A 114,588-nucleotide genomic window follows, 5' to 3' on the forward strand; every position below is an offset into this window, starting at 1 on the left:
GGCTTCATCACCATGGGGCTGTGTTCGTTTGTGGCATTTGCCTTAAATATTTCAACCCCGGTTCAGTTGGTCATGGTCTTTTTGTTCTCGGCCGTTGGTGGGCTGATTCCGGCGACGTTGTTTTACCTGGTGATTCAGCTGGCGCCTTCGCGCCAGACCACATCCACGTCAGTAGGCTGGATGCAGCAATGCACCGCGCTGGGCCAGTTTATTGGCCCGCCCATCGTGGCTTGGGTGGCTACGCTGGCCGGGGGCTGGCAAATGACATGGGTGGTGACGGGGCTGTTTTCGTTGGCTGGCATTGCCATGGCCTGGATGCTGGGTAAAGCGCTGCAGGCGCGCGGCACACCGATTTAGTTTTTTTGGGTGCTGCGCAACCGCACGCCGGTGGCCAAAAAGGTGCCGGCCAGTACCACGCAGGCGCCCACTACAATGGCGGGCGTTAGGGGTTCACCCAAAAATATCACGCCCCACATCACGCCCATGGGTGGCACCAAAAAGGTGACGGTAATGGTTTTGGTTGGGCCGACGCTGGCAAGTAGCCTGAACAGCAGTACGTAAGCCAATCCTGTACATAGCACACCCAGAGCGATGGCGGCCGACCAGGCGGTTACCGATACCTGGGCCGAATCAGGCCAGGTAAACAGGGCGAACGGCATGAAAATGAGGGCCGTGGTGCCAACGCTGCCTGCGGCACTGGCCATAGGGTCGACCGTTTTAAGGTACAGCCCCGAGTAACACGCGGCAATTGCGTAGCATAGCGGGGCGCCCAGCCCGGCGATAACCGGCAGCAAATGGGTGGCGCCCGAACTGGACTGCAGGTCGTCTGACACCAGAATAAGAATGCCGGTGAAGCCCAGAACAAGGCCACCGATGCGCGGTGCGGTCATGCGTTCTTTTAGCCATACGCGGGCGATCAGCCCACCAAACAAGGGTGTCATGGCATTAAGAATAGCCAATAGGCCCGAGGTGAGATGCTGTGCGGCGTAAGCCAGCATTAAAAACGGAAAGGCCGAGTTGAACAGGCCTGCCACACTGATAGTGCGCCAGTTTTGAATGAGACTGGGCATTTTGCCTAATGCAATGACCAGCATCATCAGGAACGCCCCGCCGGCAAAAGCGCGAATCTCGATGAGGGGCATAGGCCCGACTTCGTGAATGGACAGCAGCATGAACAGAAATGATCCGCTCCAGATGATGCTGAGAATGATGAGATTGCGCAGATCTTTTAAGGGCATATGCGTACGGGAGCGGCAAAATTTGATGTTAGATTGTAGGAGCAATTGCATAATGATGGGGGCCGCAGGCCAATGAAGATTTCCGACACCGCACTTCAAGACGTCAAGCTCATTACGCTGGACGTGCATCGCGATGCTCGGGGGTATTTTCTCGAGACATTCCAGGCGCGTCGGTATGAGGCCCAGTTGCCTGGGTATAGGCCGTTTGTGCAAGATAATTGCAGCTACTCTGCCAGGCATGTCGTGCGTGGCTTGCACTATCAGCTTAAGCACCCTCAGGGTAAGCTGGTGCGTGTGGTGCAGGGCGAAATCGTCGATGTCACTGTCGACGTCCGGCGCAGTTCGCCGCAATTTGGTCAGGTGCAAATGGTGGCGATGTCGGCGCGCGGCTTTACTCAGCTATGGGTGCCGCCAGGCTATGCTCACGGTTTTGTCGTGGTGTCTGAAGACGCCTTGGTCGAATATAAATGTACTGATTTTTATCAGCCTGGCGACGAAGTCTGCCTGCGTTGGGATGATCCGGCACTGGGTATTGACTGGCCGGTATCCGACCCGGTGGTTTCCGACAAAGACAGACAAGGTTTGGTGTTGTCGGCGTTGTGTGAACTAGGGAGTGTTTTTTGAGAGTGTTGATATTCGGCGGCGCCGGGCAGTTGGGGCGTTGTTTGCAAGACCGTGCGCCAGCGCATTGGCATATTCATGCGCCCACGTCGGCCCAGGTCGATATTACTCAGGTGGCCCAGGTTGCCGACGTCGTGGCCTCGTTTACGCCAGATGTGCTTATCAATGCTTCGTCTTATAACGCAGTAGACGCCGCAGAATCGGACACGGATCGTGCTTATGCCGTCAATGCCCAGGGCCCCGAGCATATGGCTCGAGCGGCACGCGGTTGCGGCGCTCGCTTTTTCCATGTGTCGACAGATTATGTGTTTGATGGCACGCATCAAGCGCCCTATACAGAAGACGATACGCCGGCGCCCCTGGGCGTGTATGGGCAGTCGAAGAGGGCGGGTGAACTGGCGGTGCTTGCCGCCAACCCCGACGCGATCGTGGTGCGAACCGCCTGGCTATTCAGCGAGTATGGCAAGAATTTCGTCAAGACTATCTTGGCACTGGCAGCACAAGACAAACTGCTGACGGTGGTTAACGACCAGGTGGGGTCACCTACCTACGCGGGTGATCTGGCCGATGTCCTTATTGGGCTCGCCGGTCGCGATGCGATACCCGGCGGTATTTACCACTTTGCCGGCCGCGAGGTGGTGTCATGGTTTGAATTTGCCGGCGCTATTTTGGCAGGTGTGCCGCACCGGCTGCAACCGATTACGACCGATGACTATCCCGTTCGGGCGCGGCGTCCGCAATACTCGGCGCTGGCTTGCCGGAAGTTGCAGGCGCTAGGCTTTAAGCCGCATGCTTTGTCCGATAACCTGGCCTATGTCCACCGCAGGCTGGCTTTACTCGATGGCAAGCTGGCGCACGCCGTTCAGGAAGGTATCGGCAATCATCGCGGATAAATCGGCGGGCTTGATCGAGCCCGACGGCTTGTACCAGACGGGGATCCAGTTGGTCATGCCGAAATACAGCATGGCCATGGCGGTGATTTTTTTGCGGGTGATTTCAACGTCGGGCCGTAGCGACTGTATCAGCAGCACTGCCCGGTTGATGATGCGTTCTTGAATAACAATGACCGAGCGCATCGCGGTTTTGTTTAAGTAACGCATCTGGGTAATCAGCACCGTCATTTCTTCGGGGACACGAATATATTCATTGACCAGCGTTGTGGTCAGGGCCCTAAACTTTGCCTCGGGGGTGTGCTCGGCCTCAATGGCCGCATCGACTTTCCAGGCCAGGTCTTCGATTTTCCAGGTGATCAGGCCATGCAGAATGGCGTGCTTTGAGCGATGGTAATGGTAAAGCGAAGATTTTTTTACACCGCATTGGGTGGCGATATCTTCGAGCAGCGTTTCGCTGTAGCCTTGGCGTGCGAACAGAATTGCTGCTGCCTTAAGGATATCTTTTTTTCGGTCTTCGTAATCCAGTGCGCGTGTGCGTGCCATGTGCGTGTCCGTTCAAGCAGGAGATGCTTTGCCAAATCGTTGGCGAAATTCTACCCGCAGGTCGGCTTGTGTGCGTTGGATGCTGGCTCGATTGAGCAATTTTTCGAGGTAGTCGGCCAGGGGCGGCAGCACGTCTTGCAAGAGGCTGGCGGCGCCAACGAACTGTAGGGCACGTTGCATGGTGGCAAAGTGCGCCCAGGCGGCGGCGTCAGCATGGGTAAAGTCATGGCCGCATAGCCACGGTAAAAAATCGGCGCGGCGTGCCAGATAGACAAGCCCGCGTGCGACATCTGCAGTGACTTCTTGGGCCAGGCCTGGGGCCAGCGTGCCGCCCCAGAAGGCGGCGCCATAAAGTCTTCTGGCGGGTAGTTCAAGGTAAAGCTCCAGGTAGCTGATCAGTTCGCGACAGCGCGCCCGCTCGATTGCGTCGACGGGGTAAAGGCTGGGCGCTTGTCCACGCGTTTCTTCCAAGTGCTCGATGATGGCTTGTGACTCGAAGACGAGGCACCCGTCTGGTGTTTCCAGGTAGGGGACTTTTCCGGTCGGACTACCCTCGGGCCAGCGATCGGTAGGCCGTACAAGTATCTCTTCAAACGGCCGGTTTTGCTCCAGCAGGGCTATTTTTACCTTGTTGTAGTAGTTGCTTAGCGGTGTGCCGTACAGGCGAATGGCTTGGGTCATAAGGTCTTCCGATGGGCGATCAGGTGTTGATGATCAGGCAGTCTTCACACGACGTCTGGACGTTGTACAGGCGTTTAACCGCATCGGCCCGTTTCTTGAGGACGCCTGACTGGTTGATATAGCCTTTGTCGGTGATTTCGTTGTCGTCGATGCTGGGCGGGCTGTCGAGCAGCAGGGCGCGCATAATCCGGGTACTGCTGCCAGGGAAGTTGCGGTTGTGGCGTTCGATGCCCTCATGAATGATATTTTGCAACGGCTGAAACTGCGTCAGCGCTGCATCGTCAAGGTCTGTTGCCCCGGCCAGACGCTTGCGGATTTGCGAAGTATTTAAAAAGAGCAGGGCGCCCAGTTCGTCGCGATCGTGACCGGTCAGGACGGCGTCGGTGACATAAGGGTGCAATTGGGGCAGCAGGTTGCCGCGTACAGTGGCGACAGAGACCCAGGTGCCGGTAGCCAGCTTGAAGTTTTCAGATAAGCGTCCGGCATAGAAAAGCCCTTCTTCCGGGTGGTCATCATCCGCAAAGACGACGGCATCTCCGGTCAGCATAAAGCCCTCGTCGTCGTAGCTTTTCTGGTTGGCGTTGTCGTCGTTGTAGTAGCCGCGTGTAATGCTGGGGCCGCGAAACCTGATTTCGTACCGATCACCCAAGGGAACAAGCTTTGCCTCGACGCCAGGCGCAGGCAAACCCAGGGTGCCGAGTACTTTGGGTGGCCACCAGATCAGGGTGGCGGGCATGGTAGTTTCGGTTGAGCCTAGCGATGACGAGACCGTAATACGCTGCCCGGTAGCCTGGGCGCTCAGCTGCTCGAGCTTGAGCAACGTATTCGGCGCCAGCGATGCGCCACCGTAAACTATGGCGTTCAGGCGAGCGAAGATATCTTTGGCAATGGCTGGGTCGTCTTCCATAGCGGCGACCAGCATATCCAGACCGCGGGGCACATTGGTCATGACATTGGGTTTGATGTCGCGCAGGTGTTGTACTGTGCGGCCAATCAAGTGCGGCACGGGCTTGCCATCGTCAAGGTAAAGCGTGCCGCCATGGCGCAGCACCATGGCCAGCGCACCATGGGCGCCGGCAGTGTGGTTCCAGGGTAACCAGTCGACCATCACCAGCGGCTCTTTGGCCAGGAAAGGCCAGACTTGATCCCACAGCACGCCCGAGGCAATGATGTTGCGCTGGGTCATGATGACTGCTTTGGGGCTGCCGGTAGAGCCGGACGTCAAGAGCAGGCGAGCGATGGTGTCGTGCCCCACCCGCCCGAAGGCCTCTTCAACAGCGTGGGTTGGGGTGGTTGCAACGGCCTGGTCAAAGGGTACAGCGTCAGCATTGACAGTGTCGTCGCAAAGCCAGCGTGCGTTGGGGCTGTGGGCTCGTGCCACGGCCAGGGCTTTGGCAAACCGCTGACTATCGCTGGCATAGATCAGCGATGGCAAAAATCGTTGTGACAGATCGGCAATTTTCCCGCAGGCCTCGGACATCAGGCTGTAGGCCGGTGAAACCGGCATGACCGGCACGCCGATTTGCATGGCGGCAAATTGCAGTATGGCCTGGTTAATACTGTTCTCACTCAGAATCAGAATAGGTCGCTCAGCGGGCAATTGCTGGTCTAGCAGCCATTGCGAAACGGCGTTGGCTTTTGCCAAGGCTTGGGCGTAGGTCAAGTGTTGCCATTGGCCGTCTGGGCCGGGTTCGGCCAAAAAAGTTTGATTGGGGCGTTCTGCGGCATAACGATGCAGATACTCGCCAATTTGTTGTACGGGCAGCGCGGCCAGGGCTAGCCGGTTAGACAGAATTAGCGATCCGTCAGGCCGCGTTGTCAGTTGAATGTCGATGGGAGCAAAGTCCACGTCGCGAAAGGGGGCGTCGGGGCGCAGAGGTTCGATGGCTTGAATGGTTTCTGGAATATGACGACTCATGCTGCAGTATCCGTAATCAGGGGGTGCTGAACCCCAGTAGAACTTTGGTGCCGCGCGGTGCGGAAGAGAAACGTTCCCAGATGTCCGTAAACGATTGGGCCGGCCAGGTTTCGTGCGGTGACGGCGTGAGCGTGCCCTGCGCCATGAGGCCGAACATTTGCGCCATTTGCTGCGTGAATGCCGATGTTTCTTGAACAAGCAGCCCGCCACAGTAAACGCCGACGACTGAGGCGCCCTTGAGCAGCAGCAAATTGGTGGGTACTTTTGGGATATCGCCGGCGGCAAAGCCGATGACCAGCAAACGCCCACGCCAAGCCAGGTTACGCACACCGGCCTCGGTGTAAAAGTCGCCAACTGGGTCAACGACGATGTCTGCGCCCGCCTTGCCCAGCAGTTCGCGCAGCCCTTCTTTTAGCGTGTCAGGCGTGACGGTGATATGTTTCTGGCGGGCGGTGTCTTCTAGCAGCAGGCCGTTTGGGGTGCGCGTAACGGTATACACCTGGGCGCCGGCATGACAGGCAATTTGCACACACGCTTTGCCTACCGCCCCATTGGCGCCGAACACGACCACGCGGTCACCGGCGGTCAGGCCCGCGCGGTCTATCAGGCCATGATAGGCCGTAAGGTGCGAGTTGATGGAGGCCACCGCGTCGGCGGGCGCCAGGCCGGCAGGGATATGAACCAGGCGGTGGGCGGGGGCGATCAGGCGCGCGGCCCATGCCCCTACAACTCCGCTGGAGACCACCGCGTCGCCGGGCTTGAAACCGCGCACCTCGCTACCAACTTCGATGATTTTTCCGGCGGCATCCAGGCCGGGGGTAAAGGGCAGGTTGGGCTTGTCTTGATAACGCCCCTGCACCAGCAAATGATCGGTAAAGTTGAACGCGGCACATTCAACGGCAATGCGTACGTCAGATGGGCCTAGGGCGGGGGTCTCGGCGGTAACAATGTCGATGGCCGGCGGGTTGCCATAGGCGGTGCATCGCAAGGCAAACTCTGGGGTGTTTTGGGTCATTCGGAAACCTGCAAGATACGACCAGCTCCGGCCGGCCATGGGTTGGCCGACCGGTGAGCTGAAAGCTAATGAAATGGCGGGCGACCGGATAGCCGCCCGCAAGGCCTTATTTGGCCAGTGCCCAGGTGCCGTCTTTAACCGTCACCAGTTCGACGCCGCGATGGTCAAAACCGCTATGGTCCTGGGGCGTCATGTTGTAAATGCCCTGGGTGCCGGGGACTTCTTTGATGTTTTCAAGCGCGTCGCGCAGAGCGACCCGGAAGGCTTCGGTGCCGGGTTTTGCGACTTTGAGTGCCTCGGGCACAGCCTTTTCCAGCAAAATGCCTGCATCCATCATGTTGCCGCCAAATGTGGCGGGTTCGGTGCCGTGCATGGCTTTATAGGCATTGATGTAGTCAAGTGCCACTTTCTTGGCGGGGTTGCTGTCGGGCACGTCGTTGGGTACAAGCATGACGCTGCCACCCAGAATGGTGCCTTCGATTTTTTTACCGCCCAGTTTGATGAACTCGTTTAGTGCCGCACCGTGGGTCTGGTAGAAGGGACCTTTGTAGTTCATGTCGGTGAGCGTGACTTGCGGCAATACTGCTGGCCCGCCCGGGGCCGCGACCAGCACGGCGTCGGGTTTGGCCGACAAAATACGCAATGCTTGGCCCGTGACCGATGTATCGGGCCGCTTGAAACGTTCGTTGGCAATGATTTCGATGCCGCGCGCTTTGGCCGCATCGGAGGCCACCTTGAACCAGGTCTCGCCGAACGTATCGCCGGTGCCAATAAAGCCGATGGTTTTGACCCCATTGGCTTTCATGTGGTCGAACAGTTTGTCGGCAACCAGGCCGTCGTTTTGCGTGGTTTTAAATACCCAGCGACGTTTTTCGTCCATGGGCAGGACGATGGCGATGGTACCGACGGGGGCCAATGTGGGCAGCTTGGCTTCGGCGACGAAGTCAAGAATGGCCATGGCATTGGGTGAGCTTGACGGCCCGACCAGCACATCGATTTTCTCTTCCGAGATTAGCTTTTTGACAACGGTGACGGTGTTGGATGGATCGCTGCCGTCGTCGAATGTGATGTATTCGACTTTCTGGCCGCCGATCTCTTTGGGCATGAGGGGCACGGTGTTCTTCTGCGGAATGCCGATGAGCGATACCGGGCCGGTGGCCGACGAAACGACGCCGACTTTAAGCTGGGCGTGTGCCGATGCGGCAAAAGCCAGACCGGCAATCAGGGCAAACAATGTTTTTTTAAGTTGCATGAGGTGTCTCCGGGTTGTTGTACTACGTTGATCGGGTTGAATCAGCGCCAGACGACTGCGGTCTGTCAGGTTGGGGTGGGTGAGCCTGCTGTCTTATTGTTCGTGGGTGGCGGTAGCGTATCGACCTTGCCAGTACACCAATGGCGGGCCGTCGCGGTGGCTGAAATGCTCGACAAGACCCAAAATAATGTCGTGATCGCCGGCCTGGACCAACGTGTGGGTGTCGCACTCGAAAGTCGCCAGTGCGCCGTCAATGACAGGGAGGCCATATGCCGACGGTGTGAACGCAATGCCCTGGAAGCGCCCTTCGATGGGGCCCGTCATTTGCTGGGCCACATGACGCTGGTCGCGCGCCAGAATGTTCACGACGAAGCGGCCCTGGCGGCTGATGACCTGGTGTGCCGTTGTGCCGCGTACAACGTTCCAGCTGATCATCGGCGGCGACATCGACACACTCGAGAATGAATTGATTGTCAGGCCATAGGGCTGGCCGTCTTCAGCCAGCATCGTAATGACGGCGATGCCGGTGGCAAACCGGCCAAATGCCTGACGCAGTTCCGGTTTCTGATTAGTCGTCATCACGTTCGCCTTCCTTGTATAAAAGTCCGTAGCCCAGGCGGTCTATACAGATTTCGGCTGTCCAGGGCAGCATCAGCGCGCCACACCGGCTATCGCGGTACAGGCGCTCGAGGGGGAATGTCTTCAGCATGGCCTGGCCACCGCAAACGCGGACCGCCATGGCGCATATCTCGGCACAGTATTCCATAACTGTGTACTGGCAGGCATAGGCGCGTGAGCGTTCTTCGCGGCTGGGTCGGCGCTTGAACTCGGATGTGACACGATGGAACAAGGCCCAGGCCTGTTGCAGCTTGATATACATCTCGGCGATGGCGTGTTGTTTGGTGGGATACATGCGGCGTTTGACGTTGACGCCGGCGACATCGCCCCGCAGATAGGCTACAGAAAAGTCGAAAGCGGCCTGAGCAACACCCATATAAGTGGGGGTGAGCGTCATGAACATGTGCGGATACTGCGATGCCGCTTTGATGTAGATGCCTCGGGGCATCAGTTGGGCGGTGTCGGGTACATGCACATCTTTGAAAATAAGCGTGCGCGAGACAGTGCCTCGCATGCCCAGAGGATCCCAGTCGCCGACCACCGAAACACCAGGTGCATCGGCCGGGATGGCGATGAACAGCGTGTCGGCCAAGGTGGCATTGGGCACGTCTTCGGTACACAAGACGCCGTAGTAATTGGCATGGCCTGACAATGACGCGAAAATTTTCTTGCCATTGAGCACCCAGCCGCTGTCGCTGCGGGTGGCCGTGGTGCCAAAGGGGTGCTTGCCGGCGGCGGCGCCACTGCCTTCTGAAAATGGTTGCGAATAGATGCTGCCATTGATCATGTTGCCGTAATGAATCGCCCGGTTGTGTTCGTGCGATTCGCGCTCGGCATCGGTCAGGTCCATGGCGTCGATCATGTCGGCCGTCCAGAGGGCGTTGGCATTATGCATATTGAAGGTGTTGGCTGTATTGCCGCAGTAATAGGCAATACGGCTGGCCACCAGCGTGTAGGTGCGATAGTCGGCGCCCAGGCCGCCCAGGCGTTTGGGTACGCACAACCCCAAAAAGCCCATGGCTTTCAGGTCTTCGTAGTTTTCTGTGGGGAAACTGGCTTCACGGTCGTGTTTAAAAGCACGTTCGGCCCATTTGACGCCGTATTCGTCGACTTTAGCGATAAGGTGTTTTTGCTCGTCAGTCAGGGGCAGGCCATGAAAGTGGGCATTGCTGTCGGCAGAGTGAGCGTATTCGGCGAGGTAGCTGCTATCCATGTTGGTATCCAGTAATTGCGGTAGGTATGTGTGTTTTGGGCGTGCTTACGCGAACCGTGTCAGAAAGGTGTCGACGACCTGATTGAACTGTGCCGGGTTCTCGAGGTTGGCCATGTGTTTGGTGCCGGGCAGTGTTTCAAGGCGGGCACCCGGAATGGCGTCGGCCATGCGTTGCATGCCTTTGGGCGGCGCCTGGGTGTCGAGTTCACCCGCCAACAAGAGTGTGGGCACAGCAATGTCGGGCAGGCGGTCTTTGTAGTCGAATGTGACCAGCAGGCGCATGTAGTCGATATAACGGCTTTTTTCGATGTTGGCGGCGCTGATTTCGGCCAACTGCCGCATGTGAGTGGAGATGTCTGGCCCCATGAAGCTGGCCAGCATGTCGGGGGCGGCCTGGGCAAAGCTGTGGTAGCGAGTCATGGGTTCGGTGCGCTGTCGCAGGAAGTCTTCTTTCCATTGCGGATCGGTGCTGCCAAACCCTGCGCTGGTCGCCGACAGAATGAGTCCGGCAACCCGATGGGGGTATTGGTGGTAGAAAGCCTGTGCAACCATGCCGCCAATCGAATGACCGAGCACGATCGCCTTTGAAATGCCTGACGCATCCAGCATGTCGGCCAGTGCGTCGGCCAGCTCGGGCCAGCCGAGCATGGGCAAGGCGGGTGAGGGCCCGTAGCCGGGGGCCGTCCACGCGATGGTGTGTCGATGGCGACCAAAGTGATTGAGTTGGGGCAGCCAGACTTCGGCCGTCGAGCCCATGCCGTGCAAAAGTACCAATGGCGTGTTGCCATGGCCTGCGGCCAGCCAGGTAGGCGTCATGTTCATTGGAAAACGTCGTTGCAAAGTTGGCCTTGGTCGACCACGGTGATGCCGTCCAGGGCCACTGTGCAGTGGCGCATGGGCAGATCGAAGTGGCCCAGGGTGTGGCGTCCGGCGACATCGTTCGCGCCGGTCGAATACAGGAAGTTGCCTGCAAATGCCCGAAGTTCTGTGCCGTTGGTGTCGGCTTTGTCGAACATTTGCAGGGCGTCCCAGCGGGCTTGCGGGTTCATGCCCCACCCGACATGACTGACGGCATACGCGTCGCGATCTTGCCAGGCCGCCATGTAGCTGCGCATCAGTTCGGCGTCGAGGTTTTTGCCCTCGATGCGCGCGACATAGTCATTTTCAATGTGCAGCGTCACGGGTTGTTCGAGGTAACGCTTGAAGGTCAGGTTGACGTCGCCGATGTCCATGACCAGCGTGCCGTTGACGGTGTTGGCTGCTGGGAAAGCCAGGCAGATGCCGCCAGGCCAGTGCTGTACCAGACCGGGTCGGTCGGCGCCCCCCCAGACGCCCCCCACTTTGGCGTGATTCAGGTCGATGGTCAGGTGGGTGCCCGCAGCTGATGTGACCGTCATGACTTTGGCATTGGCCAGCATCTTGACGCCTTTTTTTACGGCGGCAGTCAGGTCCTGGTCGGTGGTCAGGCGTTCGAGTGTTTCGGGGTGCTCGTTGCTGACCATGAGTACGCGTGCACCTGAACCCAGAATGCCGGGCAGCTCGGGCGAGTGCAGCAGGCCCTCGACCGTGAGGTCGACGACGAGGCCTGGTCCCGACAAGGCCTGGATGACGGGCGCCATGTTTTGAATGACATGTGACGCACCCGTGGATCGCACGGGGACAGGCGTGTTGATGGCCAGCGACGGAACGGTGATTTGTACTGGGATGGCGCCCATGCGCGCCAGGGCCAGTTCGGCCAGTTGAACATTGATACTGCGGCTTTCGGTTTCGGTCAGCAAGCGGACAATTTCGCCGGTTTCGACCTTGCATTTGCGAAACATGATTTCGAATGCGCGAATCCATTTTTCCTGAATTTTCATCTTGGCGTGCTCCGGCTTTTTTCTATTAATAGTCTAGTTGGTCGAATAATAGCTATAGTCAGTTTTTCAGGTCAATAGTTTTATATAGAATAAGTGATTGGGGTTTTTCCTAATAAAACGACTGGTTGGACTATTATTGAGAGTGGTAGAAGCGTGGGTAAGAAGCTTTTGATGCGCGCCTTGGGGCGTGGCGTTACCGGATTCAGGCGGCTGGCGCCAATGACAGTGCGGCGGCGATAAAACGGCGTTCTTACGCGGCAAGAAGGGCGCTTCATAGTATGCTCAGAGGCTTTCAAGGATGCGTGAGCCCTTATGTCTGAAGACTTGTGTCGTCGCGATTTGCCGTTGCTGATTGTGTTGCCGCATGCGGGTGCTGCGGCTTATCAGTACGCGCCGCTTGCCGCAACACTTAATGCAGATTTCGCGGTACGTTGCCTCGAATTACCTGGCCGGGGCAAGCGCGCGCGCGAACCCTTTGTCACGGATATCGCGGCGGCCTTGGCCGACATCAACCGGCAACTTGGGGAGCTGGACGGGCAGCCCTGGGTCTTGTTCGGGCATAGCCTGGGCGCCCATCTGGGTATGGCTTTGTTGCGCGACCGCCGACGCAGTGGTTTGTCGTTGCCGTCGTTGTTTTTTGCCTCGGGTGCCGTGGCGCCGTCAGCCTACCGGGTCAGGAACGTGGCCGCACTCTCCAGCGATGCGTTCTGGGATGAGGTGCGTGCTTACGGCGGCGTGCCCGAAGTGCTGCTTCAGGATGCCGAGTATCGGTCCTACTTCGAGACGATATTGCGCCACGACATGCGCTTACTGGAGCATGCCCCGCAGTACGCGCTTACGCCCGACCGGCGCGAGCGCGCGGTCCCGGTACCCGTGCCGGTTGTTGCGCTGCGGGGTGGGGATGACCCGGCGTGTCATGCCATGGCTACTTGGCAAGACGAAACCATCTTTCCGTTGCAGCAACAGACGTTTCCCGGCGGACATTTTTATTTGTTCGATGCGTTACCGGCTGTGGCTGCTGTGGTGCGCGAGGCGTGCACCGCGCGCATGCCCGATTGACGATGGTAACGGTGTATGTGGCGCCGGTACCCGCCCAGATAGCGCCCGAATGGCTGTTGCGACTTTCTGAAGCTGAACTGGCGCGGGCCGAACGGTTTGTGCGTTTGCCTGACCGCCTGTCGTATCTGGCGGCGCATATTTTGCTGCAGGTCGCGCTCGATGCTTATTGTGCCGAGCAGGCGCGCTGGCGTTATGCCACAGACCGATACGGCAAGCCTTATCTGGTCTCGCCTCGTCAAGACATTCACTTTAATCTTAGCCATACCGATGGATATGTCGCTGTCGCGCTGTCGCGGCGCGGCCCCGTGGGCGTCGACATTGAGTCGGATACCCGCGCGGGTGCGTTGCGGGAGATGGACGCGGCCTGGCTGTCGCCCGAAGAGATTTCGGTGCTGACCGCGCTGACGCCCGAGGCCCAGGATGCGCAACGGGTGGCATGGTGGGTGGCAAAAGAGGCCCTGATCAAAGCGGTCGGTCTTGGCCTGCGCATTGCGTTGCCGACTGTTGTATTGGGCGGGAGCCCGATACAGCCGACGCGCTTGCCTGACGCTTTTGCCCAACCGCATGAAGCCTGGCAAGTCTATGTCAAAGCCGGTTTTGGCTACCGGATTGGTGTGGCCGCCTCGTTCGGGCTGAGCGGGACCCGGGCGGTAACGTGGCTGAGCACTGATCTACGCCCGGGCAGCCTGCCAATACCAATGTTTACCCCGTAGCAGACTTTCCCGCTCTGGTCGCAATCACCTGGGTCAGTTCAGATACTGACGATGCAGCGAACAAATCCATCAGCGTTACGTCGTGCCCGGTCGACTCACGAATCTTGCTGATCAGCTGCATAGCGAGTAACGAGTGCCCACCCAAATCGAAAAAGCTGTCCTGAAGTGAGCAGTCGGGCGCGCCCAGCACTTCCCGGAAAAACTGCAGCAGTGTTTGATCCAGGGACGTGTCGGCTGCTGCCGATGAGGTTGTTTTGATCGGGACCTGCTGTGTTTGGGCCGCAGTGGCTGCGTCAGGGTCAGTTAGGTCGTCGCGCAGCCAAGTACGGGTTTGCTTCATTAGCGCTGGAAGATCGTTGACAGCAATTGCGACGCGCGTAAGGCGGGTCTGGAGAACGCGTCGGAGCGCTGCCGGGCCTTCGTCAGCCCGTAAGCCGTGGTCCGGCGGTAAGGGCGGTAAACCCGCCCGACGACGGGCAGCCTCGGTCATGCCCGCACCTACCCAGTCATCCCAGTTAATGGTCACGACATGCCATGGCTGCCGAGCGGCCAAGGCGCTGGCCGCCCCATCTAAATACGCGTTGGCCGCGCTGTAGGCTACCTGGCCGAACTTGGCGGCAGGTAAAAATGACCCCAGCGTTGAGCACAACACGACAAACTGCAGGGGTTGGTTGGCTAATGCGTGTTCTATACCGTGAAGACCGGCAATTTTTGGGGCCAGTACCGTATTGATCGATGTCTGGTCGCGTCGCGCCATGACGCCACCGTAGTCCGCGACACCCGCGGCGTGAACTACCCCATGAATTGGGCCGGCGTGTTGCTGCCAGTTGTGCAGGGCCTGGGCAAAAGCCGTCTCATCGGCCAGGTCAACCGACAGATGGCTGACCCGCGCGCCAAACTGCTCAAGCGAAGCGCGCAGGTCTTGCGGCAAACTGGGTTGCCGCGTGACCAACAGCAAATGAGGTTTATCGACCCGTCGGGCTATGTCTTTGGCAAAGGCTTGCCCCACGCCGCCGGTGGCTCCCGTAATCAACACGGTGGCATGCCGGGGCAGCGGCCATGTATCTCCTTTGGGAACATCGACACGTGTTACCTGCTCAGTCCAGTATTTCCCCTGGCGTCGCGCAACGAACAGTCCCGCGCGCTCGGTTTGCAGCCAGGCATGGATGTCAGCCGCCATTGGCGTGTCGGTGGTCCTTGGCAGGTCCAGTCCGGCAAAACGGTGTTCGGGGAACTCGTGTGCCAATACCTGGAAAGCCGCGATGAGTGCCGCATGGGTCGGGTTGGCGATTTCCTCCATGCCCGTAGACGCGCCGGCATAGGTGATCAGGTCGATGTGCAGGGTAGCGGGGTGACGCTGACGAAGGGTGTCGCGCACGCGCATCAGTATGTCGCTGATGCGTTGTTGGGCCTGCAGGGCATTGTCGTCTGGGCCTGGCGTCGCCAGTATCAGCAGATGTGTGCAGTCATCGCCTACCGTGCCTGCAAGCCCGTCTGAGCTCATGGTGATGTTGACGTGGTAGTCCTTGGATCGCAGGTTGTCGGCCAGTATCTCGGCCGGGTTATCCGATTCGCAGTAAATCTGTATCGGGTCGGCGCGGACATTATCGGCGGCAGGCAAGCGGCAGAGCACCCATTGCGGTGCGTAAAACCAGTCGTCGGGGGCTGGCTTGGATTGCTTGGGCGTTGCCGACGCAGACGACGTAAGGCCCGTTTGGGGGGCGGGCCTGAAAGTTTGATGCGCCCAAGGATAAGGCGGCAGGGCAATGCGTCGGCCCGGCGCTGTATTGAAGGCCTTCCAGTCAATATCGATACCGGCCTCCCACAACTGCGCCGCACTCTGCAGATAGGCCGGCGGGTTAGGCTCGAAGGTGGTAGCTGTGGCGTTGGCCGGTGCGCTGTCCAGCGTGGGCAGAGTGACTAGCCCTTGTCCCCGCGCCAGCAGCGATAGCGCTTGCCCGGGGCCGGCTTCGATGGCCAGCGACGCGCCTTTGTCTTGTAACGTGCGTAGTCCGTCCATGAACTTTACTGGCGCCAGCATATGTTGTGCCCAATAGTCCGCAGAAACGGCCTGTTCAGGTGATATCCATGTGCCGGTCAGGTTGGACACAAATTTGCGGGTTGGACGGTTCAGTGTGCGCGTGCGCAAGAAGGCGCTTAGCCCTTCGGCGGCCGCCGTCATCGCGCGCGAATGGAATGCGTGGGAGGTGCGCAGGCGCTGAACGGCAATGCCTTGTGCCGAAAGCTGTTCTGCGACGGCGCTGACGATCTCGTGCGGGCCTGAAATTACGGCCTGTCGTGGGCCATTGATGGCCGCCAGATCGAGCATGGGGTGAAGGTTCAACACTTGGTTGACCGACGGCTCGTCCAGGGCAACGGCCAACATTGCACCGCCCGGCATGGCTGCCATAAGGCGCGCTCGCTCGGCTACGCTTTCCAGGGCGTCGTCTACCGAAAACACGCCGGCCAGGCAGGCCGCAGTGTATTCCCCCAGTGAGTGGCCCAGCATGGCGTCTGTTTTGACACCGATGGACGACCACCACTGAGCGCATGCCAGACTGATTGCAAAAATAGCGGGTTGGGCAATCCGTGTGTCTTGCCATTGCTCGGGGGTGAGATGGCCGTTGTACAGGGCGTCTTTTAAAGACAGCGATAGCAGCGGCTGCAATCGGTCGGACAAGTCTTCCAGGTGGTCACGAAAGCCTGCATGCTGATGGAACAAGGCGTGACCCATGCCTGGGTGCTGAGCGCCTTGCCCCGGCAGCAGTAGGGCGATCTTCGATGGCTTGCGCGTCGACGCTGTTGGTGTATCGACGCTTTCCAGCATCTGACGCAGTGCGGGACAAGCGTTGGACACAAAGGCTTTGCGTACTTTGAGTCTGGCGCGGCCGCGTTGCAGCGATGTAGCAACATCAGACACGCTTTCGTTCCGGTCGAGTGACGCCAGTCGTTTTGCCAGGTTGCGGGCAACTTGTGGAAGTTGTGTTGCCGTAGCGGCCGAGATCGGTACCAGTTGCCAGGCGGCTTGCGACGATGTCGGCCGGGGTGGCGCATCGGGGCCCTGTTCGAGAATGACATGGGCATTGGTGCCGCCGATGCCGAACGCACTAATGCCGGCCCGTAGCGGGCGGCCTGGGGCAACGAGTTTGCGCCCTTCGCTGACAATATCGAACCAGCGATTCGGGCCGGGGTCGAGCTTAGGGTTTGGAGTTGCAGCGTGCAGGCTGGCTGGCATGAAACCGTGATGCAGGCTGAGCGCAGCCTTGATGAAACCGGCGATGCCGGCAGCGGCGTCGGCGTGGCCGATATTGCTTTTGACGGCCCCGATCAGCAAGGGAGCGTCGCGTTTGCCGTAAACCCGGCCCAGCGCGGTAATTTCAACGGGGTCGCCCAGTGCGGTACCCGTACCGTGTGCTTCGATAAGGTCGACATCGTTGCTGTTTAGCTTGGCCGCCGACAGTGCTGCCTGGATGGCCTTGACCTGACCATCGACGCCTGGCGCGGCGAAGCTCATCTTTCGGGCTCCGTCATTGCTGACCCCAGTGCCTTTGATCACCGCATAAATGCGATTGCCGTCGCGCTTGGCTTGTGAAAGTGGCTTAAGCAGCACTACGCCCATTCCTGCGCCGGGAACAGTGCCGGCAGCGTCAGCCGAGAAAGGTCGGCAATGGCCGTCGGGTGACAGAATCATGCCGGGCTCATATGTATAGCCTTGCTGCTCGGGGTAGGTGACAGCAACGCCGCCCGCGAGCGCCATGTCGCAGCGCCCACTGCGCAGGGCATCGACGGCCTGTGAGACTGCGATCAGCGAGGTCGAGCAGGCCGACTGAACCGTGACGGCGGGTCCGGTGAGGTCGAGCCGATAGGCGACCTGGGTGGCTAGAAAGTCTTTGTCGTTGGCGGTGATGGCATGAAAGCCCGCCGACCCCTCAAGGTTTTCCCCAGCTGGGGCCAGTACTTCTTTCAGCCATGTGTTATGACCGCATCCGGCAAATACGCCCACATGACCACCGGGGACCTCGCCGGCGTCTTCGAAAGCGTTCCAAACCCCTTCCAGAAATAGTCTGTGCTGTGGATCGAGCAACTGCGCGTCGCGTGGACCAATGCCGAAAAACTCGGCATCAAACTGGTCACTGCGGCTAATGATGCCCCGTCGCGGAACGTAATTTTCATGCGTCATCACTTGTGCCGGTACACCCGCGGCCGCCAGGCTGGCCGCGTCGAAGGTATGTATGCCTTCGCGTCCTTCGTACAGCATTTCCCAGAAGGCATCCACCGAATCGGCCCCGGGGAAGCGGCATGCAATGCCGATAACCGCAATGTCGTCGGTTTCGCCATTGGAGGCATGTGCGTCAATGACGGGCTGCTGCGCGGATAACCACGTTGCCAGCCCATGAATGGTGGCGTGCTCGAACAGTACTTTTGTGGGTACGTTGACGTTGAAGGTGTCGCGCAAAATGGGCTGCATTTTGACGAGCAGCAGCGATTGTCCGCCCAGGTCGAAGAAGTTGCGGTGTCTGTCAATGCGGGCTTGGCCCAGCAGTTTGGACCATATGGGTTCAAGCGCCTGAGCCACGACATCGATCAGATTGGCGGGCGTGCGGGTTGCCTGTGCCTGTGTATCGGCGCGTTCGGGGGCGGTTGTAACGTTGTCGTTGGCTGCGGGCAGGGCAGACCAGTCTATCTTGCCATTGGTGGTCAGCGGGATGTGGTCAATGATCTGGAACCGGGTGGGTACCAGGTGCCCTGGCAGGCGGTGACTCAAGCCTTGGCGTAATGCCGCAAGGTCGATCAAGGCGCCCGTTGCAGGTAACACCCAGGCGCATAAAACAGCCTCGTCGGCGGCTGATGTAACTCCGACCAGCGCCTTGTCGATGGGAGCCAGGTGTTCGATGCTGCGTTCTATTTCGCCCGGTTCGACCCGGTAGCCCCGCACTTTTATTTGGCGATCGATACGCCCTATGAAGGTCAGAACGCCGTCGGCGTCAATGCTGACTTTATCGCCCGAATGATAGATTCGGGCGATGCCATCGGGCTGCCATGGGTCGAGGTGGAAACGTTCGGCTGTCAGGTCGGGACGATTCAAGTATCCGGGGCCAACGCCCTCGCCGCCAATGACCAGTTCGCCTTCGCCGCCTGGCGGCACCAGTAAGCCGTCCAGGTCGACGACGTAGGCGCACACATGCGCGGCTGGCTGGCCGATCGGAACCGGGTCGCTGGTGCTTGATACCAGGTGCAAGGTGGCGCATACCGAGGTCTCGCTGGGGCCATAGCCATTGAAAAAGCGCCGCCCGTCGGCCCATTTGGGGATCAGTGCAGCTGGGCAGGCCTCTCCTGCAACGATAATCGTCGTTAACGCGGGCAATGGCCGTTTGGGCAGGGCAATCAGTAAAGAGGGCGGCAGGGTGGCGATGGTAATGGCTTGGCGTGTCAGGTCGTCGAGCAGCTCTTCGCCAAAGCCGACGGCGTTGGGGTTCGGGATATACAGGGTGGCGCCGGCCCCCAGCGCCATGAAAATCTCCCAAATCGAAGCGTCGAACGCCAACGAGGCAAACTGCAGCACCCGATCGGCCGGTTGGGGGCCGATGTGATGTTGCTGGACTCGCAGCATGTTGGCCAGCCCCTGATGGCGGGTGATGGCGCCCTTGGGCTTTCCGGTCGAGCCCGAGGTGTAAATCAGATAAGCAGGCCAATCGGGCGAAATGACAGCGGGTGAGACCTGTGCATTTAAAGCCGGCGTCTCAGGGGGCGGCAATGTGTCGAAAATGATCGGTTGGGTGCTGCGCCCGACGGAGCCTGCGTGGTCGGTCAGTCCGGACTCGGTGACTCGCCAGTTGGCTTGGCTGTCGTCAAGAATCATGGCGACCCGGTCGCTTGGGTAGCTGGCGTCGATGGGGATGGCCATGCCACCGGCTTTCATAATGGCCAAAAGGGCCACGACTGCACGGGCGCCACGGGGCAGATGCAGGGCAACCGTGTCTTTGGGGCGAATGCCTTGGGCCTGTAGTTCTGCGCACAGGGCATTGGTGGCGTGCCTTAATGCGGCATAAGACAATGTCCCGTCGTGTGCGTTTATGGCTGGGTGGTCGGGGATCACGTCGGCCCATTGGTCGACTTGTTCCGGTGCCATGGTGGCGGGCCGTTTCGTATCGGGGCCGTGGGTTACGGCCAGCCGGGAGGCAAGCGTCTCGGCATCGTAAAGCGATAGCGTGTTCAGACGCGCCTCGGGTTGTGTGACCATGCCACGCAACATTTGATGCCAGTGTTGAAGCATCGCCTGGCCCACACGATCGGTTAGACGTGAGGCGTCCCATGCCAGTGTCAGGCCAGCGTCGTTGCCTGTCGTCATGATGGCGGTGACGGCAAAATTGGTTTGCTCCAGCACGGCGCTGACCGACACATTAAGCTCACCAGCGACCAGATTGTCGGGACGAGGGTAATTCTGTACCAGCAACAGCGTATCGAACAAAGGGCTTGCAGACGTGCAGCCTGCCGATTGCAAGATGTCCTCAAGGCCGATGAATGCATGGTCTGCGCGGTCAAACGACTGTTGCCGCAAGGCGTCAAGCAGTGTCCGCAGCGTCATGTCGGGGTGCATGTCGGCCCAGACGGGGACCGTATTGATGGTCATGCCAACCAGGGCGTCTGCGTTCGGAGTTGCGGGTGGTCGGTGCGCGAATGTAATCCCGAACGTGACGGTGTTGCTGTACTGATAGCGGCGCAGCAGCATGGCCCACGAGGCTTGTATCAACACCCCCAACGGAACGCCGTGTTGTCGGCACATGGCGCCCAGCGCATCGCGCATGGCGGGGTCAAGAGTGACCTGGCTGTGCTGTTGTGCTTTGGCGGGCGCGCTGGTGCCGGTTGGCTGCCGGCCAATCAGGGTGGGTGTCGCGTCGGCCAATTTTTGGGCCCACCATTGGCGGGCGGCTGTTGCATCGAGCGCGTCCCAATGCCTGACGAAGTCGGCCCAGTCTGGTGCCTCGGGCAAGCTTGCGGCTTGCCCTGTTGACATGTGGCGGTACAGGGTCATCCACTCTTGCATCAATATCGATACTGACCAGCCGTCCACAATAAGGTGGTGGCAGCTCCAGATCCAGTCGTAGTGCTGCTCGTCACGCCGAATCAGGTGCATGCGCATGAGCGGCGGCTTATGCAGGTCAAAGCCTTTGCGTCTATCCGCTTGTATCAAGGCGTCGAGATAGCTTTGCGCTGTCGCTGGTTCGATACTGCGCCAGTCGTAGTCATGCCAGGGCAGCTCGGCGCTGGCGGCAATATGTTGGAACGGCTGTTCGCTCGCGTCGAAATCGAAACTACAGCGTAGTGCGCCATGTCGAGCCAGCAGTTCAGCCCAGGATTTCTTCAGCGTTTGGGTGTCCAGCGGGCCGGTTAAACGGAAGTGAATCTGGTCGAAATAGGTGTCGGCGTCGTGCAGGCTATGAAGCAAAATGGCATGTTGTAGCGGCGTTACCGGCAGCCGCGTCGCCGGATCGTCGGCATTTTCATCGTTGTCAGCAGGTTCGCGATAGCCGCAGGCATGTGCCAGCCGGGCAATGGCAACCGCGAGCGCATCCATAAGGGCCGCCGCCGCGGCGTCGCTGTCCGGCCCTGCCGCGTAATTGATGGCTAAGCGCAGTCGGCCCGCCACAACGCCGGCGTTCAGCTCTATGCGGTGACTACGTGCCAGGTTGGCTGCAATCGTTGGTCCGGTGTCGGCGTCTACGGGTTGGAAGGCAGCCTGTGTCCAGCCATCGAGTACTCCGACGTAGTTAAGGAGCACATCGGCGGGCGGCAAGGCGGCTAGCGCTGCGGCCGCCGCCGGGTTGTCACCGTACCGCAGCAAGCCGTAACTCAGGCCGTCGTGCGGGCACTGTGCCAAGGCCGACTTCACCTGTGCTGCCATGAGGGCAGGGTCGGTTTGAGCAGGCAGCGTTAGCGGAATGACTGACGTAAACCAGCCTACGGTCTCTGTAATGTCGAGGTCATCGATGGGCATGCCCCGACCATTGCGCTCAAGATCGACTCGTAGCACGCGTCCATGTTGGCTGGCATGCGCCATGGCGAGCGTTGCAAGCAGGGCTTCGTCCATGCGCAAGCCCAGCGCTGCCGGTACTTTGCGCAACAGATGTTGCGTCAAGGCGGGTGGCAGTTCGTGTACATGACTGCGGGCGTCGGCTTCGATGCCGGGGCTGGCCGGCAGCGCCGGCGCCAGACGGTCGGGTGCGGGCGATAGCGAATTTACCCAGAAAGACAGGGCGCCCTGAACTTCGGGGCGTTGGCTGTAGGCCGCTAGTGCTGCTGCCCAGCGACGGTACGGTGTGCCATGGCGATGCAAGGCCGCCGGGTAGCCGTGTACCAGCGACTCGTAAGCGTTTTGCAGGTCGCGCAGCACAACTTGCCACGATAAGACATCAACGCACAGGTGATGCACCGTCAGCATGAGTTGGTGGTCAGTGGGGAATGCGACGGCGGCAACGTTCAAACCCGAAGCAGGGTCCAACCGGGTTTGAGCGTTCTCTAGCGCGTGTTTGCGTTGCTCTGCCCAGTCGGCATCCGGCATATTTGCCGGACGTGTCAGTACTTCAAAGTAAGGCGCGGGTCGATGCGTCGGGATGGTGTACTGTGCTGCTGGGCCCGGGGTCCCGATAACTTGCAGTCCAAACACTTCGTGACACTTGATCACTGCATCAAGGGCTGCTTGCAGCGCGTTCAAATCGACGGGGGTCGGCAGCGCAATAACAACGGCTTGATTAAAGTGTTGCCAGGTGCCGCGCATTTCGCCTTTGAACCACGCCAGTATTGGTGCGGCCCAAACGGGCCCGGTGGCATCGCCGCTCTCGGCCGTACGTGTTTGCGCCATCGCATTTTGGGCAATAGCGCGTACGGTCTGGTGTTCGAAAATGGTTTTCGCAGATAAGTCCAGGCCCGCGCGTCGGGCGCGTGAAATGACCTGAAGGCTGCTGATTGAGTCGCCGCCGAGATCGAAGAAATTATCGTCAGGCCCAATCGCGGTACGCTGTAGAACTTCGCCAAACAAGCGGGCTACCAGTCGTTCTTCGTGGCTATCCAAGGGGACGGAAGCATGGGTTTCGGGGGCCTGCGCGATCTGCACGGCCAAGGCTCGATAGTCGGTTTTGCCTTGGACGGTACGCGGTAGGGCGGCCAGTGAGAGGATCTGGTCGGGGATCAGCACGTCGGGCAGACGATTCTTCAGCAGGTCTTTCAAGCCGGAGGCGGAGCGGCCGCTGATGAACGCAAAAAGGCTGTTGCGTTGTCCGGTGCGATGCACAACGGCGGCCGCTTCGGTAATGCCATCAATTTGTAGCAGCGCGTTTTCCAGCGTGGCCGGTGCGACACGAATACCGCGGATCTTGACTTGCCGGTCGCGTCGACCCAAGCACCATAGATTGCCGTCCAGGCTCATGCGGCCCAGGTCACCGGTGCGCAGCGCGTTTAAGGGTGTCAGTTCGCCTTTGGTGTCCGGAAGGTGCATTAACGCTTTGCCGCGTACGCGGATCTCGCCCAGGCATAGCGGTGGTACGGGCTCATTGTCGGGCCCGACGATGTCTATTTCTACATTATGGATGGGTGCGCCCAGGGGCAGGGTCGACCAATCGGCCGGCACCTGGGTGACTTCAAAGAAACTTGCCGATACCGTCGTTTCAGTCAGGCCATAGCCGCAAAGCAGCGTGCAATGTGGCGCACGCGCCAGCCAGGTGCGGGCAGCCTCTGCCTGCACCGCTTCGCTGCCAGTGATCAGTAACCGCAAAGTGGGGGGCACGTGACCGCCGCCAACCAATAGTTCGTGAACCCAGGTGTGCCAGTAGGCCGCGGGCAGGTTGGCCACACTGATGGCTTGCGTTACTAAAGCTTGTGTAAAAGCCTCGAGATCGCGGGTATGCGTACGGCCCAGTTGTACTAGTGTGGCGCCGGTCAGCAGGCTGGGGACGACCTCTTCAATGAATACGTCAAACGACGGAATGGCAAATTGCAGTACCCGATCTGCGTCACGCAGCCCGAACCGCTGGCTGATATCGAGCGCATGATTCAGCAGACTTTCGTGCGTGATGAAGACGGGCTTGGGTTGCCCGGTAGACCCCGAGGTAAAGCACACATAGGCTGCCTGATCAAGGGCGTTCTTTATCGGCAGTGTTTCAAGCGCAGGCGGGTTTGCGAGTGCCGTCGACAAAACTGACTCGATGCTGGCACAAGCCAGGGCGTCTGTATGGACTGCATCGAGGTCAGGGCTGTCGGAGCCGGTCAGGATCAGGTCGATACTGACGTTGCGTACCCGCTCGGCGATGGCTTCAACAGGTCCAGTCGTCGGTAAAAATACAGCATGGGCGCCAATACGCCAGATGGCCAGCAGCGCCGGGGTCAGTTCTGTCAGGCGCGGGACACAGAGCCCGATGCCAGACCGATGTCCAAGCCCCCGGGCCGTTAGCGCGCGGGCGATGTCATGCGTGCGTGTCAGAAGGTCCGCGACCGATAGGCTCGTGGTCGCATCTTCAATTACGCAGCGATCAGCGGGTAGGGTGTGAAGGCTCCGATTGATCAGGGCGTCGACGGACTCGTTGGGCAGCGCTGTGACGGGACCTTGCCAACGAGCCACACGGATAGGTTCTGGCTGGGGTGTGCCAGCGGTCTGACAACATAAATCGACGTACTGCCGCAAAAATTCGGCAATGGTTTCGGGCTCGAAAAGATCCGGGTCGTATTCCAGATGAGCGACATACGGAAACGCCGGGTCGGTCGAACGTTCGATGCTCAGGTTCAGGTCGACCTCGGGAGCGAGCGGTGTCGATGGCAGAACGGTAATGTCGATGCCCGGCAGTTTCGGGATATCGAGTGCCTGCGCCTGCAATACAAACATGGCCTGGAATAGCGGGTTGCGGTTCAGGTGCCGGCGCGGGTTGAGTGCGCTGACGATCTGGTCCAGCGAAACCGGCGGACGTGCCAGCGTGGTCAGCAGTGTGTGCTTGATGACGTTGACGCGGGCGGGCAGCGCGTCTTCCGGCTCGAACTGCAGTCGCAACGGCAGCGTTCGGACCATAAACCCCACCATGTCTTGCTCTTGACTTGTCTGGCGCGTAGACACCGGGCAGCCAATGACGATGTCGGCGTCACCACTCCAGCGCTGTAACAGCTCGGCGTAGGTCGCCAGATACACCATAAAGGGAGTGACGCCCAGCGATCGGGCAACCTGGGTCAGGTCGGCGGATGCAGGGAGTGGCCGACTGATCATGGCACCTTGGGTGCCCCGCTCTGCTGGTCGTGGGTGATCTAGCGGCAGATTGATTTCGGCGGGTGCGTCTTCAAGTATTTTGCACCAGTCGGCCAAGGCCTGGGCATCGGGGGCAGTTGGGGCAGACTCGTGTAGCCGGTCGGCAAACTGTAGCGCTTTACCAATGGTCTGGCTTTGCAACGCGGCAAAACAGTCATTGATGACAATGGCCATCGATGTCCGGTCAGCAATGATGTGATGAATTAAAAAGGTAAGTTGATTGTGCTTGCCCAGAGGTTGAAGCATGACCCGAAACAGTCGGTCGGTGGGTAAAGTCCGAGGCGTTTCTGCGGTACAGCGTTCCAGTGCGGGTAGCGTCGAGTTAAGTGTCAGCCACGGCGTGTTGTCTTCTTCGACCAGTTGCGCGGACAAAATACCGTGTTTATCGACAACTGCGGCGACGGCACGGCTCAGGGCGTCGGTGTCAATCGGGCCACGCAATTCGAATGAGGCCTGCAGCACGAACCCTTGAGCGTTTTGGCTGAGCTTGTCCAGAAACCACAATCGCACTTGCTCTGGATTTAGCTTGAGTTTTGTTGTGGCTTGAGTGGCGGTAATGTGTTTCCCGGGCTGTGGGCCCTCGGGCAGCGACTGCATCATGAAGCTCCGTAGGTGGCGTTACGCCGCTCGTGCAGGTAAGCCGCCATTTCGTCGATGGTGGGGTGCCCAAAGATTTCGCCAATGGGCAGGGTCAGGCCAAAGGCGGCCTCAAGGCGTTCGTGTAGTTTTACGGTCAGCATCGAATGCCCGCCATAGTCAAAGAAACTGCGGTCGCGTTCGATATCGTCACGCTTAAGCAGCGCTTGCCAGCACGCTTCCAGAAAATCGCCAATATCACTTTCGTCATCTAAGGCGTACTGGATAGAGGGGGTGTTGGCGCGGGTTTCTGTGACCAAGTCTATTGGGTCGTTTGTCTCAAGCGCCAGTACTTCAGCGCTGGCGGGCGTTTGCGGCACATTGGCGGTCGGGTCCGGTAAGGCTGACCAGTCGGTTTTGCCGTTGGCGTTGAGTGGCAAGGCGTCTAAAAAGATCCAGCGCCCGGGCAGGTAGGCGGTAGGAAGCCGCTGTTGTAGCCACTGTCGCAAATCGTCGTCGGTGGTGTCTTGGGTGAGTCGTACGACCCACGCTACGATTTGCTTGTCGTTGTGGCTGTCGGGGCGCGTTCCCACAGCTGCCTGCGAAACGCCGGGATGCGCGCGCAGGTTGATTTCGATTTCTTCAGGGTCAATGCGTTGCCCACGAATTTTGATCTGGCGATCTTTGCGGCCCAATATCCATACGTGCCCGTCATGATCCATCCAGGCCTGGTCACCGGTGCGGTAGGCCCGGCAGGTGGCGCCAAAAACCGATGTTGTTTGAAATGCTGCGGATAGTGTCTGTGCGTGCCCGTGATAGCCGTCGGTAACCTGGGGGCCGGCAATCAAGAGTTCGCCGGGCATGCCGCACAGTACCGGTCGGCCAGCCTCATCGACGATAGCCAGTTGGTTGCCGGCAATGGCCTTGCCCAGTGCGCCGGGCTGCAAACCTGGGCGGTAGCGGGCCAAGGTAGCCGTGACTGTAGCTTCGGTGGGGCCATAGGCAATGTCGACTTGCCCCTGCTTTGACCAGGCCAAAAGGGTAGGTTCCGGGCAAATCTCGCCGCCGACAATCACGTGCCGCAGCGAAGGGTGGGGCTGTGCAGGCGTGGCATGCAGCACTGCGGCGGGTACTTGCATATGAGTGATGGCATGGCGTTCGATCGCCTGGTTCAGCGAGTTGCCCGGCATGACATCGTGCTGCGGCAATACCACCAGATGGGCACCGCAGGCCCAGGCCATGGCGATGTCCGACAGAGCAACATCGAATGCAGGCGCTACGACTTGCAGTATGCGGTTGCCCGGTGCCAGCGTGTAGTGGGTGGCAAGACTCTGCCCCAGCCGGATCAGCGCGTCGTGACGCACCGGCACGCCCTTGGGCTTGCCGGTCGAGCCCGATGTGTACACTATCGCGGCGACCGGGTTGGCGGGTATTGCCGTATTGGCGGTGTCCGGGAAAGCAGGGTTTTGCTGGGCGGCAATGCCTTCTTTGACGAGGGCTAGGCCGTCGAGGGCCGGGTCGTCCAGCCACAGCGTTACCCCGGCGTCTTTGACGATGAAATCAATGCGCTCTGTTGGCCATAATGGGTCGAAAATGACGACGGTGGCGCCGGATTTCCAGAGGGCCAGGAGCGTTGTGAGCCATCGGGTTGAGCGCGTTGCGCACAGCCCAGCGACGGCCGGTGTGCCGTAGGCTTTGCGAATTGCCTCGGCCATTTGATCGGCCTGCGTATTCAATTGTGCCGCAGTCAACTGACTTAAGTCATCACTGGTAAGAATCAGGTCAGGGCAAGATTGCGCCAGGGTCGTGATCAGGTCGTTTAGTCGTAGCGATGTTGCCGGTACGGCATCTGCCATGCCCGACAGCGCCAGGTGATGGCGCATGCCCGTACCCCAGGGCGACGCGCTCGAGTTCCCGTTTTCAAAGTGCGCTGCCGTGGCAGCCTGGTTTAGCAAGTGTCCCAGAAGGTCGGCCAACGTTCGGGCAAATGTGCCCTGAATCCGTCCGCTGTCATATTCAATGTCGAATGTGGTGCCGTTGTCGCCGTCGGCCCTGATGATCAGTGCAATGTCGACGCGGGCCTGGGTGGCGCGTGCTTGCCCCAGGCATTCGACCGCCAGTCCGGGAATATCCAATGTCCAGTCGAAATCTTGTTCGGGGACGATCATGACTTGCAGGTCGTCGCCGTCATCGTCAAGCCCTTTCCAGCCTTGATCCTGAAGCCAGAAAGTCGGGACGTCCTGGAACTCGATCGCCTGCAGAAACTGCTGACGTATGGTGTCCAGGGTTTGAGCGTGCGATGTTGCCTGCGCTGTCGCATCGAAACGCCCCAGCACCGTGTTCGCTAAAAAGCCGACGGTGTTCTCCCACTCCGGGCGATGTCGCCCGGCCTCGGGAAAGCCAATAATCACCGGGCCGTTCTGTGTGTTGAACTGCTGTAGCGCGACGGTGAGTGCATACAGGCCGATGATAAAGGGCGTGACATGTTGAGCGCTCGGTGCATGGTGTGAGCCCGACAGCCGAGCGACGGCCAGTCGCGCCAATGGGCCGCCCCGTTTGACGCCGCGGGCAACGGGTGGACAGCGCGGGCAGGCGGCTGCGGCCAGGTAGTCGCGATAGGCCCCCAGCTTTGAGGAAATGTCCGGCATCAGCGCCGACTGCTCGCGGGCTACATCGTCAATGCCGGCGGGTGCGCTGGCAGGCAATATGGTGTGCCCCGGCGATGACAGGTATATCTCGGCCAGGTCGCGTGTCAGTCTTTCGCTGGACCAGCCGTCTAGCATCGCGTGGTGGGCCACCATAAACAGATAAGTTGTATTGTTGGCGGCCGTGCAAATGTCGACCCGGATCAAGGGTTCGTCGGGCAGCGAAAAGGGGATCTGCGCCAATTGGTCACGATACGTCCGCGCCGCCTCATCATCCATGGCTGGGTCGTGACGTACGGTAACGGGTAGTACAGTGCCCGGAGGCAGGGTCAGTTGTGACCACTGCCCCAGCTCAAGCACCAGGTGAGTGCGCAGGGCGGCGTGGCGGTCAGATAGTTTCTGTAGGGTTCCAACTAACAGGGCCACGTCGGGGACGTTGTCGAAACGATGCGCAATCGCAAGGTTATAGGCAGTACGGCTCGGGTTAGCTACGTATTCTCGAACCAGCCATTGCTGGTTAAACGTGAGTGGCGCGCGTTGCGGCTGGGTCGCGGGCAGTGGCTTTGGCGGTGTTTCTGAGGGTGGGGCTGCTTTGGCGCTTGACTGTAGCCGCACGCCTAGATGGCGCAAGCGTTCGGCAATACCGGAAAGAGTAGGGGTTTCGAACAGCCACCGAGCCTGCGCGGTCACGCCTGTCGCACGCTGTAGCGTGTTCATGGCCATAATGGCTTTTAAAGAGGTCCCCCCCTGGTCGAAGAAGTGGGCGTGACGGTGAGCGATTGAGCGTCCTAATACGCTTGACCATTGCTGGGCAAGCATGCGTTCGATGTCGTCTTGCGGCGCTTCGTGTGTGACCTCGCTTTCGGAGCCCTGGCTGTCGATGGCCAACTGGGCTATACGTGCATCGTCGGTTTTACCGGTTGGGCCGGCCGGCAGCGTGTCCAACCATATAAACCGTGTCGGGATTGCGGCGCGCGGCAATCGGCTTTGCATCCACGCACGAAGTTGCGCCTGATCAAGTGGGGCACGCCCAACGACGGCGGCCGCCAGCCAGGGTCGGTCGTTCGGGTCGACCAGTACGACACGGCAAGCATCGATGCCGGGGTACGCACTCAGGGCGGTTTCGATCTCGAGTGCGTCGATACGCACACCCTCGAGTTTGAACTGACGGTCTTGGCGGCCAAGCAGCACGGTGGGACCCTGCGGTATTTTTATGGCCGAATCGCCGCTTAAAAAGGCGCGCTGCCCGCCGAAGGCCGGTAAGGCGCAAAAGCGCTGCTCGGTCAGTTCGGGCGTGTCGAGATAGCCTTCTGCAAGGCCGATACCACTGATGGCGAGTTCTCCGGGGAAGCCGTCGGGCACGGCATGGCCAGTGCTGTCGACGAGGGCCATTGCCATGCCGGGCAAGGGCTCGCCGATATCGCAACGGGCGCCCATAGGTCGTCGCATTTCGGCCCAGCTGGCGTCAGCGGTGACTTCGGATGATCCATAGATATTGATCAGACGGCAGTCAGGTAATCGGTCGAGCAACTGGCCTGCGAGCGTAGGATGCAGTGACTCGCCGCTACTGGTGCAAAGCCGCAAATGTCTTAATTGGATGTCGATATTATCGACATGCTCCAGCATCGCCTGCAGTAGGGTGGGTACGGCTACCAGACGCGTCACCCGGTGCTGATCAATCAGGTGAGCCAGAGCAACAGGGTCAGTGGCGATGTCATCCGAGGCGATAGCCAAGGGTATGCCGGCGCATAGTGGGCCGAGCATTTCGGCAAATACGTCAACAAACCCAGGGGATGTTTTCAGGCAGGCGATATCGTTAGGCTGTGCAGGAAACGTTTGCCGATACCAGCGCAGCCGGTTAAGCAGTGCGCTTTGCGTGCAGACAACGCCTTTGGGTGTGCCGGTTGAGCCCGATGTAAAGGCGATGAAGGCGGTAGGTACAGCGCCTGTCGTCGGCGCCGGCGCGGTGCCGGACTCGGGCGTTGTAGAGGGTATTGCCGGATGAAGGATAGCGACGTTGTCCCCGGTTGGGGGCGGGTTGTCGGGGGGCGCGATAATGAGCGCCGGCCGAGCGACTGACAAAATGTGTTGTTGTCGCTTTGCGGGGTGCGCTGGGTCGAGCAAGATCATGACGCCACCGACCTTCAGGCACGCGAGTACTGCGGTGACCAAGTCGCTTGAACGAGGTAGCCAAAGGGCGACTTTGCAACCCAAGTAAAACGAAGGGTGGTTGGCAATGCGCATCGCCAGTGCATCAATCCGGCGCACCAGCTCGGCATTTTCGATGGCGTGTTCGCCATCGATCAGTGCGATTTGGCCGGGTTTCGCCATCGCCTGTTGCATGAAGTCATCGAAGACGGTTGCTTCGGCATTATCTGATAACGCTGTGACGACGGCGTACTGCTTGGTCGACAGTGCGCAAGCGCTGACTGGCGCCGTTTGGTTTTGAGGCTCAAGGGCCCACTGCACCAGGGTCGACCACGCTTGCACAAGTATTTGGGCGAAGCCCTGAGGAAACTGCCCTGAGCGGCATTCGATTACTGTGTCGAAGCCGTCATTCTCAATAATTTCAATGACAAGGTCGGTCCGTGGGGTCGCCATTGGCAGTGGCGATGCCTGGGCCAGGGTGACGTCGAGCCGAGGCAGAACATTGAACATGATTTGCGCCAAGGGCGGTTTGCCCGGCTGGCGCTCGGGTTTGACCGTCTCAACAATGTGTGCAAAACCAAGGTTTGCGTGCGCAAGGTCTTGTGCAACCTGTTGTTGCAGGGCGAGCAAGGCGTTTGGGAATGTCGCGTGAGGGTCTGGGTGGCAGCGCAGGGGCACTAGGTCGCTCAGGCAGCCGACAACATGTTCGGCGCCCGGTCGGTTTCTGTTGGTCAGCGTAGTTGCAATAACGACTTCGGCCTGGCGTGACAGGCGCAACAACACATAAGTCAGTGCCGTCAGAAAGAAAAAATAGGGCGTGGTCTTAAGTTGATGGCAGGCGCTACGCAGTCGATTGGCTTGTTCCGCGCTTAGCGTGGCCCGAAAGGCATCGTAAGGTGTTTCGCAGTCGTGCTTGAATAACGTGACCGGCGCCTGGAAATAGGCGGGTGCGTTTTGCAGCCGTTCGCGCCAATAGGCTTGCAAGGCTTGTGTCTCTGCGGCTTTGGCCGGCCTTGCGGCCGGACTAAAGTCGCGGGGTTGCAAGGGGGCTGGCGTTGCGGGCGACATGCCCTGCAAGTGTTGTATGAGCTCATTGGCCAGCGTTTGAATACCGAACCAGTCGCAGATGGCATGGTGCATCAGCCACACCACGCCGCAACATTGCTCGCCCTTGATAATTGGAAAAATGCGCCAGTTATCATTCAAATTGATAGACAGGCTTTGCGATGACATCAGGCCGTGCAGTTCGGACGCTGAAGGCGCGAGCAGTGGCGGGCCGAACTCAAAGGTGACTTGGGCAGGAGGGATAACCTGCGCATAGATGACACCGTTCTGGGGCTCGTGCCGCGTACGCAGCGCTTCGTGTCGCAAGACCAGGGCCTGCACAGCCTTGTTTAATTGCGATACGGTGCACGGCTGGAAAAACTCTAAATGCAGGCCCAGGCAGTTCACCAGCGCATTGCCTTCCAGAGACTCCTGCAGCCACATGCGCTGCACCGGGCTCGCGACGGCCCAGGGTGTTGCGCCGTCTGGCGTGCCGTGCGTGTCGTGCTGTTTAAGCAGGCCTTTTTTTTGCAGCAAGGCCTGCAGTGCCTGGTGGTTTTGTGATGAAAGCTGCTTCATGGGGCCAATGCGTCGGGCGGCGGTTCAACGCCGTCTATCACTTGGCTTAAATGGGCGATGACGGTGTCAAAGAGTTCGAGGTCAGTGGTCTGCTTGCGCAGGTAGTGAGCCAATGCGTTCGGAGTTGGGTGCTGGAATATGGCCGCGACCGGAATTTCGGTGAAAAACCATTCTGAAAGCTGGGCCGCCAATTGGGTGGCTTTTACCGAGTCGCCGCCAACCAGAAAAAAGTCGTCGTCGACGCTGGGTGTGCCGATGTCGATGGCTGCGGCAATAAAGCTCGCAATACACGGCGCTGCCGGGTCGTTGGTGGTGGCCTTGGTTTGCAGTGTGGATTGACCTAAACGTGCGAGATCAAGCAAACCTTCGGAGGTGCGCGGCGCCCCTTTTGTGCTGTAAACAGGCATCCAGCGTGCGGCCTCATGAGCGTCGGGCAGGCAGACTGCGCCCGCATGAGGCGCCCAGGCAGACGGTTCGAGCATTGGTGTTGCCGGGCGGATGGTACGCCAGGCGTTTTGAGGGTGTTGGTCGTCGAGGCCGGCGCAAATGACGCCTCCGGGGGCTGATAATGCCCACTGGATGATGGCGCGCCCGGCTGTCGGCTGGACGGGAAGTAAGCCGTCGTTGGCCAGTAGTGCTGCGTTCGTGCGTGCCCGGCTTAGACCGGTGTCGTCCCAAGCAGAAAAAGCCACGACTGTCGGGGCGGGCCCCGCGCTTCGTCCGGCCTGTGCCTGGGCGATAAACGCCGCCTGCTGCGCAGCATAGCTTTTGATGCGCGCCCCGTTGACGCCGGCCACCGAGCTGACGACCAGCAGCTTTAGTTTGGCTTTGTCGCATGCCAGGGCGTTTAGCGCGTTTAGCGTGCCCGTCGTGGCATCCAGGCCAGTCTGAAACTGCGCGTCGTCCCAGTGTTCGTCGCCCGATAGGTCGACGCCGGCGGCATGCACAGCACCTTGCAATACTGTACCGCTCAGGCGCTCGGCCTCGTTGACTTCGTTGCTAAGTGCCTGGGCGTCTGACACATGGGTGTACCTGACCCATCCTCCTTGGCTAAGCCGATCAAGCCGTTGCTGTTTTTCTGCTGACAGTTGTGTGGCGGGCGTTGTCCCTGTGACGATCAGGCTTGCTCCCAGCGATTGGAGCGCCAGGCAGCATTGTTCACCGACGCCGCCCAGCCCCCCGGCGACCAGCCATAGCTCCGATTCCGAAGGGGGTCTCTTGGGTGGCAGCTCGGTTATTGGATTGAGCCTGGGCGCCAGAAACTGCCCTTGGCGCCAGGCCAGCAGCGGTTCGAAATGTGAAGGCGCGCTGAGCGCTGTCTCGGCCTGCGCGATAGGGGGCAAGTCGACCAGCGACCAGATAACCGGGTCTTTGGCAAGGTTGAAGCTGCCAACAAGACCCGAAAGCGTTGCGGCTTCGTCGTCGATGGCGTCTTCTGGCCCGCTAAAAACACTTTTGGTGGCAACAATACGAATGTGCCACGGGCCGTTGCCCTCTGGCGTATCGTCTTCGCGTATGGCGTGGGCGAAGGCTTGCAGAAGGTCGTATGTCGACCCTTTGCGCAATGCGCTGTCTTGTAGCCGTGGGCGCAGATCGATAACGAGTAATTTTTGAGTGGCGGCGGCAAAGGCGCCCAGCAAATGTTGCAGCGGGTTGTTCTGTGCCGTGTCGGGCGCAACGATGACGTATGCCGTGACCGGCAGCGTTTGGCGGTGGTCGTGTACTGGCGCCCAGACTTGACGATGAAGTGCAACGCGATGTTGTTGTGCAGCCGCCAGGGCTTGCAAACGGGCCAGTGTGGTATTGAAGTGACCGGCTTCGAATTGTTCGCGTAGCTCACGCTTTACGATTTTGCCGATAGGCGTCCGCGGAAAATCGGCGGATTTCAAGGGTACAAAATGGTCGGCTGATATGGCGTGTGTTAAACGCAAGGCGTCGCGCATGGCCCCGATAACAGCCGATACAACCGGAGGGGTGTCCAGCCCCGATTCAGGGTAGGTCGAGAAGAACACGGCGATTTCTTCGGTGCTCGCCCCTGGCGGCCTGACTGGTACAACAGACAGGCAGGTCGGGTCGACGCCGGAAACTTTTGCCAACGTGTTTTCCAGCTCGTGAGCAAAGACGGTCACTCCCCTGACGTTCAGGGTGTCTTTTAAACGCCCGGTCAGGTATAGCTGGCCGTCGGCGATAAAACCTGCATCACCGCAATCAAACCATTCCGATCCGTTAACGCGCGCGCTATCGGGGGGTAAACCGAAATAGCGTGTCAGAAGCTGGGGTGAGCAGATCTGGATTTGACCGATCTCGCCTTCGGTAAGTGCCTGGTTGTCGTCGTCTACGACGCGGATTTTTGCGCCGGGAACTGCCGGCCCGAGGCTGCTGAAGGCCCCGATGGTGCTGCCCAAATGCCCGCAAGAGATAGCGGCGCAGGTTTCCGACATACCGAATGTCGGGACCATCGTGCTGGCCCGCATGCCATGTCTTGCCAGTTCGTTCACACATTTAAGCAAGGCCAGTTCATTGACGGCCTCGCCGCCGTTGAAGATGTGCCGCAAGCTGCTTAAGTCGTATGTTCGAGAGGTGGCGCGCGCAGCCCGCCCCAGAAGTTCGTAGACAAAGTTGGGCGACCAGGTGATGCTGACTCTGCAGGCGTCGACCAAGGCCAGCCAGCGCTCGGGCTTGCCCAGAATGTAGCCAATGTCGGCATGAACTTGGTTCGCACACAGTGCGGTCGCACCCAAAACGACGAAGGCCAACCCCCCGATATGATCGCGAGGCATCCAGTTCAGGAACACGTCGTTGGTCGTGGCTGCGCAGCGTTGGCGCTGCACGCCGGCCACCATGCTTAACAACGCACGATGACTTTGCATGACGCCTTTGGGCACACCGGTGCTGCCGGATGTCATGATGATCAGGGCGATGTCGTCGGGTTGGGCAGTGTAAATACGTGCCTGGCTAGCCTGCGTTTTTAACAGGGCTTTTATGGTGACGACGCACTGTGCGCTGAATGCCGGAATGTGTGCGCGTTGCGCGGCTGAGGCATCGTCGATGAGCAATATGGGGCCGTCTAAAACCTGGCTCACCGCCTGAAGCCGCTGGTAGGCGGTGTGGTCAGCTTGCGCGTCGGGCAGTTCGATGGCACTGGCATACAGGCCACCCAGAATAGCGGCCCACAGGCCGGTAATGAGCACTTCGGCATCGTTGCTGGCAATCAGCAGCGTGTCTGTGGGTTGCAGCCCGGCGTGTTGTAGCCCGGCAAGCACACATTGGGCCTGCTGAAAAAGTTTGGGGTAGCCAATACGTTTGACCTGGCCGTCGGGCAGGTAAATGACAACCTCGCCGGTCGATGTCGCGGCGCGTTGGATGGCCTCGGTACAGGTGGCTGGCAGGTCATTGGGCCAGACAAGCGGCCCGCCGTCGCTGATGGCCGGCTGGTTGCTACGTGACTGACCAATGACGGACGGGACAGGCGTGTGCTCGTCGGGCGTTTCGAGTGCGTTGTCGGCATAAATTGGCCCCAACGAAATGCGGGTGCCGATGGGTCGGGTGAGCGTGATGGCAACGTCTTGGGTGCCATTTTGTTGCACAAGCGCTTCGCACGCCTGACTGAGCGCGCTCGGCGTCCAGAGAGGCAAGGCGTTGGGTTCGGTATCCGATGGCGTCTGTGTGGTGGCCACAAGGTGCGCATTGGGGCCGACCCAGTCGGGTGGGTGTCGTGCAACGTCAAGGCTGGCGGGCCCACTGAGCCAGTAAATGTGTTTTGGGCCGTCGTTAAGCACAACCTGCTCGCCAACCACATGATGGATGCCTGGCAACTGGTTAAGTCGTTGCGCGACATCAATTGCATCTGCATCGGTCGGGTTGCGATCGAAAGCGTGTGGCGCAGACATGTGGAGGACCTCGGGTGTTATCGTGATCGGGCGGCAGGGTTGCGGTGATTGGGGCCGTCGTCTTTGTAGCCGCGCATGGCCTCGGGGGTGGGCGGCATGCCTTCGGCAAGGTTCGGATACATTGGCTGATTGCTCGTGGTCACCGTACCTGCAGGTTGCTCGGCCCCCTTGGTGGGGAGGATGTCTGAGGCCGCTTTGGCAGGGTGTGCATCGGTCTTCGGCGGTGTGTTGACCGTTACAGGCGACTGCCCCTTATCGGTAGCATCGAAAATTACGGGTAGTCCGCTTTCGCTGTTGCCGAAAATCACGATTTTGCTGTTAGGTGATTTGGCCAGTTCAAGGCTGGCTTCAATGCCGCGCCACTTCAGGTAGCTGTCTGATATAGCTGGGGCGATGGTTTCCTGAAATTTTCGAATGCCTTCGGCCTCGATTTCTTTACGTTGCGATTCGAGGGTTTCCCGCTGGACAATGAAGCGATACTCCTCCACGATCTGGGCCTGTTCGAGTTTGTTTTCGATGGCGCGTTTGATCTGCGGCGGCAACTCTACATTGCGGATGAGGACATCGGTGAGCTCGACGACATCTTCGTCGTCGCGCATGTCGGGCGAGTCGCCCGCAATGCCGTTTTTGGGCGAGCCCTCGGTGATGAGCTCATAGAGTTGCTCTTGGACTTCGGTGCGTTTGCTGGTAAACAGAGCCTCGGCCGAGTAATTGGCTACTACCCGGCGCGCTGCCCAGCCGACTTTGGGTACAAGTAGCTTTTCGACATAGTTAGGGCCCATGGTCTGGTTAAGTATCACCAGATTGTGCCGAATGATTCTCCACCGAATCGTGAGCGAAATATTGAAATGCAAACCGTCTTTGGACACGACCTGGAAGTCTTCGTCTTTGGTTTGCAGGCGCAGGTCGTAGGTGTAGAAGCGATCCCAGGGCTGAATGAAATGCATGCCTTCACGCAGCGGCCCAACCGAGCTTTGGCCCCCGATGGGAAAACGATGCCAAAGCACGCTGGCATGCCCGACCGGGGTGGTCTGCACTACTGAGTCCCACAAGACAATAACGAGAAAAATGACGACCAGAAGCAGGAAGATCAGGGTCGATGCCAGCCGGCGCAGAAGGTGTCGGAGCTTTACATTCATGGGGCTTCTACCTGGGTCATTTTCCCTTCAGACATATGGAAGCGCCGGTCGGCGCAATCAAAGTAGTTGTCGTCGTGGGTAATGCAGATAATGGTTTTACCTTGCGCTTTCAATTCGGGCAGAATTTTCGTGTAGAACATTTTGCGCGTGGCCGGGTCCTGGTCGGCTGCCCATTCGTCGAGCACCAGCACAGGGCGTTGCTCGGCAAGGGCCAGCGCGAGCGCCAGGCGTTTTCGTTGCCCTGTAGACAGCGCATCTGCGTGTATCTGGTCTGCGGGCCACTGTATTTTGTCGTTAATGCCCAGGCGCTCAAGCCATTGCGCCAGTATGTTGCGCCCGGTTTCGTCGAGCCCATAGGGCCGGGTGAACACATGGTAGTCGGCGAAGACGCCGGCAAATAGATTGCGATACCACTGTGGCGGGTTTGCCGCGATGTCGGTACCTTGAGCCGCCATAATGCCGGTGTCGCGCGGGTAAAGCCCTGTGAGCACGCGCAGCACGGTAGTTTTGCCGGAGCCATTGCCGCCCGTGATAAACAGGATTTCTCCGGGTTTGACGTCGAGACTGATGTCATTGATCTGAAACCCTGAGCCTGCGCCTTCCGGGACACGGTGCTCGTAGCTGACATTTTTAAGCGTCAGGCCGGTGAATTCGCCCGCGTCCGCGTCATGTTCGGTTGTGGCTGCGGGGTGGCAATTGTCGATCTGGCTTTCGAAACGGTTAATGTTGCCCATGGCAAAGCGGGCAATGGCGTAGTGCTGGATGCTATTGGCCAATGAGCCGACCGGCCCAATAAGAAACAATACCGCCATGACAATGCGGGAAATATCTTCGCCGGGGATGTCGGCCAGCAAGGGCAATAAAAAAACGACACTACCGGCCAAAAGATAGGATACCGAGGTGCCGGTGGTAAGGATCTGGGCCAGGATGTGCGCACTGGTTGAGCGGCTGGACGCTAACGCGGCAGAGGTATCGACCATGTCTTGTTCCAGGCCGGCGCGTCGGGCGGGGTTCAGACGCAGTTCTTTGCTGCCTTGTACTACCGCGTTGGCGTAGTCGCGAAACCGTTGGCTGTCTTCTTCGGTTTCTTTAAGGGTGTTGTCCAGGTGCTTGTTGAGCGCCAGGTACCCCAATACCGACAGACCCGCTACGACGGCCGTAAGCAGGCCTGCTGCCGGCGACAACACCAGCAAGTAGGCATACATGAAGACCAGCATGACCAGCCCCTCGACGCCGGCGACTAGCGGTACGACCGCCTGCGAGAGCGACTCGTATGATGCTGAAATGCCATTGATGACCCGGTTGCCGCCCAGGTTCTCGAGATCGCGCAGCGACAAATTAAGGGTTTTGCCCAAAATGCGTTGCCGTTTTGCATGCAGGGCTTGTTCGATTTGGGCGGCGGTTTTGGCAACCAGCAGCCGTTGCGAAAACCGGTACACCAGCAGCAGCACAATGAAGAAAACGGCAATTAGCGTGGAGTAGCCGTGCTGCTCCAGCAGTTCCGATTCGGTATTGAGCAATACCAAAATACCGGTGCCTGCCGCTGCCGACAAAATGGCATAGGCCAGCAAGAACCCCCGGGCACCATTTTGGGTGCCGGCTTTAATGAACGACAGCAAAGAAAAAGGGGCTTGGCTGCCCCTTTTTTTTGAGCGGCCCAGCAGCCCTAGAAGGAATTCCCCGGTGCTTTGGGTATCAGGAGGCTTGGCCATTGACGGTGCCGAAAGATGTGAAGGGCAAGGTCATGTTTTACGCGGTTCGGCGATAAGATAGGCCAACCCCATGACAACCGGTGTGAGCAGAAGCGAGAGTACGAACGCACCCGCAAACCCCACACGGCTGTTGCGCCCGATGAAGCCCACCAGCAACGAGAGCAACACATAGGCCAGGACGGAAAACGGCAGCATAACGGGGTTACTCGGCGCGGGCTTTTTTGTACTCGGCTTTCAGGCGGCTTGTGGCGGCGCTGGCACTGAAGTTTTCGAGCGTGCCGCCCGAAGCGAAATGTGAGCTAAACACACGACCCAAAGCATAGGTGGCTGCCGAGCCAAAGGCGGCAAAACCGATGCTGCCCAGAATGGTGCCTGTGACAGGGACGATTTTGGCAGACGAGCCTACCAGCCCGCCGCTGATGCCGGCGGCACCGAGCGTACCCAGCAATGACGCCACAATGGGCTTGAGCGAGGTTTCGTTGGCGGTTGCGCCGTAGCATTGGGCAATGCCTTTGATCATTTTGACTTGTACTGTAGCCAGGGCGGCCAGATCAAGCACCGGGACCGGAACGATGGCCGCTGCTGCAGCCCATTTGACGTAACGTTTGATGACTTGTTCGGCTTGAGCGTTGGCCGGGTCGAGGTCGACACTAGTTGACGACACCTGAATGGCTTGAGTTTCGTCGGTGCTGACGGATTCTGTGGCTTCGTTATGAGGGTTGGTCATGGACGGTATCCTGCGATAAGAGTGGTGCGGGGTCCGGCGCCAAAGAATTTTGCCCGGCACTATGTTCAGCCTTAGAAGCATAATGCAATCATCTGATGCAAACAAGCACATTTACGGGCTCGCACCGGCATTTGGGGCCTTTCTGGTTACTGGTTCCGGGAAATTGCCGATATTGACGTTTTCTTGACTTTTCTTTGACGGTTTATTGTCGCGCCGGCCCTTAACGTAGGGGCTCTTTTGATATTTCGGTGAGTCTGCTCATGAATGCTTCAATGCACCTGCGTTTCAAACCGGCGGCGCAACCGCTTTTGTCGGTCGTGGTACCCGTATACAACGAACGCGCAGTACTTCCCTTGTTGCACGCGCGCTTGACGGCGGTCTTGTCAGGGTTGCCGCTTCGGTATGAGATTGTGCTGGTTGACGATGGCAGTCGTGACGGTAGCGATATCGATATGGCTGACCTCGCCGCACGGGTGCCGCATGTGCGCGCCGTTCGACTTAGCCGCAATTTTGGCAAGGAGGCTGCCCTTACTGCGGGTATAGCCCACGCCAAAGGCGATGCGGTTATTGTTCTGGATGCCGATTTGCAAGACCCGCCCGAGCTCATTCCGCAAATGATCGAGGCCTGGCAAGCCGGTGCAGACGTCGTTGCCATGACGCGTCGTACGCGGGCTGGCGAAACAGCTGCCAAGAAATTCAGTGCGCATTTGTTCTACCGTTTGCTCAACCGTGTCAGTGCGGTCGATATTCCTGAAGACACAGGCGACTTTCGCCTGATGAGTCGTAAAGCTGTTGACGCCTTGGCACAGTTGCCGGAGCGCAATCGTTACATGAAGGGCTTGTTTGCCTGGATTGGTTTGCCCACGACGGTATTGTTATATGACCGCGCGCCGCGGGCGGCGGGGCAGACCAAGTGGGATTACCCTGGGTTGCTGCGCCTGGCCTTCGAGGGCATCACCTCTTTTTCGGTGGCTCCGTTGCGCATTGCCATGGTGCTTGGCTTGTTGACGGCCCTGATCGGCGTATTGTTCGGGGGCTGGATCATTGCCAAAACGCTTGTGTTGGGAGAGGTTGTGCAAGGCTATCCGTCATTGATTGCCGTTATGACGCTGCTTGGCGGCGTGCAGTTGGTGTCGGTCGGCTTGCTGGGCGAGTACGTGGGTAAAACATATTTCGAAGCCAAGCAACGCCCGCTGTATCTTGTCAGGGACGTTGTCGAGCGTCGTCAGGCCAGTCGCTCTGCCGGGGTTCGTACGCTCGAGGAGCGCGGTCATGCGGCCTGATCGGCGCTATATCTTATTGTTGCTGGCGGTGTTGATGCTGCCGCTGATCGGGATGAGCCTATTACCGCTTGCCGATACTTCCGAGCCACGCTATGCCGAGATTGCCCGGCTAATGGCCGAGTCAGGTGACTGGATCACGCCCTGGTTCGAACCTGGGACGCCATTCTGGGGTAAACCGCCTCTTTCATTTTGGGCGCAGGCCGCATCCTTTCGCGTATTCGGTGTGACGGACTTTGCCGCGCGGTTTCCCTCGTGGCTGGTAACGTTGGCGGCGTTGGGCGCCCTGTACTCTTGCGTCCGTCAGGTCTACGACATATCGACGGCGCGCCTGGTCGTGCTGATTTACGCTTCTTGCGCGTTGGTGTTTATTGCTTCGGGTGCCGTGCTGACCGACCCGTTTCTGGCTTTGGGTACGGTGCTGTGCATGACGGGGGCATTGATGGCGTCGCGCGCTTCCGGGGTGTTCTGGCGCTATGCATTTTTTATCGGGCTTGCCGTTGGCTTGTTGGCCAAAGGGCCGCTGGCTGTGGTTTTGGTCGGCGGGGCAGTGGCACCTGCATTTTTGTTCGATCGATCTTTTCGGACCTCGTTGAAATCGTTGCCGTGGAAGACAGGCACCGCGCTGGTGTTGGTGTTGGTCGTGCCATGGTATGTGCTGGCCGAGCTTAAAACCCCCGGGTTCCTGGATTATTTTCTGGTTGGCGAACATGTGCGCCGGTTTCTGGATCCTGGCTGGGCAGGCGATTTGTATGGCACCGCACACCGCGCTCCACGCGGCACTATTTGGGTGTATTGGCTGCAGGCGTCTTTTCCTTGGGGTATTTTGGCCCTGGCCTTGCTGCTGTGGGTGTCAGTGTCAGCGCGTGGGCGTGCTGCACTTTTCGCGGGTTGTCGCGACCGTCGGACCCTTTATTTTCTGGGCTGGGCCTTATTTACACCCTTGTTTTTCACCTTCTCGGGCAATATCCTGTGGACATATCTGTTGCCGGCGCTGTGCGGATTTAGTGTATTACTGGCTTGGGGGTTGGTATGTTTGTATCGGCAGCAGCCCGCCACCTGGGTAAGGCTTGCCCCCTATGCCGCGGTGGCGGCACCACTGGCGCTGGCCGTATTTGTGAGCGTTATGGTGATGAATCCATCCCTGCTGAAAACCGAGAAGTATCTGGTGTCGTATGCGCAACATCACGGCGATTTATCAACACCTTTGCTTTACGTCGATGATCTGCCGTTTTCAGCACGATTTTATTCTCGCAATACTGCGCGACGCGTGTCTCAAGACACCTTGCTGGCCCTGCTGGCCACTGGCGAGGCCTTGTGGTTTGCGATCTCGAAAGAAAACGCGGCGAGCTTGGGCGATGTAGGGGCGGTGCCCGTGCTCGAGAGCCGGCGGTTCGTCCTCATGTATCATCAAAGTCATTCTGACAACCAGATTGCTTCGGGGCCAAGCTCTGTAGGCCAAGCCGAGTCGCTGATCAAATGAACGATACGCCCCTGCGGTTGCTTATTGTTGAAGACAACCGGCCCCTGGCCGAGAACTTGTTCGAGTATTTTGGCCACGATCGGCACTATGTGCTGGATTTTGCGCCCGATGGTTTGACGGCTTTGCACCTGGTGGCTACTCAGTCATATGACGTGATTGTGCTCGATGTCATGCTGCCGGGTGTTTCGGGTTTTGATATTTGCCGGCGGTTGCGCGAAGACCTGGGGTGCCAGACACCCGTTATTTTCATGACCGCCAAAGATCAGTTGCCCGACAAAGAAGCTGGTTTTGGCGCCGGCGCCGATGACTATTTGGTCAAACCCTTCAATTTGAAAGAGTTGAAGCTGCGGGTCGACGCGCTGGGGCGCCGCCGTTTACCGTCACGCACAAGCGTCGTTCATATTCCAGGCATTGGCTTTGACCCCGGGCGCCTGACGGTGTCTTTGGTGGGGCATTCTGATCTGGCGCTATCGGGCATTGGGGCCCGCCTTTTCGAGATGTTGATTCGGGCCTACCCCGATTTCGTTTCGTATGACCGCATTGTTGATACGGTATGGGGGGAGCGCGAAGTCGACCGGCACACGGTGCGTACGCATGTGTATGCGTTGCGCAAGGCCTTGCAAGACCACACCGGCCATACTTTGATCAAAACCATGCATGGCCGGGGCTATCGGTTGTTATCGCCCGAAGAGGCGCAGGCATGAGGTCGATTTCGTACCGGATATACCGGGTGATTGCCGTGGTCGGTCTGATCTCGCTGGTGGCCATGTTTGTAAGCACGACGCTCGTTAATGAAGACCTGGAAGACACCATGTTGCGCGTTGAGCTTGCGCAAGAGCGTGAGTTTTTTTTGGCTCAGGGGTTTGATGCATCAAGGCCGTTGCTCTTCCAAGGGCCCGGTATAACCCGGGTTTACCGTCCGGCAGAGCAAGGCCATATTGGCAGCGACGCTGACGTATTGCCCGCTATTTTCGAAGGGTTGTCACTCGGTTTTATGGGCGAGATCTCTCGTGACGATCGCACCTATCTGGTCAGCGTTTCAACGGTCTCCGGGGGGACCCTATACCTCGCCCGAGACATCACGCACTTCGAGGAACGAGAGTGGCTGTTTCGCATGGCCATTCTTGTTGTAGGCGTGTTGGTTGGGCTGCTGGTGGTCGTGTTGTCTGTACTGGGGGCCCGTCGTGTCGTTCAGCCGTTGAGCGAACTGGCCGAGCGAATTCAGCGTTTGCCGGTCGGGCCCTCCATCGACCGATTGCCGGGCCATTGGCAAGACGCCGAGCTGCAAACGATTGCAGGGGCGTTCAACGATTTTGTGACCGAGCTGGAGGCGTATGTTCGGCGCGAGAAGTCATTACTTGCCCTGGCTAGTCATGAGCTCAGAACGCCTATTGCGATTATTACCGGCGCTCTCGACATTCTTGAGCAGCGCGGCGGGCTAAGTGCCGCTGACCAGGCGACACTGGGGCGCATCAGGCGGGCAGCCGACGAGATGCAATCTAATGTTCGTGTGTTGCTGGCCTTGGCGCGCAAAAGCGATGATGATGAGGATAACGTTGCCGGGCCCGTGTCGCTGGCGACCGAAATTCATGGTGTGCTCGAAGGCCTAGCAACTGACTTCCCGATTGCCTCGCGTGTGACATTCAATGCCTCGGGTCCCGGGCAAGTCTGTGCCGACCCGGTCGTGGTGCGCATGTTGTTACGCAATTTGATTCAAAACGCCTTGCAACACACGGCACGCCGTATTTACATTGCTTTGCACAACGATGTTGTAGAGGTGCGCGATGAGGGGCCGGGGTTGAACCCGGTGGCGCAAGATATCTTGCAAGGCAAGCAAGACCTGGCGTCGGGCAGTGGCCCGGTCAGCGGTTTGGGTTTGTATCTGGTGACCCTGATGGTTGAGCGTTTAGGTTGGCGTCTGGACTTGGCGCAAACGACATCCAGTGGCACAACCGTCAGGGTAGGCCCGCGTGACTCAGCCTTTTTTAGTGACCATGCCGTAAATGAACAGCACAATAATGGCGCCGATAATTGAACCGATCCAGCCGGCGCCCTGGCCTGCGGTGTAAAAGCCTAATGCCGCGCCTAAATAACCGGCGACAATTGACCCCGCAATACCCAGGATGATAGTCATGACAATGCCCAGTTTTTGGTCGCCGGGCATGATGGCGCGGGCGATAAGGCCCACAATGAAACCAACCACAATCATGGTGATGATACCCATGTCTATCCTCCGAAAGTTGTAGGTAGACATAGCGTAATAGCGTGCGCCGGATTAGTCCAGCGCCGCCGAGGCCCTGAGGTTAGTCGTCGTTGCGTTTGTCGCGCGTACGTTGGTTGATGACATCGCCGCTACGGGGGTCGATATACAGTTTCACCTGACGGCCTTCTTTGTCGAGGGCCTTGGCTTCGTAGCCACCACGTTCACGTTCAATTTCACGAATGTCGGTGTAGCCGGCCGCCGTGAGTTTGTCGTGGATTTGCCCGATGTTTAACCACTGGGCTTGCCCTGGGTTGGCCGTAGCGGCGGCCGCAGGCGGCGTTGCAGGGGCGGTTTGGGCGTGCGCAGGGATGGCACTGACCGCTAGGGCTGCACTGCTCAGTGCGATAATGAAGGCAGATTGGCGAATAGTTTTTTGCATGATGAGCTCCTGTAAATGGGATTGCATCCGAGGTATTTGCAGATGCATGGGTGCATTGTGCGCGTCGGCACATGAACGTTGCATGAAGAGTGCGTTCATGTTTTGTTCATGTTTCGTGCGTTAAAACCACAGGGCAGGCGGGCGCGTAGCCGGCTCATTCCCTTCGACAAGCAATCATGAGATTTCAGGTAAAGCATTTTTTGTTTCCAGTAAGCGGGGTACGTGGTCGCTGGCGTATTTCCATGCTTTCTGCATTTCTGTGCGGGCTGTTGGCTTTTTCAGCAGTGCCCTCTGTGGGGCGTGCCGACAATGATCAAGACCGCGCCCGACAGGCGTTGCTTGCTGGCAAAGTGCTGCCGCTGCGTGTGGTTCTTGATAAAGTCGAAAGCCAGTATCCCGGCGACCCGGTCGAAATCGAATTTGAAGAGGATGACGGCCTCTACCTGTATGAAATCAAACTACTACAGTCGGCCGGCAACATCATTAAATTAAAAATTGACGCCCAAACAGGTGAAATCATCCGGGTAAAAGGTCGTGGTATCGAACGCAAGGGAGCTGACTGATGCGTGCGTTAGTGGTTGAAGACGATCCCGTTTTATCAGGGCAGTTGCAGCAGGCCTTGCTTGGGGCGGGTTATGTCGTGGATACTGCGGCGGATGGCGTCGACGCTCACTACAAGGGTGATGTCGAGGACTACGACGTAGTAGTGCTTGACCTGGGACTGCCACTCATGGACGGGCTCACGGTGCTGCGTCAGTGGCGTGCATCTCGGCGTTTGATGCCGGTGCTTATTCTGACCGCGCGTGGTAACTGGGATGAAAAAGTCAGTGGTATCGATGCCGGGGCCGACGATTACCTGACCAAGCCGTTTCATATGGAAGAACTGCTGGCGCGCTTACGTGCCTTGATTCGTCGTAGTGGCAATCACGCCACGGCACGCTGGACTTGCGGCGCCATTACGTTGGACACTCGCGCAGCGCGCGTGACTGTCGATGGTCAGCCTTTAACGTTGACGGCGCACGAATACAAGGTGTTGGCTATTTTGATGCAGCACGCAGGCCAGGTGGTTTCTCGCACAGAGCTGGTTGAACATATTTACGCGCAAGATTTTGACCGCGACTCAAATACGATTGACGTCTTTATTGGTAGATTGCGTAAGAAACTGCCCGACGGTGCGATCGAAACGGTTCGTGGATTAGGCTATCGAATGCGGGATGCGGCCTGATGCGTCAGGTGCTGCGTGGCTTGCGCCACTCATTGCGTACCCGCTTGCTGGTGGGCACCCTGGTCTGGGTAATGGTTTCGGTGCTTGTGGCGGGCTGGGTGCTGTCCGACCTGTTTCGTCAGCATGCAGCGCGCCAATTGGCGTCCGAGCTCGCCGTTCACATGAATCAGTTGGTTGCGGGCTTGTCGGCGAATGAGCAGGGCGATGCCGCACTGACTTTCGAGCCTACCGACCCGCGTTTGCTGCAACCTTTATCGGGCTTGTACTGGCAGGTCGATCGATTGGCTTCGGCCCGGTCGTCAGCCGCGTCTGTCTTGCCGTCAGACATTGCCGTCTTTCATTCCCGTTCGCTTTGGGATCAAACCCTGCATGTGCCGGCGCGCCTGTCGATCGACCCCTCCAGCGGCCTGGCGGCGTTTGATGGCGGCGCTGATATGGGCGACATGCTCGCCCTGATCCGCGTCGTTGCGCCGCCGGAAGGCGACGCCCGGTATCGGTTGATTGTGGCCGTTGATCAGGCGGTGCTTGATCGCCCGCTTCGGCAGTTTCGGATCATGCTGGCTGTGTCGTTGGGCGTGCTGGCCTTAGGTTTGGCCATGGCCGCAGTCATGCAGGTTGTTGTGGGCTTGCGCCCGTTGGCGATGTTGCGTGGTCGTCTTCGTGCTGTGCGAGACGGCACTAAAACGCAAATCGACGGGGATTTCCCCTCCGAGGTGCAGCCGCTTGTCGATAGCTTTAACCAGGTGTTGCAAAACAACCATCAGATTGTGCAGCGTGCACGTACACAGGCAGGCAACCTCGCGCATGCGCTTAAAACACCACTGTCGGTGCTGGCCAATGCATCGGCACAAGAGTCTTCCGAGTTTGGTCGCCTGGTTGCCGAGCAGGTGGGGGTTGCGCGCCGTCATGTCGATCATCACCTGGCGCGCGCACGCGCAGCGGCGGCGGTACGTACGCCCGGCCTGCGTACCGAGGTATCGCCGGTGGTGCACGGCTTGGTGCGGGTGCTGTCCAAGCTTTACGCCGAACGCGGCTTGCAAATTAGTCTTGATGACATTGCGCCCGGTGTTGCGTTTCGTGGTGAGTCGCAAGATTTGCAAGAGATGTTGGGCAACATCATGGATAACGCTTGCAAATGGGCCAGTCGCAATATCCGCGTCACGGCGCGGCTTATGCCGCAAGGCGCTGATACGATGCTGGTGCTGTGCGTGGAAGACGATGGACCAGGCTTGCCCGAGGCCCGGCGCGAAGCTGCGTTCGAGCGCGGTGTTCGCCTGGATGAGCGTGTTCCAGGCAGCGGCCTTGGGTTGTCGATAGTGCGCGATATGGCTACAGCCTATGGCGGCACCGCCGAGGCCTACGCATCGGATTTGGGTGGGTTGGGGGTAAGGCTGACGGTGCCCGGGGTGGCTTTGCCTCCGACAGGCACGATACCTGCTGTGCCATTGGGCTGATCGTTACGTCTAACGGCGTATTACGGGCACGTTGGCACTTGAAATGTGTGGCGATGTTACGTTAGGCGAAGTATTGCGACATTGGGTTGTGATGGCTTTACGGTGCGTGTTAGGGTGAACTTAACGTGTGCAAGCGCGTTGCTTTATCAACTCCCAGGAGAACGGATGCATCGTAAAGTCACTCAATTCCTGTCCATTACCGCAATCTCTTCCGCGCTGGCTTTAGTGCCGCTGGCTGCGTCGGCACAGGCGGCAGCCGCAAGCCCGCCGACCGAGGCGACGACAAGTTATTCGCAAACCGATCTGCAAAAATTTGTGGCGGCTGCGGAAAAGGTATCAGTATTGACCCAAGAGTACGCCCCCAAGGTTCAGGCGACAGCGTCCGCCGAAGAACGTGATGCTGTGGTCAAAGAGGCCGATGAGAAAATGATGGGTGCCGTGCAAGACGAGGGTTTGACGGTTGAAAAGTTTTTAGCCATCAACCAGGCCGCACAAGCCGACCCCAAGCTGCAGGAGCGTTTGGTAGAGCTTAGCGAGTAAACGCAACCACCGCTTGAAGAACAAAAACGCCAGCCTTTTTGGGTTGGCGTTTTTATTTAAACAAATGCTGTGGGTTAAGGGATAAACCGGCCCTGAGTACTGAGGTTGCGCCGCGATTGGGCTGACTTGGAATGAGACTGAAGCAGCCGTGCGTTGGATCAGGCGGTAATAAAGATAAGAGAAATTATTAGTTCTTGCTGAAATTCTTTTCATTGATGATGAGGCTTGTTATCAACAAAACAAGGATCTCTTCGATGCTTTATATGTTTCATAAAACTCGGTCTTTTTTAACGGCGACCTTACTTGGCTTGTCTTTTGCGGCACAGGTTCAGGCTCAGGATGTTTCACTACTGAATGTTTCTTATGATCCGACCCGGGAGCTTTATAGCGAATTCAATGCCGCTTTTGCCAAGCACTGGAAAGACAAGACCGGTCAAACAGTGACGATTCAACAATCGCACGGCGGCTCGGGCAAGCAGGCGCGATCTATCATTGACGGGCTTGATGCCGATGTGGCCACATTGGCCCTGGCACAGGACATTGACGCGCTGAATAAGAACGGCGAACTCATTCCTAAGAATTGGCAGTCGCGCCTGCCGCAAAATTCGTCGCCTTATACCTCAACCATCGTACTGGTGGTTCGAGCGGGTAATCCAAAGAACATCAAGGACTGGGACGACCTGGTGCGTGAGGACGTTAAGGTGATTACTCCGAATCCGAAAACGTCTGGTGGTGCTCGCTGGAACTACCTTGCTGCATGGGAGTTTGCCAAGCGTAAGTATGGCGGTGACGAAGCCGCACAAAAATTTATCGAGAAGCTTTACAAAAATGTACCTGTGCTCGATACCGGCGCCAGGGGGGCATCGATCACCTTCTCGCAACGCAATCAGGGCGATGTGTTCATTTCGTGGGAGAACGAAGCCTACTTGCTTGAAAAAGAGTTTGGCAAGCAATTTGACATTGTTTATCCAAGTATCAGCATTCTTGCCGAACCCCCCGTGACGGTCGTAGATAAGAATGTTGACAGGAAAGGGACGCGCGAGGTGGCGACCGCCTATCTGAACTTCTTGTACACAGATATCGGTCAGGATATTGCCGGCAAGAACTTCTATCGACCTCGCTCGGAGGCGGCTCAAAAGAAGTACTTGTCTCAGTTTCCTGACATCCCCTTATTCACTATCGACGATGCCTTTGGTGGTTGGGAACAGGCCACTCAGACACACTTTGTGGACGGTGGAACGTTTGATCAGATTTACAGCAAAAAGTAAGGCTTTCAAACGGAATGGCGCCTGGCAAAGTGCCTGCGTCACGTCATCTACAGCACCAAAAAGCGAGGCCCTTTGGGGCCTTGTTTCTTGGTGCGTGTCATCAGTAAGAATAAGCAGGGGTTATTAATACATTTTTTATTAGTCGTTTTGATTATTTGAAAAGACCGACAGAATGCCTATGTATCCACACCATTAATAGTGAGTAAGTTTATGAAGGCATTTTTGAGCGCAGTGGTCGCAGCTTCCGCTGTTATGTTTGCAGTCCCGGGCCAGGCGGCTGAAACCACATTGTTGAATGTTTCTTACGATGTTGCACGAGAGTTTTATAAAGATCTCAACGCTGCTTTTGTCGAGCATTACAAGCAAGCCACGGGTAAAGATATCGAAGTCCAGCAGTCACACGCCGGCTCTTCAGCGCAGGCGCGCGCGGTAGCCGAGGGCCTAGAGGCCGACGTGGTCACCATGAACACGACGACCGATGTGGACTTCTTGGCCAGTAAGGGCATTGTGGCTCAAGACTGGCGCCAGAAATTCCCGAACAATGCTGCGCCGACCACATCCACAATGTTATTTCTGGTCCGTGAGGGCAACCCGAAAGGGATCAAGGATTGGGATGATTTGGTGAAGCCTGGGGTGCAGGTTGTCGTGGTTAACCCCAAAACCGGAGGTAACGGGCGCTTGGCCTACCTGGCAGCGTGGGGGAGCGTCTTGAACAAAGGCGGTACACCAGAACAAGCGCAGCAGTTCGTTGCTAATTTGTATAAGAATGTGCCCGTACTGGCCCGAGGCGGGCGTGATGCAACCGGCATTTTCCTGCAACGTAATATTGGCGATGTGCTGATTACGTTCGAGTCAGAAGTGGTATCTGTTGAGCGCGAATTTGGCAAAGGCAAAGTTCAAGCCATTCATCCGTCGGCGAGTATCGTCGCCGAGAATCCAGTGGCTGTGGTCGAGCGTACCGTTGCAAAAAAAGGCTCGGCGGATCAAGCGCGTGCTTACCTGGAGTTCTTGTACACCCCTTCGGGGCAAGAAATTGCGGCGAAGCACGGTATCCGTCCTCGGTTGGAAAGCGTCTTGCAGAAGCATGCCGAGACATTCAAGCCATTGAAGCTGTTTACGGTTGAAGAGTACTTTGGGTCGTTGACCGAAGCCCAGAAAGTGCACTTCAACGACGGCGGTCTTTTCGACAAACTATACACCGTCGGTAAGTAAGCGATGTCTCTCAAACGTGTTCTGCCCGGCTTCAATCTGACGCTGGGCTACGCCTTGTTTTACCTTTGCCTGATCGTGCTCATTCCGCTGAGTGCTCTGGTGTTCAAAACGCTGTCATTGTCGTGGCCTCAATTCTGGGAGGCGGTGAGCTCACCCAGGGTTGTGGCGTCTTATCGGCTGACGTTCGGTGCCTCACTACTGGCGGCCGCCATCAATATGGTGTTCGGCTTTTTGGTGGCGTGGGTGCTGGTGCGTTATTCCTTCCCAGGAAAGCGGATTGTTGATGCGCTGGTTGACTTGCCGTTTGCGCTGCCTACAGCAGTGGCAGGCATTGCGTTAACGGCAGTTTTGGCAAATAACGGTTGGTTAGGCCAGTATTTGGCGCCATTGGGTATTGAGCTGGCTTTCAACCCTAAAGGGATTGTGATTGCGCTTGTATTTATTGGTTTGCCGTTTGTCGTACGTACAGTTCAACCGGTTCTTGAAGAAATGGAGCGCGAGCTGGAAGAGGTTGCGTTTTGTCTGGGGGCGAACCGGCTGCAAACTTTTCTCAAAGTTATTTTGCCGACGGTCATGCCCGCGTTGCTGACGGGGTTTGCCCTTGCTTTTGCCCGATCCATTGGAGAGTACGGATCCGTGATTTTTATTGCGGGTAATGTCCCGATGGTGTCTGAAATTACGCCGCTCATCATTATCGGAAAACTCGAACAGTACGACTACGCCGGAGCGACCGCGGTGGCATGCGTCATGTTGCTAATTTCGTTTCTTATGCTGCTGTTGATCAATGGCTTGCAAGCCTGGAAAAGAAGGCGTTTGGGAGCATCATTATGAGTTCAAGGATGTCGGGTGCTATCCCAGGCCCAATTAGCGAGCCCAAATGGGTACGTTTGCTACTGCTCTCTGTTGCGCTTGGCTTCATGGTGTTGTTTCTTGTTTTGCCGTTGGCGGCAGTGTTTACAGAAGCGCTGCGCAAAGGCTGGGAAGCATACTGGCAAGCGGTGACACATCCAGATGCATGGGCGGCAATTCGACTGACTTTAATCACGGCCATGGTCGCGGTGCCCCTGAATTTGGTTTTCGGTGTGGCTGCGGCCTGGGCAATCGCGAAATACGAGTTTAAAGGCAAGTCGTTTTTGATCACCTTGGTGGATCTGCCCTTTTCAGTGTCGCCGGTAGTGGCAGGGTTGATTTATGTGCTGGTTTTCGGTGCGCAGGGCTGGCTGGGCCCATGGTTAGCCGAGCATGACATCAAAATCATATTCGCGGTGCCAGGGATTATTTTGGCCACTATTTTTGTGACGTTCCCCTTCATTGCGCGCGAGCTGATTCCGCTGATGCAGGCGCAGGGCAACGATGAAGAGCAGGCCGCTGTCGTATTGGGAGCATCGGGTTGGCAAACGTTCTGGTACGTCACGCTACCGAATGTCAAATGGGGGCTTATTTACGGGGTCATTCTGTGTAATGCCCGTGCAATGGGTGAGTTCGGCGCTGTCTCTGTGGTGTCAGGTCATATTCGTGGCCAGACGAACACTATGCCCCTGCAAGTTGAAATTCTCTACAACGAATATGAGTCAGTTGCGGCGTTCGCAGTCGCGTCATTGTTGGCCTTGCTGGCGCTGGTAACCCTTGTTATCAAGACGGTTGCGCATTGGCGAATGGAGCGCGAAATGAAGGCGCTGGCCGAATTACCTCGGGAATGATTATGAGTATTGAGATACGTCACTTAAGTAAACGTTTTGGGTCGTTCCAAGCCCTTCGCGACGTTAACCTGGACATCGAGTCTGGCGAGTTGTTGGCCTTGCTTGGCCCTTCGGGGTGCGGCAAAACCACGTTACTGCGGATTATCGCGGGGTTGGAGTCCGCCGATGCCGGTACTATTTCGTTTGGCGGTGAAAACGCGACTAATTTGCACGTTAAAGATCGTAATGTGGGCTTTGTGTTTCAGCATTACGCGCTGTTCCGGCATATGACTGTCTTTGAGAACGTGGCTTTTGGGCTTCGGGTCAAGCCACGCTCGGTGCGCCCAAGCGAATCGGCTATCAAGAAGAAAGTGCTCGATTTATTAAAGTTAGTGCAGCTTGACTGGCTTGCCGATCGCTATCCTACCCAGCTGTCTGGCGGCCAGCGCCAGCGTATAGCGTTGGCACGCGCGCTAGCTGTAGAGCCGAAAGTCTTGCTTCTGGACGAGCCTTTTGGCGCGCTTGATGCCAAGGTCCGCAAGGAGTTGCGGCGTTGGCTGCGGCGATTGCACGACGAGCTGCACGTGACCAGTATATTTGTTACGCACGATCAGGAAGAGGCGCTTGAGGTTGCAGACCGCGTTGTCTTGATGAACTCGGGCGTTATCGAGCAAGTAGGGTCCCCGCAAGAGGTTTGGGATCACCCCGCTAGCCCGTTCGTTTACGGCTTCTTGGGCAATGTTAACCTTTTCCGCGGGCAGACCCATAAGGGTTCGATGCAACTTGGCGGGGCCCGCATTGCGGCGCCTGAGCTTGAACACGCCGAGCATGCAGATGCCATGGCTTTTGTACGTCCTCACGATTTTGAGGTGACACGCTACACGCAAGCCGGCGCCGATAACGGCATCGTGGTCGAGCTACAACGAGCTATTGTGGTGGGCCCGGTTGCGCGTCTGGAGCTTTGGCCCTTGGAGCACCAGCAGACGATCGGCTACGACCCGTTAATCGAGGCCAGTCTGACCGAAGAGCGATTTCGGGCGCTTAACCTGAAAGAAGGCGACAAGTTGTTGTTAACACCCAAGAAAGCGCGCGTTTTCTTGAATCAAGCCCCTGCTGGTGGTGCATAGCGTTTTTCAATGCACCATAAAACGGTGGTCAGGCATTTTTTAGCCGATCACGCCCAGCAAAAAGGCCCTCATTTCTGAGGGCCTTTTTGCTGCAGCATTGCTGCATAAATACGTGGTGCCGGTTAACGGATTCGAACTGTTGACCTTCGCATTACAAGTGCGCTGCTCTACCAACTGAGCTAAACCGGCAAGACCATTATTCTACTACGAAAATCGAGTGTTGTTGCAACTTGCGTGATGCGGGTTTGATGATCGGGGCCAGATTGTTGTTTCAAGGCCCCGATCAGTGCCTCAAAACTTGGGGAATTCCCCGTCGCCACCCGCCAGCCAGTTGGCCCCGCGGCGGTAAAGGTTATCGACTTCCGGGCCGGTCAGCATGGGCATGTCCATTTTGACGTTGTAGCCAATACGGGTTTGAATGTAGGCCAGGTGACGGTACCCTGCAGGCATGGTAGCCAGCGCGGTGTGGTCGAGCGATAGCGAAGCCGCTGGATCAACCGGGTCGATGCGGTCTTTTTCGTAGATAGGCTGACGGTGTAATACCTTCCATTCGCCTTCGTGACGCACCATGAAGTCGTAAAAGCGACCCGTGCAGACGACATCGCACAACACGCCTTCAACGTCGCCGCGTTGCGAGATCGTCATTTTGGTTTGAGCAATGGCGCGGTCGCCATTGATGTCGACTGCCGAACCGCCTAAGAAGTGCAAAATGCTAACGCCTTTTTTCCAACCTTCTTGGGTAACCCGGATAAAGTCTTTGTGGTGGCCTTGGAACCAGGTGGCCATCATGACGCCGTCAGGGTGCCATACGGTCTCGAAGCGATCCCAGTCGCCTGCATCGCGCCATACGGCCCAGCGTTCGATAGTTTGACGGATATAGAGTTCGTCTAAAAGCTTGGCGTCCATTGAGTCTCCGTTATTTGACAATTTTTAGATGGGGGCGCTTGGGGTCGTCGTCGGGGGGGGGATCTTCGGCGGTAGCCAGCTGTGCCGGTGAAGGATCGGCAGAGGCCGGCGCCGCGTATTCGCCACCGGGATAGGGCAGCGAGGGTTCAACCTCGAAGCCCATGCCCGCGCCGGTTTCCCGGGCGTAAATGGCTGAAACGGCGGCGACCGGCACGAAGATGTCTTCGCTTACGCCGCCGAACCGCGCCTGGAATTCGATGTAGTCATTACCCAGGACCAGCCCATTGGTAGCCAACCAGGCCACATTGAGGGTAATTTGCCCGTCGTGGATGTGGGCCCGGGGAACCACCGTATTTTGATCTACTGTCACGACAATGTGTGGGGTGTAGCCGTTGTCGGTACACCATTCGTGAAGCGCGCGAATAAGGTAAGGCTTGGTCGGGGTCTCTGACATAACGATTAGCGTCGCATGACTTTTTCAGACGGGGTGAGCGCTTCGATGTAGGCCGGACGCGAGAAAATGCGCTCGGCATATTTCTGGATCGGCGCTGCATTTTTGGGCAGTTCGATGCCGTAGTGGTCGAGGCGCCACAGCAAAGGTGCAACGGCAACGTCGAGCATCGAGAACTCTTCGCCCAGCATGAACTTGTTCTTGATGAGCAGCGGGGCCAATTGCGACAGGCGCTCGCGAATGTTCTGGCGTGCATTCTCGAGGACTTTCTCGTCGGTTTCAGCACGGTTTTCAAGTGCGGAAACGTGGATGAACAGTTCTTTCTCGAAGTTGAACAGGAACAGACGTGTGCGTGCGCGCATGACCGGATCGGCGGGCATGAGCTGCGGGTGCGGGAAGCGCTCGTCGATGTACTCGTTGATGATGTTGGATTCGTACAGGACCAGGTCGCGTTCGACCAAAATGGGTACCTGACCGTACGGGTTCATGACTGAAATGTCTTCAGGCTTGTTGTACAGGTCGATGTCACGGATTTCGAAGTCCATCCCTTTTTCGAAGAGCACAAAGCGGCAGCGTTGGGAAAAAGGGCAGGTAGTTCCGGAGTAGAGCACCATCATGGCGAGGGATCCTCTGAAAGAAAACAGGAGCGAGAAAAAACGTTGCTCAGAAAAGGGAAATAGGCGTAAGAACTTTTACGCCTATTTTCCGGGAGGGTAACGGCTAGGTGCCGTTACCTTGAGTGCGACAGCTGGCGCTTACTTGACGTGCTTCCAGTAGGCAGCATTCAGGCGCCATGCGACGACCAGGAAGAGCCCCAGGAACAGCAGGACCCAAACACCGATCTTCTTGCGGAGCAGCTGGTCGGGTTCGGCCATCCAGCCCAGGAAGTTGGCCAAGTCGGCAACGTTGTTGTCGAATTGGGTTTGCTGGGCTTTGCTGGTGTACTGGAACCGGGCCTCGGTTTTTTCGGAACCGCGGTAGTTTTGTACAGCTTCAGTTTTCGATTCGCCGTAACCCTGAGCGTCGTAGGTGGTGACGACACGTTCCCACTGAACCTTACCGTCTTTGTCGACGGGGTGAGTCAGTGTGCTGGTGTGCGTTACCGGACCTTGCAGTTGCCAGAGGACGTTAGGCATGGCCACGCTGGGGAAGACTGCGTTGTTCCAGCCGGACATTTTGGATGTGTCGCGGTAGAACGTGCGCAGGAAGGTGTAGACGTAGTCGACACCTGAAGGGCCCAGGTTGGTTGACTTGGCGCGTGCAATGACGGACAGGTCAGGTGGCGTGGTGCCAAACCATGCAGCGCCATCGGCGCGGCGCATGGCAATGTTCATCAGGTCGCCGACTTTGTCTGATGTGAAGAGGAGATTCTTTTTGATTTCTTCTTCGGTCAGGCCGATGTCGGTCAGACGGTTATACCGCATGGCCGATGCACTGTGGCAGTTCAGGCAGTAGTTGACGAACAGTTTGGCGCCGTTTTGCAGCGATGCCATATTGTTGATTCGGTCGGGTGCGGTGTCGAGCTCGTAGTTGCTGGTCGCCGCAAAAGCGACCGAGCAAGTCAGAGAAAGCGCCAGAGCACCAAGCAGCTTTTTAATCATAATCTTTCCGTGTCGTAAGGCCTAGTGAGCGTTGAACGTGATGCGGTCTGGGACTTGCTTGAAGGTGCCGATACGGCTCCAGACAGGCATCAGCAGGAAGAAGCCCAGGTAGATCAGCGTACCGATCTGGCTCATGAGGTTGAATACCGGGCTGGGCGGCTGCGTGCCCAAATAGCCCAACACCAGGAATGTGACAATGAAAATGCCGTACAAGTACTTGTGCCATGTAGGACGGTAGCGAATGGAGCGCACCGGTGAGTGGTCGAGCCATGGCAGGAAGAACAGGATGACAACCGAACCGCCCATGGCCACAACACCCCAGAATTTGGCGTCGATGGTGCGAAGCAGGACAGCGACGACAATAAGGATGACCGGTACGACGATACGCCACAGGCCACGCAGGTTGCCCTTGATGAACAGGGCAATGGCGCCCAGCACAGAAGCGGCAGCCAGAACCCATGTGAAATCATCGGTGATGGCGCGAAGCATGGAGTAGAACGGCGTGAAGTACCAAACCGGTGCGATGTGCGCTGGGGTCTTCAGTGGGTCGGCAGGGATGAAGTTGTTGTATTCAAGGAAGTACCCGCCCATTTCCGGGGCAAAGAACACAATGGCGGCAAAGACGATAAGGAAGCCGGCCACACCCATGATGTCGTGCACCGAGTAGTAGGGGTGGAACGGAATGCCATCGACTGGGTGGCCTTTGCTGTCTTTGGGGCCTTCTTTGATTTCGACGCCATCGGGGTTGTTGGAGCCCACTTCGTGCAATGCAATGATGTGTGCAACTACCAGGCCGATAAGTACCAGCGGAATGGCGATAACGTGGAAGGCGAAGAAGCGGTTCAGTGTGGCGTCGGAAACGACGTAGTCACCACGGATCCAGAGGGAGAGCTCGGGGCCGATGAAAGGAATAGCCGAGAACAGGTTGACGATAACCTGTGCACCCCAGTAGGACATTTGACCCCAGGGCAACAAGTAGCCCATGAAGGCTTCGCCCATAAGACAGAGGAAAATGGCCATGCCGAAGATCCAGACCAGTTCGCGAGGTTTGCGATACGAGCCATAGAACAAGCCGCGCAGCATGTGCAGGTAGACGACCACGAAGAACATGGACGCACCGGTGGAGTGCATGTAGCGGATCAGCCAACCCCAGGGGACTTCGCGCATGATGAACTCGACGGAATTGAACGCGAGGTTCCCGTCGGGTTTGTAGTTCATGACCAGGAAAATACCCGTGACAATCTGGATGACCAGCACAAGCAGTGCCAGCGAACCAAAGAAGTACCAGAAGTTGAAGTTTTTGGGAGCGTAGTATTCCGACATGTGCTCTTTGAACAATCGAGTCAGCGGAAAGCGCTTGTCGATCCATCCTAAGAGGCCTGTCGTTTCGACGGTTTTGTCACCAGCCATGGAAACGGTTCCTTTGTATCAGTGGCGTCTATATGAATTAAGTTTGAATGGCTTACGCCTTGTTGTCTTCGTCGACACCGATGATGACTCGGGAGCCGTCGGCCGAAAACTCGTAGGGCGGCACTTCGAGGTTGTCGGGTGCGGGTTTGTTTTTGTAAACCCGACCGGCGAGGTCGAAGGCAGAGCCATGGCAAGGGCAGAAGAAACCGCCTTCCCAGTCGGCGGGGAGGCCGGGCCCAGGGCCGGCGGCCAGTTCGGGCGTGGGCGAGCAACCCAGGTGGGTGCAAATACCTACCGCAACGAGGTACTCGGGCTTGCGTGAGCGGTATTCGTTTTTGGCGTAGGGTGGCGTGTAGCCAGGGCGGTCGGAGTTGGGGTCGGCCAGTTCGCCATCAAGCCCTTTGAGCGCTTCGAGCTGTTCGGGCGTGCGATGCAGAACCCAAACCGGCTTGCCGCGCCATTCGACTGTGCGCATTTGGCCTGGCGGGATCGAGGCAACGTCGAGTTCTACAGGAGCGCCAGCGGCTTTTGCCTTTTCTGACGGCGCAAAGCTGCCGACGAACGGAACTGCGGTGGCTACCCCGGCGACACCCCCAACGGCACAGGCGGTGGTAACCCAAAGACGGCGCGACGGATCGGGTGGGAGGTTGCTCAGATCAACCGCACCAGCGTCGTGCTGTGACTTATCCTGACTCATTCTTGTATCCTTAATTCATGCCCCTTAAAGGGCATTGCATTCAACGTTTTTACCGTATTGAATATTCTACCAACCGCGTATTATAGCGTTAGCCCGACGTTGGGTGAATTCACGGGAGATAAAAACATGAGCAAGGGTAAGGGCTTCATTGCCGAGTTTCAGGCATTTGCAGTACGTGGGAACATGATCGACTTGGCCGTCGGGGTGATTATCGGTGCGGCTTTTGGCAAGATCATCGACTCGCTGGTCAAAGACGTGATCATGCCGATCATCAGTTTTATTCTGGGCGGGCAGGTCGATTTCCGCAATTTGTTCTGGGTGCTGAAGGCGCCCGAAGGCTATACCGGCCCGCAAACCTACGACGAACTGGTCAAGGCCGGTGCCAACGTGTTTGCCTGGGGTAATTTCATCACCATCCTTATCAACTTCATTCTGCTGGCCTTTGTGGTGTTTCTGATGGTCAAGGCGGTTAACGCAGCCCGTAGCCGCCTTGAAAAGCAGAAAGAAGAGGTGCCCGCAGCGCCTGCGCCCACGCCTGAAGACGTTGCCTTGTTGCGCGAAATTCGCGACTTGCTCAAGAAGTAAGTGCCCGGCCCGACTGGGCCGACGCTTCCAGACGCCAAGCCTGGCAATTGGCCTGGTGTCCGGGCAGGGTGTTAGGTTTTAAATAGGGTTGTCCAGGTCGACAAAGTCGACCTGGATACCGAACTGTTGGGCGACGGCCTTGCCTAAGGCTTGTATGCCATAGCGTTCGGTGGCGTGGTGGCCGGCAGCAATAAATGCAACGCCGGTTTCGTGGGCCAGGTGGTAGTTTTGCTCCGATGCCTCACCCGTAATGTAGACCTGTGCGCCAGCCTCAATGGCCGCTTCTACAAAATTTTGTGCGCCACCTGTGCACCAGGCAATTTTTGCCGGGCGCTGCGTTGGGTCGCCAATGACAAGTGGCTTGCGGCCCAGCGCAGCTTCGATGTCATCAGAGAGGTTCTGCAAACTGTGGTTTGGTTTGCACGTGCCCAGCCACACCAGGTTATCGGGGCCGCATGTTTTTGGGGTTCCGTTTTCGTCGCGCAGCGGCGTCAGCCCCAATTTTTCGCCAAGTTGTGCATTGTTGCCCCATTTCGGGTGGGCATCCAGCGGCAAATGAAACCCAAAAACATTCAGGTCGTGCTGCAGAGCCAGTTGAAGGCGGCGGCGTTTGGGGCCTTTCACCCGGGGGTCTTCATTTTTCCAGAACCAGCCATGGTGCACCATGATGGCATCGGCCTTTCGGTCGATCGCGGTTTGTAGCAGTGCCTCCGAAGCGGTAACTCCGGCGATAATATGCGCAATCTGGTCTTTGCCTTCAACTTGCAGGCCGTTGGGGCAGTAGTCCCGAAACTGTGAAACCTGCAGGGTGTTGTCCAGCCAGGCAGCCAGATCTTTTGTCGCTACTGTTTTCATCTGTGCGTATTCCTATGCGTCGACTTTGGTTGTTGTTTGCGCAAACCGTGACGGTTTGTCTTGGTATTTTATTCATCGTCAGCACATTGCGTCCCGACTGGCTGTCTTTGCGCCCTGTGCAGAGGCAGTTGCCCGTTGCGACGGTAGCCCCGTCGGGCGTTATCGCCGCTCAAGGCAGCGCATCGTATTCGGCTGCGGTAGCCAGTGCAGCGCCGGCGGTCGTCAATATCTACACCACCAAACAGGTCGTCGAGCCCATTCTGCCGTTATTAAACGACCCCGATATGGCGCGACTGTTCAATCAGTTGCCGGGGTTCTCGCGCAGTCGAAAAACAACGGCGCTGGGGTCGGGTGTCGTTGTTGACGGCGAGGGTTATATCCTGACCAACTACCATGTTGTCGAGGCGGCCGATGATATCGAAATCGCCTTGAACGATGGGCGGCAGGCCAAGGCGCGCCTCATTGGCGCAGATCCGGAAACTGATCTGGCCGTGCTCAAGACCGACCTGAAAAACGTGCCGGCCATTGGCGTTGACGACCAGCAGCGTTTGGCTGTGGGCGACGTGGTGCTTGCGATTGGCAACCCCTTTGGTGTCGGGCAAACCACTACCCTGGGCATTGTCTCGGCGCTGGGGCGCAACCGTCTTGGCATCAATATGTACGAAAACTTCATCCAGACCGATGCGGCCATAAATCCGGGCAACTCGGGCGGTGCGCTTATCGATACGGCGGGTCGGCTGGTGGGTATCAATACGGCTATTTACTCTGAAACCGGCGGCTCGCTGGGAATTGGTTTTGCCATCCCTGCCGGCGTGGCCTTGAATGTAAAAAACCAAATTATCAAGCAGGGGTACGTGACCCGGGGCTGGATTGGTGTCGAACCGCAAGACATCACCTCCGACTTGGCTCGCGCTTTTGGCTTGCCCGACCTCGATGGGGTCATTATTGCCAGTGTTTTACGGCAGGGGCCGGGGGCTCGTTCGGGGCTCGCGGTGGGCGACATCGTCGTGGCCATCAACGACGAGCGCGTGCGAGATACGCTTGACTTTTTAGGCAAGGTAGCGCGCCTTGCGCCGGGTAAAAGCGCCGCGTTCAAAGTTGTGCGCAGCGGCAAGTCGCTTACCCTAGAGATACGGGTTGCGCAGCGGCCGCAAGGGCGTCGCGGCTAGCGGTCGGGCTGACTTTGGCTGTGCAAGGTTAATCAATCAGGGCGTCTTCGGCCGTGCAGGTTTCAACGCGGTTGCGGCCGTTGGTCTTGGCACGATACAGCGCCCGATCGGCATCATTCACAATGGCCATATCGTCTTTTTCAAGATGCGCAGGGCGCGCGCAGGCGACCCCGACACTGATTGTCAAGGCATCAACGCCCGCGGGCGGGGTCTGGCTGATCGCCAGGCATATCTTGACCGCAACTTCGTGGGCGTTCAGCAGATTGGTGTCCGGCAAAATCACAACGAACTCTTCGCCGCCAAAGCGAGCAATGAAATCGCTTTCACGAAGGTTGGCAGCCAGTACGGCCGCGCAGCCCTGCAAGGCACGGTCGCCTGCGTGGTGGCCATAGGTGTCGTTGATGCGTTTGAAATGGTCGATGTCCAGCATTAACACGGCGTAGGGTGTGCCGTTGCGCTTATAGCGCAAAAACTCGTCTTTCAGTCTTTCTGTAGCTGCCAGGCGGTTGCGCAGCCCAGTCAGGCTGTCTAGTCGTGCAAGTTGCTCAAGGTGCTCGTTGGCACCGCGCAGCTGTGCCGTACGCTCGTTAATGGTTTGTTCCAGCGACGCGTTGACCTCTTCCAGTTGGGTTTTACGTTGCAGCAGATTAAGCGTCATGTCGTGGAAGGCGCGGTAAAGCTCGCGGATTTCGAAGGGGCCTTTGAATTGCCGGGGCTCTGGCGGGGCCTCGGCGCCTGCCAGAACATCGCGGGCCACGCGGTGCAGGCGCTCGATGGGCCGGCTGGTTCGACGCGCCAGAATGTAGGCTACCAGCATGGCAATAGCTACGACCAGTAAGCCGAACAGGGCCAGCCGCTTGCGCAACTGTTCGACCGGCGCCAGCGCCAGCTCAACAGGCTGGCGGACGACGACTTTCCAGCCCAATTGCGTGCTTGTATTCGGGGAGACGATACTGGTGCTGGTTAAAAATAGCCCGCCGTCGGCCCAGGCCAAAGGCGCCCGGCCGGCGTCGGATAAATCGGGTACCGTTAGTTCGCCGATTTTGGCGTACGGGTAGAGGATTTCGTTTTGCGAGTTGATGACGAACACTTCGATCCCATCGGACAACGTGCCCGTGCTGACCGTGCTTTCTATCAAGCTGGTCACCCAGCTCCAGTGGGCGTGTGTGGCCAGTACGCCCAGCGTATTGCCGTTGTTGTCGATGATGGGGGCCGCAAAGTCGACAAACCGCATCGGTTCGTTTGAGTGATTGGGCAACATCTGGGCCAGCAATACGGCCTCGTGCAGGTCCCCCAGGTGGGGGGCCTTGATGCCCTCGATGAACCAGGGGCGGTTGGCAACGCTTTGCCCTTCGAGCATGTCGTTGGCAGCGGCGCGAACGGTACCTTCGGCATCGGCTACGCCGACCCAGGCATAGTCGGGGTAAGCGTCTTGTAAGTCTTCCAGCAATCCCTGAATGGCGTCGTCGTCCAGAGATTTTTCGAGAAGTGAGGGGGCCTGACTCAGGACAATAATGGCGCGTTTGCGTTCGGTGATGCTGGTGGCCAATGTTTGGGCAATGGCGTCGGACACGCTGGACAGGCGGTTTTTGCTGGCCGTGGCGAGTTGTTCGGACGATGCCTGGTCAACGTAGACAACCAGCCCGACGCTGACAAGCAACGTAAGGCCCCCCAGGGCAAGCATAAGTTGTGTGCGAAACGAAGAAAACATATCGTTTGTTTTGTTGGGGCCCTGGCGGTTGGTTTATACCGGTCGGGGCTGCTGTAAGACCGGTGGGCCGGGCGGGTTCTGGGTGTGGCGCAGTTTGGCGGCTTGATGCGGTTGCCTTGTTGCTGCGTTGAATTGCCAAAAGTAATGCACACGTTGAATAATGACAAATTCTACACAGGTAAATCCTCATGAACAGATTAAGCGAAAAAACGTTGGTTGAGTTGCCTTCCACCGTGGCCAAACCCGGCTACGACCGGGCGGCTGCAGGCGTCCGGATGGTGCATCTGGGGGCGGGCGCGTTTTTTCGCAGTCATTTGGCGGTTTATGCCGACGATCTGCTCGAACAGGGCGAGGCCGATTGGGGCGTGTGTGCAGTCAGCCTGAAGAGCCCAGGGGTCGATCAGGCGCTGGCGCCGCAAGATGGTTTATATACCTTGTTGGTTGATGACGGTCGCAAGACGCGCGCACGTGTCATTGGAAGCTTGAAGCCGGTGCTCAACCTCGTCCAGCAAGGTGAGCAGGTCATGGCAGCGTTGTTGCACCCCGATACGGCCGTGGTTTCGTTGACCATTACGCATCGTGGCTATTGCTATGACCCGGCCGGCGACTGCCTGAATCAGGCCTTGCCCGAGATCAATGCCGATTTGCGTACGCCTGAACGCCCGCAGTCCGCAATTGGCGTGTTGGCCTGGGCGATTGCGCAGCGGCAAGCCCGGGGGCTCAAGCCGTTTACCTTGCTAAGTTGCGACAACATGCCGGCTAACGGCAAGGTGTTGCAGCGTGTGCTGGCGCATTACATCGAGCAGGCCGAGCCGCAACTGGGCGTGCCTGGCTTGTTAAGACAGTTCATGGAGCAATATGCATGCCCCTGCACCTTGGTGGATCGCATGACGCCGCAAGTCCAAGAGGCCGATCTGGAGCGAACTGCCGGCATTCTGGGTTTGCACGATGCCGCGCCTGTCATTACCGAGCCTTATGCCTTGTTTGTCATTCAAGATTGGTTCTGCAACGATCGCCCGCCCTTGGAAAATGCGGGCGCCATCCTTACGCCGCATGTCGGGCCCTACGAAGAACTCCGTTATCGCTTGCTTGACGCGGGCTATTTAACGCTAGGTTTGCTGGGTAGCCTGGCAGGTTGCCAAACCCTTTATCAGGCTATGCAAAAGCCCGAAATCACCTTGTTTATGGTCGGGTTGATGGCGGACGCGGGCGTAACGCTTGAGAAACATACCGGCATTGCCTGGGAAGAGTATCAGCAGCAATGGTTGATGCGTTTTGCCAATCCGTCTTTGCGGGTGTCGACGCGGCAGTTGGTTGCCGAAGTCAGCCAAGTGTTGCCTTACGCTGTGCTGCCAGTCGTTGCCGATCGTTTGCGCCAGGGGCTGTCCATTGATCGTCACGCGCGTGTTGTGGCGGCTTGGTTGCGTCATCTCATGCAAGTTAGCGCATCGCAGGCCGTGTCTGACGACATGGGGGCCGGGCCGTTGGCTGCGCAAATTCGGGCATTGGGCGGCGAAGCGGCAGACCCTTACGAGCTAACCGAAACTGTGCTGGCGTCGTCCGATGTGTTCGGGGCGGCGTTGTCAGAAGACCTGGAGTTCCGGCGTTGCGTTACGACTCAGTTGCTTGATTTGCTTGACCAGTTTCCCAGCGCCACGCATCTTCGCACATCTGGTTGATACCTAGTTTGGCGCGCCAGCCAATGAGCTTTGCCGCCAGCTCGGTGTCGGCAAAGCAGGCCGCGATGTCGCCTGGTCGGCGAGGCACCAGGTCGTAGGGTATGGCGCGGCCGCTGGCCGCTTCGAAGGCACGCACCATCTCGAGTACCGAGAAACCGTTGCCGGTGCCCAGGTTGACGCTTAGCAGGGCACGGCTTTGGGTTTTGCAGTGTTGCAGTGCGGCCAGGTGGCCCTGCGCCAAGTCCATGACATGAATGTAGTCACGCACGCCTGTGCCGTCGGGCGTGTTGTAGTCGCTGCCAAACACTTGAAGCCGCTCGCGCCGGCCAGTAGCCACTTGGGCCACATAAGGCATGAGGTTGTTGGGGGTGCCTTGCGGCGCCTCGCCAATTAGGCCGCTGGGGTGTGCGCCTACCGGGTTGAAATAGCGCAAACGCGCAATACGCCAGTCCGGCTCGGCGTTGTACAGATTTTCAAGAATGTCTTCGATGACCAGTTTGGTGTGCCCATAGGGGTTGGTTGCCGAACGCGGGTGGTCTTCGGTGATGGGCAGACTGACCGGGTCGCCATATACCGTGGCCGATGACGAAAAGATAAATGTTTTGACGCCCGCTTTTTGCGCGGCCTGCAGCAGGCAGACGGTGCCGTTGACGTTGTTGTCGTAGTACTGAAGCGGCAATTGGGTTGATTCGCCTACGGCCTTAAGCCCGGCAAAGTGCATGATGCCGGCAATATTGTGATTTTTGAACAGCGTGTCGAGCAGGTCAGTATCGCGGATATCACCCTGGATGAAGTCAGGACGGGTGCCGCTGATTTGGGCGATACGGTCGATAACGTTAAGCCTGCTGTTGCACAGGTTGTCCAGCACCAGGGTACGGTAGCCAGCCTGCTGCAAAAGGACGGTGGTGTGGCTGCCGATAAAGCCGGTGCCGCCAGTAACAAGTATGGTCGAAGTCATGGCCGGTATTTTAGCGTTTTGTGCCGTTTCAATTGACAGGTTTCTTCTGGTTTCCGAGTCTTTATAATCGCGCCATGACGAAAAAAATACTTATTGTGCGCACCTCGTCGCTGGGTGACCTGGTGCATATGCTGCCCGCAATTTCCGATATTGCCCGCCATGTGCCCGGCGCCCAGATCGATTGGCTGGCCGAAGAGGCCTTTGCCGAAATTCCTGGGTGGCATCCAGCGGTTCATGAAGTGATCAAGGTGGCGCATCGCCGCTGGCGTAAAAGCTGGTGGTCCTCGCAAACGCGATCCGAACGTGCTGCCCTGAAGAAGAACCTCAAGGCGCGGCATTACGATATCGTCCTCGATATGCAGGCGCTGATGAAGTCGATCTGGCTGGTGCGTCAAACGCAGGGGGTTCGTCACGGGTTAGACCGCAAATCGGCACGCGAACCTTTGGCATCGCTCTTTTACGATGTCAAACATCGGGTGGAGTTCTGGCAGCCGGCGGTTCCGCGGCAACGGCAGTTGGCCGGGCTGGCATTTGGTTATACCCCCGAGGGCGAGCCCGATTTCGGCTTGCAGGCGTTTACCGAGGGTCAGGCTATCGAACCCTATGCCGTCATCATGCCGTCAGCCAGCCGCGATGATAAGCTCTGGCCAGAACAAGATTGGCATGCTGTGTTCGAGCGATTGGCGCAATCGGGTTTGTCGCTGAAGTTGTTGGCCGGTAATGCGGCCGAAACGGCGCGCGCGCAGGCTTTGATAGCCGGCGTGCCTAATGCGCAGGTGATGCCTCGCATGAGCCTGACCGATATTGCGCGGCTGTTGGCTAGGGCCCGCCTGATGGTCGGCCTCGATAGCGGGCTGACGCATTTGTCGGCGGGACTGGGGCGCCCGACCATTGGCATTTATAAAGCCTCGACGCCAGTACGCACGCCCTTGCAAGGGTCTGGCTATACCGCGAGCCTGGGCGAGCGGGGTCAGGCGCCTTCTGCACAAACGGTGATCAGTGCCATTGACCAGGCCCTGGCCTCGGAGGCGTTTTGAACAGGTTTTTCTATAACGTCAGCATCCGTATGCTGTCGCCGTTGCTGATGGCCTGGATGGGATTGCGCGCGCGGCGTGCCGGTGGTCGTTGGGAAGTCTTGTCGGGGGCGCGGTTTGGCCGCTACGCGCAACCGGCCACCCAGTCGTCGCCGGTGTGGGTGCATGCCGTCAGCCTGGGTGAGGTTCGCGCTGCACAGCCTTTTATTCAGGCGCTGCTCGATCAGGGCGATCAGGTCTTATTAACCCACATGACGGTGACGGGTCGTGAAGAGGCAGCCCGCGCCTTCGCTCACGCTATTGCCGATGGTCAGTTGGTGCAGCAATGGATGCCATACGATTTCCCAGGTAGTGCCCGCCGGTTTCTCGAACATTATCAGCCCTCGCTGGCAGTGCTCATCGAGCGCGAAGTTTGGCCGAACATCATTGCTGAGGCGCACGCACTGAATATTCCCCTTGTGTTGGCCAGTGCGCGTTTCTCCGACCAGTCATTGCGTCAAACCCTACGGGCTGGCGCTGTCATGCGAGAGGCCTATCAAAGTTTTCAGGCGGTGTATGCACAAACCTTGCAAGATGCCCAGCGCCTTGAGCAGGCTGGTGTGCAGGGAGTGCGCGTGTCGGGTAATTTCAAGTTCGATGTGTCACTGTCAAAAGAGCACGTGCAGCGCGGGCGCGCTTTTGCCGAAGCCCTGCCGCGTAACATGATCACCATTGCGAGTACGCGCGAAGGCGAAGACGAGCTTTTTATCAAGGCTATTCTCAAGCAGGTGGCGCGGGCTCGGGGGCAGGGCGTGAGTCTGGCCGATCGTGTGCTGTTTTGCATTGTGCCCCGTCATCCGCAGCGCTTTGATGATGTCGCGCAGTTGCTGGCCGATGCAGGTATTTCGTTTTTGCGTCGATCCGAGTTCGTGCAATCAGGAGAAACCGGCGCAGCCAATGCCCGCATTTGCAGCCGCAATCATCAACTGGTGTTGCTGGGCGACAGCCTGGGCGAAATGCCGCGCTATTACGCGGCCAGCAAGGTAGCCATTGTGGCGGGCAGTTTTTTGCCTTTCGGCGGTCAGAATTTGATCGAAGCCTGCGCCATTGGTACCCCGGTTCTGGTCGGCCCGCACACCGATAACTTCGAGCAGGCCGTATTTGACGCCATCCAAGAGGGCGCCGCTTTGCGCGCCCCGAATGCCGAGGTCGCATTGCAGCAGGCCTTGCAGTTACTTGACGAACCGCAACGTTTGCACCGTATTGGTGAAGCCGGCACGCATTGGGTTCAAAAGCATGCCGGCGCGGTTGCCCGCGTGGTGTCGGGTATCAACGAGCTCAGGAGAGCCCGTGGTATTTACGTCCCAGCTCCATAGTGGCCTTATAAAACCCGGCTTTGCTGCCGCAGTCGTAGCGGGTGCCTTCGTATTCCAACCCAAACACCTGGCGCTCTTGCAACAGGCTGGCAATGCCGTCGGTCAGTTGTATTTCACCGCCCACACCGGCTTGCGTGCGTCGCAAGTGCTCGAAAATCTCGGGTTCTAGTACGTAACGCCCCACCACTGCCAATGTTGAAGGGGCTTCGGCGGGCGCTGGCTTTTCGACAATCCCGCCGACTCTAACAGTGCGGTCGTTGACGGCGTGGCCTGAAATAATGCCGTATTTATTGGTGTCGGCACGGTCGACGTGGTGCGTGGCCAGCACGCTGCCATTGTGCTGGTGCGCTGCTTCGATCAGTTGGTGCGTAACCGGCATGTTGGCGTCGATCAGGTCGTCGGCCAGCAGCACGACAAAGGGTTCGTTGCCCACAATAGGCGCGGCGCAAAGAACGGCGTGGCCCAAACCCAGTGGCGCCGGCTGCCGCGTGTAGATGCAGGTGACGTACGATGGCAAAACATTGCGCACGGCATCCAGCAGCGCCTGTTTGTTCTTGGCAGCCAGATCGGCTTCGAGTTCGGGGGCGCTGTCAAAGTGGTCTTCAATGGCGCGTTTATTTCGGCCAGTGATAAAAATAAGATCGGTAATCCCTGCCGCAACTGCTTCTTCAACGGCATATTGAATCAGCGGCTTGTCGACAATGGGCAGCATTTCTTTGGGCATGGCTTTGGTTGCCGGAAGAAAACGTGTGCCCATACCAGCCACGGGGAAAACGGCCTTGCGAATTGGTTTCATAGGTATCTGGATAAAGAGTCGACGGCTAAGTGCACGTAGCGGGAGATTGTAACGCTAGTGCACTCAGGCCATCTAGCACGGGTGTGCTCAGCCACTCGATGGGTGTTTGGGGCAGGCCCAGTTGTTGCTGGGTAAAGTGCAACAGGCGTCGGGTTTCTTCTTGTACCAATGGCCAGCCCCCCCCAGCGCTGTATATCAGCGGGCCATGCCCGTAGTATTCCAGGCCTATCAGCCATTGACGCAAAACTGCACCCGCTTGCGCCGCCGCGACACCGGTACTGATGGCTTGGTGTGTGTGTGTCGGGTAGGCGGTTGGTTCGCTATGGGCCTCGGGCAGGTTAGCGGTACCTTCGGCCAGCGATGTCTTCATGAGTGCCGGGCCTGGCAAAATAGTGCCGCCTTTGAATGCGTATCGGATGCTGTTGGGCGCGCTACGGGCAACGTCGACCACCAGGGTGTCGATGGTGGTGGCGGTGCCAAAACTGGCCAGAATTATGGGTGGGAAGACACCTTGGGCAATTGCGCCGACATTTTCAGATATTTTCGGATGCGGGCGATGGGCTAGCCCCAGCATAGATAGCCAGCGGTCGGGGCCAAGCTGCACCGGGTTGTCGTAGGCGTTGGTGACGTTAAGCGCTTCTTCTTGGCCTTTTACCCATTCAATCGGGCAGTCGTGCAAATGAAAAACGTCTTCTATGGCGGCAGCCACGACGTCGCCGGCGACGTTGACGCCCAAGGCTTTTTCGGGCGTTGCAGGCAGTTTGCCCAGCCAATGGCTGAGCTGGTCGAGGTTGTCGTGCGTCAGGGCAATGGGGTCGGTTTCCCGTGCGCCGGTGCTGGGGTCGACCCAGCCTGCTTTGACACGGGTGTTTCCGGCGTCGATCAATACAATCATGGGTGCCTCCGTAATCAGACCCTGGGTGTCAGATGGCCCGGTGTGCGGGTGCGCACAGATACTTCGCCGACCGACATGGCGGTTTCACCTTCGGGGCCGCGTACCAGCAACTGGCCGGTGGTGTTGACCCCGCAGGCGATACCGGCCTGTATAAGCCGGCCGTCGTCAATGATATGAACATGTTGCCCGATTAAACCGTCGACGGCATGGTAGCGTTCGGGAAAATGTTCGAAACCATCGCGCGTGGCTTCATTAAATACCTGGTACCAGGCTTTGGCAATAGTCTGTACCAGGGCGGTAGCGGTGGCAGATCCTGCCTCGGCTGGGTCTGTGGCGGCAATTTCAGACCAGTCGGCGACAGAGCGGTCGAGCGACTGGCTAAGGGTGCGAGCGTCGTCAATGTTCAGGCCCATACCGACAATAATGACATGATGGTCGCTCGATTGCCGTGCGGTACCGGCGCGCGTGCTTTCAACCAAAATGCCTGCCAGCTTGGCGTTGTCCCAAAGGACGTCATTGGGCCATTTCATGGTCAGGCGGTTACGGTGCGCCGGGCTGATGAACGTCCTGAGGGCCTCGCACGTGGCCACGCCGGTCAGGGGGGAGAGCACCGGCAGGTGTCGGGCAGGCACAAAAATATCAAAAGCACACGAGAACATCAGGTTCGCCCCGCGACGATTTTGCCATGTGCGTCCGGCCCGGCCACGGCCTCGTTGCTGCAGGTGTGCGCCTTCTAGCCATGGGCGTGCATATATCTCGCTGGGTTCGCGCGCCAGGGCGACCAGGTCGGCGTTGGTCGAGCCGGTTTCGTCGAGCCAGCGTACATACCGAAACGCCGGTAGCGCCTGGGTAAGCAGGGTTTGAAATGCGGCGGGTTCGGGGATTTTTGGGAATGGGCTCGACATAAAGATCTGGCTGTGCGGGGGCGGTGGGCTGCCGATTCGCGTTAAGCTTTATGGTGGATGCTGGGTGTAATGTTCAGCAAATAGCGTAGTGTAAATCTTTAACGTAGCGGTTTATTTGTACTTTATGACAGAACGCAAAGAAACTTGGGTGGCGCAGGGGCAAGCCGGCGCCGTCGATTGTGTGGTCGAATGGCCTGAGGGGCCCGTTCAGGGCTGGGCGCTGGTATTGCATCCGCACCCGTTGCATGGGGGCGCCCGCGATAACAAGGTCGTTACTACTATTTCCCGTACCTGTCTGGCCCACGGCCTGGTGACAGTGCGCCCCAATTTTCGCGGGGTAGGAGCATCCGAAGGCAGTTTTGACCATGCTCGTGGCGAAACAGCCGACATGCTCCAGCTGGTCGAGCAGTTCCAGGCGGCTTACCCGCAGGCGTGCGTCGGGCACTGGGTGTTGGCGGGGTTCTCGTTTGGTACTTCAGTCGCTGCTCAACTGTATTCGGCGTTGCAAGGTGGGCTTCAGCCCGACGCTGTTATTTTGGCCGGGCCGGCTGTCGAGCGCTTCAAGTTCCGCGACATCGCCTTGCCCGATCACACTGTGCTGATCCATGGCGAGGCCGACGAAGTTGTGCCGCTGGCAGAAGCCATGGAATTTGCGCGGGCACACAACTTGCCGGTAACGGTGATCCCTGATGCCTCTCATTTTTTTCACGGCAAGCTGCTTACCTTGAAAACATTGGTGCAACTGCGATTGCGGGCGCTGTAGCAAATGTTTGCGATTTGATCCCTACCGTTGCGTGAGCGGTGGCTGCCCGTGACTTGACCACTGCCTATAATGAACCTTTTGCCGTACAGGCGTTCAAAACGCCTGTTTTCAATCGATGGGTGTTTTATGTCTCTGATTTCCAGGTTGTATCGAAACGCGTTGCGTTTGGGTGGTTGCGCATTTCTGGGGGCGGCGCTGGCCATGTCTCCGGTGGCGGGTGCCCAGCAGGCGTCAGACGCCATGGTGGCCGACTTCTCCTCGATTCCAATGCCCGAGCTGGCCGCCAAGGCCTGGCTGACGCTCGATGCCAACAGTGGCCAGGTCATTGCGGCCGCCAACATTAACGAAAAAGTCGAGCCCGCGTCGCTGACCAAAATTATGGCGGCCTACGTGGTGTTTGATGCAATTGCCGAAGGGCGGTTGTCGCTCGACCAGAAAGTGTCCGTGTCCGAAGTGGCCTGGAAGACCGAAGGTTCGCGTATGTTTATCAACGTGAACTCACAGGTGTCGGTGGGCGAATTACTTCAGGGCATGATCGTGCAGTCGGGCAATGACGCCACCGTCGCGCTGGCTGAGGCTGTTGCGGGCAGCGAAAGCGCCTTTGTCGCCCTGATGAACCAAGAGGCTCAGCGTCAGGGGTTGACCGGTACTTATTTCACCAATTCGCCAGGTTTGCCGCACCCTGAGCACATCACTACCGTGCGCGACCTGGGCATTCTGGCGCGCAATCTGGTGGTCGACTTTCCCCAGTATCTGCATTACTACAGCCAAAAAGAATACACCTATAACGATATTAAACAGCGTAACCGCAATCGTTTGCTATGGGTCGATGAAACTGTCGATGGCTTGAAAACAGGGCACACATCTTCGGCAGGGTATTGCCTGGTCACGACCGCGTTACGCGATGGCCGCCGTGTCATTACCGTGCTTGTGGGGGCGTCCAGCGATGCGGCACGCGCCGAAAACAGCCTCAAGCTGTTGAACTGGAGTTTCCAGAACTTCGATACGGTCAAGTTGTTCGGTGAAGATAAACCTGCGGTTCAGGCGCGCGTCTGGCAAGGTCAGGCTGAAACCGTGGCGCTGAGCCAACCCAAACCGTTGTGGGTAACAGTACCGCGCGGCAAGGCCGGCGACCTGACCCCCGTTGCCGAATATACCCAGCCGTTGATTGCTCCGCTGACTGCAGGCACGCAAGTGGGTACGGTGTCCTTGTCGCTTGATGGCGTTGTGTTGCGCCAGGCGCCATTGTTGGTCATGTCCGACGTCCCTGAGGCGGGTTTCATGGCGCGCATGGTCGATAAAATTAAGCTCATGTTCGAGTAAGACAGCAGGCTAAAATAGGCGTTTTTGTCTGCAGGTGCCTCATGATCCCCGACGTCGACAACGACAGCATTGTTTACCTTAACGGCCAGTATGTTCGGCTTGGCGATGCGAAAGTGTCGGTACTCGATCGGGGGTTTGTGTTCGGTGACGGCATATACGAAGTCGTGCCGGTTTACTCGGGCAAGCCGTTTCGCATGGCGCAACACATTGCCCGCTTGCAGCGCAGCCTGAAGGCAATCAGCATCCAGGTTGGGTTTACCGACGATCAATGGGCCGATTTATTCCTCGATATGATCGCCCGTACCGCGCCAGCGATGGCCGGCGTGTCTGAAAACGTCATGATTTATTTGCAGGTGACGCGTGGTGTCGCTAAACGAGACCACGCCTTCCCCGCCCACGCCACACCCACCATATTTTGTATGGTGTCGCCGTTCAAGCGGCCTGGCGCAGAGCAGCGCGAAAAGGGTTTGTCCACTATCTCAATCCCCGACGTCCGGTGGCTGCATTGCCATATCAAGTCGGTGTCCTTATTGGGTAATGTGTTGGCCAAGCAGGCCGCTGTCGAGGCTGGCGTCGACGAGGTTGTACAGTTTCGCGACGGGTTCTTGTCAGAAGGGGCTTCTACCAACATTTGGGTAGTGCGCAACGGCACTTTGCTTGCGCCCGAGCCCAATCACCTTATTCTTGAAGGTGTGCGCTATCGTTTCATCGAAAGCCTGGCGCAAAAAGCCGGTATTCCCTTCGAGGCGCGTCCTGTGTCGCGCACCGAAGTCGACACCGCCGACGAGCTCATGTTGTCGTCGGCGACCAAAGAAGTCTTGCCTATTGTCCTGCACGATGGTCGCCCGGTAGGCAGCGGCCGGCCCGGCCCCGTTTACGCGGCCTTGCGTGCCGCCTACGATCAAGTCCTCGAGGCACTCTAATGTCCATGCCTGAAATCCCCCCAGAACGTTCGCTGATCGAATACCCCAGTCAGTTTCCTATCAAAGTCATGGGCAAGTCTCATCCGGACTTCGCCCAAACCCTGGCGGCGGTTGTGCTCGAGTTCGACCCGGCCTTCGACCCGGCCACCGTAGAAATGCGGCCGAGTCGCAGCGGTAATTACATTGGCCTGACGTTCACTGTAACGGCCACATCCCGCGAGCAGCTCGACGGTTTGTATCGCGCCCTGCACGGGCATGCCATGGTGTCAGTTGTGCTGTGATCGCCGTCAAGTGGTGGCCGCATCGTCCGGTTCTCTACCAAGAAACCTTTGAAGCCATGAAGGCGTTCACGCATGCGCGTGACGCCCATACCCCCGATGAAATCTGGCTGGTCGAGCATTACCCCGTCTATACGCTGGGTCAGGCGGGCAAGCCGGAGCATGTTCTGAATCCTGGTGATATCCCCTTGGTCAAAAGTGACCGCGGCGGGCAGGTCACATATCATGGTCCTGGCCAAGTAGTGGCCTATTGTCTGGTCGATCTGCGTCGGTTGGGTATCTTTGTCAAAGAGTACGTTGAACTGCTCGAGGCCGTTGTCATCGGCGTGCTTGTTGATTACGGCCTTGTGCAGGCTTGTCGCAAAGCAGGGGCGCCTGGGGTGTATGTGCCTTGGCCTGTCGCGCCCGGTCTGTCCGCGACGGCCTCTGACGCCGAGCTTGCAAAAATTGCAGCGCTGGGCGTCAAGATCAGCCGGGGGTGCAGTTACCATGGCCTTGCACTTAACGTCGACATGAATCTGGCTCCTTTTTTAGGTATCAACCCCTGCGGCTACGCCGGTTTGCGCACGGTCGATATGGCAGCTTGTGGTGTGTCTGCAACGGTGCACGACGTTGGCGAGGCCTTGGCTGCCCGTTTGGTTACAGCCTTTCAAACCCTGCCTGCGCCATCACCAAAGCCCTGACGTAGCCGGGGAGATTAGGCCTTCGAAGGGCTCAGGCGCTAAAATAGGGTTTTTACCAATTCATGATGTCGCGACCTTTGTGTGTTGCGGCCCAGGAAGGTGTATGTCTACTCCAGATCAGGCCGTAGGCCGTACCGATACGGTTTACGATGCGACTCAAAAGCAAAAGTCCGAAGCTAAAACGTCGCGTATTCCCATCAAAATTATTCCGGCCGAGCGCCTGAAAAAACCTGACTGGATCCGCGTCAAGGCGGCGGCTCCCAGCTCGCGCTTTCACGACATCAAGCGTATTTTGCGCGAGCACAATCTGCATACTGTTTGCGAAGAGGCGTCCTGTCCTAACATTGGCGAGTGCTTTGGCAAGGGCACGGCCACATTCATGATTATGGGCGACAAGTGCACGCGTCGCTGCCCCTTCTGCGATGTCGGTCATGGTCGCCCCGATCCGCTTGATGTCAACGAACCAGAGAACCTTGCGCGCACTATTGCGGCGCTTAAGTTGTCGTACGTTGTGATTACGTCGGTCGATCGCGACGACCTGCGCGACGGCGGCGCGGCTCATTTTGTCGAGTGCATCCGCAAGGTTCGCGAGCTTTCACCCTCGACGCGTATCGAAATTCTGGTGCCCGATTTCCGAGCCCGCCTTGACCGCGCGCTGGGCATTCTAGATCAGGGCCCACCCGATGTCATGAACCATAACCTCGAGACCGTGCCCCGCCTGTACAAACAGGCCCGGCCGGGTTCCGACTATCATCATTCCCTCAAGCTGCTGTCCGAATTCAAGGCCAGGCATCCTGGCGTACCCACCAAGTCGGGTCTAATGCTTGGCTTGGGCGAAACCGATGAAGAAATCTTGCAGGTTATGCGCGATATGCGCGAGCACAATGTCGATATGATCACCATTGGCCAGTACTTGCAGCCGTCCGAGCATCACTTGCCCGTATTGCGCTACGTACACCCCGATACCTTCGCCATGTTCGAGCGCGAAGCCTATGCCATGGGGTTCAGTCATGCTGCGGTTGGCGCCATGGTGCGGTCGTCGTATCACGCCGACGAGCAGGCGCACGCGGCGGGTGTGGCTAGTTAATTCAATTGCACGCACGAAAGCCCGACGCCTTTGGTTAGGCGTCGGGCTTTTTAACGTTTGGCCTGCGGGTACTTTTACTTCAGGCGGCGTTTGGGGTTGAATTCGTTCACCCGGTCTCTGATGATGTTTGCAAACTGCCGAACGGCGGGGCTGCGCGGGGCGTCGCGTAGCCATAGCAGGCCCGGGGTGCGCACTGGGGTGGGGCTTTGAAGCGGGAGTACCGCTACCTCATCGCCCCATAGCCCGTATTCCGAAATAATCGCGGCGGCATCCGTCATGGTCACGAATTCCAACATGGGTACGACGGCATTCATCTCGGCCACTACAACAGGCTGCGCGTTGGCCATCTCGAAGCAATCCTCCAGCAAAGCGCGGGTTGAAAAAGACTGTGGCAACAGCACCATTTTTTGCTTGTGCAGCTCGGCCATGCGCACGAACCGGCGCTTGGCAAACATGTGGTGCTTGCCCACCACCAGGCGCATCTCCTCGTTGTACAGAGGTTCGAACTGTAATTGGGCGGTGTTTTCGGGCTTGTATGTAATCCCGAAATCAAGATTGCCGGCCAACAGTTCTCGGGCCACGATGTCGCCAGGCAGCTCGGTGACCTGCACTGACACCGATGGGTGCTGCGCCACAAACATCGATACGCTACGGGGAATAATCCGCATATTGAACGTGTGTGTCGTCCCGACCCTAACCACGCCGCTAAGTTCGTTCGACGTGTCGCGAACGGTTTTCATCCCTTCCTCTACCTCGCGCAGTGCGCGCTGGGCATGTTCCAGGAAGGCCTCGCCGCGTTCAGTCATCACGACGCGTTTGCCGATGCGCGAGAAAAGCTGGCAGGATAACTCTTCTTCCAGTTGCTTGATCTGGTGTGATAGTGTTGATTGCGTAACGTGAACTTTCTCGGCGGCTTGCGTAAAACTGAGTTGTTCGGCCAGGGCAACAAAATAGCGTAGGTGTCTGAGTTCCATACAAAGCCTTGTAGTAATGAGCGTTTTCAATCGATGCTGTCGATCGTTTTTTAATGGAAAACTTCATTTTCATTCATGCAAAGCACAAAGTAAACTCGTCTCACTGTGCCGAAATGGCGCTGCAAAAGCCCATGGCACCCCACCCCGGAGGAACACCACCCAGCACGACCCAACCTGCAACCAATTGCACGTCTTGCACACTTTAAAAAATTCAAGGTCACAGGCAGTAAATAACGAAGCGGTACAAGCCGCCTCAGATATTCAATGACATTGGGAGGAGACCCAAATGACCACACGACGTCAGTTCAACAAGTTAGCCGCCATGGCCGCAGCAGGCCTGGCCGCACCCGCAATTATTTCGCGCAAGGCTTACGCCAGCGACAAGCCCATTCGTATCGGGGCCAGTGTGTCGTTAACGGGGCCGTTGGCCAGTACTCGCGCCGGCCAGATCGGTTACGAACTCTGGCGCGACGACGTTAACGCCGCCGGTGGCCTGTTGGGTCGCAAGGTCGAATTCGTCATCTACGACGATCAAAGCAGCGCGTCCAACGTCCCCGCCATCTATTCAAAACTGGTTGACGTCGATAAGGTTGATGTCCTGATTTCGCCTTATGGCGCCAATCTGTCGGCTCCGCTGATGCCCTTTATTCGTCAGCGCAACCAGTTTATGGTCGGTATGTTTGCCCTAGCTGGCAACGACCGTGCGCGCCACGATAAATACTTTCACGCCTGCCCCTGGGGCCCTAACTCGATGTTGGGATGGGCGCGAGGGTTCTTCGATCTGGCCAAGTCCATCAACGCCAAAAAAATTGCCATCATCAACTCCGACCTTGAATTCTCGGCCAGCGCGGCCCAGGGTGGGGCCCAGGTGGCTAAAGAGTACGGGATGGAAGTGGTCATGAACCAAAGCTATCCACCCAATACCAGCGATTTCTCTGCCATTTTGCGCAACATTAACGCCGCCAACCCCGACGCGGTTTTTGTTTGCTCGTATCCGGCCGACAGCGCGGCCATCATCCGCGGCGTCAAAGAAATCGGCATTTCCGATTCGGTACAAATTTTTGGCGGGTCGATGATTGGCCCGCAGTATGGTTCGTTGCTAGGCTCGTTAGGCCAAGACCTCAACGGTCTGGTCAACATTACCACCTTCGTACCCGAGCCCACGCTTAAAACGCCGGCCATCGACAGCTTCTTCAGCCGATACGTGCCTAAAGCACAGGCCGAAAGCCTCGATCCCTTGGGCTTCTATATCCCGCCGTTCTACTACGTGGCTGGGCAAATCGTCGAGGCCGGTATCAAGGGCTCGCAGTCGGTCGATCACGCCAAAATGGCCCAGTATCTGCATGCCAACCCTATCGACACACTGGTGGGCAAAGTGGCCTTCAACGAACTGGGCGACTGGACAGAGCGACGCACCCTCATGATCCAGGTGCAGGGCGTAAAAGGCAACGATATCAATCAGTTCCGCGAACCCGGTCGTCAGGTCATTCTCGACCCGTCGTCGCTCAAGTCGGGCGAGCTGATCACGCCTTATAACAAGGCACGCCAGGGCTAATTCTGCCCTCTGCCATTCTTTAACCTTCACGTACGACCGGCCCCTCTCGGGGCCGGCCGGTGGGGCATTGCAGCATGACGTCAACCTTAGACATCTTCTTTAACGCCATTTCAACCGGGGTGTTGTTGGGCAGCATTTATGCTGCTGTCGCCCTGGGGTTGGCTATTACCTTTGGTATTTTGCACATTCCCAATGTGGCGCACCCCACGTTGGTAATTGTCGGCGCCTATTTTGTGGTGTTGCTGGGACAGTGGGGAGTCGACCCTTTACTTGCCGCGCTTATCGGGCTTCCTGTGTTCTACGTGTTCGGGATGCTCTTATATACGTTTTACTCGCAAGCCTTCGAGCGACGAGGGCAAGTCAACACTTTGCAAAGCCTGACCTTGTTCTTCGGGCTGTCGCTGGTGATTGAAATTGCCATTGCCTTGCTGTTCGGCTCCGAGCTCAAGTCGGTCAGTGCGCCATACATTGGCACCAGCCTTAATTTGGGTGTTTTTACGCTGCCCTATCGCCTGCTGATTCCTGCGTTGCTGGCACCCATCATGATTGCGTTGCTCTGGATGTATTTCACCAAAACAAATTCAGGCACAGCCATTCGCGCAGTGGCACACGATGATCGTGCCCTGTCTATTGCGGGTATCGACCCAGCCTGGATCAAACGTCATGCCTTTGGTATTGCCACGGCTACAGCCGTGGTGGGCGGGGTTGCCCTGGTCATGATGGGGCCTGTTGATCCGTTCAGCGGCCGTTTCCAAATCGGCCGGGTATTTGCCATTGTGGTTCTGGCCGGCATGGGGTCCATTCCTGGCACCCTGGTCGTGGCCATCATGATCGGCATTGCCGAGTCGTTTGTCTCAGCCTACCTTACGCCGTCGTGGTCTCCTGGCGTCGCCTTCGCGATTTTGCTGTTAGCCCTGGCGTTTCGTCCCCAAGGTTTATTCGGAGCTTCACGATGAAACGCAACAACCTTATTTTTACGATCGCCGCTGTGGCCGTCATTGTGGCCGGCTTTTTAGCGCCGTCCATTGTTACTAATCCGTTCTATTTCTTTGCCGGCTACGTCATTGTTCAGTACATCGCCATATCCACGGGCTGGAACGTCTTGGGGGGTTACGCGGGGTATATCAACTTTGGGGCCGCTGCCTTTTTCGGACTTGGGGTGTATATCTCGGCGTTCCTGTTTAACGTGTTCGAGATCCCTTTATGGCTGGGTATTTTGTGTGCTGCGGGCGCTGGTGCATTGCTGGGGCTGGGCATGGGGTACCTTACGCTGCAGATCCAGGGGGTTTATTTCGCGATTGCCACGCTGGGTTTGGTTATTGTGCTTGAAACCATTATCCATAATATCCCCGGTATGGGCGGGGCGCGCGGCATGGCCGTATATGGCCCGCCGCCACCCGACTGGTCGGGCGGCCCAGTGCAGTACATTTTTCTGGTCATGCTTATCGTCGCCGTCATCAGCGTCGCGCTAGCCCGCTGGATAGAGCTTTCCTGGGTGGGGCGCGGGCTACGGGCCGTGCGCGCCAGCGAAGATGCCGCCGAGTGTTCGGGGGTGCCTACGTTGCGTCTGAAGTTGCTGGCATGTACCGTGAGCGGAGCCATATTGGGTGCGGCCGGTGCGCCGTTCCCGTTCTACACGTCGTTTGTCGAACCGGTCACCGCGTTTAGCCTGCTTATTGGCCTTAACGCAATTGCCATGCCGCTTATTGGCGGTACTCGCAGTTGGCTTGGGCCGGTTATTGGTGCAATTTTGTTGGCATCTGTACAGCAAATTGCGACGGTCACCATTTCATCCGAACTTAATATTCTGTTTGTCGGTCTGGTTCTGATCGCCTTCGTTGCGCTGGCGCCCAACGGTATTCTTGGCCTGGCCAAACGCAAATCCGGAGGTGCACGATGACATCGCCCGCCCTTTCTTTACGCGGCATCGAAAAATCTTTCGGTGTATTCAAGGCGCTAGGGCCAGTCGACCTCGACCTGATGCAAGGCGAGCGTCTGGGTATCATTGGCCCTAATGGCGCGGGTAAAACAACCCTCATTAACTGCATTACCGGCGTGTTACGTCCAGACCAGGGGTCGGTTCAGTTCATGGGCAAAGATATCAGCAACGTGCCGCCGTTCGAGCGTGCCCGTATGGGGATATCGCGCAGTTTCCAGATTCCCCGCCCCTTTATTGGTATGAGCGTCCTCGAAAATCTGCTGGTGCCACTCGATTACAAGCCTGCAGTTCACAATAAAGAAGAGCGCGCCTTGCAGTTGCTCAAGTCCGTCAATTTGCATCAAAGGGCGTTCGACCCATCGGGTGATCTATCGCAGCTCGAGCTGCGCAAGCTTGAATTGGCGCGCGCCCTGGCCAGCGACCCCAAAGTGCTGATCGCAGACGAAGCCATGGCGGGCTTGTCAGATACCGAAATTGACGAAGTGCTGGAAATCTTGATGCGCCTGAATGCGTCCGGGGTGGCCATCATCATGATCGAGCACATTATGCATGCGGTCATGCGCTTCTCGCAGCGCGTGGTCTGCTTCGACACTGGTTTGCTGATTGCGGCCGGTACGGCGGACGAAATCGCCAACAATACAACCGTTCAAAAGGTGTACTTCGGTGAACAGACTCATCATTGAAAACCTCAGCGCCGGTTACGGCGCCGTGCCGGTGCTGCACGACGTTTCGCTTGAGGTCAACGAGGCCGAACTGGTGGCTCTGCTGGGCACCAATGGCAATGGCAAAAGCACGCTGCTGAACTGCGTTATGGGGTTTGTAAAGCCCAGTAAAGGGCGCATTTTGCTCGAATGGGACGGCGTGACCACCAACCTTACCGACTTGCCCCCGCACGAAATCGTGCGCAGGGGGTTGTCGATTGTGCCCGAGGGCCGCCGCTTGGTGCCGACGCTTTCGGTAGAAGACAATTTACGCTTGGCTGGCAGTAACCCCATGGTGCGCGATCAGCTCGAAAAGAACTTGTCGTTCTGCTATGAAACATTTCCGATCTTGCAAGAGCGCCGGCGCCAGCTGGCGGGCAGCATGAGCGGCGGCCAGCAGCAATTACTGGCTATTGCTCGCTGTCTCATGACGGCACCGAAAGTCATTGTCATCGATGAGCCTTCTGTCGGGTTGGCGCCCATTATTGTGGGGCAGGTCATTGATACCATCAAAGCGCTCCAACAAAGCACCAACCTCACCATTCTGATGGCAGAACAAAGCTTTTTCCAGGCCATCAGCGTTGCGTCACGGGCCTATGTGTTGGCCCATGGCCGGATCACACGCCACTTTAACGATGCAGCAGCTATCGACCACGATGAGCTGCGTCGGGCAATGCTGGGGGCGGGACACTAAATCTTGCTCTCTTTTTCTGCGTAATAACAAAAGCCCGGCCTTATGAATATTAAGGCCGGGCTTTTTTAAAGCGAGATAGGGCGGCGACTACACGTCAGACCCAGAACCGGTAGAGGGCGGTTTTTGCCCCAGCGTTGCTCGAATCGGGCCAAGAATGTCGTCATTGTGCTCACCGAGTACAGGCGGCGGCACGACAGATTTAGCGTGCTCGCCGTCGAAGTTCACCGGCGGGCGCACTGTGCGAAACAGCCCCATTTCAGGGTGCTGCCCCGACACTAAGATTTCAAGATGCTTGGCCTGCGGGTCTTCCAGTGCTTCGCTGGGGTCGTACATCGGGGCATGCGGTACGTCTTGTGCCAGCAAGCGTTCGCACCAGGCGTTGCGGTCTTTGGTGATAAAAATTTCCGACAGCACCTTGATCAGCGTTTCTTGATGCTTGATACGGGCGTTCCGGTCGCAAAAGCGTGGGTCTTCGAACAGGTTGGGGCGTTCGATGGCATTGGCCAGGCCCTGCCAGAACTTTTCGGGAGACGACATGTGCAACGCAAGCCATTTGCCGTCTTTACATTTCATGACATACGACTGCGAGACGCTGGGGCGACTGTAAGGGCCCATGACTTCGCCGACCGAATAAAAATGAGTGAACGCGTCAAGGTTGAAGTGGCACATGGCTTCGAGCATCGATACTTCTACGGTGCTACCTACGCCTGTTCGGCCGCGGTCGAACAGGGCGCCCAAAATGCCATACGCTGCATAGAAGCCGGTAATGGCATCGGCCAACGCGGGCCCTACAACGCGGGGGTTCTCGGGGTTAATCAGCAAGCCAAGAAAGCCGCTGGCGGCTTGTGCGACCGAGTCATACGCCGGACGCGATGCCGATGGGCCTGTTTGGCCAAAACCGCTGATCGAGCAATACACCAGGCGCGGGTTGATATCGCGCAGGCGTTCTTCGCCTACGCCGAGCCTGTCTGCGGCGCCTGGGCGAAAGTTCTGTATGTAAACGTCGGCGCTGCGAACGAGTTCGTCCATGACCGCGAGGTCGTCTTTGTCTTTTGTGTTCAGCGTAACGCTGCGTTTATTGCGGTTATAGGTTTGGTAGTGCGGGCTGTACAGGCCGCCCTTGAAGGCCCGGAACGGATCGCCGCTGCCGGGTTGTTCAACTTTGATGACATCGGCGCCCAAGTCGGCCAGCAGCATGCCGGCTGCCGGGCCGGTAATGAACGTTCCCTGGTCCAATACACGAATGCCTTCCAGAACTTTTTTCATGGTCTTTGCTCCGGGCAAAAAGAGGCCCTGGGCGTACGAGAACGCCCAAAAGGGTCATGTTTCGAGAAGTCTTTAGAAAATGTGTTTTAAGTCGATAAGCCGTCAGTGCTTAGTCGCCGGGGACAAAGCCGGGCGGGGCTTCGCCTGTGTACTCGACGTGTCGAGTGGCCTGGTACGACAGTGCAAACCCTATGGGGTGCTGATTGGCCTCTTCAACCAAGTGACCGATCAAGCCGGCTGTTCGGGCCAGAATAGGCACACCTTTCAGCCCGGCCAGCGGGAACCCGATGCCCAACAAGACAGCCGGGATAGCTGCAGATACATTCAGCATGAGCGACTTGCCTACGATGTCGGGAATAACTTTTTCGACAGCTTCGGCAAGGTTCACATAAGTCATGTCGGCGCCGGCTTCGGCAGCGACCCGGAACAGCGCGCTGACGCGGGGGTCGCGGCTTTTGTGCAAGGGGTGCCCGTAACCGGGAATGGCACGTCGTGCCTGACGCAGTTCGGTTACGGCTTCGCGTGCTGCCGATTCGAATTGGTCGGGGTTGCCGTTGGCGCGCTTTCGGATGTCTTCCAGAAATTGGCCGCAGCTTTCAGAGGCGCCCAAAATGACCGAGCCGCAGCCCAGAATGCCTGCCGCAACGGCGCCTTGCAGGGCGTCGGGGGCCGCGGCAAGTGTCATGCGGCTGGCTTGCACGCTGGGCACCAGCCCGTGCTCGGCGATGGCCACCAGTGTGGCATTAAGCACGGCCGACTGCGTGAGATTAGGCATTTTGCCGGTAACCAGCAAATGGAAGTAGTCGCCGAATGAGGCTTTGCCGATCAGTTCTTCTGCCAGGTCTTTGCCCCGGACAATAATGGTGTCAGGGTTTGAGGTGCAAATAGCCGTGCGAGGAACAGTTTCTTTACCAATTTTCATGGTTAACCTTTGTTGTTTCGTGCCTGCGGTTTACGCGGTCTTCAGCTTTTCGACTTCGGACAATGGGGCTAACTGGAAGTCGTAGTGACAGGTGTAGTACGGCACGGTTTGGGTGTCGCCTGCGGGGGTTGTGCCGGGCTCGTGAGGGATGTAGTCAACGATCAGGCCGTCTTTAACGCCAAACACCGTGTCGGTGTCGAGATAGGGCGAGTCGGACGGGAAGATGTGCGTCACGATGGTTTTGTGGCCCGGGGCGCGCAAAATAAAGTGCATATGGCCGGGGCGGTTGGGGTGGCGCCCCATGGCGTCGAGCATGGAGCCCACTGGCCCATCGGACGGTACCGGGTAAAAAGACGGTTTGATCGACCAAAACCAGAATTTGCCGTCTTTCCCGGTGGTTAAAACCGCACGGGCGCGCATTTCGTCGCTGCCCAGTTGCATGTCGTAGTTGCCTTCTCCGTCGCCAGACCAGATGTCGAGCGTCGCGCCTTCGACGGGACTGCCGTCGAGCGAGGTGACAATGCCCGAGTACAGGCAGGGTTCGCCCACAATGCCTTCGGCAATATTTGCGCCCATGGGTTTGTGAGGGGCACCTTCCCAATAGTAAGGGCCCAGCACGGTTTGTTCGGTGGCGCCTTCGGGCAGGCGGTTATTGATGGCGTCGACCAGGATCGACACACCCAGTGTGTCGGACAGCAGGATGAACTCTTGACGTTTGTCGGTGCAGGTTTGGCCGGTTTTGGTCAGAAACTGGATGGCGGTCATCCATTCTTCTTCGGTGAGCTGAACGTCGCGGATGAAGTCGTGTAGATGGTGGATCAAAGAAGTCATCACTTGACCAAAGCGCTCGTTTTTAGGCGTCATGCGGTCGATGGCTTCTTGGGTGATCGTAAATTCTCTGGATGTCATGCGGTGTCTCCCGTGGTGCCGGGCTGTGGTTCAGCCGGTCTTTTGATAAGTTACGGAAGAGTGTACCGTTGGGTCTCCATGAATGAAAATGAAGTTTTTATCTACAAATTAATCGATGCTGTCGATGATCTAAGTAAAAAAATGCTCACGGTGCGTGTGCGCCCGTGAGCTTGGACAGGGAGTGTGCCCGGCGGTTTTGGCTTAAGAGGTCGCGTCGCGATTCCAGAGGGTGTCTTGCCGGTTCAGGGTGCGGGCGAGCACGAAGCACAGGTCGGACAGCCGATTAAGGTACTGGCGCAGCGGGGCATTGATGGGTTCGTGGTTGTGCAGGGTAATGACGGCGCGTTCGGCACGCCGCGAGACGGTGCGGGCCAGGTGCGCCAGCGCAGCCGGTCGGTTTCCACCTGGCAAAATAAATTCTTTTAAAGGGGGCAACTGTGCGTTGTAGTGCTTCAGGGCCTCGTCGAGCGCCAGCACGTGTTCGTTATTGATGGCGTTGTGCCCCGGGATGCAAAGCTCGGCCCCCATATCAAACAAATGATTCTGGATGCTTGCCAGAAGAGTGTCTACCGGCGCGGGCAGCGGTTCGCAACGCCACAAGCCGATAACGCTGTTCAGTTCGTCGACGTCGCCCAATGCTGCAACACGTGGCGCGTCTTTTTCGATGCGGCTGCCGTCGCCCAAGCTAGTGGTGCCGTCGTCGCCGGTACGGGTCGCAATTACAGATAAACGGTGGGTCATGATTTTATCGGGGTGAACAAGGTTGGTACTATAACGTTTTACAACGGAGGAAACCGATGAGCCATTGCAATCGTAGCGTGTCAGCCGGTGTATTGGCGGCGTTGGCGCTGCCCGTAGCGGCTTACGTAACGCCGGTAGCCGCCCAAGAGGCCAGTGCATCGGGCGAGGTGCGTAAGATCGATGCTGCCGAGGGCAAAATCATGATCAAACATGGGGCCATTGCCGACCTGAACCTTCCTGCCATGACGCTGGCCTATCGTATTGACCCGGCTTTGCTGGCGGGCATTGCGCCGGGCGACAAAGTATCTTTTACGGCTCGCCGTCAAGACGGCCAATACATTATTGTCAAAATCAGTAAATAGTCAGGTTATTTGGGGGCGCCGATTTGCTCGGCCCCAAACCAGACGCCCTTGCCCAGTTGCTGCTTCAGGGTTTCAATAAACAGCCGTCGACCCTCTTGAACAGCCGGCGAGTGCGAGCGGGATTCGTTTTCGAACAGAGCCCAGGTCAGGTATAGCCCTTTCAGGGGTGCCCAGCAAATGTCGTCTGAGGCGTGGTCATATACCGCGCAAGCCGGCACAACCGTCAGCCCCGCCCCTTGGCGGGCCAGTGCCATGCACAGCCTTAGCGTATCGGTTTCGATGGCGACACTGCTTTTGATGCCTTTGCGCGCCAGGGTGTTTTCCAGATAGGTGCGCAACGCATTGGGTCGGCCAGGCATCACCAGCTTTTGCTGGTCAAGGGTTTGAATGCCTACCGCTGTTGAGGCGTTGAAGCCGCTGCCGGCTTTGCCCACCACGACCAGGGGTTCGCGCAGCAGCACCGTTTGGCGATAGCCATTAGGCGGCGCTTGTTCGAAGGGGACGGCGGCGAGGTCGATAGCACCTGCCAGCAGTTGGTCGCGCAATATATGACTGACGTTTTCGTAAACTTTGAGCGATACATTAGGGCAGTCGCGCAGTAGTGTGGGCAGGTAGGTTGATGTAAATACACTGTGCCACGAGGGCGGGATGCCTACGGCAAGCTGGCCCGCGGCACGCTCGCCGACTTGCGCCTTAATAATTGAAAATTGCCGAAGCAGGGGGCGGACGCGATCGGACAACAGCTTGCCGGCGTCGGTGAGCTTGACGCCCCCTTGCGACCGGATGAAGAGCTGGACCTGCATTTCGTGTTCAAGGGCGGCGATTTGCCGTGACAAAGCGGGTTGCGACAGGTGCAGATCAACGGCCGCACGGTTAATGCTGCCCAGTTCGGCCACCCTTAAAAAGCACTCAAGTACACGGGAATCCATTCACGCCACATTATGCAAATAACGACTAACAATTATAGGTTATCTGCATTATTCAGATAATTGCGCTGTCTCTAAACTGTGTTCAACAAGAATGCTCAGGAGACAGGTGTGAAGATTCGTATTGTGGGCGGTGGCCCGGCCGGGTTGTTTTATGCATACCTCATGAAACGCGACGACCCTGCACACGACATCGTCGTATACGAGCGTGATCCGCAAGATGCGACCTACGGTTGGGGTGTGGTGTTTTCCGATGTGGCCCTGTCATTTGTCAAAGATATCGCGCCTGAACTTTACGATGCCATCACCGAAAACCAAGAGGTTTTTGACGAAATGGCGGTGGTGCACCAGAATGTGCTTGTGCCTTTGGCGCACAATACCTTTCATCGCACCAGTCGCATCGATTTGCTCAAGGCCTTGCACAAACACTGCCTGTCCGTCGGCGTTGACATTCAGTTCAATCAAAAATTCGATGATGTCACCCAGTTTGTCGATGCCGACCTGGTGGTTGCTGCCGACGGCGCCAATAGCGCTATTCGTACGCGTTATGCGGCGCATTTTCAGCCCGAGCTCGATGTTCGCCCCAATTACCTGGCCTGGTATGGCACAACCCAGCTGTTCGATGCCTTGTCGCTTATTTTCCGTCAGTGCAACGATGGCTTGCTGATTGCCCACACCTATCGGTACAGCCGCACCTTAAGCACCTTTCTGGTCGAGTGCGACCCCGAAACCTTTCACAAAGCCGGGCTCGACACAATGTCAGAAGCCGAGAGCCTGGCGTACTGCGAAAAGGTGTTCGCGCCAGACCTTGCCGGTCATAAGTTGTTGTCGAATAAGTCGCAATGGTTTCGTTACACCATCGTTAAAAACAAAAACTGGTTCTACAAAAATATCGTTTTGATTGGTGATGCCTTGCGCACAGGCCATCCCTCGGTGGGTTCGGGTACGCGGCTGGCCATGCAAGACTCCATCGCCCTGTTCGAGGCCTACAAGGCGTGCGGCTCCAATGTGTCGGCCATGCTCGAAGATTTCGTGCAGCGTCGTAAACCCAGCGCCGACGCGCTTCAGCGTGCAGCGATCAAAAGTACCGAATGGTACGAAAACCTGGGTCCGAAGTTGTCGCTTGACCCTATCTCGTTCGCCTACGACTACGTCACCCGCAGTGGCCGGGTGTCGCACGACGATGTGCGTCAGCGCGATCCTGACCTGGCGGCCAAATACGAGGCCTTGCATCCAGACTGGGCCGACAACGCTGCACGTCGCGACAGCTAGGGCGCCTGCTTAGTCGGTTCACGCCGCCGGGTTGAGCCCATTTTCCTACTTATTCAATCTGCCCAAAGGACACCATGAGTCATGTGATCTACACCCCGCCAGACCAGGTTCGGTCAGTTGCCGTTCTGGGTACCGGCTCTGTCGGCGCCAGCTGGATCGCCTTGTTTCTGGCCCACGACCTTGACGTTATTGCTTTCGACCCGTCTACCCAGGCGGCCGAACGCGTCAAGGCCTTTGTGACTGACGCCTGGCCTGCGCTGCGCGAATTGGGGCGAACCGGGCTTGAAAGCCCACCGCTCGAACGCCTGAGTTTTGCGGCAACGCCCGCCGAAGCGGCCCGGCAGGCCGACCTCATTCAGGAAAATTGCCCCGAACATCTTGACGTCAAGTTGGCTTTATTGGCCGAAGTAGATGCCGCCGCCGAACCTCAAAAAATTATTTTGTCTAGCACGGGCGGTATTCCGCCGACGGCCATGCAGCAAGCGTGCAAGCATCCCGAGCGTCTGGTGGTGTTGCATCCGTTCAACCCTACGCACCTGATCCCTCTGGTCGAAGTTGTCGGCGGCGAAAAAACGTCACAAGCCGTGCTTGATTGGGCGATGGAATTTGCTCGCCTTCTTCACAAGCAACCCATTTTGCTGCATGCCGAGGCCAGTGGCCACATGACCAACCGGTTGCAGTTTGCGCTGGTGCGCGAAGCCGTGGCGTGTCTGGTCGAGGGCATTGCCAGTGCCAAAGATATCGACGCGGCGGTGCGCTATGGCCTGGGGCCGCGCTGGGCCTTGATGGGCAGCCTTTTAACTTTGCATCTGGCCGGCGGCCCTGGCGGTATGCAAGGCATCCTCGACCATACCGCCAAAGCCATACAAGAATGGTGGACGCCAAAGATAACACCGGTGCTGACCCCTGAGGTCATTGCGAAGTTGGTCGAGGCTGCGCAAGAGGTTTCAAAAGGCGAGCCAGTGCAAGACTGGGTGAATTGGCGCGACCGTGGTTTGGTCGATGTGCTCAAGCTCCAGGAAAAGCTTGGGGCTTAAGCAGCGTGTTTTGGCGCGGCGCAGGCTTTGGGCTTTCGTCGCCAATTGAATCAATCGAATAGCCGTAGCAGGAACAAAATGAGAGAACCCATGACGTGGCCCATGCCATTACCCGAATGCTTGTCGGTCACCCTGGACGGCACCATTGCCGTGCTGACCCTGAATCGCGCCCATAAGCGTAATGCCCTGTGCGACGAACTGGTGCTGGGCATGCAAACGTTCTTTTCCAGTATTCCCCAATCGGTTCAGGGCGTGGTGGTGCACGGGGCCGGCGACGACTTCTGCGCAGGCCTCGATCTAAACGAACTTAAAGAAACCTCGGTGGCCGAAAGTTTTGATACCTCTATTATTGGCCAGCGGCTCAACGACACCGTTCAGTTTTGCAAGGTGCCGGTTATCTCGGTGCTGCATGGTGCGGTAATCGGGGGCGGCCTCGAGTTCGCGGCATCGACGCATATTCGGGTTGCCGAGAAAAATGCGTATTACGCGTTACCGGAAGGTACACGCGGCATCTTTCTGGGTTCGGGTGGTTCGGTGCGCCTGCCCCGGCTGGTTGGCGCTGCGACTGTTATCGACATGATGTTGTCCGGGCGCGTCTACGAGGCCGAAGAGGCCCATCATATCTTGCGGCTGTCGCAATACCTGGTTGAGCCTGGCGAGGGTCTGAAGAAAGGGATAGAACTGGCCAAACGTATTGCCAAGAATGCGCCGCTGGCCAACTTTGCCATTATCCAGTCCATTCCGCGTATTTCCGAACAAGACCCGCAAACCGGGTTGTTTACCGAAATGTTGATGGTGGGTATTGCGCAGGGCGACGACGAAGCCAAGCAGCGGTTGCGTGATTTTCTTGAGCGCAAGGCCAACAAGGTGCAACGGGCCACACAGCCTTAGGGCGACTCCGCCACCCCACCCGTATCAAAACATACCAACAGAGAGACAAAATCATGGGTACTACTGCGTTAAGAGCCGACTTCAGCCGCGACGCACTCGAGGCCGAAGCCGCCGAGTTCCGATCATATATTGCCCGGTGGGTTGACGAACGTCTGGTGCCGCAGGCCGAGGCCATCGATCACGAGGCTGAGTTTTCTCATGCCTTGTTCAAAGAGCTGGGCGAGTTGGGATATTACGGGGTGATGTACCCCGAATCGGTAGGTGGCAGCGGGCTGAAGTATCCCTATACCTGTTTCACGATTCTGTGCGAAGAGCTGGCGCGCGGCTCGATGAGCTTCGCGGCAGGTGTTTGCATGCAAGGCTCCACGGCCACACACACCATTTTTCAGTGGGGTAACGAAAGCCTGCACGACAAGTATTTGAAGCCTGCATTGCAGGGTGACAAGGTGGCCGCGTTTGCCATTACCGAACCTAACTCGGGGTCTGACGCGGCTTCGCTGCGGACACGCGCCACTCGGGTCGATGGCGGTTACATACTGAACGGCACCAAAATGTTTACCAGCAACGGTACTGTGGCTGATTTCATTACGGTGGTAGCTACTACTGACCCGACAAAGGGGCTCAAAGGTCTCGATCTGTTTCTGGTTGACACCACCAGCCCTGGGTTTTCGGTGGGGCGCAAGCTCGACAAGTTTTCGGTACGAAGTTCCGACACGGGCGAGTTGGTTTTCGAGAACGTCTTTGTTCCCGACGACCATTATTTGAATAACGGTTCGGGCAGCAGCTTTTTAAATGCGTACAAATCGCTGACGGTCGACCGGATCTTTACCGCGGCCCTGGCGCTGGGCGGCGGGCAGGCAGCCTATAACGCCGCACTGCAATATGCCAAAGAGCGCGAGCAGTTCGGGCAACCCATAGGTAAATTTCAGGCAGTTCAGTTCAGGCTGGTCGATATGCTGGCCAAACTTGAGCAAGCCCGCTTGTATACCTACCACGCAGCTGCCTTGGCCGACCAGAACGCCTCTATAACTACCGAAGCTGCGATTGCAAAAATTGTAGCTGCCGAGGGTTGTCACGAAGTGTGCGAAATGGCCATGTCGGTATATGGTGGCTATGGTTTGATGAATGAGTATCCGGCCCAGCGTTTTTTGCGCGATTCGTACTTTCCCATGATTGGCGGGGGTACCGGAGACATCATGCGGCTCATCGTTTCAAGACAACTTGGCTTTTAGGCCCAACATTTAAAAAGCTGCAAGACAAGCAGTACACCTATTAAAACAGCAGTAAACCTTTTAACGACTTACATAAACTGCAGGAGACAAGCAATGAAAAAGACTTTTATCGCGTTCGCATTGGCCGCCATGGTGCCCGCGTCGGCAGTCATGGCCAACGAAATTACCGTGGGCCTTATCGTGGGTGAAACCGGCCCGGGCGCTTCGCTGGGCATTCCGTACAAAAGTACGTTCAATATGGTTCCCGATACCCTGGGTGGCTTGAAAGCCCGTTACATCATGCTGGACGACGCCACCGACACAACGCTGGCGACCAAGCAGGCGCGCAAACTCATCCAAGAAGACAAGGTCGACCTGATTTTCGGCTCGGGCAACGTGCCTACCGCCGTTGCGGTATCCGAGGTCACCAACGAAGCCAAAGTGCCTCAAATTGCCTTAACGCCTACGCCGCTCAAGCCCGACACCAGCCCATGGACATTTTCCATTCCGCAGCCCATGAACATTATGTCGGTGCCGGTGGTGCGTCATATGCAGGCCAACGGCGTGAAAAAAGTCGGCTTCATCGGCTTTACCGACTCTTGGGGCGATCTGGTCATTAACGGATTCAAGAACGTACCGGGCAACGACATCCAAATCGTTGCCGAAGAACGCTACGCTCGTAACGACACCAGCGTCGCTGGCCAAATCTTGAAGATTCTTGCCGCCAAGCCCGACGCCGTGCTTATTGGCGGTTCGGGTACGCCGGCTGCGTTGCCCCATACCGCCCTGCGCGAGCGCGGCTATAAGGGCCCTATTTATCACAACCCAGCGGTCATCAATAAAGACTTCCTGCGTGTGGGGGGCAAAGCCGTCGAGGGTGGCTATGCCACTACTGGTCCGGTCATCATCGCCGAGCAGCTTGACGACAGCAACCCAATCAAAAAGGTTGCGCTCGATTTCCGTCAACGTTACGAAGACAAATACGGCAAGGGTAGCGTCAGTGCATTTGCGGCGTATTCGTGGGATGCCTACCTGATTGGCGATCAGGCTGTTCGTGAAGCGGCCAAGAAAGCCAAGCCGGGTACACAAGAGTTCCGCGCTGCTATTCGCGACGCACTCGAGTCTGGCAAGGAAGTTGTCGGCGTGCACGGCGTTTACAAAATGACGCCTAAAGATCACACCGGCGTCGACGAGCGTGCTGCTGCACTGGTTCAGGTTAATAACGGTGGCTGGAAACTGATCAACGTTAAGTAAGCGGCGGTCAGTATTACCGTTTTACTCTTTTAAAAAAGGCCCAAGAATCGGAGCTTCCGTTTCTTGGGCCTTTTGTACTGTTTGCGCTGGGCAGGTTTGTTCATACAGGGCTGCATGATTGCACCCAGCTAAGCTACTACAGCACGTAGCGCGCCAAGTCTTCTTTACTCGCGGTCTCTTGCAGTTTTTCGTTTACGAAGGCGGCGTCTATAGTTACCGTTTTTCCGCTATTGGCCGGCGCATCAAACGACAAGTCTTCCAGCAGTTTTTCCATGACGGTATATAGCCGGCGCGCACCAATGTTTTCGGTGCGCTCGTTTACGTCAAACGCCAGTTCGGCCAGGCGTTGTACGCCTTCGTCGGTGAACTCAAGGGCGACTTCTTCAGTAGCCAGCAGTGCCGTGTACTGTTTGGTGAGCGATGCATCGGTGTCGCACAAAATGCGTACGAAGTCTTGCGCGGTCAGCGAGTCAAGCTCTACCCGAATAGGGAAACGGCCCTGGAGTTCGGGGATGAGGTCAGACGGGCGCGACAGATGGAAGGCGCCGGAAGCGATGAATAGAATGTGATCGGTACGCACAACGCCGTACTTGGTGTTAACCGACGTGCCCTCTACCAGAGGTAGCAGGTCGCGTTGGACACCCTGACGTGAGACATCGCCAGCCGATTGTTCCTGGCGTGTCGTGATTTTGTCGATTTCATCCAGAAAGACAATACCGTTTTGTTCGGCATTGGTTACCGCTGTGGTGCGTAGCTCTTCTTCATTGATGCGCTTGGCGGCTTCTTCTTCGGTAATAAGCTTGAATGCTTCTTTTACCGTCATTTTGCGGGTTTTCTTTTTTTCGCGTCCTAACCCTGCAAACATACCTTTAAGCTGCTCGGTCATTTCTTCCATGCCGGGCGGCGCCATGATTTCCATCTGTGGCATGGCTTGCTGCACTTCAATTTCGATTTCCAGATCGTCGATCTGGCCTTCGCGCAGGCGCTTGCGGAAGGTTTGCCGGGCCGAGTTTTCTTCGCGAACGGGCTCACCCTGCGCGTTGCGCGGTGGCGAAATCAGCACATCAAGAATGCGGTCTTCGGCGGCGTCTTCGGCCTGTGTGCGCACCCGACGCATTTCCTGTTCGCGGGTTTGTTTGATCGAGACTTCGATCAAGTCGCGAATAATGGTGTCAACGTCACGGCCGACATAACCCACCTCTGTGAATTTGGTGGCTTCGACCTTGATGAAGGGCGCATTGGCTAGTTTGGCCAGGCGGCGGGCAATTTCGGTTTTGCCGACGCCGGTCGGCCCGATCATCAAAATGTTCTTAGGGACGATTTCGGTGCGCAAGGGCTGAGGCACTTGCTGGCGTCGCCAGCGGTTGCGCAGCGCAACGGCGACGGATCTTTTGGCCTTGTTCTGGCCAACAATGTGTTTGTCGAGCTCAGAGACGATTTCGCCGGGGGTCATGTTGAGGGCGGACATAATGTTTCTCTTAAAGCGTTTCGATGACGTGGTTCTGGTTTGTGTAAATACACAAATCGCCCGCGATCTCGAGTGATTTCTTGACGATGTCTGCAGGAGGCAGGTCGGTATTCTTGAGCAAGGCCAGCGCCGCAGATTGGGCATAAGCGCCGCCTGAGCCGATGGCGGCCAAACCGTATTCGGGTTCAAGCACGTCGCCGTTGCCGCTTAGTATCAACGAATGGTCGGCATCGGCCACAATCAGCATGGCCTCAAGGCGACGCAAGACTCGGTCGGTACGCCAGTCGCGGGTGAGTTCGACGGCAGCGCGCATCAGGTTACCTTGGTGCTTTTCAAGTTTGCCCTCAAAGCGCTCTTGCAGAGTGAAAGCATCGGCGGTCGCGCCCGCAAAGCCTGCCAGTACGCGGTCGTGATACAGACGTCTGATTTTGCGTGCCGTGCCCTTGAAAACGATGTTGCCCAGGGTAACCTGGCCGTCGCCGCCGATGGCAACTTGGTTGCCCCGACGAACGCAAATAATGGTTGTAGCGTGAAATTGTTCCATGGATTTTCCCCTTGATTCGATTAAATGGGGGCAGGGGGCCAGAGTTCAAGCGGCTACAGGTTACGAGGCGTTTCTGTATTGACGTGGCCCCTGGCGCGCTGTGGCCACCACTGCGATAGGCAAAAAAAAGCCATCGCGGCTGCGATGGCTAATGATACAGAAGTGTGCCGGCCCGGCTTTGATACTGTTTGCGCTAACTGTAAAAAAGCGAGGTTGTCGGCGTGGCGCGTGAATCAGTCGCCGTAGAGCTTTTGACGCATTTCACGGCGCTCTTGAGCTTCGAGCGACAAGGTAGCGGTGGGGCGGGCCAACAAGCGGGGAATGCCGATGGGCTCGCCGGTTTCTTCGCACCAGCCGTAGGTACCGTTTTCAATCAGCGTCAGTGACTGTTGAACTTTCTTGAGCAATTTGCGCTCGCGGTCACGCGTGCGCAGTTCGAGGGCATGCTCTTCTTCGATAGTCGCGCGATCGGCAGGGTCGGGTACAAACTGCGTTTCGCGCAGGTGTTCGGTGGTGATGTCGGCGTTGGTAAGAATTTCTTGCTCGAGCTGCTTTAGCCGATGCTTGAAGAAGGCCAGTTGAGCCTCGTTCATGTAGTCAGACTCGGGCATGGCCAAGAGCTCTTTTTCGGTGAGCAACTTGGTTTGAGCTTCTTCTTTGGTGGTGGCTGACTTCGTGGCCATGGTGTACCCCTAAAAATGAAACGTCGAAACTGACGGTCAGGCAAGACAGTTATCGAGACCCTGACGGAAAATATCCTCAGGGAGCTTGCGCCCGATGAATACCATTTTGGTATTGGGCTTTTCGTTGGCGAGCCAGGCTTTGCCAGGTTCGGCACCCATCATCATGTGCACGCCCTGGAACAGCATGCGTCGATTGATGCCTTTGATGAAAAGAATACCTTTGTAGCGCAGGAGGTCGGGCCCGTAGACTTGCACAATACCGCCCAGGAATTCTTCAAGGCGTTCGGGGTCGAAGGCTTTGTTCGAGCGGTAGACGAAGGCGCCGATGTCGTCGTTGTGATGTGCGTGATGGTGCCCGTGGTGGTGGCCATGACCATGGTCATGATCGTGGTCGTGATGGCAGTGCTCGTCGCACGCATGGTCGTGGCCATGGTCGTGGTCGTGGTCGTGTGCTGCGTCGGGGTGATCGGCCGCCAGGAAGTCGGGGTCGATATCCAGAATCGTGTTCAGGTTGAACCCGCTGATATCGAGGACTTCGCGGATGTCGGCTTCGCCGAAGTGTACCGGCTTGATTGGTGCGCGTGGGTTGATGCGGACAATGCGCGCGCGCAGCGTCTGATATTCGTCTTCGGTGACCAGGTCTTTTTTCGAGACCAGGATGCGGTCGGCAAACCCTACCTGCTTTTGCGCCTCTTCTTGCTGGTCGAGCGTGTCCATGCCATGTTTGGCGTCGACAACCGTAATTACGGCGTCAAGACGGTAGTAGTCGGCGATGTCGTCGTCCATGAAGAACGTTTGGCATACCGGGCCAGGGTTGGCCATGCCTGTTGTTTCGAGCACGATGCGGTCGAATTTAATGTCGCCGGCTTCGCGTTTGGTGCGCAGCTCGTTCAGGGTGCGTTGCAGGTCGCCACGCACCGTGCAGCATACACAGCCATTGCTGAGTTCGATGATCTGTTCGTCGCTTTCCTGGACCAGCAGCTCGTTATCGATGCTTTCGGGCCCAAATTCGTTCTCGATGACGGCAATTCGCTGGCCGTGGTTTTCGGACAGCACACGCTTGAGCAAAGTGGTTTTGCCGGCACCCAGAAACCCGGTAAGAATGGTGACGGGCACCATTTTGTCGATTTTTACTGCGGTATTCATCTGTAAAGCTCACAAGGCGCGGCCTGAATATTTGCAAAGCGCTTGCGAAGCGACTACGACTTTATTCTGTACCGCGCGGAAAAATAATCAACGTGCGATTACATCACAGCACGAGCGGAAGAGCAAACTTTTGTGTTAGTCGTTGTATTTAAAAGAAAAAACGATGCTTCGGGTAACTACTGATGGGCGTGTTTGTGGGCCGCTTTTTCAGCGGCTGGATGCGCATGTGTTTTTTGGTGGCACGGGTTGCACAGCGCCCTTAACTCAGTTTCGTGGTGGTCGAGTACGAACCCGGCGCCTGCCACTTTTTGGGCAAGCTGGCGATGCAGTACCGGATCGCTGAATTCGGCGACGGCACCGCATTCGGTGCAAATGACCAAAATGTCATGAGGGTCGCCTGCGGCATCCATGCAAGCAGCCCACGCGTTAACGGCATCAAGCCGGTGGATCAGGCCTTCTGCAATAAGAAAGTCGAGCGCTCGATAAACCGTGGGGGGCGCCGCGCCAGGTTGTACTTCTCGGATTTCTTCGAGCAGCTCGTAAGCCTTTACGCTGCGCTGACGGCGCAACAGGATTTCTAGCACTTTGCGACGAATGGGCGTCAGGCGCCGCCCTCGCTGGTTGCAGAGGGTTTCGGCGGTGTCGAGTTGCGCGGAAATTTGCGCGGCAGGTGTAGTGGCTTTGCGTGGCATAGTATGAGTTGGCCGCAGTATGTTATAACATAACCCTTCTGGCCAAGTGGTTCTTCCTGTCCCTCATTATGTCTGTTTTCTCGCGCGCTGTGCGCAAACATGGCGTTTATCGCGGCTCGGCAATTTTGTTGTCTGGCCTAGACCGCCTGTGGCGCGTTGCCCTGGTTGTGCTTGCGCTTTGGGCACTGACCGGTTGGGCCATGCAGTGGTGGTAGCGCCGTGACCTCGCCTGTTATTGAACTGGACCACGTTTCCCTGGGTTGGCGAGATCGTATTGCCGTGCGCGACGTTACGGGCGCATTCGAGCGAGGGTCGTTGACCGCTTTGGTGGGGCCGAACGGCGCCGGAAAATCCACGCTGGTCAAAGGCATCTCGGGGGTATTGAGCCCGGTGCGCGGTACGATCCGGCTGGCCGCCAACGTTGACGGCAAGGTGGCCTGCTTGCCGCAGGTTGGCGATCTCGACAAAACGTTTCCCATCTCTGTTTACGACCTTGTGGCGATGGGTGCGTGGCGCAGGGTGGGGTGGTGGCGCCGGGTATCGTTGGCCGAGCACGAGCGTGTGCAGCACGCGCTTGAAACCGTTGGGCTGGCCGATTTTGGCCGTCGCATTATTGGGACGCTGTCGGGCGGGCAGTTGCAGCGGGCGTTGTTCGCTCGTCTTATGTTGCACGACGCCCAGGTACTGATTCTCGACGAGCCGTTTGCTGCCGTCGACGCCCACACGACCGAAGACCTGCTGGCGCTGCTGCACCAATGGAACATCGAGGGGCGTACGGTAATCGCCGTATTGCACGATCTCGATATGGTGCGATCATTGTTTCCGAAGAGTTTGTTGCTGGCTGGGCAGGTAGTGGGTTGGGGCGACACAAATCAGGTGCTGACGCCCGAGAACCTGCATATGGCGCGTCATTTGTGTGCGGGAGACTACCTGTGAACGGGTTGTTCGAGGTTTTGGTCTCGCCCTTTATCGAGTTTGCTTTTATGCGACGTGCGCTGGCGGGGTCGTTTTCGCTGGCCTTTGCCGCCGGCCCGCTGGGTGTGTTTCTTATTTTGCGACGTGTCAGTCTCATGGCCGACGCGATGGCGCACGCGATTCTGCCCGGCGTTGCGGTAGGCTTCATGGTCGCTGGCTTGTCGTTGTGGGCGATGGCATTAGGGGGCGTGGTGACGGGTTTGGTAGTGGCGGGGTTGGCCGGATTGGTGTCCAGGTTAACGCCGCAGCGTGAAGATGCCAGCTTTGCTGCGTTTCACCTGGTGTCGCTGGGTTTGGGTGTGTTGCTGGTCTCATTGCGAGGCTCGAACATGGACTTGATTCATGTCCTGTTTGGCAGCGTGCTTGGGCTGGATGACAATGCTCTGCTCCTGGTCACTGCAACGGCCAGCGTGACACTGATCGTGTTGGCTTTGATTTTTCGGGCTTTAGTCGCCGAATGTATGGATCCCGGCTTTTTGCGTGCTGAGCGCGGACATGGCTCGATCAGTTATCTGGTGTTTTTGTTTCTGCTTGTACTGACGCTGGTGTCGGGGTTTCAGGTATTGGGCACGTTAATGGTCGTAGGCATCATGATGCTGCCGGCGGCTGCGTCCCGTTTCTGGGTCAGGTCGGTCGGCGCGCAAATGATTTTTTCCGGGTGCGTGGGCGCTGCGTCCGCGTATGTTGGCTTGCTTGTTTCGTATTACGTCAATGTGCCTGCGTCTGCGGCCATTATTCTTTCGGCGGGCCTGTTTTACTTTGTGTCGCTGTGCGCCGGGCCGCAAGGGGGGCTATTGCAGGCCGCCCGTCAGGCACGGGCGCGTCGTCGGCATATGGCGTCGATTCCCAGTTAGGTTAAGTGATGAGGATGGTTATGTTTTCAAATGGTGGCGCGGTGTTGATGCAAGCAGGGTTTGCGCGGTTGCGACGGTTTTGCGCGATAGGCTTGAGCACATTTGCGGTGCTGGGAGCGCCGTTGTCGGTAGCGGCCGAGCCGTTGAAGGTGGTTGCCAGCTTTTCTATCCTGGGTGATATGGTCAAGGTGATCGGTGGTGAGAACGTCCAGGTCACGACGCTCATTGGCCCTAATGTCGATGCGCATTCGCACGAGCCTACGGCATCCGATAGTCGGGTGCTGGCCGATGCCAATGTGGTGGTCATGAACGGTTTAGGTTTTGAGGCCTGGATGCCTCGGCTCATGCGGGCGTCTGGGTTCAAGGGGCATGAAATTGTTGCATCGACAGGCGTCACCCCGCGTCAACTGGACCATGACCATGACCACGACCATGGGCACTCACACGGGCACGACGACAAGGCCGATGGCGCTGCTTCTGTCGATCCACATGCCTGGCAAGACCTCCGAAACGGCGTAAAGTACGCTCGCAACATCGCCAACGGCCTGTCGCGGGTCGATCCGGTTAATCGGGCGGGTTATCAGGCGCGTGCCGATATTTATGTGACCGAAATGGAAAAGCTTCATAACGAAATCCGGCAGTCGCTGGCGGCGATACCTGCAGAGCGGCGCAAGGTCGTTACGCCGCACGATGCCTTTGGTTACTTCGGGCAGGCATATGACATTACTTTTGTCCCCGTTGCCGGTCTGGCGTCGGACGCCGAACCTTCTGCACGCGATATTGCGCGTTTGATTCGCGAAATCAAGAAAACCAAAAGTGCGGCACTGTTTACCGAAAAAGCGCTGTCGTCGCGTGTGATCAACCAGATTGCGCGCGAAACCGGGGCCAAAGTGGGCGGAACGCTTTACGCAGATACTCTGGACGTAACGGATCGCCCCGCCGGAACGTATTTGGGAATGTTCAAGTGGAACGCGGGTCAGTTGATTTTTTCGCTGAAGCCGTAGTGTCGGTCGCCGGCGTGTGGGTTGCGGTATCGCGCCGGCGGTTTGCTCGTGGGTGAGCCTGGTCGTACACCTTGGCCAGATGCTGGAAGTCCAGGCGCGTATAAATTTGTGTGGTGGCAATATTGGCGTGCCCCAGCAGTTCTTGCACGGCGCGTAAATCTTGCGCCGATTGCAATAAATGGCTGGCAAAGCTGTGCCTTAAGCTGTGCGGGTGCACATTAATGGGCAGCCCGGTTTGCTGAGCCAGTTTGTTCAGTTGAAGCTGCACCACACGACCCGAAATCCTTTTCCCGCGTTCACCCAAAAATAAGGCAGCGTTATCGCCCGGCGTTAGTCCGGTTTGGGGTTTGATCATGTCTGCGCGCAAGGCCAGCCAGCGTTCAAGGGCTGCGATGGCCTGCCGGCCCAATGGCGCATGCCGTGTTTTGCCGCCTTTACCAGTTACCACGACCTCGGCGTCGTCAAGCTGTAACCAACTGCCCGACGTGTACTGCGCCGAGTGTACATAGTGCGTGTCCAGACTGGTCAGTTCCGACAAACGCAAACCTGCTGAATACAGGACCTCAAACATGGCTTGGTCGCGGCATTCGATGGGTGTATGCGGTGCCGGCAGGTTGGGTCTATCGAGCAACACCTGTGTTTGTTCGACAGAAAGCGCCTTGGGCAACGAACGCGGGATTTTGGGCGCGCGGATGTCTGCGGCCGGATTATGGGCCAGACCAATTTGCGGAGCCCACCATTGGTAGAACCCCCGCCAGGCCGCCAGAGCCCGGGCCAGACTGCGAGGCTTATGCCCTTCGCTGTGCAGCCGCGCAACCGCCTGCCGCAGTTCGCCGTTCGAAAGCTGATTGAGCGGCGTGTCGGGGTATAGATTTTGTAGTAACAACAGGTCTTGCCGGTAACCGCTGATGGTGTGGGCCGAGTAACGCCTTTCAGACGTCAGGTACTGCAGCCAACGGTTAACCGGTTCGACCGAGTTCATTCGTGCGGGTCAAGCAGGCGAGTCAGGGCAGAGGCCGATAGCTCGCCGATAATTTCCAGGAAGGCTGTGCCCATGTCGGGTTCGAAACGATCGGCTTCGGCGGACCCGATAACCAGCAGCCCCAGCAGTTTGCCTGACGCGGGGGCGCGTAAGGGGACAACCGCCATTGATTGTGCATTGTCACTCAGCCAGGCTGACACGGCATGACCTTCGGTCGGCCCGCAGTAAGGGTTGGGAAGGGCCTGCGCCCATAGCCTGATGTCATCTGATACGTCTTGCGTAAAGCGCTCGGCCACGCGGGGGCTGCTTTCCAAAAGCCGTAGTGTGGTGTCGGGCAGTTCGAACAGATTGGCTAGGCTGTCAATGATGTGAGCCGGTATTTTTTCGGCATCAGGCTCGGCCAGCATGCGCGCGCACCATGCGGTCAGGGTACGACTGATTTTTTCATTCCCTGACGCGTTATTGATGAGCCCCGATAGTTTCCATTCGAGGTCTTTGGCTTTGGCCCGAAGCGTGAGAATTTGGCGTTCACCCAGCGAGATGGCGCGTGTTTCGTGAGGGTGAGGTACCCGCAGGTCAGCAAAAACGTCTGCGTGCTCATGAAAAAAACCGGGGTTTTCGCGCAAAAACAGGGCGACCTCGTCGGCGCTCAGGTGGGTTGTTGTCATGGCGTGGCAGCATCCTTTTGTAAATAATTTTGCGTAAGCTTATCAATGTCGACCTGGCCCGTAAATACGGTGGTGGCGGGCCCTGTCATTTGCAAGCGATCGCCGTCCCAGGCAATGGTTAGCAGCCCGCCCCGGGTGTGTACAGCCACGGGGCTGTCGAGCAGCCCGCGACGAATGCCGGCAACCGCAGCGGCGCAGGCGCCTGTGCCACAGGCCAGTGTTTCGCCGGCCCCGCGTTCGTAGACGCGCAGTTTGATGGTGTGCCGGTCGACGATTTGCATGAATCCGGCGTTGATACGCTGGGTAAACCGTGGGTGCGATTCGATGATGGGGCCCACCGTGGCGACTGGCGCGGTATCGACATTGTCGACTACTTGAACCGCATGCGGGTTGGAAATGGCGACCAGTGAAATATCGACGCTGTCGCCGTCGGGCAGCGGCAGTGTCCAAAGGGTGTCGTGGTGCAGCGGGGCATTGACCAGCCCACGCGTCATGAAGTGGACATCTGCAGGCTGAAAGCGAGTTTGCCCCATGTCGACGGTGACTTCCCCAGTTTCCGATTCATTCAGGGTGATGAGCCCGGTGCATATTTCTGCGCGCAACGGGTTCCGGCGCGACAGGCCTTGTTCGTGAACAAAACGTACAAAGCAGCGAGCGCCATTGCCGCAATGCTCGACTTCACTGCCGTCTGCATTAAAGACCCGGTATTTGAAATCGGCCTCGGGGTGGCTCGGGTTCTCGACCAGCAACAGCTGGTCTGCCCCGATGCCGAAATGACGGTCGGCCAGGGCGCGGGCGCGCTCTGGGGTCATTTCGATAGACTGGCTGACGCCGTCGAGAACGACAAAGTCGTTACCGGCGCCATGCATTTTGGTGAAATTCCAGATCATGACGAATACGCCTAATAAGGTTTGGGCTCGCCGGGTGGTCGTGTTTTAAACCGGCGGTGAACCCAATAGTACTGGGCGGGGTCTTTGCGGATCCAGCCCTCAAGCAGGGTGTTGATACGTGCGGTGTCGGCTTCGGGGCCGTCGTTGCCGGGGAAGTCGGGGATCGGCGGCATCAGCTCGACATGATAGATGCCAGTATTTTCGTCAAGACGGCTGACGATAGGCAGCACCTTAGCGTTCCAGACGCGCGCAATTTGAGCCGTACTGAGCAGCGTGGCGGCCTGCACACCAAAAAAAGGCACAAATGCCGCACCTTCAATGCCGAAGTCCATATCGGGAAGGTAGTACACGGGGATGCCTTGGCGCAACAGGCGGATCAGCCCGCGTACACCGTCGTGCCGACTGATCAGAAACGATTCGTTGAACCGCGATCGGCCTTCTCGCATTAGATCGTCGATGTCGGTATCGCTGGACGGCGTATAAAACGTAGCTGTTTTGGGCGAGTCCATCGTGACGCGGGTTCCTGCGGCATCCAGACCGACAAAGTGCGGTGCCAGAATAATGACTTTTTCGCCGGCTTGGACATGTTGCTCAAGGTGCTCGTAACCCGACAGCTGAACGGTGTGTCGTACGCGATCGGGGTTACCAAACCAGATCAGACCGCGGTCGATGATGGACAAGGCCAGCAGGCGGAAGTGCCGCTTTAAAACGGCTTCGCGTTCGTCGTCAGGCCATTCGGGAAAGCACAGGCGTAGATTGGTGCGCACGATGTGGGCGCGCGACTTCATGAACCGGGGTGCCAGCCAACCCAGCACGCGCGCCCAGCGCAGGCGGGTTGCCGTCGGGCACTGCCCAAAATAGGTGAACATGGCGCGCAGTGGACGCGCTTTATTGATTTTCATAAGGTACGAGAGGGGTTAAAGCCCGGTTGACGGCGGCGGTGGTGCGCCCTCGGGGACTTTATATCTTTTGTAACTCCAGAGGTACTGCGTGGGAAACCGACGTATCAGCGCTTCCATGGCTTCGTTGATGAGCAGGGCCTGATCGGCCGGGTTGGCCGGTAGCGGATCGGGCAGTCGTACGTAATGAATACGCCAGCCTTGGCCGTGAGGTAGTCTCTCGCCCGCGGTCAAAATGACCGCGACGCCTGTTTGCGCCGCTAGCTTGCCGGCCAGAGTCATGGTGTATGCCTGCCGGCCAAAAAAGGGCGCCCACACGCCATCGCCTTGGGTAGGGACCTGGTCTGGCAGCATGCCTACCGCTTCGCCGCGCTTCAGTGCCCGGACGAATTCGCGCACGCCTTGCATATTTGCAGGCACGGCTTTAAGGCCCGATGTGTTGCGCGCAGCATCCATGACCGGCGCTAACACCGGCTTGCGCGGCGGCCTGTACATGACGGTGATGGGCCCATGCTGGGTAAGATAGCGCGCGGTGATTTCGAAGCACCCCAAATGAGGCGTGAGATAAAGAATCCCGCGCCCTTCTGCAAGGGCGCTTTTAACCACTTCATCGTCGTCGGTCACGACTTTCGACAGGCTTTCGGTGTTACGCAGCCATACCTTGGGCAGTTCCATGATCATGGCGCCGGCTTGCGCTGCCGCGGCTCGTGCAAAGGCAGGGCTGTTGTAGCCCGCTTGGCTTGCGTTGGCTTGAAGGCGGTCGCGATACTTGCCCGGTAGGGCATACACTATGCGACCCGCAACCCGACCGATGGCGTGCAACACAGGTAGCGGAACCGAGGCCAGCAAACGGAACAGGAAGAGCAGCATGAGCAGTGTGTGGCGGTAGTCTCAGACCGGCAAATGAAACAAAGAGCTATTTTCGCTTAAAATGAAAAGTATCGCTGAGTTAACCGACAACTTGCGGGGCGATACCAGGGCGGCGGCGCAAGCCTTTGTCCTGAATTAAATAATCCGCTAAAGCGTCGCGCCCTGATCGCAGCTTCACAGCCCGGCATCCGAGGTGCAACGCAACCCGTTCAACCTCTGTGCCGTAAAAACGGCCAACCTAGAAGGATGTCCACTGTGTCAAGCAACGATTACCTCTTTACTTCAGAATCAGTTTCCGAAGGTCACCCCGACAAGGTCGCCGACCAGATTTCCGACGCGATTCTCGACGCCATTTTCGAACAAGACCCCTACGCGCGTGTTGCCGCAGAAACCCTGTGCAATACCGGTTTGGTTGTTCTGGCCGGCGAAATCACCACAACCGCCAACGTTGATTACATCCAGGTCGCTCGCGACACTATCAAGCGCATCGGCTACGACAACACCGACTATGGTATCGACTACAAAGGTTGTGCCGTACTGGTTGCCTACGACAAGCAGTCGCCCGACATTGCCAAAGGCGTTGACCGTAACCCCGAGGCCAATATGGACCAGGGTGCCGGTGACCAGGGCCTGATGTTTGGGTATGCTTGCGACGAAACCCCCGACCTGATGCCAGCCCCTATTTGGTACGCACACCGCCTGGTGCAACGCCAAAGCGAGTTGCGCAAAGACGGCCGTTTGCCCTGGCTGCGCCCCGACGCCAAATCGCAAGTCACCTTCCGCTACGTTAACGGCAAGCCCGTCGAGGTCGACACCGTCGTGCTGTCTACCCAGCATCACCCCGAAATATCACAGGCCGATATCCGTGAAGCCGTTATCGAGCAGATCATCAAGCCTTGCTTCCCCGAAGGTCTGCTTACTGACAAAACCCGCTTCATGATCAACCCCACCGGTATTTTTGTTATTGGCGGGCCACAGGGCGACTGCGGTCTGACCGGTCGCAAAATCATCGTCGATACCTACGGTGGCGCATGCCCCCACGGCGGTGGTGCGTTCTCGGGTAAAGACCCTTCAAAAGTCGACCGCTCTGCCGCATATGCAGCGCGCTACGTCGCCAAGAACATTGTTGCCGCCGGCCTGGCGCGTCAGTGCCAGGTACAAATCAGCTACGCCATTGGTGTGGCCGAACCCATCAACATTACCGTCAACACTAACGGTACAGGTGTTGTCGGCGACGACAAAATTGCGTTGTTGGTTCGTGAACACTTCGACCTGCGGCCACGCGGCATCATCAATATGCTGAATCTGTTGCGTCCCATCTACGGTAAAACCGCAGCTTATGGTCACTTTGGCCGTGCCGAGCCCGAGTTCACCTGGGAAGCCACCGACAAAGCCGACCTGCTCAGAAAAGGTCTGTAATGTCTTCGTCCAGCCGCGACCACGACGACAGTCACAGCTTGTCACCCACCGACTCGCCGTGTGTCGCCGTATGCTCTACCTTGTACGACGACATTTGTCGCGGCTGCGGACGAACGGCCATGGAAGTGGCCAACTGGGTTTTTTTGTCTGAAGACGAAAAGCGCGTTGTCTGGGCGCGCATCAAAAGCCAGGGTTATCCGCGTCGTCAGGGCTAGATAACGCTGGCAATTACGCTACAATGACACCACCCTGAGGGGCGCTGCGACGGGATACTCCCCGCTAGGCTCAGGGTCGTTTCTTTTGTTCAACGGCGCTCATCATCACCTGCTGGCCGGGTGGGGTGGGCAAAATCGTTGCTCCGCACCGGTCTCGGCAGGTTTAAGGAATTCTTCCATGAACACTGTTGCTGACACCAATTTCAAAGATTACATCGTTGCCGATATCGGGCTGGCTGGCTGGGGCCGTCGTGAGCTCGCCATTGCCGAAACCGAAATGCCCGGCTTGATGGCTACGCGTGAAGAATACGCTGCCGCGCAACCGCTTAAAGGCGCCCGTATCGCTGGCAGCCTGCACATGACCATCCAAACGGGTGTGCTTATCGAAACCCTGGTCGCCCTGGGTGCCGAAGTGCGGTGGGCATCGTGCAATATTTTCTCTACGCAAGATCACGCCGCTGCAGCTATTGCCGCTGCAGGCATTCCTGTGTTCGCCGTCAAGGGCGAAACCCTCGAAGAATACTGGCAGTACACCCACAAGCTGTTCGAGTGGCCCAATGGCCAGCAAGCCAACATGATTCTCGACGACGGCGGTGACGCCACGCTCATGCTGCATTTGGGTACCAAGGCCGAAAAAGATATTTCCGTTCTGGCTAACCCCGGTAGTGAAGAAGAGCGAGTGCTATTCGCCGCCATCAAGGCGCGTCTGGCTACTGACCCCACCTGGTACTCGGTGCGTCTGGCACAAATCAAAGGGGTTACCGAAGAAACCACGACGGGCGTGAACCGTTTATATCAAATGGCCAAAAAAGGCGAACTGGCGTTTCCCGCCATCAACGTCAATGACTCGGTCACCAAGTCCAAATTCGACAACCTTTATGGTTGCCGCGAATCGCTGGTCGACGGCATCAAGCGCGCGACCGACGTCATGGTCGCCGGCAAAATCGCTGTTGTTGTGGGTTTTGGCGACGTCGGTAAGGGTTGTGCCCAGGCGTTGGCCGCGCTGCGTGCCCAGGTTTGGGTTACCGAAATCGACCCTATCTGCGCCCTGCAGGCTTCAATGGAAGGCTACAAAGTGGTCACCATGGAAGAGGCCGCCGATAAAGCCGACATTTTCGTGACGGCCACCGGTAATTATCACGTCATTACCCGTGATCACATGGAGCGCATGAAAGACCAGGCCATCGTTTGCAATATCGGTCACTTCGATAACGAAATCGACGTTGCTGCTATCGAAGACCTCGAGTGGGAAGAGATCAAGCCCCAGGTCGATCACGTGATCTTCCCCGACGGCAAGCGCATTATTTTGTTGGCACAAGGCCGCTTGGTAAACCTGGGTTGCGCGACAGGCCACCCATCGTTCGTGATGTCGGCTTCGTTCACCAATCAAACCATCGCCCAAATCGAACTGTTTACCCGGGGTGACGCCTACAAAAAGGGCGAGGTTTATGTCTTGCCCAAGCACCTCGACGAAAAAGTCGCGCGTTTGCACCTTAAAAAGCTGGGCGTAAATCTCACCACGCTGTCCGAGCATCAGGCAGCTTACATTAACGTTTCGGTCGACGGCCCTTACAAGCCCGATCACTACCGTTATTAAACCTTGAACTTCAACGGAGGCTGACCATGGAAATTTTGCTGATATGGATTCTCAATGCAGTGGCACTGCTGGTCGTGGCGTATGTTCTGCCTGGTATCACGGTGGCATCGTTTGGATCGGCCCTCGTGGCCGCGCTGGTTCTAGGCTTGCTCAATACCCTGGTCAAGCCTCTGTTGGTTCTGTTGACACTGCCCATCACTATCGTGACCCTGGGGCTGTTTTTGCTGGTACTTAATGCGCTGGTGTTCTGGTTTGCCGGCTCCATTCTCAAAGGCTTCCAGGTCAATGGCTTTTGGTGGGCTTTGTTGGGTGCATTTGTATACAGTATTGTCTCGGGGCTCTTGTCCAGGTTGATTTCACAATGAATGCTTCCAAGGCGCTAAGCCTAGAGTTCTTTCCTCCGCGCGATGCCGCTGCCCAAGAAAAGCTGTCGGTGGCGGCGCGTCGGCTGTCGGCTTTAAACCCGGCGTACGTCAGCGTAACGTTTGGTGCCGGCGGTTCAACGCGCGAAGGCACTGCCGAGGCCGTTCGTCTGATGCAGGGTTTGGGGTTCGACGCCGCACCGCATTTGTCGTGTGTGGGCTCAACCCGAAGCGTACTGGCCGATATTCTCGATGCCTACCGCAACACTGGCGTACGGCGTGTGGTTGCCCTGCGTGGCGACCCACCTTCGGGCATGGGCATCGATAGCGGCGATTTGCATTATGCCGTCGACCTCGTTCGTTTTATTCGCGAGCACTCTGGCGACTGGTTCCACATCGAGGTAGCTGCTTATCCCGAAGTGCATCCGCAGGCCAAAAGTGCGCAGTCTGACCTTGATCATTTTGTCAGCAAGGTTAATGCGGGTGCCAATGCAGCCATTACGCAGTACTTCTTTAATGCCGACGCTTATTTCGACTTTGTCGACAGGGCGCAGGCCAAAGGGGTTAATGTTCCTATTGTGCCGGGCATCATGCCCATCACCAATCAGGTTCAGTTGTTGCGGTTCTCCGATATGTGCGGGGCCGAGGTTCCGCGCTGGATCCGTCAACGCCTGGCCGACTACCAGGGCGACTTGGCCTCGATCAAGGCCTTCGGTAAAGATGTCATTACGCAGATGTGTCAGCGTTTGCTCGATGGCGGAGCGCCTGGCCTGCACTTTTACACATTGAATACGGCAGAATCTACATTGGCCATTGCAAACGACCTGAAGCTGGGTTGAAGCAGTTTTGGTTACGTAGTTGCCAGGCTATGCCTAACGCCGGTACGGTTGTACCGGCGTTTTGTATTAGGCGGTTCTGATTACTCGGGTAGTTTTAACGCCCAGCCTTTGTCTGTCAAAATGCCGTCCAGCCTGTAGTCGTGAGGATGAGGCTCGTAGACCACATCGTCCAGTCGGTCGATGTCGCCGCAAGCCCAAGCAATGCCCAGGGCTAAAAAGGTATGGCCTTGTGATTTCAGATTCGTCAGGGTGCGGTCGTAGTAGCCTTTGCCGTAACCCACGCGGTCGCCCTTGCGGGTAAAGCCCAGGGTAGGTACTAAAATAACGTCGGGTGGTGGCGCTGGTTTGCCTGTGGGCTCGGCAATGCCAAACGCGCCGGTCTGCATGTCGGTGTCCGGAGTCCATAACCGAAACGTCAGCGGTTGCTCGGGGCCGGTTACGACGGGTAACGATACCGTGATGTCTTCCTCCTCAACCCACTGGTATAACAGCGGCGTCAGGTCGGGCTCTTGAGCCATAGGCCAAAATGCAGCAATATTTTTAGGTGTGGGTTTGCCTGCTTTTTTTAGTGCGTCGCGCGTGGTGGCCAGCCAAGTAAACAGGCGTCCGCGCATCAGCAACGCACCACGTCGCGCCTCGTTTGGGTCCTGGGCTAAACGTAACGCTTTCAGGCGGTCTCGCAGGGCCGGCGTCTTATTCTCTATACTGTTGCTCATGGCGGTTACTTCGTAAGGTTGTTCAAGATGGTGTTCAAGCAGTCCCAACGGTATCAGAAATTGTTTCGTCGTGCCGGTATCGCCCTAGCGGGCTTGGTGGTAGCCGCCAGTGTGGCGTCTGTCCCGGCAAAAGCTCAGTCTTCAGCCCCGGTCGAAGTCATCCGCATTACCACGCAAACCGATGCCCCGCTGCAAGCGGTCATCGATGCGCGCGACGCTATGCAAAGCAAGCAATGGGGGCGTCTCGAGGCCTTGGCATCGGTCGCAAGTCAAGAGCCCTTATTGGGTTCTTACGCCGAGTACTGGTTGTTGCGTCGGCAATTACAAGACCCGACATCGCCTGTGCCCACCGAGCGTCTTCAGCGCTTCATGGCCACCAATAAAGATGCTTATCTGGCCGATCGCATCCGGGCCGATTGGGTAGTCGCCGCAGCGCGCACCGGCGACTATCGCCAAGCCTTGGCGTTGGAGCCGGTGGTAGCCAGCAATGCGATGGTCGACTGCGCGGTACTGCTGTCGCGTCATATGACCGGTCAGCCGGTTAACGCGCAAGTGGCCGTCGATACCTTCCGGCCGGTCAGCACGTGCTGGATGATGCTCGATCAACTTGTTGATAGCAACGTGGTCATCTGGAAGCACTTGCAGCCTATGCTGCGCGATACGCTTGAAACCAATAAAACGGGCGATGCGCAACGGTTGGCTGCACTGATGTTTAATGCGGTGCAAATGAAGTCATATGCCGCGCTCATGAAAAATCCCAAGCAGTGGCTGTCTACACAGTCAACGCCGCGCACGCGTGAAGACTTCGAGCTGGTGACCTTGGCTTTGTCGCGCCTGGCGCGCGGCGATCGCGATGCCGAAACGGCTTATATCCAGCAGCGTTGGGCCAATGTCATCTCGAAGGCCGATATGCAATGGGTGTGGGGGCAGTTTGGGTTGGTGTCGGCGCTCAATGTCGAGCCCGAAGCCGTCACTTGGTATCGACAGTCGGGCAATATTCCTAAAAGCGATTACAACCATGCCTGGGAAGTGCGCTCCGAGCTTCGGCAGGTGCCTATCGACTGGAAGCAGGTGGGTAACGCGATTCGCAAAATGACAGCGCGCCAGCAGGCCGAGCCGGTATGGGTGTACTGGTATGCGCGTTCTTTGGCAGCTGTAGGAAATGAGCAGGCAGCAACCAAGTTATATCAGTCTATTCTGGGCGATTACGGGTTTTATGGGCAGTTGGCCCACGAAGAGCTGGGTATGCCTATAGCCATGCCGCCAAAGCCGGCTCCGGTAACGCCCGACGAACTCGCTCAGGCACAGGCAAACCCTGGGTTGCAAAGGGCCATCAAACTTTTCGATCTGGGGTGGCGGGCCGAGGCTGTGCCCGAATGGAATTTCACCCTTCGGGGCATGACCGATCGCCAGTTGCTGGCCGCGGCCGAACTGGCACGCGAAGAGCAGATCTTTGACCGGGTCGTCAATACGTCGCTGCAAACCACTGAACTGGCCGACTTTTCGCAACGCTTTGTCGCGCCATTCGAGGGGCGCGTCAGCCAGAAAGCGCGCGAAATCAATCTTGATCCTGCCTGGGTCTATGGTCTTATCCGTCAAGAGTCCCGGTTTATCACCGATGCCCGGTCGCGGGTGGGCGCGTCGGGTCTGATGCAGCTGATGCCGGCAACAGCGCGCTGGGTGGCTAAAAAAATCGGCATGACCGACTTTAAGCCGTCGTCGGTCAATGATTTCGAAGTGAATACGATTCTGGGCACGCAATACTTGCGCATGGTGCTCGAAGATCTGGGCGGTTCCCAGGTGCTCGCAACTGCAGGGTATAACGCGGGGCCGGGTCGTTCCATTCAGTGGCGCGCCAAGTTGCGTGGGCCGGTCGAAGGGGCGATATTTGCCGAGACTATCCCGTTCACCGAGACGCGGCTCTATGTCAAAAACGTGTTGTCCAATGCCGTGTACTACGACATGCTCTTTAGCGGGAAGTCGCAATCGCTCAAGGCGCGCTTAGGTACCATTAGCCCGAAGCCGCGCCGGGGTACAGGCCTGCCGTAATGACCAGGTTTTTACCGCTGCCGGTCGCTGAGCCCGATCCGGTTACCAACGGGTTGCAGGTATACATTGTCGGGGGCGCTGTACGCGACGCTTTGTTGGGGTTGCCGGCCGGAGACCGCGACTGGGTGGTTGTCGGCGCGACTCCCGAAGCCATGTCGGCGCGCGGGTTTGTGCCGGTCGGTGGCGACTTCCCTGTCTTCTTGCACCCGGTTACCAAAGAAGAGTATGCGCTTGCGCGTACTGAACGAAAGTCGGGGCGGGGGTATCAGGGGTTCACGTTTTATACCGGCGCCGATGTCTCTTTGGCCGACGATCTGCGTCGGCGCGATCTCACCGTTAACGCGATTGCCCAAACGCCACAAGGCCAATTGGTCGATCCGCTCAATGGTCTGGCCGATATCCAGGCTCGCGTCCTGCGCCATGTCGGCGACGCGTTTGTCGAAGACCCCGTCCGGTTGTTGCGGCTGGCGCGTTTTGCGGCGCGTTTCGCCGACTTTTCCATAGCGCCCGAAACCCTCGCCCTGGCGCAGCGTCTGGTGGCCGAGGGGGAGGTCGACGCTCTTGTTCCAGAGCGGGTATGGCGTGAGATGGCGAAGGGGCTGATGAGCGCGCACCCGGAACGAATGTTCGAGGTGCTGCGTAACACCGGTGCGTTGCAGCGCGTCATGCCAGGTTTTGTCTTCGATGTGCGACTAGCCGAAAGGCTTGAGTGTGCTTCTGCGAGTCGGTTGTCCTTGGCGGGGCGATTTGCACTTGCCGTGCTTCATAGCCCTTCGCCCGAGACGCTGGCCCGACACTTGCGTGCACCCGTCGAGGTGGTGGATTACAGCCGCTTGTTGCCGTGTATCGTTGCGTGGCAGTGCGGTACTGCCCTTGGCGAGGCGGGTATGCCAGCAAAGGCTGGCAAGGCGTCGCCTGAAAGCGTTTTGACCCTTATCGAGCAGGCCGACGGCTTGCGCAAACCCGATCGCTTTCAAGCGTTGCTGCAGGCGGCGGCGTGTACCTGCCAAGAGGAGCAGTCGACGATGTCAATGGCTCAATGGTTGACGTGCCTGGCTAAGGTGCACGACGTTGATGCCGGTGCAGTGGCACGATCTTGCGCGGGCCGGCCTGCGCAAATTAAAGCCGCGGTGCGGGAAGCGCGTTTGGCGGCCCTTGAAGGTCTGGTGTCTTAGCCAGTGATGACGACTTCGATGTGGTGGTAATGCCAGTCAGTCAGAGCCGGTCGCGGCGGTCGCCTTGCATAAAGCCAAGCAGCGGGCCGTCGATGTCTTTACCAATTGCCAGCACCTTGAATAATTCGCCCATCTCGGCTTCTGACAACAGTTTTTGTACAGGCCCTATTTGGCGGGCATGCGCCACCGGGTCGGCTGGGTCGATGTCGGCAATAAGCGCTGGCAGCCCGGCGTTGATCAGGAAGCGCGCCTGAGACGTATAGCCCAGGACGTCGAGCCCGCCCTCCAGCGCTGCGTCGGCCATGGCGGTAAAGTCGACGTGGGCGGTGATGTCTTGCAGGCCAGGGTATAAAAACGGGTTGGCATGTGCCTGGTGCCGGTAATGGCACATCAGCGTGCCTTCAGCGCGTTGCGGGTGGTAATACTCGTGACGAGGAAAACCGTAGTCAATAAGCAGTGCGGCCCCTTTGTGCAGCCAATCACCCATGCCCGCTACCCACGCCTCGGCCTGCAGGTTGACCTCGGAGCGGTAGCCCGGTAACGCCGGCATGCGACTGCCTACCAGCTTTTGCAGACGAGGTGATGCCGCGCGCACGGCCCATTCGAAGTCGTCGTTATATGTAACGCCCATTTCCTGCAGTTTCCCGCTCTCATCCCATTGGAACAGGGTGACTGGCATAGCGTCCATGACTTCGTTGGCAATAACGCAACCTTCGAAGGCCTCGGGAAGCTGGTCGAGCCAGACCACGTTGGCGTCAGTGTCGGCAAGACGCGCTTGCTGCCGTGATTTCAGGTCGGCCGAGACCTCGATAATGGTGTACGAGGGTTGTATGCCCAACTGTTGCAAGGCCGGAATAAGTGACGCAGCCAGTGCACCAGAGCCTGCGCCGAATTCGAGCACTTGGTTTGTTTTTGTTTGCTGCAACACCTGGGCGATTTGCCGCGCCAGGGTCTGGCCGAAAAACGGCGAGAGTTCGGGCGCCGTAGTGAAGTCGCCCACTGGCAGGTTGCTGCCAAATTTTTCTGTACCGGCGACGTAATAGCCCAGCCCGGGCGCGTAGAGCGCCGATTGCATCCACTGATCGAATGGCAAAAACCCATTAGATGCCGCTTTGATTTGCGCTTCGAGAAGCCGGTGCAGGGCGGCGCTGTGCTGCGCGGCGGCGGGGTCTGGTTCGGGAAGCGAAGACGACATGGGGGATTTGGATGTTGGTGTCCGTGTTGACGGCGATGGTGAGCGTGCTGCAGCTGCCGTAGCGGGTGCGGTAGTGCTCGGGGGCTGCGCTTGTTGCTTTAACAAGTGCAGGGAATACAGCATAGAGACCATAAAACCCGCAAGCAGGCCGACTGCCGCCGCGACAACAAAGTTGTCGAAGATGAACCAAAGAATGATTGCCAGCAGCAGCGACAGGAAAACGGGTTTAGTGGCCAGTTGCTTCATAGCGCCCGATTTTACGCGTAAAAAGTGCGTGCTAAATCGGGCGGTCGATCAGGCCAGTTCTGCGGCGCTTTGCATGGCTTCACGCCCCAGCTTTTGCGCCAAGGCGATTTCTGCCACATGACGGCCCTGGAAGCGGGCGCCTTCAAGCTCAACGGCGCTGGGTTGGCGGCTGCCGTCGCCGTTGGCAATGGTAGACGCCCCATAGGGTGTGCCGCCGTTGACCTGGTCATTGAGAGTTTGACCTTGGAATGAGTAGGGCAGGCCAACTACTGCCATGCCGTGATGCAAAAGTACGGTATGGAAGGACAGCAGTGTGGCTTCTTGGCCGCCATGTTGAGTGGCGGTCGATGTGAACACGCTGCCAACTTTTCCGATCAGCTTGCCTTGTGCCCACAGGCCACCGGTCTGATCCAGGAAGTTTTTCATCTGCGAGGACATCATGCCGAAACGGGTCGGCGTGCCGAAAATAATGGCGTCATAGTCCGCTAGTTCGGCCGGCGAGGCTACGGGCGCGGCCTGGTCCACTTTAAAGTGGTTGTTGCGCGCTACGTCTTCGGGTACCAGCTCGGGTACGCGTTTGACGTCGACCTGAGTGCCGGCAACCGTGCGTGCGCCTTCGGCAACGGCGTTTGCCAGGGTTTCAATATGGCCATAGGCCGAGTAGTACAGCACCAATACTTTAGACATGTGAAATTTCCTTATAAAGAAACTGGGGTTGATGTTGTTGCGGTAGCAAGGCCAGGCCTTGCGGTTTGGTGTTCAAGGAAGGTCAAAGACCAGGACTTCGGCCCCGCCCCCGTTATCCAGGGTTAGCGTCGATTCGCCCAAAATCCGGGCGCCGTCGCCGGCTTTCAAGGCATGGCCGTTTAGCGTGACCTTACCTTTGGCGACATGCACGTAACCGTGTCGCGCTGGGTCGATGGGCTTCGTTATGGCGTCGTTGTCGTCAAGCAAGGCCGCATAAATGCGTGCGTCCTGACGTATTTTCAAAGCGCCGTCTTCACCCTCTGGCGAGACCAACAAACGAAGCTGTCCACGCTTTTCATCTTCTGTAAAAAAGCGTTCCTGGTAGCCTGGCGCGGTTTCTGTTTCATTAGGCGTGATC

Annotated in this window: 102 protein-coding genes, 1 tRNA gene and 1 riboswitch (2 of these 104 only partly in view); of the genes, 51 read left to right on the forward strand and 52 right to left on the reverse strand. The window is 57.7% G+C overall.

The genetic code is table 11. The features are described from left to right. Positions 1–357, forward strand: partial view of a CynX/NimT family MFS transporter gene (locus PuT2_RS09945; protein ID WP_093971014.1) — the 3' portion only. 879 nt of this gene lie to the left of the window's left edge; the window shows 357 of its 1,236 coding nt (coding positions 880–1,236); its start codon lies off the left edge, out of view; it ends in the stop codon at positions 355–357. On the opposite strand, the gene PuT2_RS09950 is transcribed toward PuT2_RS09945, so the two are convergent. Beyond that, a complete protein-coding gene (locus PuT2_RS09950; protein ID WP_093971015.1) occupies positions 354–1,238 on the reverse strand; it encodes a DMT family transporter in 885 nt (294 codons plus the stop codon). The two genes, PuT2_RS09945 and PuT2_RS09950, sit on opposite strands and share 4 nt — an antisense overlap. A 72-nt stretch (positions 1,239–1,310) precedes the next feature. Here PuT2_RS09950 and rfbC point away from each other — a divergent pair, with 72 nt between their 5' ends. Then, complete coding sequence (gene rfbC / locus PuT2_RS09955; protein WP_093970899.1) at positions 1,311–1,862, forward strand: dTDP-4-dehydrorhamnose 3,5-epimerase; 552 nt, start codon at positions 1,311–1,313, stop codon at positions 1,860–1,862. 2 nt (positions 1,863–1,864) lie between these two features. Further along, entirely contained in the window at positions 1,865–2,752 is an 888-nt protein-coding gene (rfbD, locus tag PuT2_RS09960; RefSeq protein ID WP_233574893.1) for a dTDP-4-dehydrorhamnose reductase, read from the forward strand. On the opposite strand, the gene PuT2_RS09965 is transcribed toward rfbD, so the two are convergent. The 9 genes from PuT2_RS09965 to PuT2_RS10005 form a co-directional block, all read right to left on the reverse strand. Beyond that, on the reverse strand, positions 2,693–3,295 hold the full coding sequence (locus tag PuT2_RS09965; RefSeq protein WP_093970901.1) for a TetR/AcrR family transcriptional regulator: 603 nt from the start codon (positions 3,293–3,295) through the stop codon (positions 2,693–2,695). The genes rfbD and PuT2_RS09965 overlap by 60 nt on opposite strands. A gap of 12 nt (positions 3,296–3,307) precedes the next feature. Next, entirely contained in the window at positions 3,308–3,976 is a 669-nt protein-coding gene (locus tag PuT2_RS09970) for a glutathione S-transferase family protein (RefSeq protein ID WP_093970902.1), read from the reverse strand. Positions 3,977–3,995: 19 nt separating this feature from the next. After that, entirely contained in the window at positions 3,996–5,894 is a 1,899-nt protein-coding gene (locus PuT2_RS09975; protein WP_093970903.1) for an AMP-binding protein, read from the reverse strand. 16 nt (positions 5,895–5,910) lie between these two features. Beyond that, a complete protein-coding gene (locus PuT2_RS09980) occupies positions 5,911–6,909 on the reverse strand; it encodes an NADPH:quinone oxidoreductase family protein (protein ID WP_158214032.1) in 999 nt (332 codons plus the stop codon). A gap of 106 nt (positions 6,910–7,015) precedes the next feature. Next, positions 7,016–8,161, reverse strand: a complete 1,146-nt coding sequence (locus PuT2_RS09985) for an ABC transporter substrate-binding protein (RefSeq protein WP_093970905.1) — start codon at positions 8,159–8,161, stop codon at positions 7,016–7,018. 93 nt (positions 8,162–8,254) lie between these two features. Beyond that, positions 8,255–8,740 (reverse strand): flavin reductase family protein, encoded by a 486-nt coding sequence (locus tag PuT2_RS09990; RefSeq protein WP_093970906.1) that lies wholly within the window; start codon positions 8,738–8,740, stop codon positions 8,255–8,257. Then, on the reverse strand, positions 8,730–9,992 hold the full coding sequence (locus tag PuT2_RS09995; protein WP_093970907.1) for an acyl-CoA dehydrogenase family protein: 1,263 nt from the start codon (positions 9,990–9,992) through the stop codon (positions 8,730–8,732). Before PuT2_RS09995 ends, PuT2_RS09990 begins: the two co-directional genes overlap by 11 nt. A gap of 45 nt (positions 9,993–10,037) precedes the next feature. Further along, entirely contained in the window at positions 10,038–10,814 is a 777-nt protein-coding gene (locus tag PuT2_RS10000; protein ID WP_093970908.1) for an alpha/beta fold hydrolase, read from the reverse strand. Continuing rightward, positions 10,811–11,851, reverse strand: coding sequence for a peptidase M29 (locus PuT2_RS10005; RefSeq protein WP_093970909.1), 1,041 nt, complete (start codon positions 11,849–11,851; stop codon positions 10,811–10,813). Before PuT2_RS10005 ends, PuT2_RS10000 begins: the two co-directional genes overlap by 4 nt. Before the next feature lie 312 nt (positions 11,852–12,163). Here PuT2_RS10005 and PuT2_RS10010 point away from each other — a divergent pair, with 312 nt between their 5' ends. Both PuT2_RS10010 and PuT2_RS10015 read left to right on the forward strand, forming a co-directional pair. Next, on the forward strand, positions 12,164–12,910 hold the full coding sequence (locus tag PuT2_RS10010) for a thioesterase II family protein (protein WP_093970910.1): 747 nt from the start codon (positions 12,164–12,166) through the stop codon (positions 12,908–12,910). Positions 12,911–12,912: 2 nt separating this feature from the next. Further along, the gene (locus PuT2_RS10015) at positions 12,913–13,623 is read left to right on the forward strand and encodes a 4'-phosphopantetheinyl transferase superfamily protein (protein ID WP_093970911.1); all 711 of its coding nucleotides are present in this window, start codon (positions 12,913–12,915) and stop codon (positions 13,621–13,623) included. Here the strand turns inward: PuT2_RS10015 and PuT2_RS10020 are convergent. The 7 genes from PuT2_RS10020 to PuT2_RS10045 are packed head-to-tail and all read right to left on the reverse strand — an operon-like array spanning position 13,613 to position 39,367. After that, positions 13,613–25,507: a hybrid non-ribosomal peptide synthetase/type I polyketide synthase gene (locus tag PuT2_RS10020; protein ID WP_093970912.1), complete on the reverse strand. Its 11,895-nt coding sequence runs from the start codon at positions 25,505–25,507 to the stop codon at positions 13,613–13,615. The genes PuT2_RS10015 and PuT2_RS10020 overlap by 11 nt on opposite strands. Then, a complete protein-coding gene (locus PuT2_RS10025) occupies positions 25,504–31,899 on the reverse strand; it encodes an AMP-binding protein (RefSeq protein ID WP_093970913.1) in 6,396 nt (2,131 codons plus the stop codon). Before PuT2_RS10025 ends, PuT2_RS10020 begins: the two co-directional genes overlap by 4 nt. Next, positions 31,896–35,789 (reverse strand): AMP-binding protein, encoded by a 3,894-nt coding sequence (locus tag PuT2_RS10030; RefSeq protein WP_093970914.1) that lies wholly within the window; start codon positions 35,787–35,789, stop codon positions 31,896–31,898. The genes PuT2_RS10025 and PuT2_RS10030 overlap by 4 nt, the downstream gene beginning before the upstream one ends. A gap of 17 nt (positions 35,790–35,806) precedes the next feature. Beyond that, a complete protein-coding gene (locus tag PuT2_RS10035; protein WP_093970915.1) occupies positions 35,807–36,928 on the reverse strand; it encodes a prohibitin family protein in 1,122 nt (373 codons plus the stop codon). Continuing rightward, entirely contained in the window at positions 36,925–38,640 is a 1,716-nt protein-coding gene (locus PuT2_RS10040; RefSeq protein ID WP_093970916.1) for a cyclic peptide export ABC transporter, read from the reverse strand. Before PuT2_RS10040 ends, PuT2_RS10035 begins: the two co-directional genes overlap by 4 nt. A gap of 30 nt (positions 38,641–38,670) precedes the next feature. Then, positions 38,671–38,835 carry a hypothetical protein gene (locus tag PuT2_RS15910; protein ID WP_173862536.1) on the reverse strand — a complete coding sequence of 55 codons (165 nt, stop codon included), beginning with the start codon at positions 38,833–38,835 and terminating at the stop codon, positions 38,671–38,673. Between the two features lie 7 nt (positions 38,836–38,842). Next, positions 38,843–39,367, reverse strand: coding sequence for a YcjF family protein (locus PuT2_RS10045; protein WP_158214033.1), 525 nt, complete (start codon positions 39,365–39,367; stop codon positions 38,843–38,845). A gap of 260 nt (positions 39,368–39,627) precedes the next feature. On the opposite strand from PuT2_RS10045, the gene PuT2_RS10050 reads away from it, so the two are divergent. From PuT2_RS10050 to PuT2_RS10065, 4 genes are read left to right on the forward strand one after another with little or no spacing between them, the layout of a single operon-like run. Further along, complete coding sequence (locus tag PuT2_RS10050; protein WP_093970918.1) at positions 39,628–40,650, forward strand: glycosyltransferase family 2 protein; 1,023 nt, start codon at positions 39,628–39,630, stop codon at positions 40,648–40,650. Continuing rightward, on the forward strand, positions 40,640–42,130 hold the full coding sequence (locus tag PuT2_RS10055; RefSeq protein ID WP_093970919.1) for a glycosyltransferase family 39 protein: 1,491 nt from the start codon (positions 40,640–40,642) through the stop codon (positions 42,128–42,130). Before PuT2_RS10050 ends, PuT2_RS10055 begins: the two co-directional genes overlap by 11 nt. Then, positions 42,127–42,834, forward strand: a complete 708-nt coding sequence (locus tag PuT2_RS10060) for a response regulator transcription factor (RefSeq protein WP_093970920.1) — start codon at positions 42,127–42,129, stop codon at positions 42,832–42,834. Before PuT2_RS10055 ends, PuT2_RS10060 begins: the two co-directional genes overlap by 4 nt. Continuing rightward, complete coding sequence (locus PuT2_RS10065) at positions 42,831–44,165, forward strand: HAMP domain-containing sensor histidine kinase (RefSeq protein WP_093970921.1); 1,335 nt, start codon at positions 42,831–42,833, stop codon at positions 44,163–44,165. Before PuT2_RS10060 ends, PuT2_RS10065 begins: the two co-directional genes overlap by 4 nt. Here PuT2_RS10065 and PuT2_RS10070 read toward each other — a convergent pair. Further along, on the reverse strand, positions 44,106–44,354 hold the full coding sequence (locus tag PuT2_RS10070; protein ID WP_093970922.1) for a GlsB/YeaQ/YmgE family stress response membrane protein: 249 nt from the start codon (positions 44,352–44,354) through the stop codon (positions 44,106–44,108). The genes PuT2_RS10065 and PuT2_RS10070 overlap by 60 nt on opposite strands. A gap of 79 nt (positions 44,355–44,433) precedes the next feature. Continuing rightward, positions 44,434–44,772 (reverse strand): PepSY domain-containing protein, encoded by a 339-nt coding sequence (locus tag PuT2_RS10075; protein WP_093970923.1) that lies wholly within the window; start codon positions 44,770–44,772, stop codon positions 44,434–44,436. A gap of 242 nt (positions 44,773–45,014) precedes the next feature. On the opposite strand from PuT2_RS10075, the gene PuT2_RS10080 reads away from it, so the two are divergent. The 9 genes from PuT2_RS10080 to PuT2_RS10120 all read left to right on the forward strand — a co-directional run bounded on the left by PuT2_RS10080 (position 45,015) and on the right by PuT2_RS10120 (position 53,277). Next, positions 45,015–45,335 (forward strand): PepSY domain-containing protein, encoded by a 321-nt coding sequence (locus PuT2_RS10080; protein ID WP_093970924.1) that lies wholly within the window; start codon positions 45,015–45,017, stop codon positions 45,333–45,335. Further along, on the forward strand, positions 45,335–45,997 hold the full coding sequence (locus tag PuT2_RS10085; protein WP_093970925.1) for a response regulator transcription factor: 663 nt from the start codon (positions 45,335–45,337) through the stop codon (positions 45,995–45,997). Before PuT2_RS10080 ends, PuT2_RS10085 begins: the two co-directional genes overlap by 1 nt. Continuing rightward, positions 45,997–47,451 (forward strand): sensor histidine kinase, encoded by a 1,455-nt coding sequence (locus PuT2_RS10090; protein ID WP_093970926.1) that lies wholly within the window; start codon positions 45,997–45,999, stop codon positions 47,449–47,451. The genes PuT2_RS10085 and PuT2_RS10090 overlap by 1 nt, the downstream gene beginning before the upstream one ends. Before the next feature lie 165 nt (positions 47,452–47,616). Next, the gene (locus tag PuT2_RS10095; protein ID WP_093970927.1) at positions 47,617–47,991 is read left to right on the forward strand and encodes a DUF4168 domain-containing protein; all 375 of its coding nucleotides are present in this window, start codon (positions 47,617–47,619) and stop codon (positions 47,989–47,991) included. A 254-nt stretch (positions 47,992–48,245) separates the two neighbouring features. Then, a complete protein-coding gene (locus tag PuT2_RS10100; protein ID WP_093970928.1) occupies positions 48,246–49,259 on the forward strand; it encodes a sulfate ABC transporter substrate-binding protein in 1,014 nt (337 codons plus the stop codon). A 210-nt stretch (positions 49,260–49,469) separates the two neighbouring features. Then, positions 49,470–50,471: a sulfate ABC transporter substrate-binding protein gene (locus PuT2_RS10105; RefSeq protein WP_093970929.1), complete on the forward strand. Its 1,002-nt coding sequence runs from the start codon at positions 49,470–49,472 to the stop codon at positions 50,469–50,471. Between the two features lie 3 nt (positions 50,472–50,474). Further along, on the forward strand, positions 50,475–51,302 hold the full coding sequence (gene cysT / locus PuT2_RS10110; protein ID WP_093970930.1) for a sulfate ABC transporter permease subunit CysT: 828 nt from the start codon (positions 50,475–50,477) through the stop codon (positions 51,300–51,302). After that, positions 51,299–52,171, forward strand: coding sequence for a sulfate ABC transporter permease subunit CysW (gene cysW, locus PuT2_RS10115; protein ID WP_093970931.1), 873 nt, complete (start codon positions 51,299–51,301; stop codon positions 52,169–52,171). Before cysT ends, cysW begins: the two co-directional genes overlap by 4 nt. Positions 52,172–52,173: 2 nt before the next feature. Further along, a complete protein-coding gene (locus tag PuT2_RS10120; protein WP_093971016.1) occupies positions 52,174–53,277 on the forward strand; it encodes a sulfate/molybdate ABC transporter ATP-binding protein in 1,104 nt (367 codons plus the stop codon). Between the two features lie 113 nt (positions 53,278–53,390). Here the strand turns inward: PuT2_RS10120 and PuT2_RS10125 are convergent. The 7 genes from PuT2_RS10125 to petA all read right to left on the reverse strand — a co-directional run bounded on the left by PuT2_RS10125 (position 53,391) and on the right by petA (position 58,342). After that, positions 53,391–53,466 (reverse strand) — tRNA-Thr (locus tag PuT2_RS10125). A gap of 102 nt (positions 53,467–53,568) precedes the next feature. After that, positions 53,569–54,183: a nuclear transport factor 2 family protein gene (locus PuT2_RS10130; protein WP_093970932.1), complete on the reverse strand. Its 615-nt coding sequence runs from the start codon at positions 54,181–54,183 to the stop codon at positions 53,569–53,571. A gap of 10 nt (positions 54,184–54,193) precedes the next feature. Further along, positions 54,194–54,637 (reverse strand): ClpXP protease specificity-enhancing factor, encoded by a 444-nt coding sequence (locus tag PuT2_RS10135; protein ID WP_093970933.1) that lies wholly within the window; start codon positions 54,635–54,637, stop codon positions 54,194–54,196. 5 nt (positions 54,638–54,642) lie between these two features. Continuing rightward, entirely contained in the window at positions 54,643–55,251 is a 609-nt protein-coding gene (locus PuT2_RS10140; RefSeq protein ID WP_093970934.1) for a glutathione S-transferase N-terminal domain-containing protein, read from the reverse strand. Between the two features lie 138 nt (positions 55,252–55,389). After that, positions 55,390–56,235, reverse strand: coding sequence for a cytochrome c1 (locus tag PuT2_RS10145; protein ID WP_093970935.1), 846 nt, complete (start codon positions 56,233–56,235; stop codon positions 55,390–55,392). A gap of 21 nt (positions 56,236–56,256) precedes the next feature. After that, positions 56,257–57,645, reverse strand: coding sequence for a cytochrome bc complex cytochrome b subunit (locus tag PuT2_RS10150; RefSeq protein ID WP_093970936.1), 1,389 nt, complete (start codon positions 57,643–57,645; stop codon positions 56,257–56,259). Positions 57,646–57,697: 52 nt separating this feature from the next. Next, on the reverse strand, positions 57,698–58,342 hold the full coding sequence (gene petA / locus PuT2_RS10155) for a ubiquinol-cytochrome c reductase iron-sulfur subunit (protein ID WP_093970937.1): 645 nt from the start codon (positions 58,340–58,342) through the stop codon (positions 57,698–57,700). 126 nt (positions 58,343–58,468) lie between these two features. Between petA and mscL the strand changes: the two genes are divergently transcribed. After that, positions 58,469–58,927 carry a large conductance mechanosensitive channel protein MscL gene (gene mscL / locus PuT2_RS10160; RefSeq protein ID WP_093970938.1) on the forward strand — a complete coding sequence of 153 codons (459 nt, stop codon included), beginning with the start codon at positions 58,469–58,471 and terminating at the stop codon, positions 58,925–58,927. A gap of 78 nt (positions 58,928–59,005) precedes the next feature. On the opposite strand, the gene PuT2_RS10165 is transcribed toward mscL, so the two are convergent. Then, positions 59,006–59,782, reverse strand: a complete 777-nt coding sequence (locus tag PuT2_RS10165) for a Nif3-like dinuclear metal center hexameric protein (protein ID WP_093970939.1) — start codon at positions 59,780–59,782, stop codon at positions 59,006–59,008. A gap of 14 nt (positions 59,783–59,796) precedes the next feature. On the opposite strand from PuT2_RS10165, the gene PuT2_RS10170 reads away from it, so the two are divergent. Then, a complete protein-coding gene (locus tag PuT2_RS10170; protein WP_093971017.1) occupies positions 59,797–60,951 on the forward strand; it encodes a S1C family serine protease in 1,155 nt (384 codons plus the stop codon). 28 nt (positions 60,952–60,979) lie between these two features. Here PuT2_RS10170 and PuT2_RS10175 read toward each other — a convergent pair whose 3' ends face one another. Further along, positions 60,980–62,662 (reverse strand): sensor domain-containing diguanylate cyclase, encoded by a 1,683-nt coding sequence (locus PuT2_RS10175; protein ID WP_093970940.1) that lies wholly within the window; start codon positions 62,660–62,662, stop codon positions 60,980–60,982. 188 nt (positions 62,663–62,850) lie between these two features. On the opposite strand from PuT2_RS10175, the gene PuT2_RS10180 reads away from it, so the two are divergent. Next, positions 62,851–64,341 carry a mannitol dehydrogenase family protein gene (locus tag PuT2_RS10180; protein WP_093970941.1) on the forward strand — a complete coding sequence of 497 codons (1,491 nt, stop codon included), beginning with the start codon at positions 62,851–62,853 and terminating at the stop codon, positions 64,339–64,341. On the opposite strand, the gene galE is transcribed toward PuT2_RS10180, so the two are convergent. Then, positions 64,274–65,299, reverse strand: coding sequence for a UDP-glucose 4-epimerase GalE (gene galE / locus PuT2_RS10185; RefSeq protein WP_093970942.1), 1,026 nt, complete (start codon positions 65,297–65,299; stop codon positions 64,274–64,276). The genes PuT2_RS10180 and galE overlap by 68 nt on opposite strands. A 74-nt stretch (positions 65,300–65,373) precedes the next feature. Between galE and waaC the strand changes: the two genes are divergently transcribed. Further along, positions 65,374–66,336, forward strand: coding sequence for a lipopolysaccharide heptosyltransferase I (gene waaC / locus PuT2_RS10190; protein ID WP_093970943.1), 963 nt, complete (start codon positions 65,374–65,376; stop codon positions 66,334–66,336). Beyond that, positions 66,333–67,688, forward strand: coding sequence for a 3-deoxy-D-manno-octulosonic acid transferase (locus PuT2_RS10195; protein ID WP_093970944.1), 1,356 nt, complete (start codon positions 66,333–66,335; stop codon positions 67,686–67,688). Before waaC ends, PuT2_RS10195 begins: the two co-directional genes overlap by 4 nt. On the opposite strand, the gene galU is transcribed toward PuT2_RS10195, so the two are convergent. Genes galU through PuT2_RS10210 form a run of 3 tightly spaced genes read right to left on the reverse strand, consistent with a single transcriptional unit; the run spans position 67,651 to position 70,284 of the window. Next, the gene (gene galU / locus PuT2_RS10200; RefSeq protein WP_093970945.1) at positions 67,651–68,484 is read right to left on the reverse strand and encodes a UTP--glucose-1-phosphate uridylyltransferase GalU; all 834 of its coding nucleotides are present in this window, start codon (positions 68,482–68,484) and stop codon (positions 67,651–67,653) included. The genes PuT2_RS10195 and galU overlap by 38 nt on opposite strands. A 25-nt stretch (positions 68,485–68,509) precedes the next feature. Then, positions 68,510–69,379 (reverse strand): type III pantothenate kinase, encoded by an 870-nt coding sequence (locus PuT2_RS10205; RefSeq protein WP_093970946.1) that lies wholly within the window; start codon positions 69,377–69,379, stop codon positions 68,510–68,512. Positions 69,380–69,393: 14 nt separating this feature from the next. Next, positions 69,394–70,284, reverse strand: coding sequence for a biotin--[acetyl-CoA-carboxylase] ligase (locus tag PuT2_RS10210; protein ID WP_093970947.1), 891 nt, complete (start codon positions 70,282–70,284; stop codon positions 69,394–69,396). A 124-nt stretch (positions 70,285–70,408) separates the two neighbouring features. Here PuT2_RS10210 and PuT2_RS10215 point away from each other — a divergent pair, with 124 nt between their 5' ends. The 6 genes from PuT2_RS10215 to lipA all read left to right on the forward strand — a co-directional run bounded on the left by PuT2_RS10215 (position 70,409) and on the right by lipA (position 75,341). Then, a complete protein-coding gene (locus tag PuT2_RS10215; RefSeq protein ID WP_093970948.1) occupies positions 70,409–71,047 on the forward strand; it encodes an alpha/beta hydrolase in 639 nt (212 codons plus the stop codon). A gap of 126 nt (positions 71,048–71,173) precedes the next feature. Then, positions 71,174–72,370, forward strand: a complete 1,197-nt coding sequence (locus PuT2_RS10220; protein ID WP_093970949.1) for a D-alanyl-D-alanine carboxypeptidase family protein — start codon at positions 71,174–71,176, stop codon at positions 72,368–72,370. 41 nt (positions 72,371–72,411) lie between these two features. Beyond that, positions 72,412–73,293 carry a D-amino acid aminotransferase gene (locus tag PuT2_RS10225; RefSeq protein WP_093970950.1) on the forward strand — a complete coding sequence of 294 codons (882 nt, stop codon included), beginning with the start codon at positions 72,412–72,414 and terminating at the stop codon, positions 73,291–73,293. A 5-nt stretch (positions 73,294–73,298) separates the two neighbouring features. Beyond that, on the forward strand, positions 73,299–73,574 hold the full coding sequence (locus PuT2_RS10230) for a DUF493 family protein (RefSeq protein ID WP_093971018.1): 276 nt from the start codon (positions 73,299–73,301) through the stop codon (positions 73,572–73,574). Beyond that, positions 73,571–74,254 carry a lipoyl(octanoyl) transferase LipB gene (lipB, locus tag PuT2_RS10235; protein WP_093970951.1) on the forward strand — a complete coding sequence of 228 codons (684 nt, stop codon included), beginning with the start codon at positions 73,571–73,573 and terminating at the stop codon, positions 74,252–74,254. Before PuT2_RS10230 ends, lipB begins: the two co-directional genes overlap by 4 nt. 103 nt (positions 74,255–74,357) lie before the next feature. Beyond that, positions 74,358–75,341 (forward strand): lipoyl synthase, encoded by a 984-nt coding sequence (gene lipA / locus PuT2_RS10240; protein WP_093970952.1) that lies wholly within the window; start codon positions 74,358–74,360, stop codon positions 75,339–75,341. 74 nt (positions 75,342–75,415) lie between these two features. Here the strand turns inward: lipA and PuT2_RS10245 are convergent, their stop codons facing one another. Continuing rightward, positions 75,416–76,315, reverse strand: a complete 900-nt coding sequence (locus tag PuT2_RS10245; RefSeq protein ID WP_093970953.1) for a LysR substrate-binding domain-containing protein — start codon at positions 76,313–76,315, stop codon at positions 75,416–75,418. A 286-nt stretch (positions 76,316–76,601) separates the two neighbouring features. Between PuT2_RS10245 and PuT2_RS10250 the strand changes: the two genes are divergently transcribed. The 5 genes from PuT2_RS10250 (at position 76,602) to PuT2_RS10270 (ending at position 81,204) form a co-directional block, all read left to right on the forward strand. Beyond that, positions 76,602–77,870 (forward strand): amino acid ABC transporter substrate-binding protein, encoded by a 1,269-nt coding sequence (locus PuT2_RS10250; RefSeq protein WP_093970954.1) that lies wholly within the window; start codon positions 76,602–76,604, stop codon positions 77,868–77,870. 74 nt (positions 77,871–77,944) lie between these two features. Further along, positions 77,945–78,826: a branched-chain amino acid ABC transporter permease gene (locus PuT2_RS10255; RefSeq protein WP_093970955.1), complete on the forward strand. Its 882-nt coding sequence runs from the start codon at positions 77,945–77,947 to the stop codon at positions 78,824–78,826. Then, complete coding sequence (locus tag PuT2_RS10260; protein WP_093970956.1) at positions 78,823–79,770, forward strand: branched-chain amino acid ABC transporter permease; 948 nt, start codon at positions 78,823–78,825, stop codon at positions 79,768–79,770. The genes PuT2_RS10255 and PuT2_RS10260 overlap by 4 nt, the downstream gene beginning before the upstream one ends. After that, positions 79,767–80,492, forward strand: a complete 726-nt coding sequence (locus PuT2_RS10265) for an ABC transporter ATP-binding protein (RefSeq protein ID WP_093970957.1) — start codon at positions 79,767–79,769, stop codon at positions 80,490–80,492. The genes PuT2_RS10260 and PuT2_RS10265 overlap by 4 nt, the downstream gene beginning before the upstream one ends. Next, the gene (locus PuT2_RS10270; RefSeq protein WP_093970958.1) at positions 80,473–81,204 is read left to right on the forward strand and encodes an ABC transporter ATP-binding protein; all 732 of its coding nucleotides are present in this window, start codon (positions 80,473–80,475) and stop codon (positions 81,202–81,204) included. Before PuT2_RS10265 ends, PuT2_RS10270 begins: the two co-directional genes overlap by 20 nt. A gap of 87 nt (positions 81,205–81,291) precedes the next feature. Here the strand turns inward: PuT2_RS10270 and PuT2_RS10275 are convergent, their stop codons facing one another. The 4 genes from PuT2_RS10275 to PuT2_RS10290 all read right to left on the reverse strand — a co-directional run bounded on the left by PuT2_RS10275 (position 81,292) and on the right by PuT2_RS10290 (position 85,042). Next, entirely contained in the window at positions 81,292–82,470 is a 1,179-nt protein-coding gene (locus tag PuT2_RS10275; RefSeq protein WP_093970959.1) for a CaiB/BaiF CoA-transferase family protein, read from the reverse strand. A 109-nt stretch (positions 82,471–82,579) separates the two neighbouring features. Then, positions 82,580–83,392, reverse strand: coding sequence for a citryl-CoA lyase (locus tag PuT2_RS10280; protein WP_093970960.1), 813 nt, complete (start codon positions 83,390–83,392; stop codon positions 82,580–82,582). A gap of 30 nt (positions 83,393–83,422) precedes the next feature. Next, positions 83,423–84,301, reverse strand: a complete 879-nt coding sequence (locus PuT2_RS10285; RefSeq protein WP_093970961.1) for a dioxygenase — start codon at positions 84,299–84,301, stop codon at positions 83,423–83,425. Between the two features lie 201 nt (positions 84,302–84,502). After that, entirely contained in the window at positions 84,503–85,042 is a 540-nt protein-coding gene (locus PuT2_RS10290; RefSeq protein ID WP_093970962.1) for a cob(I)yrinic acid a,c-diamide adenosyltransferase, read from the reverse strand. A 56-nt stretch (positions 85,043–85,098) separates the two neighbouring features. Here PuT2_RS10290 and PuT2_RS10295 point away from each other — a divergent pair, with 56 nt between their 5' ends. Beyond that, positions 85,099–85,404, forward strand: coding sequence for a copper-binding protein (locus PuT2_RS10295; RefSeq protein ID WP_093970963.1), 306 nt, complete (start codon positions 85,099–85,101; stop codon positions 85,402–85,404). Between the two features lie 5 nt (positions 85,405–85,409). Here PuT2_RS10295 and PuT2_RS10300 read toward each other — a convergent pair whose 3' ends face one another. Then, positions 85,410–86,333, reverse strand: a complete 924-nt coding sequence (locus PuT2_RS10300; RefSeq protein WP_093970964.1) for a LysR family transcriptional regulator — start codon at positions 86,331–86,333, stop codon at positions 85,410–85,412. 108 nt (positions 86,334–86,441) lie between these two features. Here PuT2_RS10300 and PuT2_RS10305 point away from each other — a divergent pair, with 108 nt between their 5' ends. The 5 genes from PuT2_RS10305 to PuT2_RS10325 all read left to right on the forward strand — a co-directional run bounded on the left by PuT2_RS10305 (position 86,442) and on the right by PuT2_RS10325 (position 91,995). Next, positions 86,442–87,602 (forward strand): FAD-dependent monooxygenase, encoded by a 1,161-nt coding sequence (locus PuT2_RS10305; protein ID WP_093970965.1) that lies wholly within the window; start codon positions 86,442–86,444, stop codon positions 87,600–87,602. A 74-nt stretch (positions 87,603–87,676) separates the two neighbouring features. Continuing rightward, positions 87,677–88,639, forward strand: coding sequence for a 3-hydroxyacyl-CoA dehydrogenase NAD-binding domain-containing protein (locus PuT2_RS10310; RefSeq protein WP_093970966.1), 963 nt, complete (start codon positions 87,677–87,679; stop codon positions 88,637–88,639). Between the two features lie 90 nt (positions 88,640–88,729). Further along, the gene (locus PuT2_RS10315) at positions 88,730–89,530 is read left to right on the forward strand and encodes a crotonase/enoyl-CoA hydratase family protein (RefSeq protein WP_254046991.1); all 801 of its coding nucleotides are present in this window, start codon (positions 88,730–88,732) and stop codon (positions 89,528–89,530) included. Positions 89,531–89,583: 53 nt separating this feature from the next. After that, positions 89,584–90,762, forward strand: coding sequence for an acyl-CoA dehydrogenase family protein (locus PuT2_RS10320; RefSeq protein WP_093970968.1), 1,179 nt, complete (start codon positions 89,584–89,586; stop codon positions 90,760–90,762). Between the two features lie 93 nt (positions 90,763–90,855). After that, positions 90,856–91,995, forward strand: a complete 1,140-nt coding sequence (locus tag PuT2_RS10325) for an ABC transporter substrate-binding protein (protein ID WP_093970969.1) — start codon at positions 90,856–90,858, stop codon at positions 91,993–91,995. Positions 91,996–92,131: 136 nt separating this feature from the next. On the opposite strand, the gene hslU is transcribed toward PuT2_RS10325, so the two are convergent. The 5 genes from hslU to PuT2_RS10350 all read right to left on the reverse strand — a co-directional run bounded on the left by hslU (position 92,132) and on the right by PuT2_RS10350 (position 96,528). After that, positions 92,132–93,463 (reverse strand): ATP-dependent protease ATPase subunit HslU, encoded by a 1,332-nt coding sequence (hslU, locus tag PuT2_RS10330; protein ID WP_093970970.1) that lies wholly within the window; start codon positions 93,461–93,463, stop codon positions 92,132–92,134. A gap of 10 nt (positions 93,464–93,473) precedes the next feature. Further along, positions 93,474–94,007 carry an ATP-dependent protease subunit HslV gene (gene hslV, locus PuT2_RS10335; protein ID WP_093970971.1) on the reverse strand — a complete coding sequence of 178 codons (534 nt, stop codon included), beginning with the start codon at positions 94,005–94,007 and terminating at the stop codon, positions 93,474–93,476. A 233-nt stretch (positions 94,008–94,240) separates the two neighbouring features. Beyond that, positions 94,241–94,690, reverse strand: coding sequence for an RNA polymerase-binding protein DksA (gene dksA, locus PuT2_RS10340; RefSeq protein WP_093970972.1), 450 nt, complete (start codon positions 94,688–94,690; stop codon positions 94,241–94,243). 36 nt (positions 94,691–94,726) lie between these two features. Next, the gene (locus tag PuT2_RS10345) at positions 94,727–95,836 is read right to left on the reverse strand and encodes a GTP-binding protein (RefSeq protein WP_093970973.1); all 1,110 of its coding nucleotides are present in this window, start codon (positions 95,834–95,836) and stop codon (positions 94,727–94,729) included. A gap of 176 nt (positions 95,837–96,012) precedes the next feature. After that, positions 96,013–96,528, reverse strand: coding sequence for a Fur family transcriptional regulator (locus PuT2_RS10350; RefSeq protein ID WP_093970974.1), 516 nt, complete (start codon positions 96,526–96,528; stop codon positions 96,013–96,015). A gap of 68 nt (positions 96,529–96,596) precedes the next feature. On the opposite strand from PuT2_RS10350, the gene PuT2_RS15835 reads away from it, so the two are divergent. From PuT2_RS15835 to PuT2_RS10365, 4 genes are read left to right on the forward strand one after another with little or no spacing between them, the layout of a single operon-like run. Continuing rightward, complete coding sequence (locus tag PuT2_RS15835) at positions 96,597–96,743, forward strand: hypothetical protein (protein ID WP_158214034.1); 147 nt, start codon at positions 96,597–96,599, stop codon at positions 96,741–96,743. 4 nt (positions 96,744–96,747) lie between these two features. Then, positions 96,748–97,464 carry a metal ABC transporter ATP-binding protein gene (locus tag PuT2_RS10355; RefSeq protein ID WP_093970975.1) on the forward strand — a complete coding sequence of 239 codons (717 nt, stop codon included), beginning with the start codon at positions 96,748–96,750 and terminating at the stop codon, positions 97,462–97,464. 47 nt (positions 97,465–97,511) lie between these two features. Further along, a complete protein-coding gene (locus PuT2_RS10360; protein ID WP_093971019.1) occupies positions 97,512–98,357 on the forward strand; it encodes a metal ABC transporter permease in 846 nt (281 codons plus the stop codon). A 47-nt stretch (positions 98,358–98,404) separates the two neighbouring features. Continuing rightward, positions 98,405–99,361, forward strand: a complete 957-nt coding sequence (locus tag PuT2_RS10365; RefSeq protein ID WP_371596733.1) for a metal ABC transporter solute-binding protein, Zn/Mn family — start codon at positions 98,405–98,407, stop codon at positions 99,359–99,361. Here PuT2_RS10365 and xerC read toward each other — a convergent pair. Genes xerC through PuT2_RS10390 form a run of 5 tightly spaced genes read right to left on the reverse strand, consistent with a single transcriptional unit; the run spans position 99,318 to position 103,670 of the window. Beyond that, positions 99,318–100,343 (reverse strand): tyrosine recombinase XerC, encoded by a 1,026-nt coding sequence (gene xerC, locus PuT2_RS10370; protein WP_093970977.1) that lies wholly within the window; start codon positions 100,341–100,343, stop codon positions 99,318–99,320. The genes PuT2_RS10365 and xerC overlap by 44 nt on opposite strands. After that, positions 100,340–101,011 (reverse strand): DUF484 family protein, encoded by a 672-nt coding sequence (locus PuT2_RS10375; RefSeq protein ID WP_093970978.1) that lies wholly within the window; start codon positions 101,009–101,011, stop codon positions 100,340–100,342. The genes xerC and PuT2_RS10375 overlap by 4 nt, the downstream gene beginning before the upstream one ends. Beyond that, complete coding sequence (gene dapF, locus PuT2_RS10380; RefSeq protein ID WP_093970979.1) at positions 101,008–101,901, reverse strand: diaminopimelate epimerase; 894 nt, start codon at positions 101,899–101,901, stop codon at positions 101,008–101,010. The genes PuT2_RS10375 and dapF overlap by 4 nt, the downstream gene beginning before the upstream one ends. Positions 101,902–101,912: 11 nt before the next feature. Next, positions 101,913–102,803: a lysophospholipid acyltransferase family protein gene (locus tag PuT2_RS10385; protein ID WP_093970980.1), complete on the reverse strand. Its 891-nt coding sequence runs from the start codon at positions 102,801–102,803 to the stop codon at positions 101,913–101,915. 15 nt (positions 102,804–102,818) lie between these two features. Next, entirely contained in the window at positions 102,819–103,670 is an 852-nt protein-coding gene (locus PuT2_RS10390) for a lysophospholipid acyltransferase family protein (protein ID WP_093970981.1), read from the reverse strand. A 255-nt stretch (positions 103,671–103,925) separates the two neighbouring features. On the opposite strand from PuT2_RS10390, the gene metK reads away from it, so the two are divergent. From metK to metF, 5 genes are all read left to right on the forward strand, one after another. Next, positions 103,926–105,089 carry a methionine adenosyltransferase gene (gene metK, locus PuT2_RS10395; RefSeq protein WP_093970982.1) on the forward strand — a complete coding sequence of 388 codons (1,164 nt, stop codon included), beginning with the start codon at positions 103,926–103,928 and terminating at the stop codon, positions 105,087–105,089. Next, on the forward strand, positions 105,089–105,304 hold the full coding sequence (locus PuT2_RS10400; RefSeq protein ID WP_093970983.1) for a DUF1289 domain-containing protein: 216 nt from the start codon (positions 105,089–105,091) through the stop codon (positions 105,302–105,304). The genes metK and PuT2_RS10400 overlap by 1 nt, the downstream gene beginning before the upstream one ends. Positions 105,305–105,334: 30 nt before the next feature. Beyond that, positions 105,335–105,412: riboswitch (S-adenosyl-L-homocysteine riboswitch) on the forward strand. 70 nt (positions 105,413–105,482) lie between these two features. After that, positions 105,483–106,901 (forward strand): adenosylhomocysteinase, encoded by a 1,419-nt coding sequence (ahcY, locus tag PuT2_RS10405; protein WP_093970984.1) that lies wholly within the window; start codon positions 105,483–105,485, stop codon positions 106,899–106,901. A gap of 26 nt (positions 106,902–106,927) precedes the next feature. After that, positions 106,928–107,266, forward strand: coding sequence for a phage holin family protein (locus tag PuT2_RS10410; protein ID WP_093970985.1), 339 nt, complete (start codon positions 106,928–106,930; stop codon positions 107,264–107,266). After that, positions 107,263–108,102, forward strand: coding sequence for a methylenetetrahydrofolate reductase [NAD(P)H] (gene metF / locus PuT2_RS10415; RefSeq protein WP_093970986.1), 840 nt, complete (start codon positions 107,263–107,265; stop codon positions 108,100–108,102). The genes PuT2_RS10410 and metF overlap by 4 nt, the downstream gene beginning before the upstream one ends. Positions 108,103–108,182: 80 nt before the next feature. Here the strand turns inward: metF and PuT2_RS10420 are convergent, their stop codons facing one another. Continuing rightward, positions 108,183–108,818, reverse strand: a complete 636-nt coding sequence (locus PuT2_RS10420; RefSeq protein WP_093970987.1) for a 5-formyltetrahydrofolate cyclo-ligase — start codon at positions 108,816–108,818, stop codon at positions 108,183–108,185. Between the two features lie 27 nt (positions 108,819–108,845). Between PuT2_RS10420 and PuT2_RS10425 the strand changes: the two genes are divergently transcribed. Both PuT2_RS10425 and PuT2_RS10430 read left to right on the forward strand, forming a co-directional pair. Continuing rightward, the gene (locus PuT2_RS10425) at positions 108,846–110,867 is read left to right on the forward strand and encodes a lytic transglycosylase domain-containing protein (protein WP_093970988.1); all 2,022 of its coding nucleotides are present in this window, start codon (positions 108,846–108,848) and stop codon (positions 110,865–110,867) included. Beyond that, the gene (locus PuT2_RS10430) at positions 110,867–112,042 is read left to right on the forward strand and encodes a hypothetical protein (RefSeq protein ID WP_093970989.1); all 1,176 of its coding nucleotides are present in this window, start codon (positions 110,867–110,869) and stop codon (positions 112,040–112,042) included. Before PuT2_RS10425 ends, PuT2_RS10430 begins: the two co-directional genes overlap by 1 nt. 40 nt (positions 112,043–112,082) lie before the next feature. On the opposite strand, the gene PuT2_RS10435 is transcribed toward PuT2_RS10430, so the two are convergent. From PuT2_RS10435 to PuT2_RS10445, 3 genes are all read right to left on the reverse strand, one after another. Further along, positions 112,083–113,360, reverse strand: a complete 1,278-nt coding sequence (locus tag PuT2_RS10435) for a class I SAM-dependent methyltransferase (protein ID WP_371596735.1) — start codon at positions 113,358–113,360, stop codon at positions 112,083–112,085. Positions 113,361–113,531: 171 nt separating this feature from the next. Then, positions 113,532–114,170, reverse strand: a complete 639-nt coding sequence (wrbA, locus tag PuT2_RS10440) for an NAD(P)H:quinone oxidoreductase (protein WP_093970990.1) — start codon at positions 114,168–114,170, stop codon at positions 113,532–113,534. 72 nt (positions 114,171–114,242) lie between these two features. Then, positions 114,243–114,588: the 3' portion of a pirin family protein gene (locus PuT2_RS10445; RefSeq protein WP_093970991.1), read on the reverse strand. Its footprint extends 353 nt past the window's final position; only the last 346 of its 699 coding nucleotides appear in the window; the start codon falls outside the window, past its right edge — the gene reads right to left on this strand; its stop codon occupies positions 114,243–114,245.

The organism is Pusillimonas sp. T2 (assembly GCF_002236805.1).
In the GTDB taxonomy this organism is placed as follows: Bacteria; Pseudomonadota; Gammaproteobacteria; order Burkholderiales; family Burkholderiaceae_B; genus Neopusillimonas.

Coding starts and splice junctions, on each gene's coding strand:
- PuT2_RS09990 (WP_093970906.1), bottom strand. CDS start 8,740: ATGACGACTAATCAGAAACCGGAACTGCGTCAGGCATTTGGCCGGTTT.
- PuT2_RS10320 (WP_093970968.1), top strand. CDS start 89,584: ATGGGTACTACTGCGTTAAGAGCCGACTTCAGCCGCGACGCACTCGAG.
- xerC (WP_093970977.1), bottom strand. CDS start 100,343: ATGAACTCGGTCGAACCGGTTAACCGTTGGCTGCAGTACCTGACGTCT.
- PuT2_RS10105 (WP_093970929.1), top strand. CDS start 49,470: ATGAAGGCATTTTTGAGCGCAGTGGTCGCAGCTTCCGCTGTTATGTTT.
- PuT2_RS10065 (WP_093970921.1), top strand. CDS start 42,831: ATGAGGTCGATTTCGTACCGGATATACCGGGTGATTGCCGTGGTCGGT.
- PuT2_RS10215 (WP_093970948.1), top strand. CDS start 70,409: ATGACAGAACGCAAAGAAACTTGGGTGGCGCAGGGGCAAGCCGGCGCC.
- mscL (WP_093970938.1), top strand. CDS start 58,469: ATGAGCAAGGGTAAGGGCTTCATTGCCGAGTTTCAGGCATTTGCAGTA.
- PuT2_RS10420 (WP_093970987.1), bottom strand. CDS start 108,818: ATGAGCAACAGTATAGAGAATAAGACGCCGGCCCTGCGAGACCGCCTG.
- metF (WP_093970986.1), top strand. CDS start 107,263: ATGAATGCTTCCAAGGCGCTAAGCCTAGAGTTCTTTCCTCCGCGCGAT.
- PuT2_RS10425 (WP_093970988.1), top strand. CDS start 108,846: ATGGTGTTCAAGCAGTCCCAACGGTATCAGAAATTGTTTCGTCGTGCC.
- PuT2_RS09985 (WP_093970905.1), bottom strand. CDS start 8,161: ATGCAACTTAAAAAAACATTGTTTGCCCTGATTGCCGGTCTGGCTTTT.
- PuT2_RS10075 (WP_093970923.1), bottom strand. CDS start 44,772: ATGCAAAAAACTATTCGCCAATCTGCCTTCATTATCGCACTGAGCAGT.
- PuT2_RS10290 (WP_093970962.1), bottom strand. CDS start 85,042: ATGACCCACCGTTTATCTGTAATTGCGACCCGTACCGGCGACGACGGC.
- PuT2_RS10315 (WP_254046991.1), top strand. CDS start 88,730: ATGACGTGGCCCATGCCATTACCCGAATGCTTGTCGGTCACCCTGGAC.
- PuT2_RS10120 (WP_093971016.1), top strand. CDS start 52,174: ATGAGTATTGAGATACGTCACTTAAGTAAACGTTTTGGGTCGTTCCAA.
- PuT2_RS10040 (WP_093970916.1), bottom strand. CDS start 38,640: ATGGCCAAGCCTCCTGATACCCAAAGCACCGGGGAATTCCTTCTAGGG.
- PuT2_RS15910 (WP_173862536.1), bottom strand. CDS start 38,835: ATGCTGCCGTTTTCCGTCCTGGCCTATGTGTTGCTCTCGTTGCTGGTG.
- PuT2_RS10170 (WP_093971017.1), top strand. CDS start 59,797: ATGCGTCGACTTTGGTTGTTGTTTGCGCAAACCGTGACGGTTTGTCTT.
- PuT2_RS10085 (WP_093970925.1), top strand. CDS start 45,335: ATGCGTGCGTTAGTGGTTGAAGACGATCCCGTTTTATCAGGGCAGTTG.
- PuT2_RS10225 (WP_093970950.1), top strand. CDS start 72,412: ATGATCCCCGACGTCGACAACGACAGCATTGTTTACCTTAACGGCCAG.
- PuT2_RS10430 (WP_093970989.1), top strand. CDS start 110,867: ATGACCAGGTTTTTACCGCTGCCGGTCGCTGAGCCCGATCCGGTTACC.
- cysT (WP_093970930.1), top strand. CDS start 50,475: ATGTCTCTCAAACGTGTTCTGCCCGGCTTCAATCTGACGCTGGGCTAC.
- PuT2_RS10020 (WP_093970912.1), bottom strand. CDS start 25,507: ATGATGCAGTCGCTGCCCGAGGGCCCACAGCCCGGGAAACACATTACC.
- PuT2_RS09975 (WP_093970903.1), bottom strand. CDS start 5,894: ATGAGTCGTCATATTCCAGAAACCATTCAAGCCATCGAACCTCTGCGC.
- PuT2_RS10260 (WP_093970956.1), top strand. CDS start 78,823: ATGAAACGCAACAACCTTATTTTTACGATCGCCGCTGTGGCCGTCATT.
- PuT2_RS10180 (WP_093970941.1), top strand. CDS start 62,851: ATGAACAGATTAAGCGAAAAAACGTTGGTTGAGTTGCCTTCCACCGTG.
- PuT2_RS10220 (WP_093970949.1), top strand. CDS start 71,174: ATGTCTCTGATTTCCAGGTTGTATCGAAACGCGTTGCGTTTGGGTGGT.
- PuT2_RS10280 (WP_093970960.1), bottom strand. CDS start 83,392: ATGAAAATTGGTAAAGAAACTGTTCCTCGCACGGCTATTTGCACCTCA.
- PuT2_RS10345 (WP_093970973.1), bottom strand. CDS start 95,836: ATGAATACCGCAGTAAAAATCGACAAAATGGTGCCCGTCACCATTCTT.
- dapF (WP_093970979.1), bottom strand. CDS start 101,901: ATGATCTGGAATTTCACCAAAATGCATGGCGCCGGTAACGACTTTGTC.
- PuT2_RS10250 (WP_093970954.1), top strand. CDS start 76,602: ATGACCACACGACGTCAGTTCAACAAGTTAGCCGCCATGGCCGCAGCA.
- PuT2_RS10245 (WP_093970953.1), bottom strand. CDS start 76,315: ATGGAACTCAGACACCTACGCTATTTTGTTGCCCTGGCCGAACAACTC.
- PuT2_RS10300 (WP_093970964.1), bottom strand. CDS start 86,333: ATGGATTCCCGTGTACTTGAGTGCTTTTTAAGGGTGGCCGAACTGGGC.
- PuT2_RS10145 (WP_093970935.1), bottom strand. CDS start 56,235: ATGATTAAAAAGCTGCTTGGTGCTCTGGCGCTTTCTCTGACTTGCTCG.
- PuT2_RS10400 (WP_093970983.1), top strand. CDS start 105,089: ATGTCTTCGTCCAGCCGCGACCACGACGACAGTCACAGCTTGTCACCC.
- PuT2_RS10210 (WP_093970947.1), bottom strand. CDS start 70,284: ATGTCGAGCCCATTCCCAAAAATCCCCGAACCCGCCGCATTTCAAACC.
- PuT2_RS10050 (WP_093970918.1), top strand. CDS start 39,628: ATGAATGCTTCAATGCACCTGCGTTTCAAACCGGCGGCGCAACCGCTT.
- PuT2_RS10025 (WP_093970913.1), bottom strand. CDS start 31,899: ATGAAGCAGCTTTCATCACAAAACCACCAGGCACTGCAGGCCTTGCTG.
- galU (WP_093970945.1), bottom strand. CDS start 68,484: ATGAAACCAATTCGCAAGGCCGTTTTCCCCGTGGCTGGTATGGGCACA.
- PuT2_RS10285 (WP_093970961.1), bottom strand. CDS start 84,301: ATGACATCCAGAGAATTTACGATCACCCAAGAAGCCATCGACCGCATG.
- PuT2_RS10055 (WP_093970919.1), top strand. CDS start 40,640: ATGCGGCCTGATCGGCGCTATATCTTATTGTTGCTGGCGGTGTTGATG.
- PuT2_RS10005 (WP_093970909.1), bottom strand. CDS start 11,851: ATGAAAATTCAGGAAAAATGGATTCGCGCATTCGAAATCATGTTTCGC.
- PuT2_RS10140 (WP_093970934.1), bottom strand. CDS start 55,251: ATGATGGTGCTCTACTCCGGAACTACCTGCCCTTTTTCCCAACGCTGC.
- PuT2_RS10375 (WP_093970978.1), bottom strand. CDS start 101,011: ATGACAACAACCCACCTGAGCGCCGACGAGGTCGCCCTGTTTTTGCGC.
- PuT2_RS10150 (WP_093970936.1), bottom strand. CDS start 57,645: ATGGCTGGTGACAAAACCGTCGAAACGACAGGCCTCTTAGGATGGATC.
- PuT2_RS10205 (WP_093970946.1), bottom strand. CDS start 69,379: ATGATTGTATTGATCGACGCCGGAAACACCCGTGTCAAAGCAGGCTGG.
- PuT2_RS09965 (WP_093970901.1), bottom strand. CDS start 3,295: ATGGCACGCACACGCGCACTGGATTACGAAGACCGAAAAAAAGATATC.
- waaC (WP_093970943.1), top strand. CDS start 65,374: ATGACGAAAAAAATACTTATTGTGCGCACCTCGTCGCTGGGTGACCTG.
- PuT2_RS10070 (WP_093970922.1), bottom strand. CDS start 44,354: ATGGGTATCATCACCATGATTGTGGTTGGTTTCATTGTGGGCCTTATC.
- PuT2_RS10410 (WP_093970985.1), top strand. CDS start 106,928: ATGGAAATTTTGCTGATATGGATTCTCAATGCAGTGGCACTGCTGGTC.
- PuT2_RS10135 (WP_093970933.1), bottom strand. CDS start 54,637: ATGTCAGAGACCCCGACCAAGCCTTACCTTATTCGCGCGCTTCACGAA.
- PuT2_RS10095 (WP_093970927.1), top strand. CDS start 47,617: ATGCATCGTAAAGTCACTCAATTCCTGTCCATTACCGCAATCTCTTCC.
- PuT2_RS10265 (WP_093970957.1), top strand. CDS start 79,767: ATGACATCGCCCGCCCTTTCTTTACGCGGCATCGAAAAATCTTTCGGT.
- PuT2_RS10295 (WP_093970963.1), top strand. CDS start 85,099: ATGAGCCATTGCAATCGTAGCGTGTCAGCCGGTGTATTGGCGGCGTTG.
- PuT2_RS10360 (WP_093971019.1), top strand. CDS start 97,512: ATGCGACGTGCGCTGGCGGGGTCGTTTTCGCTGGCCTTTGCCGCCGGC.
- PuT2_RS10100 (WP_093970928.1), top strand. CDS start 48,246: ATGCTTTATATGTTTCATAAAACTCGGTCTTTTTTAACGGCGACCTTA.
- PuT2_RS09995 (WP_093970907.1), bottom strand. CDS start 9,992: ATGGATAGCAGCTACCTCGCCGAATACGCTCACTCTGCCGACAGCAAT.
- ahcY (WP_093970984.1), top strand. CDS start 105,483: ATGAACACTGTTGCTGACACCAATTTCAAAGATTACATCGTTGCCGAT.
- PuT2_RS10130 (WP_093970932.1), bottom strand. CDS start 54,183: ATGGACGCCAAGCTTTTAGACGAACTCTATATCCGTCAAACTATCGAA.
- PuT2_RS10035 (WP_093970915.1), bottom strand. CDS start 36,928: ATGAATGTAAAGCTCCGACACCTTCTGCGCCGGCTGGCATCGACCCTG.
- PuT2_RS10350 (WP_093970974.1), bottom strand. CDS start 96,528: ATGCCACGCAAAGCCACTACACCTGCCGCGCAAATTTCCGCGCAACTC.
- PuT2_RS10255 (WP_093970955.1), top strand. CDS start 77,945: ATGACGTCAACCTTAGACATCTTCTTTAACGCCATTTCAACCGGGGTG.
- PuT2_RS10310 (WP_093970966.1), top strand. CDS start 87,677: ATGAGTCATGTGATCTACACCCCGCCAGACCAGGTTCGGTCAGTTGCC.
- hslV (WP_093970971.1), bottom strand. CDS start 94,007: ATGGAACAATTTCACGCTACAACCATTATTTGCGTTCGTCGGGGCAAC.
- dksA (WP_093970972.1), bottom strand. CDS start 94,690: ATGGCCACGAAGTCAGCCACCACCAAAGAAGAAGCTCAAACCAAGTTG.
- cysW (WP_093970931.1), top strand. CDS start 51,299: ATGAGTTCAAGGATGTCGGGTGCTATCCCAGGCCCAATTAGCGAGCCC.
- PuT2_RS10435 (WP_371596735.1), bottom strand. CDS start 113,360: ATGCTGTATTCCCTGCACTTGTTAAAGCAACAAGCGCAGCCCCCGAGC.
- PuT2_RS09970 (WP_093970902.1), bottom strand. CDS start 3,976: ATGACCCAAGCCATTCGCCTGTACGGCACACCGCTAAGCAACTACTAC.
- galE (WP_093970942.1), bottom strand. CDS start 65,299: ATGACTTCGACCATACTTGTTACTGGCGGCACCGGCTTTATCGGCAGC.
- wrbA (WP_093970990.1), bottom strand. CDS start 114,170: ATGTCTAAAGTATTGGTGCTGTACTACTCGGCCTATGGCCATATTGAA.
- PuT2_RS10090 (WP_093970926.1), top strand. CDS start 45,997: ATGCGTCAGGTGCTGCGTGGCTTGCGCCACTCATTGCGTACCCGCTTG.
- PuT2_RS10045 (WP_158214033.1), bottom strand. CDS start 39,367: ATGACCAACCCTCATAACGAAGCCACAGAATCCGTCAGCACCGACGAA.
- PuT2_RS10365 (WP_371596733.1), top strand. CDS start 98,405: ATGCAAGCAGGGTTTGCGCGGTTGCGACGGTTTTGCGCGATAGGCTTG.
- PuT2_RS09950 (WP_093971015.1), bottom strand. CDS start 1,238: ATGCCCTTAAAAGATCTGCGCAATCTCATCATTCTCAGCATCATCTGG.
- PuT2_RS10325 (WP_093970969.1), top strand. CDS start 90,856: ATGAAAAAGACTTTTATCGCGTTCGCATTGGCCGCCATGGTGCCCGCG.
- PuT2_RS10015 (WP_093970911.1), top strand. CDS start 12,913: ATGGTAACGGTGTATGTGGCGCCGGTACCCGCCCAGATAGCGCCCGAA.
- hslU (WP_093970970.1), bottom strand. CDS start 93,463: ATGTCCGCCCTCAACATGACCCCCGGCGAAATCGTCTCTGAGCTCGAC.
- PuT2_RS15835 (WP_158214034.1), top strand. CDS start 96,597: ATGTCTGTTTTCTCGCGCGCTGTGCGCAAACATGGCGTTTATCGCGGC.
- PuT2_RS10175 (WP_093970940.1), bottom strand. CDS start 62,662: ATGTTTTCTTCGTTTCGCACACAACTTATGCTTGCCCTGGGGGGCCTT.
- PuT2_RS10060 (WP_093970920.1), top strand. CDS start 42,127: ATGAACGATACGCCCCTGCGGTTGCTTATTGTTGAAGACAACCGGCCC.
- PuT2_RS09980 (WP_158214032.1), bottom strand. CDS start 6,909: ATGACCCAAAACACCCCAGAGTTTGCCTTGCGATGCACCGCCTATGGC.
- PuT2_RS10030 (WP_093970914.1), bottom strand. CDS start 35,789: ATGTCTGCGCCACACGCTTTCGATCGCAACCCGACCGATGCAGATGCA.
- PuT2_RS10000 (WP_093970908.1), bottom strand. CDS start 10,814: ATGAACATGACGCCTACCTGGCTGGCCGCAGGCCATGGCAACACGCCA.
- PuT2_RS10275 (WP_093970959.1), bottom strand. CDS start 82,470: ATGAAAAAAGTTCTGGAAGGCATTCGTGTATTGGACCAGGGAACGTTC.
- PuT2_RS10385 (WP_093970980.1), bottom strand. CDS start 102,803: ATGAAAATCAATAAAGCGCGTCCACTGCGCGCCATGTTCACCTATTTT.
- lipA (WP_093970952.1), top strand. CDS start 74,358: ATGTCTACTCCAGATCAGGCCGTAGGCCGTACCGATACGGTTTACGAT.
- PuT2_RS10230 (WP_093971018.1), top strand. CDS start 73,299: ATGCCTGAAATCCCCCCAGAACGTTCGCTGATCGAATACCCCAGTCAG.
- PuT2_RS10010 (WP_093970910.1), top strand. CDS start 12,164: ATGTCTGAAGACTTGTGTCGTCGCGATTTGCCGTTGCTGATTGTGTTG.
- PuT2_RS10165 (WP_093970939.1), bottom strand. CDS start 59,782: ATGAAAACAGTAGCGACAAAAGATCTGGCTGCCTGGCTGGACAACACC.
- PuT2_RS10080 (WP_093970924.1), top strand. CDS start 45,015: ATGCTTTCTGCATTTCTGTGCGGGCTGTTGGCTTTTTCAGCAGTGCCC.
- PuT2_RS10390 (WP_093970981.1), bottom strand. CDS start 103,670: ATGCTGCTCTTCCTGTTCCGTTTGCTGGCCTCGGTTCCGCTACCTGTG.
- petA (WP_093970937.1), bottom strand. CDS start 58,342: ATGAGTCAGGATAAGTCACAGCACGACGCTGGTGCGGTTGATCTGAGC.
- rfbC (WP_093970899.1), top strand. CDS start 1,311: ATGAAGATTTCCGACACCGCACTTCAAGACGTCAAGCTCATTACGCTG.